Source organism: Candidatus Steffania adelgidicola, from assembly GCF_020541225.1.
GTDB classification, from domain to species: domain Bacteria; phylum Pseudomonadota; class Gammaproteobacteria; order Enterobacterales; family Enterobacteriaceae; genus Steffania; species Steffania adelgidicola.
The window spans coordinates 57,672-173,014 of the sequence record NZ_CP045889.1 but is presented as its reverse complement, the minus strand read 5'-3'; the positions used below and the strand labels follow the sequence as shown (position 1 = coordinate 173,014).

Below are 115,343 nucleotides of genomic sequence, written 5' to 3'. Positions count from 1 at the left end.
CAACAACTTCAATCGGATGCTGGCGAATGAGCTCGTTAACATCACGAAGATATGCATTATCAATTGAAATCTCTGCTAACGGCTTACCCAGGTCCCCGAGTTGAAGTGTATTCATAAATTTGTCTTTGAGCAAAGCCACCGCAGAACTAGAAAACAAATAATTTCCATATTCAGCAGTATCTGAAATTACTATATTCATCTCATACAAACGTTTACGAGCAATGGTATTGGCAATAAGCGGCAATTCGTGTAAAGATTCATAATAAGCTGACTCAGCCATAATACCAGAATTCGTCATAGTTTCAAATGCTAGTTCTACTCCAGCTTTTATCATAGAAATCATTAACACGCCATGATCAAAATAGGTCTGTTCACTGATCTTGTCATTGTAATTAGGTGCATTTTCAAATGCAGAACAGCCAGTTTCTCTGCGTGAGGCAAGCAGTTTGCTATCATTATTTACCCAATCAGCCATCATTTCACTAGAAAAAACTCCACTCAGAATATTGTCCATATGTTTTTCAAATAACGGCTTCATTAATTTCTTCAACTGCTCAGATAGAGCAAAAGCGCGCAATTTTGCACTATTGGAGAGTCGATCCATCATTAATGTAATGCCACCTTGCTTTAGTGCTTCAGTAGTCACTTCCCAGCCACACTGAATAAGTTTCCCAGCATACGCTGGATGAACCCCATCTTCGATCATTTTATCAAAACACAATAATGAGCCAGCCTGCAACATACCGCATAGAATAGTCTGCTCACCCATTAAATCAGACTTAACCTCAGCAATAAAAGAGGATTCTAGTACCCCAGCACGATGACCGCCGATTGCTACCGCCCAAGCTTTAGCTAGCAACATGCCATCATTTTTTAAATTATTCTCTGGATGGACAGCAATCAGAGTCGGCACACCAAAACCACGCTTAAATTCTTCACGCACTTCAGTACCCGGACATTTCGGCGCTACCATGATCACAGTGATATCATTGCGGATTTTCTCCCCCACTTCAACAATGTTGAAACCATGGGAATAACCTAATGCAGCACCTTGTTTCATAAGTGGCTGTACTGTCTTCACAACTGTTGAATGCTGCTTGTCGGGGGTCAAATTGACTACTAAATCCGCTTGCGGAATTAGCTCTTCATAGATACCGACACAAAAACCATTATCCGTCGCCTGGCGCCAAGATAAACGCTTTTCAGAAAGCGCTTCTTTACGCAATGCATACGCTACGTTCAATCCAGAGTCACGCATATTTAACCCTTGGTTTAAACCTTGAGAACCACAGCCGATGATCACCACTTTTTTCCCATGTAAATAACCTGCTTCATTTGAAAACTCATCTCGGCTCATTAAACGGCATTTACCTAACTGCACCAACTTGTTACGAAAATTTAACGTATTAAAATAGTTAGCCATGTATCTACTCTCTCATGAGGTCTTAGGACGTCGCATAAGCATTCACCTACGGACATGATTTTTCTTTGGCAACCACTATAAACTAGGAAAAACATTTCTTGAATTGATAGATTCAAAATCTATTTTATAAAATCGTCTATAGAACTTTCCCAACAATAGATAGTACTAGTTTGATTCACTCTTAAGACAAATTTATGAATATTTTCCTTACACCTTATTTCTTAATTTAACAAAAAAACTCCACTTCACTAAAGCAATATCTATACACTAACGCAATCAATCCTCGTTACTTTTCATGTATATCTCACTGATGTTACCTTATGAAATTCATACCAACGAACTAATGAGCATATCAATCTATTCAAATATCCTTTGCATTCTGCTAGAATCACGAATTCCAAATAGAAAGGGAGGCTTTTTTTAGATACTTTTAAATGATGCCTTCTAGCGTCTCCTAAATCTTAAATTAATACCTACAACTGCTTTTGTCACTTCCAGTGATTTCGGGGGTTTCTTCATTAATAAGAAACACTGTATTGGTAGAACTATTTCAGTATGTATGCCCTAATCATGCTAGATGCTGATCACACTCTAATACATGGTGTAGCAATGCTAAGCATTGCTAGCAATTACTAGTTATATATACAATACTGAGATCTAAAATAACTTCCTATTCAACAACACCTCTCGCTCATATAAAAACACTACCTTAGTATTTTAACAAATATAGGAACTATATAAAATTTCTTGATACAATGTAAATCAACAAGAAAAATAGCCCTACTAACGCACATGCACTTCAAGTGTTATGTCATTAAAAAAAATAGGACGCAATACCGTCAACATAATATGCATGATCTCTTTTACTTTTCGTATTTATAAAAAAATCTAATTTAATTAAAATGTAAAGAAGTATTATACCCAATAGCAGAAAACCTAATATTTAGTAGATTCATATCTGCTATTTTTAATCATCTTGTTGAAAATTACGCATTCATTGAATACCGCTGCTATATTAAAAAATAACTCATTCTATCTCCTTTTTATAAAAGGACTAGAGTACTCTGTTTAGGGCCAATTAGCATTGTTGCCAAATCAACTGTCTCCTGTCTCACTTCGGCTATAGTCATTAAGAGTAAAAAACAGAATTTGTTCATTTTGAACATCCTATCAGGACAGGTGATTAGGAACTCTAAATATCTACTAAAGTAGTGATCCATATATTCGGCCAATCTAAAAATCATTAGGATCATGAGAAATATCAAACACGATATCCAATATAAGAGCAATACCCTGTCTTAAGTTCATACTCTATTAGGCAAACTTTCATGGAAAAGAAACTTTAAACAACATTAAAGTACAATTCCAAAAATCAGTACTACGCAGTCTAATCGTAACCATCATATCATCCTGATTCATCTTGATCATCAGGTAACAAAAACTTTCCAGATCCAAGCAGCACTGCATTACACACTAACGTGTATTAGTATACTTTTAATACAGACTCCTAGTTTTCATACAGTCATTATTGATAATATCAAAACATAATACGATCAAAAATCGTAACTATATCTCCCGTTGTTAGATAACTCACTAACCTGTTTAGATAGTCATGTTTTCACTCTGAAAATAAAGTTTGTCTCATTATTAAGCATTGGCTTTCTTGCGAATTCAAATTCGAAGATCCTATCCTTATTCGATTAGGCTTTAGATATTATCTCAACAGGGATATGGTAAAATGCATGTAACATGCACTAAAAATAAAATTAAACCATAAAATGTTTCACGACTTCAATAAACCTATTTATGCATATATACACTTAAAAATATCACCTCATCACGCCACTTCTCGAGATTTTTATCCGTTGCTGCAAAAAAAAATAAATAACTGATATGAGCAATGACAAGTGAGATCTGAATCCAAGTTCTCCCCTCGTATCATCTTTATTCACACCGTTGTTTCCATGCTAGTAAACAACTAGCACTTATAGTGGATCCATATGTCAGATCATTCAATATCATTTCGATCTATAAAAAAGTGCTCTTTAAAAGAGCGTACATATTAACATCTTTAATCCGATAAAGCTTATCTCGTACAGTGCTAATCACCAGTCTAATACAAGGATTTTTATAAAATATTTTCTAGAGTAATGTTAACGCCTGGCAACAGGCAACACACCGCATTCCTGCTAATTTACTTTAGGTTTACTTATATCAACTCGGGTGGACTTCCTGAAACTTCTCTAGTGACTGAAGCACAATGTTAAACGTAGGACTAGGGCACATAACTTTTCTAATGAGTACCGGATCTGGATGATAATACCCACCGATATCCACCGGATTTCCTTGATTATAATTAAGCTCAAAGAGAATTTTTTTCTTATTATTAGTAAGATAGTGCGCAAGTTCTGTAAATGTCTCTTTTAGACACTGATCTCCATTTTGGCTTGCTAGTGCCTGTGCCCAGAATAACCCTAGAAAGAAATGACTACCTCGGCTATCAAGTTCATGAACTATGCGTGAGGGTGATTTATTTGTATCCAGAAACTTATTAATTGCTTGATCCAGGGTTTTCGCCAGGATTCGCGCTTTGCGATTAGTAGCAATAACATTGATATGTTCTAACGAAGCGCCTAGGGCTAAAAATTCTCCTAGAGAATCCCAGCGCAAATGGTTTTCCTGCAAAAATTGCTGAAAATGTTTGGGGGCAGAACCACCGGCTCCAGTTTCAAATAGCACTCCACCAGCCATCAGCGGAACAATAGAAAGCATTTTAGAACTTGTGCCTAACGCTAAAATTGGAAAGAGATCTGTTAAATAGTCTCGCAATACGTTACCAGTGACCGAAATGGTATCCTTACCCGCTCGGATACGTTCAATAGAAAAACGTGTAGCAGCTGCTGGTGATAGGATTCTAATATCCAAACCTTCAATGTCGTCCTCTTGCAAATAACGCTGCACTTTTTCAATCATGTGCAAATCATGTGAGCGAGCAGAATCTAACCAAAATACCGCTGGCGTATTAGATTGACGGGCACGATTAATCGCCAATTTTACCCAAGCTTGTATTGGCCTATCTTTAGTTTGACACATCCGCCAAATATCTCCCATCTCCACACAATGTTCTAGTAAAACTTTACCTAGAGAATCTGTCACCTGCACAATTCCATCCATCGGGACTTGGAAAGTCTTATCATGAGAGCCATATTCTTCAGCCTGCTGTGCCATCAAACCTACGTTAGACACACTGCCCATGGTAGTCGGATCAAACGCCCCATACTGCTTGCAGTTTTCAATTACTACTTGATAAATACTGGCATAGCACCGGTCGGGAATGATTGCTTTAGTATCATGTAGTTGACCATCAGGTCCCCACATTTTTCCAGCATCACGAATCATCGCTGGCATGGAGGCATCAACGATAATATCGCTTGGTACATGTAGATTAGTTATACCTTTCTGAGAATTCACCATGGCCAATTGTGGACGTTCTCTATAAAACGTATCAATAGCCTGTGTGATTTTTATCCTCATGTCTATAGGCAACTTATTTAGTTTGTCATATAAATCACCGATCCCGTTATTAGCTGAAAAACCTAACATTTTTAGTGTATCTTGATAACAAGCCAATACTTCCTTATAGAATTCAGATACCACAATACCAAATATGATTGGATCAGATACTTTCATCATGGTCGCTTTTAGATGGAGAGAAAACAGAACCCCCTGGCATTTAGCATCAGCGATTTGATCCACAATAAAGCTACTTAATTTTTTTTTGCTCATAACAGAGGCGTCAATGATTTCACCGGCGTGCACTGTAGTGTGAGCTTTTAAAATCTCTCTGGTATCATCATGACCAATCAGGGTGATACTGACATCACCGTCTTTTTCAATAAGCGCGGATTGCTCACTTCCATAGAAATCACCCTCTTGCATATAGGCGACGTGAGATTGAGACGAAGCACTCCATTGTGCTAATCGGTGTGGATGCTTGCGTACATGGTTTTTAACTGACATCGGCGCACGGCGATCAGAGTTACCTTCCCGTAAAATTGGATTAACCGCACTACCTTTAATTTTATCGTAACGAGCCCTAATTTCTTTTTCCAGATTAGAATCTGGTTCATTAGGATAATTTGGCACTGCATACCCTTGCGTCTGCAGTTCTTTAATAGCAGCTTTTAGTTGAGGAAAGGAAGCACTGATATTCGGTAGTTTGATGATATTAGCTTCCGGCGTTAGCACTAACTGCCCTAGTTCTCCTAGATGATCCAATAGGCGCTGATCCGAACGCAAGTATTCAGGGAAATTAGAAAGAATACGGCCCGCTAAGGAAATGTTACGGATCGCGACACTAATTCCTAGAGATTGTGTAAAGACACGAATAATTGGTAACAATGAATATGTTGCCAGGGCCGGTGCCTCATCAGTAAGGGTATAGATAATCTTAGACATCATAGTCATATATTAATTATATTAACTCCTCTATTTTATAGCGGTTAGAACTATCTTGAAGAGTGCTGTATCGTTATGTTTAGCAGATTCTTGACTGTAATTTAGAGATAAGAGGTGATGTCACGGAAAAAATATAATTATTTTTTTGAAGTATTCAGCTATCACTTAATGATAATCGCTCATATACTGCCATAGCTATTACTACGCAAGATCGAGTAAAACAATGCTCCATGCTGAAATTAAATATATTCATTATTATCTAATTTGATTTTTTTCACCAAAAAAAGATATGATAGTTTTAAGGTATGTTTAATTTTATGCTCATCAAACAGAACAAAATTCTGCTTTATTTCACTCTCTACATACTAAACGGTTTCATTTATTCTCTTTTTCTAAAATATTTTTGTACATAAAAACTATCCAGAATCTTTTACGATTACCTATAAAAACTCGATAACATCTCTATGAGAAATCGTTACTGAAATTATGCGAGTGCCATCCTATATTAGCGCTCATCTTTGTTTATGACAATTTATAAAAGATCGTTTTACGAGATTTCATGTAGCATTTCTAAAAATACTCAGTATTAGTAACACACTAAAATCGTTGGTTTTATATGTTTTATGATGTACTTTAACTTTCTTTATTGAAATCTAATTTGGGTATATTAGGTTCAAGCATTCGCCTGCATCGATAGAAAATCATTAACAGGTGGATTTATTTTATAGGAAAACCACCATGCCTTACCGAAATAGGTCAGATAAAATTTTCTTAACGAGAAAAAGTATGCTGGATCTTTTATCCCAGCATATTCTGCCATTGTTTAGCAGTTTTTTTCAAGTTTTTACAAAGCGCCACCATCGTCATACAAAAATTTATCTTACTTAAAGTAATTACTCTTCAATGGAGAGTAATTATTATAATAAAATTATATCATCCACTTTATCTTGCAGTACCAATCTTACTATGAATTAAGACTTAACAAGGAGCATCTCTAAAATATAGAAGGGAACCATCACATCAGCATATCTAATCTTTGTCTTGACAACCTGTCTATTTTTCAAATGGCAACAATGCAAGATATAATCTTGAATACAATCTAAAAACATTCATTATAATTAACCAATTATGAATCATAACAACATGAAGATATAACTAATTAACTTGATGTTGATCATGAGCCAATGAATATGGAATATATTGCCTATTACAAAGTAGGTATCTACTTGTTAGTATAACTTTTGATAAATTTATTTTAGATATATAAACAGATTACTTAATCATCTATCTTATCTTAAATTAAATAAAATCTCAGATAATAATTTACAGAATCTGTAGTGAGCATACAGATACATTTACTGACATATAGATAATATCTATAAATAACCACACTTATTAAGTGTGAAATAAATTAACTTTTACTCTTAATAATAAAGAGAAAGTTTCTTTACCAATACAACACTAGATAAATACAAAATGTTGATATAATAATATTATTATATAATAAACTCACTATAAACATGCTGACTAACGGGCATGCTACCCAGAGAGCACATTCAAAAAATATACGCGAAAAGTGAAAATATCTATTATTTAGATATATTTTGTTACAAATATTTAATGTTAAATCAAAAATAATCAATATCCCCTACATAAAGTTTTAACTAACATAATAACATTAACGAATACTTAGCTTTTTTCATGTGCTAACACACCAAAAATAAAGACTACTTATGTAATATCAGCATAAAAAAACAGAAAAACTTATGCGATTCAATTTCAGGCCATACATACAAGCATTATGTTTCCACTTTATCATCAGACTTTTTAGATCCATAATGAGTATATAAATACTCATCGCTAAAATTTATGAATGGAAATCAAACCACTAATACATTCTCATCCATCTTAGTCACCCTTTATCAAATTTATCTCCTAACCGATGAATAAAAGCAAGGATTGCATCCTATTCAAAATTAAAGCTATATCCCCTATTTTTTATAGAACAACTACTACTCGACAGGCTAATTGTTACAGTTTTTTGTTTAAAAAACGCCTTTCTAACTTTAGAACATTCCTGGAAATTATAAATAAATTCCTAGAAACGAAACTTATATCAACCAAGATTGAAGCGCTGTTTATGTAGATAGGAAATAAAAATTGACATAAACATCAGAAAAACAAACCAATCGCATCACCATAAAACATTTAATATAAATGATCGAGATCATCCATATGTCAATACAAGAATGCTATATAAAAATTATCGGACGCATACACATAATGATAAAAAAATTCATAAATCATTTTTTAAGCTCTCATTAATGCCTCGTGACATGGATTCTGTTCAGCGTTTCATATAGAGTGCTCTCTTATTGAACGCTACTTTTTGAAAAAGAAAGCATGTTTAAACATTTTCATGAACTTACAAAAGGTATTCTCAAAGATGGTTATCTTTATTCTGATAAAAAAACCAGAGCACACATAGTAAAAGTGTACTCTACGGTACAATTAAATATTGCCTTAATTAGGCTGAAGTAGTACAACTTAATTTCCATCTACGACAGATCAGTATTCAGTTTAACCTGAATTATTTTAAATACACGCTATCTGGCGAGATAGCGATACTCAACGGATAGAATGCTATAGTTTTAATTTACCTACCTAAGTTAATTACTTAGCTCATAAATTCTCTTCATTTTAAAAAAAGAAATGATACCTAATACAATTATTAATAATCTATAACTATCTACTATCATTAATAGATCTAAGTCATGAATCGTTTTTTTAAGCACGGTCAACGAAATTTTATATTATGATTTTAGACTTCGATATTTTATGTGGAGATCTCATGCGCACATTTTGGCGAATTATTTCTGGTCCATTTAAATGGGTCTGGTATTCACTGACTTTTATCCGTGAATTTATCCTAAATATATTTTTAGTGGTTCTTATTGTTTTCGGGATTGGAATATGCTTACACATTCATCACTCTTCACCAGTAGTGAAGGGCGCTCTACTCGTAGATCTGACAGGTACGATAGTAGATAAAGCGGCAATTAATAATAAATTTGGTCACCTCGGCCGTGAATTACTAGGCGCTTCAAGCAACCACCGACAAGAAAATTCGCTATTCGATATAGTCAATACGATTCGCCAAGCGAAAAAAGACTCTAATATCACTGGAATTGTGCTTTCTTTGAAAAATTTTTCCGGTGCCGATCAGACTTCGCTGCAATATATTGGCAAGGCGCTACGTGAATTTCATGACACTGGTAAACCCATCTATGCCGTAGGCGATAAGTACAGCCAATCACAATATTTTCTTGCCAGCTATGCTAACAAAATCTATCTCACACCCCAAGGTTCAGTAGATTTACATGGCATTGCAACACATCATCTGTACTATAAAACTTTACTACATAACCTCAAAATCAATAGCCATATTTTTCGTGTTGGTACTTATAAATCAGCAGTCGAACCCTTTCTACGTGACAATATGTCAGAAGATGCTCGTGAAGCCGATAGTCGCTGGGTAGATCAACTTTGGCAACATTATGTAGAAACTGTTTCGGCTAATCGGAAAATCAGCGTAGAGCGGTTTTTCCCAAGCGCTCAAGTGATGCTAGAAGATCTACGATCGGTACAGGGTAATGCAGCGCAATTTGCACTTAAATATAAATGGGTTGATAAAATCATATCACGCCCTATGATTGACGCTGCTTTAATCAAAGCGTTTGGTATTAATAAACACAATAAAGCATTTAATGCCATTAGTATTTATGATTATCAACCCACGACGACATCATCGCCACACGGTGGTAAAATAGCCGTGATTCTTGCTAATGGGGCTATTATCGACGGCTCAGAAACGCCAGGATTAGTCGGGGGGGATACGACGGCTGACCAAATACATCATGCCCGGTTAGATCCTACTATTAAAGCTATTGTATTCCGGATTAACAGCCCAGGTGGTAGCGTGACAGCCTCTGAGATCATTCGATCAGAACTTGCTGCTGCGCGAAGCGCAGGTAAACCCATAGTGGTTTCTATGGGAGGAATGGCCGCTTCAGGGGGATACTGGATATCCACTCCTGCTAATTATATTATTGCCAGCCCCAGCACTTTAACTGGATCGATTGGAATCTTCGGAGTCATTAATACACTAGAGGAGTCGCTTGATAAGATCGGTGTACATACTGATGGGATCACCACATCACCGTTAGCGGATGTGTCGATAACCAAAACTCTATCACCTGAGTTCTCTCAGATGATGCAACTTAAGGTTCAGCACGGTTATAATCACTTTCTCACCTTGGTGGCTCAGTCCCTGCATAAAACACCTGAAGAGATCGATAAAATTGGTCAAGGACACGTTTGGATTGGCACTGATGCTGAAAAAAATGGGTTAATAAACCAGTTGGGAGATTTTGACGATGCGGTAAACAAAGCTGCTGAACTGGCGAAGTTAAAGAAATATCAGTTACATTGGTATTTAGATCAGCCTAGTTTTTTTGAGTTACTACTTATGCAAACCGGCATATCTATAAACGCCTTTATGCCTCGCCTCAATCCGTCTTGGCTTCCTGTATCCGTTACGCAATTGGTGAATCAAGTGACAATGGATGCCGCTATAGGCTTTACGTGGAATGACCCGCAAAACTGCTACGCCTTCTGTCTATATTGTGCACCCATGGTACACTAGACGCTTCTACGAGAGGGAAATAAGGTCATTATCATCCAAGCCAGGGAGGAAGGTGGCGGTGGTGGTGCGCCGCCTTCCGTACGCCTCCCCTACCACTTCTGTAGACGACGCCCATTATAAACCGGGCGTCTTTTTCTTGTGCACCGATTAAAACTACACACGACTAGTATTATTTGATATGCGCCTTATAATTAATATATTCTCCATAACGTTTCGCTCTTTATGCAAAAGAAATCTATTTATATCGCCTATACGGGTGGTACTATCGGAATGCAGCGCTTACGCAATGGCTGTGTGCCGATTTCTGGATATCTTCAGGAACAATTAGCAAGAATGCCAGAATTTTACCGTTCCGAAATGCCCGCCTTCACCGTACATGAATACGCACCTCTGATAGATTCATCTGATATGACCCCAGATGACTGGGAGACTATCGCCAGAGACATCGCTGATAACTATGATCAATATGACGGATTTGTTATCCTTCATGGAACAGATACCATGGCGTTTACTGCATCAGCCTTATCATTCATGTTGGAAAATCTTAATAAACCAGTTATTATTACAGGTTCTCAGATTCCATTATCAGAGCTACGCTCCGACGGTCGAACTAATCTGCTTAATGCCCTCTACTTAGCGGCACATTACCCAATCCATGAGGTAAGTATTTTTTTTAATAATAAACTTTTACGAGGCACTCGTACTACAAAAGCCCATGCTGACGGATTTGATGCCTTTCTTTCGCCTAATCTGCCTCCACTCCTGGAGGCAGGAATCCATATCCACCGCCTGACACCATCTCAAACTCGTGGGACACAAGGTCCACTTATTGTCTATCCTATGAGCCCACAACCTGTAGGGGTAATCACCCTTTATCCGGGTTTTTCAGCACACTTAGTGCGAAATTTTCTTCATCAACCGGTTCGCGCACTAATTCTGCGTTCTTATGGTGTGGGTAATGCACCACAGCATCCAGCGCTATTACGCGAGCTCAAACAAGCCGGCGATCAGGAAATTATAGTCGTGAATCTCACACAATGCCTTTCTGGCCGAGTCGATATGGGAGGCTACGCCACAGGGAATGCTCTGGCTCAAATCGGGGTCCTCAGTGGTTTTAATATGACAGTTGAAGCCGCTCTAACGAAACTGCATTTTTTGCTTAACCAATCATTATCCTGGCATGATATCCGCCGTCTCATGCAGCAGGATCTGCGTGGAGAGTTACATTAATTAGCAAGAAGGGAAGACTCCTGGTTGAGTCCATGACTGATAAATCATCACGCATTATTTAGTATTTTTGTCTTTTATATTACTAATTCCGAATATTATAAATAGGTGCATACAAAATATAATACATTTTTCCCTAGCATATCTTTTTAATTCTTATATGGCATATTAGCTATAAAATAGTTTATAATTTAACTTGATATTATTAAGTTTAATTATCTTAGAATTAATTAAGAATATTGTTTTAACCTTCCAAGATAATTTCAGGCTTATACGCTGCTGTAATTAGCAGCGTTTCTAAGAGGCATACCGCTTCCATACATACGATCATTATTGAGGTACTGCGCAATAAATGTTTTCATATCCGCAGCATATTGATTTGATTATCAAAAAAATATACGTATAGATATTCGTTACCTCATTAACTATAATTTATATATATCTGATTACGATATCGTAAAAAATTAGAATCACAACACTTGCATCTACCACTTACACGGTCTAATAATAAAGAGCTGGTTTAACATTGTAATGCGTATATTGGTTTTATTTAGGATAGGAATACGTATTTTTATAATAAAACGTATACTTTAAAAGACCAACCGTGATATACCTGTAAAATACGGCAATATTATTATAATAATAGATGATTTTATCAAATGTGTAACGGTTTTCAGTTTGCCAATCCACGCAACTGCTATAGAATTACGTTTACCAATCGCTGCCATCCACTGACGCAATGCTGAAATAAAAATTTCACAGGCGATCATGGTTGCCGATGGCCACGTTATCCATCACGAGTGGATAATGCTCTGCAAGCAAAAGCAACGCCATTGCAACTATCACTTTATCCGCAACAGAATCTAGAAACGCCCCAAAATGGGTTGTTTGTTTCCACCGGCGAGCTAAAAATCCGCCAAACCCATCTGTCCATGCCGCCAAAATAAAAATCAGCGCTGCACAAGGCGCCGCCCACTTAAAAGGTAGATAGAAAGTTAGAACAAGAAACGATATAATGAGAAGGTGTAATAGGGTAAACCAAGTCGGTATATTCAGTTGCATAGTACTTGGATAAGTATTTAGGCAGAACAGAAATTATAGACATGTTGCTACATCACTGCTAGCGATGCAACGCATTAAAGAGTTTTCTTCTAGAAAGAACTATCATTCCTAATACTTAAACAATTTCCTCCGTGCTAGTATTATATTAATTCTGAAAATACCCATAGATTTCAGTAGTAACTGTCTACGCTTTATTTTTAACCCATCCTCAATTAATCTAGAACGCTAGTTTTTGCGTTTTTTACGTTTCTTTCAATGATGATTCATGGCATCACTGTAAGCATGATTCCGGATATATTACATCATATGTAACACCAATACATCAAGAAAAATACCCTATCCCCTGTAATTTAAAGAAAATTATTTCGAAATTAACCTACGATCTATTCTTGTTTCTACCCTAACAAATATCATGGGATGTTTATCCCAAACAACATTAAATTACTATTTACACACTGCTTTGGATACACATACCTAAACTGGTATTGACCACCATCAATCCTAATCATATTAGGAAGTTTTCTTTTCGTATCACACATTATCGTAACGACGCCGAAAAACTTAATTTAGAACGGCATACTCATGAACTGCATTAACACTTTTAATATTATATCGATAACGTTTTATAGAGATAGACTCATTACCTTTAAAGATGGAGAAAGAAAGCGATAGTCTTCTCTCCAATCATATCTAGTAAATATATAAATATTCTATTCGATCGAGCACCTTTACCTCTAACAGGGCGTTGAAAATCTGATGGACTCTTGAGTCTTGCGATAACTTGTTTACTCACCCCATCGCAGAATTAGTGTGAACAAGTGTAAAATAATATATATAATTACCTCGGGATTTCGTTTGCATGTAAATTCTCCTATCTATTTTTCACTTGCAACACTGCCAGCAAGGTATTCTCAGTCAACGTGATATCCAGTAAACTCTCCTCTGAAAAATAACGCATCTATTTACTACGCAAACAAAACTAACTGATAAAGGTTTTTAGTATTTCTGCTAATTCAACACCGACCGAACTTTAAGGAAACAGCATGAACTCTCTAATATTTTATCTTAGAAGATAAACAAAAGAACAAGAACATCCTCTCTCACAAGAGACACCAGTGATATCGAACTCTTCTCAAATATGCACTATACTACTTGAATCTAATTCCGCATACATACAGTATCTTTAAAAGATAATACGAAACTAGACCGATATATCCGATTTCTGCTAGTATTTATTATTTTAAACTAAACCCCATATATTAAAAATCTTACACATTTACCTATTTTGATACCGAAAGCAAAGATATTAAGTGATGAAGATATACACTATTCTTATAGTGCTGAATTAAAAATGGATTTTTTAAAATATAAATCTTCCTTTGACTACATCGCTACTAAAAACAATCCTAATACTGTTATTTCACATCCTTAACCTCACGATGAGATATAATGCAAGGATCACTCTCAGTACTCAGAAAAATAAAAAACATAGGACTTATCATCGCGTAATATCATTATTATGATGATATGGGTGATACCACGTGATATAATACTTCTTTGGTGCTTTATTATCTGTATAGATGATATTCAGAAATCAATATGCCGAATATTTTTTTACTAATGCTTCGGCTTTAAGGTCAGACATTTTTCCGCTCTTCGCCTTACGAACATAAATCACTCTTTTACATACACCATCTATTCTATAAGTAGAAAGTGGACTTCTCACAGTAATAAAGAATAGTTTAGCGTTAAAATCATGAGTCACTTTTTATTACATATCCTAAAATAGGATATACAGTATCTTTCATATATTAACGTTAACTGTGTATTAACTTCCTGTAGGTTGAAACAGCTTGTTTATTATTATATAACGAATAATAAAATCCATTTCTTATTTTGAGAGCCAAATTTATCGCTGTAGTACAATCTCAACATCTTTACCTAAATGGTCAATAGTTCCGCGCTAGTTTTACATCTCTTAACAAGAGTATGCACGCGCAGATACGCTCGTACGATAAAAGATCACCAATCTCTTGATACAATCAGCTCATTATATTTTTATAGTGCCATGTCTCCTCTGACCACAAAGATAATCTAACAATTCCTTTCCATTGTTTATTAGCAATTGATAAATACGGAGGAGAACAATTTATTCTCTATCATATAAGAAGTGTCACTTCAGCTATGATTTTTAATCTTATTGCGATACGTAGAACTCATTAGTGCGATCTATATCGCAACAATTGGATATATGAGTGTAAATGAAGTATTTTAGAAAAGGTTACCCATCTTGATTCTGGCAAGAAAAATAAACGAATTCCTGTTGAACACTTAATCGCGCAATTTTAATGTTGTCTGCCGCGTTTGACTAATATCCCCCACTCCTAGCATATAAAAATAACAAATTCCCCCCCCTTCAACCAGATATCATCTGTCTCAGAGAGAATTCTACTCAAGAAAAAAAGTGTTTTACATGAGGGAAAACCACACTCTTTTTATAAAGAGTCGATAGCATTATATATAGTTCTATTGAAAATATAGGCCTGACCCCCACACACCATCACGTTTTTAGAAAAACCTCTATTTATTCAGGATATTATCCGGCACTAACCCAAAACAAATACAATAAAATGATTTTCTCAAAAAATAATTAAATCTTTAGATTTGTTGTTCTCTCACAATATAGAGACATCATCACAACATTTATCCTGGACTAAATACCATGTTATCCAATACCATGAACAAGACTAAGCGATAAAATTATATATTAATTAGAAACTATATATACACTTAGTTATAAAAATACTTTCATGATCATATCGAAATAGAACAGATAACGATAAAGAATATCTCGATTGTTACTACAATATTTATTTATACAAAATAAATCCTATTAGTACTAGAAATATCTATAAACTTCATTACATAATAAAATGCGATACAGAAAAAACAGCAGCAAAAAACATTCCCAACTCCCTAAATGATTAATACTGACACGAATGGATATAGATTAAATTTTTCAGATATTGACCATAACTTGTGTTTGCCAGCTCCTGAGCCGCACGTCTTACCTCTTCATCATCAAGCCATCCGTTTTTCCAAGCAATTTCTTCCAAACAAGCGATTTTAAATCCTTGCCGCTTCTCAACCATCTGCACGCAGGTACTAGCCTCTATCAGGCTGTCATGGGTACCCGTATCTAGCCAAGAAAAATCGACTCCGAGTAGCTCGACCTTCAGTCTATTCTGCTCTAGATACATTTGATTAAGAGAAGTGATCTCTAATTCACCACGTACTGATGGCCTAACCCGTCTAGCAAAATCAACTACTTGACGATCATAGAAATAAAGACCCGTTACCGCCCAACATGAGCAGGGGCGAATCGGTTTTTCCTTAAGGGAAATAGCATGAAAATCGTCATTAAATTCTACCACACCGAATCGTTCAGGATCCATTACCTGATACGCGAAGAGTGTTGCACCCTGCTCGCGAGTCGCCACCTGCCGTAGCATAGGAGTAAACCCCTTACCAAAATGGATATTGTCGCCTAACACTAGACAGCAGCAATCATCTCCAATAAAACTTGCACCAATTAAAAACGCCTGAACAATACCATCTGGATTTGCCTGAGGGGCATATGTTAGACGAATCCCAAATGCTTCACCAATCCCGAGTAACCGTTTAAACAACGACATCTCTTCCGGGGTAGTAATAATTAGAATGTCTTGAATCCCTGCTAGCATCAATACCGACAAGGGATAATAAATCATTGGCTTATCATATATAGGCAATAGCTGTTTGGAAATGCTGCGAGTGATTGGATAAAGACGACTACCTATGCCACCTGCTAAAACAATACCTTTCATCTTTCTCCTAACCTTACTGGCGGGGGCCAAGACCAAGACGTTCACCGTGATAACTACCGTCTAAAACCCGCTGCCACCACGCACGATGGGTTAAATACCACTGCACGGTCTTAGCTAAACCACTTTCGAACGTTTCTTTAGGCTGCCAACCTAACTCACGAAAAATTTTTTCAGCATCAACTGCATAACGCCGATCGTGCCCCGGGCGATCTTCTACTAACGTAATAAGTTGTCTAAATGTCGTGACACCGGGAGGATGAGGCGCGCCAGCCTGTTCCAGTAACGCACATAGTGTTTCTACTACCTCTATGTTACGACGCTCATTATGACCACCAATCGTATAGCTTTCCCCGGGAAGCGCGCGGGTTACCACCTGATAAAGAGCGCGGGCATGATCCTCCACATACAGCCAGTCCCGAATTTGTCTACCATCGCCATAAACTGGTACTGGCTTATCTGAAATCGCGTTAATAATAATCAGTGGAATTAACTTTTCTGGAAAATGATACGGACCATAATTATTGGAGCAATTAGTCACTAGGACTGGTAAACCATAAGTTCGCATCCAGGCGCGAACCAGATGATCGCTGGCAGCTTTTGTAGCAGAATACGGGTTGCTAGGCATATAAGGCGAACATTCATGAAAGCGGGTACCGTTATCGGGCAGATCACCGTAGACTTCATCGGTTGATATATGATGGAAACGAAAGGAAGCACGCTTAGCCTTAGGCAAGGACTCCCAGTATCTAAGAGCCGCTTCTAAAAGAATAGCAGTACCCGTAATGTTCGTATCAATAAAAGCCGAAGGACCGTCAATAGATCGATCAACATGACTTTCCGCCGCTAGATGCATGATGGCATCGGGCTGAAAGTCTAAAAGTAATAATGCTATTGCCTTACCATCACCAATATCAGTACGAGTGAAATAGTAATGAGGGTGAGACGCGACCGCCGCTAATGAGTCAAGGTTACCAGCATAGGTCAATTTATCTACAACCAGTACTCTATCCTCGGTCGTCCCGAGGATATATCGCACCAACGCCGAACCAACAAATCCGGCACCTCCGGTAATTAATAACCGCTTCATAACCACACCCTCCCGCGCATCCGCCATACAGCGCTGATAAATCGCATATAACGTAAAGATAAGGCACTGACGATGATTTGTAGTAATAGTAATCATCGCATATACCAAAAAGTGTGTGTTGTTTTTTTTAAAAAATTCAAGTATAAACTTGTGGCAATATTTCATAAACTCCAATGGAATTTATTGCAAAAAAACAATTACGACAATCTTTATTATTGAATTAAATATATCGATATAGTATAGATTTTTCTTTTCAGAAAAGAACTATAGTAGTATAGCCCTACTAGATTCTCTATAACCCTATATGCAATTACTTAATTATAGTATTTCTCTTCGAATGTAATGGTGAGTTAAGACTGTACTTTATATCACGCTTTACCTAAAAGCCACCGAATACCTGTATTTCTATAGAGATGTGTTTTTATAAAACATACAATTAACTGTTAATGCCTTTCAATATAGCTTGAATGTATCTGATATACAATCATATCAATACTTCGTGAAAAATTTACAAAAGAGAAACCGTAGCATTCTCCAACTGAACTTTACAGGAAAATATGACACTCCATCCTATCCAATAATACATACTTATAAACATTACATCTTAATTATTTATATAACATTTCTAGAAGATTTTTTATATTTTTAAAAAATCAATCCGTAATTTTTAAAGTCTTTTTTAGCGTAATTTTAATGGTTTCTGTTTTCTTTTATACAAAATATTATTTCTTATCTACGTAAAAAGAACATTAACTAAGATACAGAACGGTTTGGAAATAAAAATATTCCCTATTTTCTTTCTTAAGAAAGAAAATATTTACGAAGTAATTTATCCGCTGTTTTATCAAAAGATAGATCTGCATCACTCAACCATAAACAATTATAGTTATAATTTTTAATTAAGATTACTTTTGATATTGGAAAATAATCACTGCAAAGATACAATAAAACTTCACTAAAAATTCTTCTATTCTTCTATTCTTCTATTCTTCTATTCTTCTAAAGAAGATACTTCTTTAAGTATGGAATTTAATTCCTACCATATGTTCTTCTTGATCCTCTCTCTCAGGAGTCTTTACATCATCAATAGTACTAAGTAATTAAGGTTAATTATTAAAGAATGCCATATAATAGTCACAGACTAAATAATACAGAAAATACGATACCATTTCTAATTTACTTGCTTATGCATCTCCATTAACCTTACAGTGCTCTCTATACTCTGATCAGAGTATCTTATTATGTTTAATAGTTATTATGATTCCGATAATCTAACTATTTCTAGATCCTGCTAGGATCTGTAATAATGACTATTACATAACCGATTAGATTAAACAAATAATAATTTCATGCATCTATAAATCGCGCATTAGAAATATCGGAAATCATAAAACTTCTAGAATCGTTGCCGTTAAGAACAACGATGCATTGGTAATAATTTCGATAGTTGAAGAATTTTACTTAATATACGCCGGGACGATATACATGCCATTTAATTATTAATACAACCTTGAAGTCTGTATTCAGTATCTAAAAATATTTTATGGAAAATTGAAGAAAATATCACCCTCTTTTGTAGACTAACATGCCGTCTCCTTGCGACCTATTATAAATAACCGTATACCTATTGTTTATTAGTAATTACCATAAGTTAAAATATTAATAAACTCTTCTCGAAAAATATTACACACGTTATCAACAGACATCAAAACAATATTGATTTAGGATACCAGTAGTAAATTTAAATTCCCATTTTTAAATAAAGTCTAATTCAAGGAAAATAGGATCAATGTAATGTAATATAATAAAATATAATAATATACTTCTAAAGCTGGTAATGGTAATACCAACTAGAAAAATATAATTTAAAAATCTATCCAAACGTCCACAAGCATTGGTTTCTACCAATGAATATAGAGCTACAATTTTGCCAAGACTCTTGGAGAGGATATTATATATATACTTTCATAGCGAACGATTACAAACAGCCCTAAAAGGGGAATAATATAATAATCTCTCAGATATCTCACACAGAAAGATCTTAAAATCCTGACAATTATTCAGAACTAGAAACAGTTATACAAATGGCGTTTAGGCATTTATCAAAAATAAAAAAACTTTAAAGATTCTGCCAAAATTCTAAAAATAAGCGGAAACTTAAAATACAATAGATACCATCCCAAAATCAGTAGCATATCTAAAAAAACGCCGGTCGGAACAATAAAAAAGGTAAAGGTAGGCGACAAATATTTAATCTCCCTTATCCTATCCCAGAGCCTATAAATACGTATTCCATTATCTAATGAGCACTTATCGGAATAATAAATATTTTCTTATATAACGGGAAGTAAATATTGGCAAGGTGCCATTTTTGGCATTTCTCTTATAAATAAAGTCACCAAAATTCTTCACCTATTGAATTAGCAATTGAGAATAACTAAACATTTTAAAAAACTGATATTTCAGAATATAGATTCAATAGAAATCGTTTCTAACGAAACAATGTAAGTAGTATATTGAATTTCAGTTTATCGCTAATAACAATAATAAATCATCCCTGGCTACATGAAACTCACTTCTTTACTTCTACAGTAACATATCGATTAATCTTACAATATTGTAAGGAACACAAAGACTATATACGCTCTCTATATTATGATAAATTCGAAGGTCTTCGCAGGAGGCAAAGAAGAACTTAAGATTTCTAGTCTTTTTCACTTCAATTCCTAAAGTAGAATTTTCCTATACCGCATAAATCGTCGCTTGCTTCGCTTAACAAATTGAATCAAGCGAATCGGACACTTCAACACGTAGCCGTATACTAATAATACCCCGAGCCAGAGTAACAACATGACCGACTCGGGTAAATGCAGCCAACGTTCTCCAGCCATACCAAAAAATGCTAGCTGAGCGGCGGTAAATGTAATGATGATAAAGGCCTGCCGTTCACTAAACCCTGCACGCATGATTAAGTGGTGAATGTGCTGCCGGTCAGGCGTAAACGGACTCATTCCTTTTCGAAGACGGCGGTAAATAATAGCTATCATATCCATTAGGGGTATGGCAATAATCCATAACCCAGTTACCGGATTCATTGGATGCCCCCACCCTTGAGTGCTGTAAAGCAAAAGCCAGATAATAGTAAACCCGATCATAGTGCTACCAGAATCCCCCATAAACACTTTATAGTGCTGTCCGAAAAAACCAAGATTAAAAAAAATATAAGGCAACACGGAAGCAATCATGCCAAAGCACAATAGTGCTAATCGAGCATGATTTTCCAGTATGAAAAAGATACCTATCGCACTTAAAGACACGCAGGACAGTCCGCCTAAAAGGCCATCAATACCATCCACCATATTAAAAGCATTAATTGCTGCCCATACAGCAAAGAGCGTCACCAAATATCCCCCAGGTCCAAGAATGACCTCATATGGTCCAAAGATATATCCTAGGCTATTAATATACTGACCGCTATACACCATCATAACCACCGAGACTAGCGCTTGAATAATGGTACGTACCAGTACGCTAATATCAAACCGATCATCAAGTACGCCAGTCACAACCAGGATACCGGCACAAATAAGATACAGATCTACATGGGGAATATAATGGTTTATATAGAGACAGGTAAAACAAATACCGGCGTAAATAGAAATACCACCGACAAGAGGTATTTGCCCTTGGTGCCGTTTACGGTGGTTTGGTTTATCAAGAAGTCCTGTTTTTTTGGCAACCTTGCGCGCTAAAAATAAACAAACCAAAGAAAACAGAAAAATAGTAACACAATGCGTCACCATGTTTGAGGATTCAACTCTAATGCCTTTACAATCACTAAATTTTATAAAAACCAATCACGTTTCTATTATCTTACTCGTCATCTATCTAACTCTTTGTTAGGTGGAAAATAAAGAGTATCCACATACACCAAGGAAATTAAAAACATGTGAAATCAAATTAACTAAAAAGAGGACTATCTAAGAGGAATCAAAAACGAAAAACGCCACGATATCATGTGGCGATATATTTATATATATTACGAACGTTTCATCATATCAAAAAAATCATCGTTGGTTTTGGTCATGGCCAACTTATTTATCAAAAATTCCATTGCATCAATTTCACCCATCGGGTGAATAATTTTACGCAAAATCCACATTTTTTGCAGCTCTTCTTGAGTAGTTAGTAATTCTTCTTTACGGGTACCCGAGCGGTTATAATCAATTGCCGGAAAAACACGTTTCTCGGCAATTTTTCGTGATAAGTGCAATTCCATATTGCCTGTACCTTTAAACTCTTCGTAAATTACTTCATCCATCTTTGAGCCAGTATCAATTAATGCAGTAGCAATGATGGTCAAGCTACCACCTTCCTCCATATTACGGGCGGCACCGAAGAAACGCTTCGGCCGATGCAGCGCATTAGCATCTACACCACCAGTCAATACCTTACCAGAAGCCGGAACAACAGTATTGTAGGCGCGTGCTAAACGAGTAATAGAATCAAGCAAAATAATCACGTCCTTCTTATGTTCTACTAGCCGCTTAGCTTTTTCTATTACCATTTCTGCAACCTGAACGTGACGAGACGCTGGCTCATCAAAAGTTGAAGCAATAACTTCACCTTTTACTAAACGATGCATTTCAGTCACTTCCTCAGGACGCTCATCAATCAGTAGTACCATCAGCACACAATCCGGATGATTATACGCAATACTTTGAGCAATATTTTGCAGAAGCATAGTTTTACCGGCTTTCGGCGGTGCCACAATTAACCCCCGCTGCCCACGACCAATCGGAGAGGCCAGATCCAAAACGCGTGCAGTTAAATCTTCGGTAGAGCCATTACCACGCTCCATGTGTAAACGCGAATTAGCATATAACGGAGTAAGATTTTCAAATAAAATTTTGTTCCTGGCGTTTTCTGGCTTGTCATAATTAACTTCATTTACCTTCAGCAAAGCAAAGTAACGCTCGCCTTCTTTCGGCGGACGAATCTTGCCAGAAATAGTATCGCCAGTACGTAAATTGAAACGACGAATTTGGCTGGGAGAAACGTAGATATCATCAGGACCAGCAAGGTAGGAACTATCACTGGAGCGGAGAAAACCGAATCCGTCCTGCAAAATTTCCAATACACCATCGCCGAAGATATCCTCGCCACTTTTAGCATGCTGTTTAAGGATAGCGAAGATGATATCTTGTTTACGCATGCGGGCTAAGCTTTCCAGCCCAATATTCTCGCCAAGAATTACTAACTCTGAAACCGGCGTATTTTTTAGTTCGGTAAGGTTCATAATGGTGGGTTCTTAAACTCGGGGTATATCTCGAACTGATTTTGTGGATGGTATGGCAGCATAAAACCATACCTGTCTATAGCATTTAATCCCGGTAAATCCCGCTTTGACTGATTAATAGCGATCTCATACAATACATATAACAATAAAGACTGAGATTAATAATGCCCATTATAACGGATTAAATAAAACACACCTAGTCTGACGCTTTCATGCGTCATGTTTGGTGCTTGCCTACAACGGGGTAGGGGCAAAGAGTCAGACCCAGATCTAAACCGGAGGTAAGATCACAATGCAGTATCAGTAAACTTAACACGCTTCTTGATAGTCGTCTAGCGATCAAGCTAAGAAATCCTTAATAGGGGATTTCCTACCGAAGAAGATTAGCAATACTTTTTATGGATTTAAGTTTAGAAATTCCTTTATCTGTCCTCTAGATAACGCACCAATCTTGCTACCTATTACTTTCCCATCGCGGAATAATAACAGAGTAGGAATACTTCGAATACCATACTGCGATGTAGTAGTTGGATTTTCATCAATATTCAATTTAGTAATAGTTAATTTCCCGGCAAATTCATTCGCTAATTCTGTTAGAATAGGTGAAATACTTTTACAAGGACCACACCACTCCGCCCAGAAATCGACTAAAAATAATCCTTTAGCCTGTAATATCTCTTTCTTAAAACTACTATCACTTACTTGAATAACGGTATCGCTCATATTAACCCCACAACATCTTTTTTACTTAAATCGGTTGATTGGATATGTGCTATACATTTTTGCATGAAATGCAAAACAGATAGATCGCGTCCATAGATACACTATCTCCGATAGATTACACTATGATACATATTTAGTTTTCTATCTCTATGAGATAGAGAATACATGACGTTTTTTATATCGTTTGTATTATACCATACACGATGCTTTCATAGATCGCGAATATGCATGATAGCCTAAAATTAATAATAAAAATACAAAATTATAAATCAAAATAAAGAGATACATTACAGAATGAGTTTATAAAAATTAAAATACTAACTTTATCATTATATTTCATATATAGCAATAAAATTACTCGACAATCTCTTTTTAGAGATTATAGGTTAGGGAGGTCATCCTTACTAGAGGATGAAGGCGATGCAATAATCTTATTATCCATCATATCCACATCTTTACAAAACTTAAGTTTTATGAATAAAGTATCTTACTTAAGTGGATTGAATTAAATCAATCCATTTCTTTCCATCCAATAGTAAACGTATTGCATAATAAGATTATTGTAGACTACATAACCATATATATCATCAATCAATTCCAAATTGTCACCCTTTAAATATAGATATTTTTCTTAGATTAATTATATAAAAAGAATAAAATTCTTGAGTAATACTTAACATCTAAGGGTACAAAACATATTTTGACAGTGCTCTAAATTAACTTATAGGAAATCAAGAATCATAGTTACAATGATGGCTAACAACGAATCTCTCATAGATTACAAATCTACTCTGTGAATTTTACCATATCTGCTTTAAATAAATGTGGCGCATGAACCATACCTCTGTTTTACAGAGATTCATTCAAACCTCTTCACTCGCAGGATCTATAGCCACAATACGCTGGCGTTATAAAAAATTCAGCATTCTTAGGAAACCACTTTCCTTTTATAGAAAGTTTATTGCACTTCTACTTCTTCGAAGTCTTAGACTTAGTTTGTATATCTTCTTTTGTACAGATGCTTGACTTCTTGCTTATATTACATGCTATGTCAACTGTTAAGATGACGTAAAGTACAGTACTTTAGATCTAACCCTATTAAATTATTTTTATATAGTTAAGAAACTCAACCAGTTTCCGCACGTATCAAGAGTATTATCTATACTTAATAGGTATAAAATGCTCATTTTAAATACAATCAGATTTTTAATATTCATCAATAATCAGTTTAGATCTCTCATCACACCTCAAGAAAAAACATGAAATCCACAAAATTAACTAAAGTGAAGCGATATTCTTAGAACCAAAAAATCATCTTTCCATGAAAGATCACCAAAATATGCGTAGAGGATACTGTTGTTTATTCTAATAAAAATACTCTGTTACCCTCAAATGACTCTGAACTATTTACATACCTTGTGGTCTTCGTAGAAGAAGGCGCATAATATGTATTTCATTACCTTAATAAACTATTGAGTCAAGATTATGATCCATATTACAGATTCTGCCCAGGAGCATTTTGCTAAATTACTAATCAATCAAGAGGTTGGAACCCAAATCCGCATCTTTGTTATTAATCCTGGTACACCCGATGCAGAATGTGGCGTGTCATACTGCCCATCAAATACAGTAGAGAGCACTGACACCGAGCTGAAATTCGATAAATTTTCTCTTTATGTAAATGCACTTTCCATTCCTTATTTAAGGGATGCAGAAATTGATGTCGTTACATATCAGCTTGCCTCCCAGCTAACGCTGAAAGCTCCTAACGCTAAAATGCAGCAAATAAGTGAAGACGCACCGCTTATTGAACGCGTGTCACATATGCTTCAACTCCAGATCAATCCGAAGCTTCTGAGTCACGGAGGTCAAGTAACTTTAATAGATATTACCGATGATATGCTAGCGATCTTACAGTTTGGCGGGGGATGTAATGGATGTGCAATGGCAGATTTCACCCTGAAAGAAGGGATCGAAAAAGAAGTTTTAGCAACCTTCCCTGAATTGAAGGGGGTACGAGACTTGACAGCACATCAACATGGCAAACACTCTTACTATTAAAAGCGCGCAGATTCTGCTAGACTTTTTACGAAAACGTTAATACTAGATTAATAATCGTCCATAGAATATTTTCTATATAATGTTTGTATAAGACATCACCAAACATTCTCTATTCTAACTTAATTATTGTTTAGCAAGTACTAACGATTAAACTTGAGACGCAATATTATTGTAGATAATTATCTAAATTTAAACATCAAAGCTTTAATTATGGATATGTTACATATTTCTACCTACTTCATCTAAAAGGTCTAAATATCTCTAAATTTACTAGAAATCAATCGTTCAAGATAATAAAGTTAAATACGACAATATATCTCAATTGTTTACAATTGATAGTATCGCCTATTCAAGAGAGATTCCGATGGTTTCCCTAAAATATTTTCTCTCTCTTGAGAGATTTGCTAGGAGCAGCCCCGAATTTCTACATACTACGTATCCTGATAATTCTCATAGAACATAGCTAATATACAACACTTTTGATATCATCGTAATTGAATTACCACTCATGAGCATTGATTCAATATCAACAAACAATATTAAAAAATTATAAAATATTTCTATCCCAAATTCATATACAGTATTCGTGGAATAATATAAATAGGAATTCTTAAAAGTTAGTATGAGCAGAGAATACAGTTTGATCCTATTATTTTATCCAGAGATAAATATACTAAAACGGTTTTTAACCGTATAAAAATATGCCAGAAGAGCTAGAACTTCTATTCTAGACGTAAACCTTCTAATCGTACTACCATGATATTCTTAACTCCATAAATAAAATATGAGCCAAATTAGGCTAAAGTATAAACCTATCTATCAATCTAAATTATATCGTTGGATAATTAAATCCAAACATATAACAAGAAAAAATAATTCATGTAGATGAATACTACCTACTTTACAAATTTCAGTTATCTCTCAAATTGACATAGAAAAAATACCCCTTGCGATATATTAGCATTTTTTAATTTAGATAGATTAATGCAACTCTAATAGTCTAGATATAGACTCACTCCTTATACTAAGGTGAATTAAATTTAATATCATTATACTCATTAAACACCGGTCACTTACATATACGCTACCTTTAAGTCATACCTGAAAATATTGAGTTATATTACAGATAGAAAAAGCTTAACCATATATATCTAAAACTCTTATTAAAACAGATATGCACGAGTCTGTCTAAATAGGAAGCCATCCACGTCATATCTATTAACCTTAAATGTAATTTCGATCTATTATTAAAAAACACACTTAATTTAACTCATATCCACCTCGCTAGCGATATGCTAGTCATAAAGATGACTCTTATTAATCCATAACTCATTCTTATTACATTAAACATGTCATCGAATTATGTTTTTGGAACAAAAATTTTAAAAATACGATAGCCATTCTTAACTCTACAATATTTAGTTAATCGTAAATAATTCATGGAACTATGCTGGGTTACATGAGGGAAGCTAAGCGTACAAAGTACTACTTGCTAAACGGATTTAGCGATAGCGCTGCTATTTTCACTTCTTAGTCAACACCTTCCCAAAATATCATCTCCTTTCAAATCATAAACCACATCATGAAATCATGCCTATTTATTATAAATTGACGAACTATATCATCAACACGATGCTGGAACATAGCATGATATTTTCTATTCACGACACTTTTAAAAAATCTTACACCCCAAAATGGGATATGCTCTTTTAAAATCTTTGATATATCTAATCACTAATATTCTATATATTACCATTGATTTTTAATATCTCCAGGTCATTTAAATATCTATAAGAGATGCAAAAAAAGGGAAATATCAGCTTGACTATATACACTGTATACAAATTTAATTAATCGATGCTACTATGTATTTTATCATTCGAATATTGAAGCAACCTGAAATATTAATACATATCGAGTTATAAAGACCGATCATTCAAAACATATCGCTATGTATTCAGACGTTTCAGAGTAAAAAATAATACAACCTATCTAGCTGACTATTATTGACCATCTCAAAGAGATCATTAATTCACATCATCAAAAACATCAAATATTGGTCAAGATCGTTATTGTACAGGGATAAAAAACTTATGATATTTGTAATTCATAATGAGAATAAATAGAATTATAATATTTATTTGGTTTTTTTTAAATGGTGTCTTGTTTATTAAATCAATGATCTTGTAGACTTTTAACACCATATAATACATATAGATTATTTGAAAATTTTCTAGGTTTACACCGATCTATAGATCTATATCTAAAAGATATTAGTTGTTGCTTGATATAACTTATAAGAACCAAGAAATAGTGCAAAGAAAGGAGAAGTGTTTTTATAGAATATCCATCACATAATTCTTGATAAACATTTCATTTATAGAAAGAATTGATGTGAAAACCGTATAATTTTTATAGAACGCAGAGTAGATTCATCATATTCCTAAACGTTATTTTTATAATTACGGTAATCGATGTTGAGCGCTGAACTGAATGATTATAATCATCTCACCCTTGATTTGATTTATCAACACTCCATTCTCTTCCGATGAAGAGGACTGAGAAAGGAGAGTTATAAAAAACAAACAATTCCATCAAATAATATTTGATTGCGATTGTAAGGAAATCCATCCTAGAAAAATTTTCAACATGGAAAAATTATAGCATGAAGGTTTCATTGAAGCTATAATATCAACGATGACAAAAATACAAAAACAATATTTACCAAGAATGATATTGACTCTGAAAAATTAATTAGTATAATAATGGAGTAGAATATTGAATCCATTTTTTAAAATACAACATCCGCACTCTGCTAGATGTGCGAAACATACTCTATTTGTAGGAAAAACATAAATAAATCAGTTGAATAAAGAAAATAAAGAGGCATTCTTTTAACACACAGAATGAATCTGAAGACATAGATAATAAAACGCGATAAGACTCTTAATAAACTCTATATCGAAACGCAAAACATAATTTTTTGGATAAAATCCAAGCAAGACTAATCAGGTAAATATATATTTTTTATTATAACGACAGACATAATTAGAAATTATTATCAAACCTACGTTTAGAAAAATACATTTGATAAAAACGACACCAATATCGATGTGATAGATATTAATCTTTAATATTCATTTGTTGATTATGAAGGCTAATAATGCTTTTTTATGAATTTCACAAAAAACATTATTAATATACTTAATGGCACCGACGTTTTTTTGCTTTAGGCGATATATAACATATTTTTAAAAGTGACATGTTATTAATCTCTTATCACCCAAAATAACGTTTTTCTTCCTAAAATTTTTTACACCCATAACTTGATTATGGCGCTAAATATAATAACCAGTGTTATCCAAGAACTTTACGGGAAGTGGTAACAGCCACTTGAGATCAGATCTTCTATCCACTTTAAAAATCACTCCACTATTACCATTTATTTCTAGATAAAACGCTAGGGTAACCTATTACTGTATATCATGTTCTTTATGTTATTCTTAAAGTTTTCATCTAATAAACAGACTAGATAAGTTGAACCCAAAATTTTTATACATGGAAATTTATTAAAGCGTATATTCTATATGTATGCCTTAATAAAAGGCTAGGATGGTTTTTCTGGAAAAACTATTTCCTTCTTGTTGAGGATATCCTAGTAATTTCGCGTACTTTCTAAAACTTGCCTGTAGACACTCAAAATTGGAGTCGCAGTTTTCTCAAGTTGAGAGTGAATTTTTACAAAATTCAGCTAAAAACGATAAGAAAAACTGATTTTTAAAAGCCTCATTACTTAAATCTCGGTGAGATCTATTCTATAAGAGAATAAATTTCATCAGGAAATCAGTATACAAATCGTAAAACACACTAGAGGTTTATCCGATTCTTAAAACTAAAATAATAATTGATAAAGATGCTTATGATATAATTTTTATTATACCCATTATGGCTCTTCTTATCAGGTCAGTCCTACCAGAAGAAAGGATGGAAATGTATACATTCTCTTCTTTTAGATTTCTAAATTTTCTCAATCCAGGAAAATCAATACAGAGACTCATGTATAACACTCAATATAAATGAATATCTGAGTAATAAGCTTCATGCGGAATACTGAAGATGTGATCGAAAGATATAATATAAACATTAAAGAACTACTTGAAAATCTTTTTAATTCTATTCACTACTTTTAGTCAAATAAAAGAACATGTTGAGTTTGTCAAATGCATGCTATTCATAGTAAAATTAAAGCATGCAGATGCTTTTAAATATAACAAAGATCTATACCTACTACAGGTACACTTAATATAATTACATTTCTATAAAAATAGAAAAATTTTGAATCCTAAGATTATTTTCTTCCGTTTAGATTTTCTTAAGATTCTAAAAAAATAATTTCTTCTTAAACGCTTAAGAAAAATCCATTCCTCCTAATTGCTTTTAGATATATTTATCATCACCATCAAACACCTTAGTAAATTCCTGCTAATTTCTTGTATAATGCCTCGCACAACAGACAAAATCTGATAAAATAGCTGACACTGATATTATATATCAGTTTACTTCGCTAGCGGTTATCCACTGATATAAATATTTGCTCCTTGGTTGTATCAGGTAAGGTTCAACGAATAAGTGCAGATTAATTAGAAAAACAATTCCAAATTAAAGCTATGCGTACTTTTGTTAAGAAACTTGGAGGTTTACATGGCTGTCGCGGCCAACAAACGTTCGGTGATGACACTGTTTTCCGGAAAAACTGACATCTTCAGCCATCAAGTACACATCGTTCTGGCGGAAAAAGGAGTGAGTGTTGCAATTGAGCAGGTTGACATGGATAATCTACCACAAGACTTAATTGACCTAAACCCATACTGTACTGTGCCAACACTAGTCGATCGTGAACTTACACTGTACGAATCTCGTATTATTATGGAATACTTAGATGAGCGGTTTCCTCATCCACCCCTGATGCCAGTTTATCCAGTAGCACGGGGAACCAGCCGCCTCATGATGCACCGCATCGAGAATGATTGGTATACACTGATGCGAAAAATAGAAACAAGCAATTCCAACGAGGCAGAAATCGCTCGTCATCGCCTACATGAAGAGCTACTTGGAGTGGCACCATTATTTCATGAGGCACCATTCTTCATGAGTGAAGAGTTCAGTCTAGTGGATTGCTACTTAACGCCATTATTCTGGCGTTTGCCGAAACTAGGTATTGAATTAGCCGGTGTAGGCGCCAAGGAGTTAAAGGGGTATATGAACCGGGTATTTGAACGAGATGCCTTTCTTACCTCTCTGACTGAATTGGAACGCAACATTCGCCTGCAGACCCGAGGATGAAGATATGCAACAAGTAACTCAGATGTCACCGCGCCGTCCTTACTTATTAGAAGCATTTTACAAATGGTTAATTGATAATGAATTAACACCATATCTGGTGGTTGATATCAATTTAGAGGGTGTAATAGTACCAACAGAGTTTGCTTCTAATGGTCAAATTGTACTAAATATTGCGCCTCGTGCCATAATAAACCTGATAATCTGCAATGACAACTTGCAGTTTAATGCCCGATTTAATCATGTACCACAACAGGTTATAATACCCATGGCAGCCGTACTAGCTATCTATGCACGCGAAAATGGCGCTGGTACGATGTTTGAATCAGAACCGGCTTATAAGAAGCAGCCACCACTCATAGGCAATACCAAACATTTAGACATAACAAGCATCCTCTCGGTGATTGATACTAATCAATCAAGTAATACCAAAATAAATACCATTAAAGATAAAGAGAAAAACACCAAGATAAATAGCAATAGCCAACGAAGGGCATTACACCTAGTGAAGTAAGCGTATATACACACTCTATGTAACCGATGGAGCTTGTACACCGTCAAATATTCTACAATATCTTTAGCAACTTTACACCCTTCAGCAATGATCATCACTACTAGATCGGAGCCATGTACTATATCACCTCCGACAAAGATCTTTGGATTGCTAGGTTGAAAAACCGAAGTGCCATATTCTGGTGCTATAATTCGACTCTGACTATCTAATGCAACGCCAAAATTATCTAGCCAGATCATGCGATGCGAGCAAAATCCGAAAGGAAGCACCACTGCACATCTGCATCAAGAATATGCTCAGAACAGGCGATATTTTCCAGGCGGCATCGACCATGATGAGTATCTGGTTCATCCATAATAATATGGATCATTTTTACACCAATTACTTGACTAGAATCATTCATTTCCAGACTTAAAGATTGTAGATTAAATATGAATTCAACGCCCTCCTCCCGTGACTTTCTTACTTCACGGCGCGGCGACCCTGGCATATTTTTTCATCACAGCGACAGGCGCAGAAAACCCGCCTAACCTCTTGGCGAATACAGGTTTGAACACAACCCATGAACTCATAAGTATTACCAAGTAGAAATTTTAACACCTTATATATCCCAGAAGCATTTTCATTATCTAGACCGCCACACGTCGCTTGATAAGTGCCTACGCCCAAGAAAACAACATTATATTCATTTAGCAAATCACTTAGCTGAATGTCTTTACCAATTTCAGTGTTGAGGAGAAACTCAATACCCATACCCTTCAAGCTCTTCCAACGCTTTATTATTACCTCTTTTCCAGTGTAAAGGTGGGGATAGCAAAAGTCAGTAAACCTCTAATTTCCAGATGGCGGTAAAAAACCACTGCCTGCACGCCGTTGCAAACTAGCACGTCAGTACAAGACTGTCCTGGATGGGCCCAGCGCTAATAGTGGCCACTCATCTTCTAGTCGAAAGATGGAAGCAATACTCGGTTTCCAACCCCTTCCTATTGCTTTATCATTAATATGACGTTCAATATCTCCCATAGTAACTGCACCAAATTTCTGACTCAACATGAAACATCCCTCACACAACCCATTTTGAGGGCAGACACGTCCAGATATTTCCGGTAAACTATTAGTCTGATTCGAAAGCTCAGCCGCTTCGACAATCCGTCCTTTGTTTACAAGCCGCAATCATTTAGGAATATCGGTATAGACTGGATATTTTTATTCACAGTAAGGATAATTTCCGCAGGAAAAATAACGTTCTGTCTGCGCTTTAGCATGTAAATTAGAAAATGGTTCATAAATTTCAATAAATTCTATTTTACGCACTCGCCACTACTTTTTCCATGATTCTACACATTTCAGGTCAATACATTGGTAGATATTTTGACTCATTATAAACCTCTGCCTACCCTTTCAGATGCAATTCTACCATACACTGGGGTTATTATTTCCTAATAATACTTTCAGAACGCTTGATTTAGCATTTCCTAGCGCTAAACGGCCCAACCACGGAGACTAATAAGTCAATAGTTCTTTTCCTCGGTGCAAAACAGTTAGGTCAACGTGCTTGCTAAGTAATCCATGCAAATGTTTTTCATACATAGGCAAATCAACTGAAGTTAAAACCTTCACTAATTCTAGATTCACAAAGTTTCTAAAGTCATTATGCTCATTGAGCACATAAGCAAAACCGCCAGTCATGCCAGCACCAAAGTTAATACCAGTACGGCTTAACACACAGACAATCCCGCCAGTCATATATTCACAAGCGTTATCACCTATTCCTTATACTACCGTCGTAGCACCAAAATTACGTACTGAGAAACGTTCCCTGGCCCTCCCGGCAGTAAACAGCTGCCGCCGTGGTCCCACCATACAAACAAGTATTGCTAATAATAGTGGTTTGATAACTTAAAAAAGCTGAACACAGTAGCGCTTTAATTACAATACTACCCCCGACCATTCCCTTACAAACATCATCGTTAGAATTACCAGTCAAGGTTAGCTATAGACTTTTAGCGTTCTACATCCCAAAGCTTTGTCCAGCCCTACCGGTAAAGTAGGTTGTAAGTGGATTTAAAGATAAACCTGTATCACCGTAAATATCGGCGATCACGCCTAATAATGACGCCTCTACTGAACGATCGGTATTTTGGATATTAAAATTAAAACTCTTACTCTATTTCGTATCCACGTAAGGAATTACCTGTTTATTCAAGCGGTTATTCATGAAACCCCGAACAAGAGGCGAGTTTCTGTTCTCAGTACAATAAAGAGATTGCCCCAAATAGGGGTGAGCAGTAACGAGGAATAGCGAAAGATCTAGTTTATTCTGTTGAGTAGTCATTCCCTCACTCTTACGCAAAAAATCAGTACAGCCTATGAGGTCTACAAGCTGAGTCACGCCGAGCTGTACCATAATCTCACGACATTTCTGTGCGATAAATAGAAAATAATTTCTTACACATTCCGGTAGATAATGATAATGATTTCGACGCAGATCTTCGTTCTGTGTTACAAAGACAGTAGCGCAGTTATTGAGGTGATAGATCCGCGAATATTTACATCCTAGCGCTACCATTGGCGCAGTTTTAAAAGCCAAACTTTCTGCACCAAGGATAGTTGCCTTGATAATGTCTTTATCCGTTTTGAGCCTACCGTATACCTAGAGGTGGACTTTATAACGGAGTCCATTAAAGCCACCAGTGCTTGCTGAGTTTCCGCTAATCTTAATTTCCAGGGTAAGCCAGCATGTCTTAATAAGAAAATCGAGCTAGCTCCGGTACCACCGTAGTAGCCAGCGATGGTGATCAAATCCGCATAAGCTTTAGCGATACCAATGGCAATGGTACCTACACGGGGTACCGATACTAGCTTAACTAAAATTAATGCTTTTTCATTTACCTGCTTTAAATTTAAAATAAGCTTGTTCCAGGTCGTCTATCGAATAGATATCATGGTGAGGAGGTGGTGAAATGAGCGTCATACCAAGTACCGAATAGCGTAGACGTGCAATATATGATGTAACCTTATCTCCAGACAGTTGGCTACCTTCACTGGGCTATCTTAATTTGAATAACGTCCGCCACATTAACTAGATCAGCGATCTGTAACGCTAAAGCGACTAGAAGTTACCTGTTTAATGCGTGAAACCTTATCGCTTCTCTAACAAGAAGGATTCTCTCTGCCCTCGCCGGAATTAGAAAAACCCCCTAGTCCGCTCATTGCTTGAGCTAGCGACTCACACGCTTCCGAACTGAGCGCCCCGATAGACATCGCGGCAGTATCAAATCGTTTTAAAACACATTCCAGCCTTCTCCACCTGATCCAACGCGATCATCGGGCCGTTAAATTCTAATTATAGTAAATACCGCAGCGTCACAATCGGACGCTGATTAACCAGATCTGCATACTCACGATAGTCCTTTCGATTACCGCTCAGCACCGCGTGCTGCAGGGTACGTACGACATCGTGATTATACGCGTGATACTATCTTCTCCACCGTAGATATATTTCAGTAAATCACCTTGTTTGATCACTTTATGTTTCAGCAAGGCACGTCTAGCGAGATTGAGTAAATCTAACTTAAAATATCTCTGAAGCTAGCACCGCTGATACGGCTCACTACCCTATGCAAACATAGTTCCGTTAGGTCATTGTGCAAACTAACCGCTTTACACAACTTTGATTATTGATAAGAGGAAACGGTCACAATACCCATTTTAGACATAATTTTGTACAGCTTATTATTAATACCATGACGAAAATTTAATATTACTGTACGATAGTAATTATAAATGATCTTGTTATCCACCATACTAGCTAGACTTTCGTAGGCTAAAAATGGATAGATCGCAGTAGTGCTAAAACCTAACAGTACCGAAAAATGATACGGATAACGCGCACTCGCTGTTTCAATAATTACGTAAGCATCACATCGCAAGTTTTTTCGACTAAACGAGTACAAATAGCGCCTACTGCCATCATGGCTAGCACCAGGATACCATCCGGGGGCGATAGTGCGATCACTTAGAACTAAAATCACTGTTCCTTGATACACCATTTCTTCCACTTGAATACATAAGTTTAATATTGTGTTATGCAGACTTACTTTTGCCGCATCAAAGATAATCTCTAATTTATTAGAACGGTAATGATCAGACTCTTGTAACGTAAGATGAGTAAATTCAGTACATAGGACTCTAGGCGATTTAATTGCCAATCGAGATGCCTGGATTTCTACTTCACAGAAAATATTCATCTCACGACCAACATATGTAATTAATGACATCACATGCACTTCACGCAGTGAGTCGATAGGCGGGTTAGTTACTACCTGCGCGCACCGTTGACGAAAATAATCGTAAATAATCCATGATTGAATAGACAGCAGTGCACATGGTGTTAAACGGCAGACATTTTGCTCCATCCATTTTTATAGGGGTAACAGCTTATCAGATCGGAGTCAGTTTCCTCAGAGTGCATAATACGTCCAGTAGTCGTGTCAATAATCATTAGTTCACCAGGGTATACGCGGCCTTTTTCCGCTACTTCATGTAGTTGGTAATCCCATATGCCAATCTCAGAAGCACAAGTGATCAGCTTATCCGTAGTGATGACATAACGTGCCGGACGCAGACCGTGTCGATCTAGAGTAAAAGCAGTAAATCGGCCATCGAATATCACCAGGCTAACAGGGTCTTCCTATAGCTATATATGCATAGAATTTAGTGCGAAAAAGACCCAAAGATCTAGATCCATATTTAGATTATGCGGCCAGCCGGGTAGTATAAGTAGGCGTATAGCACGGATAAAATCTATTCCTCCATTTAAAAACAACTCTAGCATATTATCCAGAGAGCTCGAATCTAAACCAGATTGATTAAGGAAGGGGCAAGCGTCCTACAAATCGGGAATGAGAGATGCTTTTCACTTGTAGGCGCGCGCATTTGACACACTTCCGGTTACCACCAGTATAATGGTATTAAATTCACCGTTATACGCGAGATAGCGCAAAGATTACACAGCGCCCAACGAGGAACTGTGTTTGTTGAGAAACGCTACTGAAATAGGCAGATAGATGATTTTAGACGTATATCAGAAAGATCAAGACAAAAATACGACAAATCTTCCGGTATGCACAAATTTTTATAGACAGTGACTAAGCTGGACAAACTGCAAATATACAAAACATTATCATCACCGAGATTTTTAATACGACGGCACGCCATATATAAACGACGTTCTATCGCTTGCAGTTCCCAATCAAGAATGGCATTAACACAAACCTGTTGAATTCGTGGCAACGAAGATCGAATGATATCACCAAGAACGTCGGTGTTAATTGGAACTAAACGCCAACTTACAATGGACAAGATCTCGTTTTTAATCTCTTTTTCGACGATACAGCGATTAAAGTGAGCTTCTTTATCTTGACTTAGGAAGATCATGCCAACAGCTATAGTGTTTCGCCAATAACCAGCCTTTCTCCTTCGCTAGCATACGATAAAATCGATACGTTTTTTTTCAATAGCAGACCACAACCGTCACCAGTCTACCTATCGCCCAAGATCGCACTACGATGTTGCATTCAGGCTAGCGCACGAATAACGATGTGTACTATTTTACGGGTAGGCTGACACCCTCTATATGAGCAATTAACCCGAAGCCACAGTTATCTTTCTTGTGCGTAGTATCGTATACTATACGATAAACGTCTCTAGACTTCTAACTGTCTCACCCTGGTGAGAGGAAGAAAATCAGTATGGAACGGCAGCCTATAGCAGGATGCACCCATTGCCGCGCTCTGCTTTTTAGCTCTTACTAAATATCTCTCGTGGTAACCTGAGACTAATAAACAACTAGTATTCAGAAGCCGTGTTTAATAAATACATAAATATGATCAGTACTTATCTTCTCAAGAGTTCTCACGACAACCTTACAAACTAACGATCATTCTTACGAAGGTCAAATACCTATATAAAAAGAATCCATAAGGACAGAAAATACACTAAGAACATGACTACTAATAATATGTCATTCTTCTAATTTTCTTCATAAAGACAGAAGAAATAAAATGTAATCAATTTGTACATTAACTCATATGATTTCATTTTATAATGACTTCATTATAAATAATCCTAGCCATTTTATTTATTAATATTTTTTTCTAGAAACAAATATTGCATTTATTTTCAGTATCAATACAAAAAAATTAGGAGTGGTGAGTTAGTTTAGTTGATTCAACGCTAGAATCACGTGTTGCTTTTCAATGATATGTGCTTGACGAAATCTTAGATTCCCTTATAGATCTATATTCTATATTCTATATTCTATATTCTATATTCTATATTCTATACTTATAGTTAATTATCACTGATTTAAAATTTAAATATTTTATTATTTCAATGCATCAAAGTGACACTTCATATATATAAAAAACCTCAATATATGTAAATATTGAAACATTATATTAATTTATCACTAAATCTGACAATACGAGTATCAGCAAAGGATTCAACCATGATGGAAAGTATACACTTTCCTCCAGATTAATTAAAATTACACTGAATTAATCATATATAAAAAGAAAAAAACGAAATAACTTCAATGTAGACACGCAGAATGCAATTCTATACACAAAATACAATCTAGTATTATTATCGATAAATTTTAGTTATGATCTAATTAGAAATAACATTTCTTTACCTATTTACGGTGTTTTAAAACAAACGATACCAAATAATTTCAATATACAATAGGCTAAACACTCCATCCTGTATACTGTAGCAAGCCGAAATGTATAGATATAGCTTGTTTTACCAGCTATATCTATACAAACAAGCCTAACCATAGAAAATGATTTGCTTTAACCTGATATATTTAATTTTAAAACAAACCATAAGAAAAAAAATAATTAATTTATTTTTTGTCAATGTGTAAAAGTTGTATCTTAAATCTTTCAATAGAATACTTTTATCTCCACACGCCGGGACATAGTTTTATCCCTGTAAAAAAGCAGGATAATTTAACATGTTTATTATAAAAAAGCATAATTTCGTTTTGAAAATATTCTCTTTAAGCCTTATTTGGTAAATTAAAATATAAGAGAAATGATCGCATAAAATATAGTGAAACACTTAGAATCTAAACAGTATAAATATCTGTTCAAGATCTCACTAATATATTCGAGACATTATTGTTAACCAACTATATCAAGCACCATGCTTCATGTGCAATAGATTCTCGAACTTGTAATTTTTACACATCAATAGGTTCAAATAGTTCAAATAGTTCAAATAGTTCAAATAGTTCAAATAGTTCAAATAGTTCAAATAGTTCAAATAGTTCAAATAGTTCAAATAGTTCAAATAGTTCAAATAGTTCAAATAGGTTCAATATTACTATAAGTTTACTGGCTTATAAAGCCTTTCCTAAACGCAGGAAAGCATACTATAAACGTATCTATTATTTTTAACATTTTAAAATAGACACCCAATGCAAAAAAAGCATTACACCACTTAATTATTTAATTGGTGTAATGTACACATTATCATAATGCGTATTCCTCCTCTTATCCGATGCAACGTACAAGAACACTTAAACAGTTTAACTTTTTATTTTTTTACTTGTCTTATCGCCAACACCGATATTACTGAATTTTAAAAATTTACAGCGTTGGCACATTAAAAATGTTTAATATTAATTACTCGAAGTCTAATAAGACTGCACTAACTTTTATACAGTATACAAACGATGCCATATCGATCGAAAGAAAAAATTTGAGTCATTTAAAATGATCCAACAAAATACTAGTATATAAGCACATTAAACCTGATAGTAGAGAACAGCACACTCCTAAAGGCAATCGAAGGAAATACTATTAATATATTTTCGTAACAAAAGAAAAGAGAAGACGTAGAGCATGTTGCTAAAACGCCACTGTTAACTCCAGGTATAGATAATAATTAGACCAGGCATCACTTGATAGAATAAACTCAATACAACTATTATACACAAATAAATGATTAAACTAGTCTATAATTTCTATGCAGTGGTTCTAACAGAACCAGAACGAAATTTAACAGTTATGTGAGACATTCATCATCACAAAACCACTAAATACTAAATTACAAATTTTAACTGATTGACCCCATGAAAAAATATTGTATACTTCGGATCTCTTTGCCCAATTTTTATAAAAATAGTATTTAATATAGAGAAATTCTTTTATTTTTATTTTTTCCGATACTTTATAGATTTTCTCACAACCCTGAAAAGACGCTATATCGCAAACTATTATTTATTCTTTAGTATATTACGTCAAATACTCCATTGATTAATTTTCGATAAGAAATTAAATTTATAAAAGAATTTATATAGTTAAACCACTATATTTTTATAGTACCATTTAGACTAGAAAGAGTTTCTATTTTATAAAACACTAAACAACCTATATATAAACTTATATAATGTTCAGTATTTTCTATAAGTTTAGAATAATCCATAAACAGTACATACTTCAAAAAAAAATAATAAGATTAAATTTTCTATAATTACAATCTTGCTAACAGCAATTACGGGAACTGATATAAGATCAAAAATATAATTTTAACGTGAGAGTGAAAACAACCTTACCAAGTTAGAAAACAAGCTATTTCGATTAAAATTTTTTCATAATTAAAAAGAAATAGTTCTACTCCAATACAAACTTTTTTATCTACAATGATTCTCTTATTTAATCTAATTAAACGCATAAACACATAAGCTAACACTGCAATCATCTACTAATATTACTCCATTTAAAACAAAGTAGCATACTAACCTATGTATAATCCCCAGATTAGATCTAAATTTAATGCGTTAACTATGTTATTACAGCACCTGATTGAACGTTCTGTATGGTTTGAATTTCTGATCGTATACCAAGTGTATGGCAGATAGCATAAGTAAGATCAGCTCGGTTTAACGTATAAAAGTGGAAATTTTTTACACCTTCCCGGCTAAGAATTTTTACTATATCCATGGCGATGGATGCCCCAACCATTTTTCGGGTTTCTACATCATCGTTCAGCCCGTCGAACATAGTGTGCATCCAATTTGGCACTTTCACATTGGTTACGGCAGCAAAGCGTTGTAGCTGGCGAAAATTAGATACTGGTAAAATACCAGGCACAATTTCTACATCAATACCCGCGACTACACAACGATCACGAAATCGCAGATAACTTTCAATATCGAAAAAAAATTGGGTAATTGCCCGACTGGCGCCTGCATCTACTTTCTTTTTTAGATTGAGCAGATCCGACTGGGCGCTTTTAGCTTCCGGATGCACTTCAGGATAGGCCGCTACAGAAATTTCGAAATCTCCTACCCTCTTTAGTAGTGTAACCAAATCAATGCCATACATAGCCGGTCGGCCACCACCGGGTGGCAAATCACCCCGTAAAGCTACAATATGATGATTGCCGCTGCACCAATACTTCTTGGCAATCTCTTCCAACTCATTCGGCGTAGCGTCAATACATGTCAAATGCGGTGCCGCATCTAGACCAGTATACTTCTTGATAGCTGTAACGATACTATTAGTTAGTGTTCGCTCGCCAGAGTTCGCTCCGTAAGTAACTGATATAAAGGTAGGTTTTAATTTAATCAGGCGGTTGATAGATTGCCAAAACGTTTGTTCCATTTCACTAGTACGAGGCGGAAAAAACTCAAACGAAACATTTATCTTCCCTTGAAGTTCAGCTAAGTTTTGATTTAGTGCTTCCCGCTGATTAGCATAAAAGAAACTCATACCCATACCTCATTGAGAGAATTTAAAGAGAGGATTTATACCCGATACAGATAACCATTAAAGAGAAAATGACTGAATTTGCTAAATTAGTCAATCAATTCATTATTCCTCAAGACAACTAATATTCAAGATTATGCAACATTTGCAAACTTGCTTAATACCGAAGTAAAACAATTACACTACAAGTAGTATCAAGGATATTTACACAAAGTAAATCACAGGAGGAGCAAAACTATAAAAGTTATTTATACTTACAATCGATTAAAAATCTATTCGTATATTTTTAAAATATATTTGTACGAAGGTTAATATTAACCAGATTTTTTATATACTATGAAAAAATTAAGAAAACAGTATCCTACACTCTAAACGTAGAGTAGCCGTATTGTACCATATCTCTCTTTTATAAGTTCCTTATTATTTTTATAGATTCCGCATCTAATACTCAATCCTTAATTATCACACAAACCTTGTTCATATTATTGCTTTTAAAAAAAGACAAATATTAAGGAAAAGTGTTAAAGAAAATATTGTTATAGTTTTTTCTACTATTAGTAATAAACCTTACTCCGACTTATAGCAAGATTTCAAAAAAGTGATAAGTTCCTATTTATATTATCTCAGCATAAAACTTCCTATGAAAAGTATTTTTCCACGTTTGATTAATTTAAATAGTAATTCATATACTACTCTAGCGTTATTATATAAATGATACTAAAATAGTTCTTTAGATAACCACGGAGGAAAAAATATTTTTTTGATATGTAGCATAATATATTAACACAATAGCGTATCCAGTACCCTTCTATAAATATGAGGAATCTTCTAACAAAGACTATAAAAAACCTTAAATTTGTTTACTTTTTAGATCTCACGCTGACACGTGGATAGGTTTTCAGAATCTCTATGCCACTAAGGCTATGCCAATATATGACATATTAAGTATAAAAGATGCTGAACAGCCACTGTTTGTATATTATTAAAAAACGTGCTGAACAGCAGCACTGCTGAGTGATTTAATACTCTTTTTTTATAGAGATAATTCATAACAAAATGTTAAATAATTAAAAAAGAAACGTTCCCAAGGATTTTATCCTATGAGACAAAAGAAAAATAAAAAAATAATTTACGGTTATAAAGTAGACACTTATCCTAAAAATCTAGATGATTCAATTAAAATCAAATGAATTTATTGTATAGTAATCGCTACAATCAGAAATTCTTACACATAGAGAGAATTTCTATAACTATATTTCCAGCGATACATAATTAAGATACAATTAAATAAAATATCCTTTCTTTACAAAAGAAATAAACGCGAATTATCTAATGTTATTAGACCACTATATCTCCGTCATTATAATTGTCCTTATCATATTAAAGATAAAATATCTATTTAAAAATACAGATGATAACACATATACCATTAAAACAATAGTTAACATATTCTTCTTGAACCGGATAGTGCTTAGAGCGCAGAACATGTTGTTCTCTACTCCAATACTCTAGTGCAGAAAATCTTAGGTAGAATACCAGTTTCTATATATACAGAGTCAGTATTCAAGAATTTTTAATATTTTTTTAAAATTTAAAACACGCTTATTCACATTAGATAATATATCAGGCTATAGATGAAAATAGTTACTAGCACAGCACCAGACAACCTACGATCTTAGTAGCATCTATTCCACTAATGCTGAGTTAGCACTATTTCCTAAAGACTGATAGCTAATAAAGTAGTAAAAATAATCTATAAATAATATAAAAACTTGTAAAGTTAGAATTGAGATAAAAAACTAAACATAAAAAACAAAACATAAAACACAAAGTATAAAAATATTAATATGATTGAATCTAAAATAGAAATTTTTAGGCTAAACACAGACAAACAACAACACCAAATAAGACCGCCCTCAACACAGCCGGTAATATCTTTATAGGTGACGCTTCAGATGTTGCAATCCAGAGAAGCTCTATAATCATATGACACTATAAGTTATTTTAATGCTACGTAGTCATAACCAACGTAACCAAATATGTTTATATTTATCAATCTCAAACATCCAGACTCAACATATATTTACCCTCCGAGCTAGTGATCTGAAGATATGATATGCATTTATTCTGAATAGAATATAAGCTATCCGCGTATTATCGGTGAATTTATTTTCACTATTAAAACGTAGAAGTTTTTAGCAACACAACATTATACACCAATTGAGTTAGGCAGCACTCTATATGTCTTTGTATTTTAATCATGTATAATATCGTTATGAATTTACTTAATAGAATTTATTATTAGTAATAATACCACAAACGTCATAATATAACAAACAATTAATAATACTAATTATTTATATAATTATCAGCATAGAATATTTTATTAAGATTATTTTTTTACTTGAAAAACAACTGATTATCTCGTTGAGACACAACAGATGACCATTGCTGAGGAAGTATCTTAATGAGAAACCTAGTATATTGTATCATTCTTGATGTAAACCTATAGTCTCTTGAGACTATGGGTCATATACATTTGATATCCGTATCTCCAAAACTAATCGCTGCTAACAGTGATTAATCACTACAGAATGCTTATTCTATTTAATTTTATTAAAAAAGATGATTATCATAAATAATATTTACTATTTTCATTGTAACTTACTACTATAAAAAAACACACTACGCATGGAATGCTGAAACACGGTTAGCAAAAAATAGCACTATAACCGATATCAGCATATCGATTTTTATACTCAATGTGATTTATTTAAAAAAGAGACTATGTATGAAAAAAATATGGATTTCTTTGATTGGTATCATATTTACATTTACTGCTTTAGGTGCTGAATTTACTGAAGGTCACCAATACATCAAGCTTGAAAATTCGATAACTCGAGAACCCCAGGTAGTGGAGTTTTTCTCGTTTTATTGCAAACACTGTTATGAATTCGATGAGGTTTATCATATTTTCAACGCAGTAAAAAAAGTGCTCCCGATTAATACTACAATAACAAAATATCATGTCAGCTTTCTAGGGCCACTTGGTAAACAGCTCACTCAGGCATGGGCAGTAGCCATGATTCTTGGCATCGAAGATAAAGTCGGTCCCTTGCTGTTTGATAACCTACAAAAACAACATATTATCCAAACATCAGATGATATTCGCGCAATCTTTATAAAAGCCGGTGTCCGTATAAAAGAATATGATTCTGCCTGGAATAGCTTTATGGTAAAATTACTAGTCATAAAACAGGAAAAAGCGGCCGATAACCTTCACCTTCGCAGCGTGCCTGCCATGCTTGTTAACGGTAAATATATGGTTAAAAATGACGGACTGGATCTATTGTGGGTAGATGACGATTATGTCAAACAATTTAGTAATCTAGTAAAATTTCTGCTCAGTCAACAATAGCAGGTAAAACATTAGATTGTACATACCTTACTTTTAGATATGTAAAAATATATTTTAGGCAAGTCATTTATTTTATTGATGCACTCTCAGAATTTTAACTATTTTTTTCTTAAAAAGAAACCAGGATAACAATACTTTATTTTTTCAGAACATCCTGATTAATTCTATACAAGAATTATTTTTCCCTTATCGATCTGTCGCATATACATTGCTAAACTCCACTATATTTTACGGCATTACTTGATTTGGAAGAAAACAGAAGTAACCATAGCCATAGAATTTACATTCTCAATACTCAGTTATTTCGATATTATTAATAAAAAATCTTTTTTAAACTTAATCAATTTTCTTAAGACTGTTTTTATAAATTTGACATAGTTTTATAAAATAAAGTGCACCACTAAAATATAATACATTCTTCGCAATCTTTGTTGCATAACTATTTTTATAATATTTTACAAAAAAAGATTAATAGCTCTATCTGTTACGGCATAAAAACATATTACCATGGTAAATATCAATCTTAAAATTTTGTAAAAGTTTCATATAAAATATAAAGTTAAACGAGTTTTACATTATAAACACGAAAGGTATGATTCAGCCCTTTTATAAGAAAGAACCGAAGATAGGAAGCAAAGCCAGTCTTTTTCATTCTACTTATCAGCTGGGCATGAGATTCCTTCAAAATGTTTAACTGTATCAGTTAGAATATATGTTCTATTTGTTCTAAAAAATTCTTGTTTTATGATTAATGTAGATAAATTTCCAATACCACGCCTGCATAAAATCGATCTCCGTCTAATTAAGATACAAAAGGATTCCAGAAAAAAAACATCTACAACTAATCACTCAGAGCGATAAAAACCATGCTTCATAAAAAAATACTGCATTAATATAATTCAGTCAGAGATCTAATGAATGCCTAAAAAAATTTGATTGATTTTACTAATCAATGATTTACAATATCTCAATAAAGCATCTTCATCATAGAGGTTTCTTTATTCAGGAGTACCAAGTGCAGGCGGGGGTGATAACGCGAATGTATTTCTCTCAAGCTATGGTTGTTCAGTGAGTTAATGGATGACGCATTGTAATAATTCCCCCGCCTAGGCAACGTTCTTCCAAATAAAATACTGCCGATTGTCCAGGTGTCACAGCGGTCAAAGGGTGGTCAAATTTTACCTGTAAATATCCATTAGACTGCGGCGTTACTAAGCAAGGCATATCAGGCTGCCGATAACGTATTTTTACCGTACATCTCATGGTTTTTGTTATCATTTCACGATCCACCCAGTGCACTTGATTAACTATAAGACCGCTCGACATTAACAGTGGATGCTGCTGGCCTTGGGCGACCACTAAACAGTTTTTATTAACATCTTTATCCACTACATACCAAGGCTCTTTAGTACCATCGCGAGTACCGCCGATCCTTAGTCCTTTTCTCTGCCCTAAGGTATAGTACATTAACCCCTCATGTCGCCCCATCTTCCGACCCTCAACTGATACGATATCACCTACCTGCATAGGTAGATAGCGCCTGAGAAAATCACGAAATTTCCGCTCACCAATAAAACAGATACCCGTGGAATCTTTTTTAGCAGCAGTCGATAGACCCAGTGTAGCAGCAATGCGCCTTACTTCTGCTTTAACTAGTTCTCCAATCGGAAATATCCAATTCGAAAGCTGTGCTTGGCCTAGTGTATATAGAAAATAGCTTTGATCCTTGTTATGGTCCAGACCACGCAGTAAGCGGCTTTTACCCCCCATATTAGTACAGCGAACATAGTGACCGGTAGCAAAGAAATCAGCTCCCAGTTCTTCAGCTGCAAACTCTAAAAACGCTTTAAATTTGATTTCTTTATTACACTGAATATCAGGATTAGGCGTACGACCTGCCTGATATTCAGCGAGAAAATATATAAAAACGTTATCCCAATATTCAGCAGAAAAATTAATAGTATGCAACTTGATTCCGAGAGTATGGCAGACCGACTGAGCATCGATAAGATCAATTGCCGCCATGCAATATTTCTCGTTATCTTCTTCTTCCCAATTTTTCATAAAAACCCCTTCTACTTGATACCCCTGCTGCTGCAGGAGCCAAGCCGATACAGAAGAGTCGACACCGCCGGACATCCCTATAATTACTTTCTTTTGACTATTACCTGACATAGGTTCCTCACGAATAAAATATTTAACTCGGGGGATAAGCACCTTAAATCAAAAAACATGTTATATTACAATTAAAAACCAATCCTTACAGGAGCAAAAAACACATGTATTCCACACTACTAGGCTAAGACCAGGAACTGAGCCTGCTCAGGAAGCACGTCTAGAGAAAGTTTATCAACCATAACGCAGAGCGTGAATAAATATATGCAAATTATACCAAACAAACTGCAATGGAGTTGTTTTTATATATATTGCTTTATTGTGCTTTTACTTGTGCCTTTTTATACTTCTATCTTACGTAGAAAGTAGCGAGTATTTTACTCTATATACAATCTCACCCCCCTACCATGGGATTAGGGGCAATGATAATTACACCTGTCTGCACAGGTAAGACAAGTAAAGATTTAAGTCATTCATTTCATAAAAAATCTCAGTATTTATTACCTTATTCTAATAAAAAATTATAGGGTTAAACACTATATCTGAAATACTTTCATTTCTTACACTAGATATCCCTTCCCAGGGGGGAATATGGTTTTTTTCAAAAAAATAAGTTTTAATTTTTTAACAATCCTTCATGAAATTCAATGGCATTATCTTACTGTCTACTAATGTAAGTAGACGCCTAGTTATGGTACCATACACAAATATCGCTACAGTATTCTCTCAACCTCTTTCTTAGAAAGAGGAAAAATAACTTAAAAATAGGAGTTTCTAATATGTGCCTAAGCGATTGTGTAATATTCTATTATAAAGAAATCGATAGTTAATTAATACGTTTTTATATCGATATATATACAAGATTAGTCGAATGTAAATATGACTTTTTTACATGCTTTCTTAGGTGAGACAATAGTTTTTTTATTCTTAACTATTACCTGTGTCTAAACTATTAAGAATAAAAATCGAGCGATGTTTCAAACACATCGCATCAAAAAAACATAGTACATAGATCATCGTCTTTAATATTGATAGAGATCAATTACTATCCATCGCATTTAAAACGTTTCGCCAGTAACAAATTGGCATGAGTCATGTTACATGTCGATTTTTTTAAAAAACCCGTTATCTCTACATAAAAACAATAAAACTAGTTGCATATTCAATAGTGAATACTGCTAAGCTTTTATATGCTTTTTTTATTTCATAAAAATCCTCGATTTTATATCTACATCAATAACGCTCTATATCTGTTCAAGATCAGGCGCTATATAGAAACATATACAAGATCACACACCTTGTTTAAACCGGAGAAAAAGTATTGTGTTTTCCGAGAGTCATTCAAGACTCCTACAGAGTAGGATGGTATCCTATAATAAGTGATGAGAGAACTGAAATTTCATGCTTGCACTATCAGATTTTACCATTAATACATGCTCTCTCTAGAGAGAGCATTAAACTTAACCAAATAGATACAGAGACATATTTCCCAGAAATAAAGATAAATCATGGTAATGTTTTACCCTCAACTACATCACACATTAAAACTGTTTAAATAATCAAACTAGAATATCTAATTAATCAGGTACTAACCACGATTAAAAAACAAATGGTATACTCCATTTAATATAATGATCATGTAAAAATATATTTAACATTTATTCATATCTATTCAGAGAACAAATCTTCGGATCACACAACATCGATATATTTAGAACTATATTAAAATGACCTCTATTGGTATAGAGAATTAAAACTGTATTTTATGATATCAACACTATCTTCTAGATAGATAAAGCATGTTTTTACTTGGATATCTTTAAAAGACGAAAGGAGTTTACTAATGTCCTCTAAAGAAATTGCAATTCAAGTTACTGGGCTTGGCAAATGTTACAAAATTTATTCTTACCCTCGGGATCGATTAAAACAGTTTTTTTTACCCAAACTACAAAGAATTATTCAATGTCATGGTCATACATATTTTCGTATGTTTTGGGCACTACGTGATGTCTCTTTCACAATTCATCGGGGTGAAACTATTGGAATAATTGGACAGAATGGAGCAGGAAAGTCAACTTTATTACAAATGATCTGTGGTACATTGACACCAACAATAGGCGATATTCAAGTTCATGGTCGTATTGCTGCTTTACTTGAGTTGGGAGCTGGCTTTAATCCAGAATTCACTGGTCGGGATAACGTTTATTTAAACGGAAGTATTTTAGGATTAACAAAAAAGGATATTGATCAAAAATTTCAAAATATACTTGACTTCGCAGATATTGGTGAATTTATTAATCAACCTGTAAAAACCTATTCTAGTGGTATGTACGTAAGACTTGCTTTTGCGGTACAAGCCTGTATTGATCCAGATGTTTTAATTATTGATGAAGCCTTAGCTGTCGGAGATATAGGCTTTCAATATAAATGCTTTAGACATATGGAAACATTAAAAAAGCAAGGTACCACTATTCTTCTAGTAACACATTCAACAAATAGTATTCTTGAATATAGTGACCGTTGCCTGGTCATGAACAATGGTTTATTAATAAGTGATACTAGAGATGTTTTAGCTGCAGTTTTAGCTTATGAAAAAGGCATGCTCATTTCAGAGAAAGAAGATAACAGTACCCCATGTGAAACTAAAACTTTAGTATCTTCGACAATTTTAAGTGTCGAACATCTCCAAGCATTACAACATGCTTCAAGAAACACAGGAATTAATGAAAAACGCTTCGGTAGCGGAAGGGCGATTATTGAAGACTTCTCCATCATTAAGGAAAATGGAATGCTATTAACGGAAAACTCGCCAGTAAAATCTGGAGAGATACTCGATTTTTGTTTCACGCTAACTTCAGCAAAAAACATAGATAATGTAGCCTTAGGTCTTTCTATTTCACGTTCTCAAGGTGGGGATATCTGGGGAGACAATAATATTGGAGCCGGTCATTCTTTATGTTTGATAAAGGGAACTCAGTGTATAAAATACAAAGTAAGCTTGCCAATTAATGCAGGTGACTATCTAATTCACTGTGGTTTAGCGTGTTTTAACAACGGAGAACGCGAAGAGTTAGATCAACGAAGACCAATTGCAAAAATAAAATATTGGTCATCACGCAAGCTTGGAGGGGTTATTTATGCGCCTATACAAATTATTACGAATGAGACATAAATATGATTAGCATTTTCCTTCCTGGATTTCCATTTCGTGGTTTAACTGCTTCTTACTTATGGTTTTTCTATCGTATTCTCTCTTCCATAGAAGAACCTATATATTTTATTATGGGAAAAGAGTATCTAACCCCCATAGAGCAATGGAAGAAAAATAAACGTTGGGAAATGACCGAAGAAAGTCAAGCGCGATTAGGTTATCAATTTCCTGATTTTTTATCAATCAATCAAGAGAATTTTAGTATTATTGACGAGTCGTTTTTCAAGGAGTATCTCAAAGATTGCTTTAACAATCCTGATTATCTATTTAAAAGATTTATCACAGAAGAAATTCCAAGATTAATGTCGGAAATCGATAAAGCATTAAAAAATGTAAGTGATATTGAATGTATTTTAACTTGGTGTAATTGCCCCTCACTAAATCAAGTGGCTACAAAAAAAAATATACGAGTAATAAATTTAGAACTTGGTCCTTTAAGACATCCTCACTATTTATCAACGGGATATTTTGATTTTCATGGTGTTAATGGTAATACCGAAGCAGAAAAACGCTTTCTTTCAGTAAAAGAAAGCGCTCTTTGTTTTTGTAATAGATATGAACTTAAAACACTTCGTGACTTTTTTTATAATCATTCCGTAAGCAATTTAGATATCACGTTACCAGAATATGACGTGGGAATTGTTCTTCAGGTTGAAAACGATTCAAATATTCTAGCATTTAGCAATACATTTAATAATCAATCATTACTTGATTATGCAGCCTGCCATAATTTAGGTCGAAAACTTATTCGCAATCACCCAAGCAGCCATTTTTCATTAAATCAAGGATTGGATCAAATAGACGATTCTACAACTAGTATTGATTTTATTACTCGTTGTAAACATATTCTAACTATTAATTCCAGTGTTGGACTTGAAGCAATGCTGTTAGATGTTCCCACTACAATCATGGGAGATTGTTCCTATTCTTTTTGTAATGTTACAGATAGTCTTGAGAGAAAAAAGCGTTTAGCATTTTATTTGTTCTCCTATTTAGTTCCATTCAATCTTCTTTTTGATGTTGGTTATATCCGATTTCGATTATCTTTCCCTTCAGAAATGAGCATTATAGAAAAACACATAGATTATTATGTTAATAATTGGAATTATAAACTCAATTCCAATACAGAGTTAAAAAAAATACACTTCATTAATAATTCTATTATAGAATGGAAAAATAACACACCAATTAATACTGTTATTTCCAATTTACACAGAGCAACTCAGATCTCAGAAAGATTAAAAACAAAGCTAGAGATAAAAGAAGAACGTATTGAAAAAATTAAAAAGAAAATATCAAAAAAAAATATAAAAATAGATTCAGGGTTTCTTGTTGATATAATTATTCCGGTCTATGCTGGTTTAAAAGAAACTCAAGAATGTATTGAATCTGTTTTAGCTATACTACCCGATTGGGCTGAATTGATTGTTATTAATGACTATTCTCTTGATCAGGAATTAACGCAATGGTTACATGAACATTCTCAGAAAGAGGGGGGATTTACTCTTTTAAAAAATCCACGTAATTTAGGCTTTGTTGCTACGGCTAACCGTGGCATGCAGTTACATCTGAATCGAGACATATTGTTATTAAATAATGATGTTAAAATTGCAAACGATTGTCTCGAACGTATTCGAAAAGCTGCTTATAGCAAACATCGCTTAGGTAGCATTACTCCTTTTTCTAATAACGCAACTATTTGCAGTTTTCCTAATTTCTGTGAAGATAATGAGCTTTTCATGGGGTTAGATGTCAAGCAACTTGATGAACAATTTTCCGCTTACGGACACATCAATAACTTACTAGAAATACCCACTGGAGTCGGTTGTTGCATGTATATCCGTCGAGATTGTTTAAATAAAATCGGATATTTTTCTGTTGAAAAATTTGGTCGTGGCTATGGTGAAGAAAATGATTGGTGCCAGAGAGCTATCAAGGCTGGATGGAAAAATTTTCACCAACTAAATGTATTTATTCAACATAAAGGAGGAGTAAGCTTCTGTCATGAGCAACACTCACGAAAAAAACATGCTTTAGAATTATTAAATATACTTCACCCCAATTATAGTAAAGACATGATGGATTTTATTAAAAAAGATCCGGCGCAACAAGCTCGAGAACAGCTGATCTTACAGATATTGGCTAAAAAAAATATCAAAAAAGTTCTATTAATTTCTCACAATATGAGTGGGGGTGTTACACATCATCTCAATGAGTTGGTTAACTTTTATAAGAAAGAGATTCATTTTTTGCTTCTAGCACCAGAAGCAGAAAAAAATCGTATTTCTTTATCATTAAATATTAATGATACGACATATAAAAAAAAATTTATCATTGATATTTCTTATAGTTATGACACGCTAATAAACCTACTTCGCTTTATTGGCATTGGTCATATTCATTTTCACCATCTAATTAATATTCCTGATAAAATATTTTTTTTACATCATGAATTATCATGTGGGTATGATATTACAATTCATGATTACTATTGTATAAATTCAAATCCAACACTTACGGATAAAAATGGTGTCTTTTCTGGCAATGATATTGCACATCGAGATACTCTTTGTAGTGAACATTATCCTATTCCTGGAGGAGTTTCTGCTACAGAATGGCGTATAAAATTATCCTCATGGCTTGAAGGTGCTGAGCGTATCATTTTCCCTTCTACTGATACCCAAGTGCGTTTTATGCTCGACTTCCCCAATATTGAATATAAAAGCATCATTGCTTGGCATCCTGATTTTGAAGTTAATGATCCTTATCAAACCGTTACATTCCCCTTCCAAATCGGGAAAATACTTAAAGTATTAGTAATAGGGGCTATAAGCCGTGAAAAAGGAGCATTGATCTTAGATGAAGTGGCTAATGAACTCAAGGATCAAGGCATAGAATTTCATCTTCTTGGTTATGCTTTTCGTACTTTAGGAGGCGCAATTAAATGCCATGGTGCTTATACTTCTCAGGATCTAGAAGAGAAACTTAATTATATTAAACCAGATGTTATCTGGTTTCCAGCACAGTGGCCAGAAACCTATAGCTATACATTGAGTATTGCTCTTGAGCAAGGGTTGCCAATAGTCGTACCAAATATTGGAGCTTTTTCAGAAAGAGTTACAGGTCGTAAGTATACTAAAATAATTGCTTGGAATACATCTATTAAGACAACGTGTGAAATGTGGAGAAGTTTTCGTGATGATCCCGTCTCCTTTTTTTCGAGCGAGGATGAATCATCACTACTTGATATCTCCTTGTCTAAACGAAGTAAAAAATTTTATCAATATAATTATGTACAACCACAATGGTTACGAGAAAGTAAGTTAGAACGTGTAGATTATAAATCATTACTCGCTTCACTTTATTCTTCTGAGTATGTTGAGGTTGTGCCTACTTTTTCTAAAAGACCACAAGGCTATAAAGAAAAATTGCTGGCTATTTTATGGAAAATAAGCACGCATCCGTTATTGGCATTGATTTTTAAACTAGTACCATATCGTCTACAACGCCGTATAAAGAGATTGCTTTCACATAAAGCCATTCATGAAATACTTAAGCCATAACTTGGATATGTTGATTGATTCATTTAGATCTAATGTATTTGATACATACTTCCAGTAATAACTCGATTAGATCCACATGACCAAATATCATATCGTAAATATCCACATTATGACATTTATAAAATTACATAACATAATGATTGTTAAAAATAGAGATATATTGTCTTTCTTTGAAAACCATATAAAACCACTTAAAAATATTTTCTGTATCCTGATCACTTTCTGAAAAACGTATACAAAATCCTAGATTTCTATAATACCTATATTTAATATGGATTGCTTGTATACAGAAATAGAAAATTATCTCATGTAAACGCCGTGAAGAAAAGTATGGAAATGGATATTATATTTTTAAAAAAACTCAAGAACGTTGACTTCTACTGGCAATAGACAAAAATGCTCGATAAATTTTGTATATGTTACAAGACACAACATCGATTAATACACAACATTTCATAAAAAATCTAAGACGAAGATATTCCATAGATGGAATGAATACCGCAAGACAATAATAAGAACTCTAGAAAACTTTACTGTTTTCATGGAGTCATACATTATCATAGCTTACTAATGCATTCATCAAAAAAATGATAACATATGCCCTCATCTTAAATTTAAGGTAATACTAGTTGAGTATTTATACCTCTACATTATAGACGTAAGAAAAGTTTTATTTATCAGTAAGCAACTAGTAAAATGATTACTATGGTCTATAAGAATAGTGTTCCATTGAATTGACAACCAATAAAAACCACACTGATATTAACGCAATGTAAAAATAAATTCTAATTTTAATAAAATGTTGCATCCATAAACTTTTAAAAAGCATTTTTACGTTGTATAAGTACTTTCTGAATAAATCGAAAGCACTGCATTAGAAATGCATTTACGTTTTACATAAGATAATAAATCCTTACCATTATCTAATTTCCCAATAGTGAAAGTATGGAGCGAGCATTTTAAATTGAACACCAAAAAAAATACACAAATTCACACACCATTTATAATGATATAATGATTTGGATATCTAATAGTGAACCTAGGTGGTCAGAAGAATAGCCAAGACAGCATTTATCTCTTTACCTCAAGCCCCTTCGTTAACCGGTACCCAGCGTGGGTGCATTTTCAAATGCTAACTGATAGGGCATAATTCTTATAGATTTTTCCTCGATAATCATTACCACTGTTATTGCAGTGATGCCTCCCTTGTATTTTTAATATCCTTCAATCGCATTCTTTACAAGAGGCTTTATAAACACATGTTCAGTTGGCGTAGAATGTACGACAAGTTATTAGATTTACCCTTAAGATTTCTAATACGAAGCAAGATTCTTCCGACTGATCCACACGGTGAAGTTAATCTTGATCCTCGACAACTCGTAATATATTTGCTACCTTATAATTCGAAAGCGGTACTATATGTTCTTCGCATACAATGCCTTAAACAGGGTTGGCCTGATCCAATGACACAGCTACATATCGAAGGCCTCACTCTGCCAAGATATGTTTTTATTCATGATACCCCCCGTGTATTCTCATGGTATAATAAAAACCTGAAATCTATTTCACTCTTGCATAAGTATCTTAATCTCCACCGCTCCAATCCCGCGTTAGATATGCAATTAGTTCCAGTAGCAGTTATGTTTGGGCGCTCACCCGGTAGGGAATCGCCATCTAATTATCCTCTATCGAAACCATATCTGCTAAATGGTATTGAAAAGTTCTTTGCTGTGCTCTGGCATGGACGGGATAGTTTCGTTCGCTTTTCAAGACCCATATCGCTTCGCGATATGGCCATAGAACACGGTTCTGATAAGTCTATTACCCATAAACTTGCAAGGGTAGCAAGGATTCACTTTGCCCGACAGCGGTTGGTGACAACCGGGCCACCCTTGCCAGTACGTCAAGAACTCTTTAATACACTATTGAACTCTAAAACCATTGAGAAATCATTAAAAGATGCAATGCACAGCAAGAAAATCCCCTTGAAAAATATGAAACAGACCGCTATTGATCTTATGGAGGAAATCGCTGCTGATTTTTCATATGAAGGTATTCGCTTCTCAAACCGGATACTTAGCTGGACTTGGAATCGATTATATCAAGGATTGCAGGTGCGTAATTTAGCACGAGTCCGTAAACTGGCAGAAGAGGGAAAAGAAATTGTTTATATTCCTTGCCATCGTAGTCATATGGATTATCTACTCGTATCTTACATTCTTTATAATCATGGACTTGTACCACCACATATTGCCGCCGGCATTAATCTTAACTTTTGGCCGGCAGGCCCAATCTTTCGACACTTGGGTGCGTTTTTTATTCGTAGAACATTTAGAGGTAATCAACTCTACTCCACTATTTTCCGCGAATACCTTGGGGAATTATTCACCCGCGGCTATTCAGTAGAATATTTCATTGAAGGAGGGCGCTCTAGGACGGGACGGCTACTTAAACCAAAAACAGGCATACTAACCATGACCATTCAGGCTATGCTTCGTCAACGGAGTAGTAAGCGACCTATTACCCTTGTACCGATTTATATCGGCTATGAACGTATAATGGAAGTAGCAACCTATGCTAAAGAATTACGCGGCGCCGCTAAAGAGCAAGAAGGATTCTGGCAAATGATGCGTGGATTATGCCAGTTACGTAATCTCGGTCAGGGTTATGTCAATTTTGGCGAACCACTACCATTAGCAACCTGGTTATCAACTCAAGTACCACAGTGGCGAGATTCAATCGATCCAATATACGCCCAACGTCCCTTCTGGTTATCATCAGTAGTAAATGAGATTGCAACCACCCTCATGGTACGGATTAATAATGCTGCAGCTGTCAATGCTATCAATTTATGCTCTAGCGTACACCTCTCGCATCAAGGCTCATTAACTCGCCCGCAGCTGCTAGAGCAGTTGCACTGCTATCTTCAGCTACTACGTAATGTTCCCTATTCACAAGATATCACAGTACCTGCTCTAACACCGGAAGCACTTTTAGCACATGCGTTAACCATGAATCAATTTACCATTAAAAATGACACTATTAATGATGTTATTTTTTTATCACGCGATCAAGCCATATTAATGACCTACTATCGCAATAACATTCAGCATCTCTTCATCCTTCCAGCGCTGGTAGCTAGTATTATTTGCGGACACCCAGCTATCGAGCATGCTCAGATACAGCAGCGATGCTTACGATTATACCCGTTTTTAAAAGCGGAGCTTTTTATGCGTTACAGTACACATCAGTTACCAACTGTTATCGATAAACTCATTGCTGAACTAATACGACAGAAGCTGGTGGATATAAAAGGAACACTGCTTTATCCCGTACCAACACGTCTTCATAATCTGAAGCTCTTAGCCGCTAGTGCGAGCGAAACATTACAACGCTATACTATTACTTTCTTATTATTGAATGCTAATCCCAAGTGGAGTCGTAAGATGTTAGAAAAAGAAAGTCGGAGAATAGCTCAACAACTATCGATACTCCACGGCATTAATGCGCCAGAGTTTTTTGATAAAGCAGTATTTTCAACCTTGGTAGAAAAACTACGCGATGAACAATATCTTAAAGATACCGGCGATGTGATCAATGAGAAGATCAGCGAAATGTGTGAGATTCTCAGCGAATTAGTTGAAGTAGATGTGCTTAATACCATTAAAAGTGCTAATTTTCAAACAAACAAACCGACTTTCACATCACTTTCGACAAAACGCGCATAGGAAAAACAGCGTAATACCAAACAAAAAATCGCTCTAGTAGAGACTAGCCAGCTTTGTTTCAGTTTTAATTTTGAATATGTTAGCAAATACGTTACAAGAGACCTAGCTTAGGTTTTTCTATCTCAGGTTGTACCAATGAGGTTTACAAAAACATTAAATGTCAAGAAGATTATAGACTAGCCTATTAAAATCAAGGTCAGCCTTCTTGTTAAAGAATAAGAAATCCGTCCCCCATATATGATAAATAAATGAATTGCTCTCTCAGCATCATTTTATTAATAGCTAAGCATCTAGTCTCTTTACAGTTATTAACTTAGCGTTTGAAATTCTTTCTATCAATTACTAGATAGTAATAATTTTCATCCTATCTCACTTACAAGAACCGATTGATAACAAAAACCGATACTTCTCAGTAAGGAATATGATATTAAAGATTTTATTTTCAGTACTGGATACCTAGCAAAGTATTTACCTATACAATTATTATCTCTATATACTAATTAGTGGAAAACAGAACAGAAAAGAGCAGTATCCGTTGCAATATGGAATAAGTAGACTAAATCTTTACTCTGTCTGCTGTAATAACAGTACAACCTATTAGGGGAACTTCACATCAGGAGTCCAGCACTCAATACAACCTGCCTGCTTTGAAGGAATGCAGCTTTCCTATAACGATGAAGAAAAGCTGAAATCTTTAACAGATTTAAAAGATAAAAACATAGGTGAACCATAATTTGAATCACAACCGTCACACGTTTTTCCTATTTATAATAGATTAACTTAAATTGAAAATGGTCATCACGATTATATAATCTCCATATAAAATTATTAATAATCAATCTATTATAATTCGGATAACAAACATATTACAGTTTAAGATAAACCGACACATGAATGGCTTTCTTACTGCTTCGCTTGTCGATGCTGTTCACTCTATGCCTATCCGGATTAGAGTTCCCCGATCTAGGAATATCACTGATTCTTGATCAAGGATCACATCAATCTAAAATACACAACCATATTAAACATACCCACGCGTGCTAATTTGTCCCCCAAAATTAATACATCAACAGGAAACACATTGCCATTCTCTACTTTAGTGAGAATTGCTTTTAGTTTAAAATTAAGATTACATAGTGTAATAATTCTACACCTTCTAACCAGACTACTGTTAGTAGTCTGGTATCTATTTAAAAATAGTGCTTTTAAAAATTGGTGATAAGTGCAATCTTTTCTTATATATTCTAATAATATTTTATTTGGTTAATCATTCACTAGATTTAAACTGCTGCCGGCTATTTTGGAATATAACCTCTCCATAGAGGAGACAATATTATATGCTATTTTCATATAAAAAACGTTATTTCTCAGGTATAAGAATTTTTCTTAGAATAATAATGTACCACAACGTGTTTTTAACATCATATCTGTCATTCAGTTAATCTTAAATTCATAGAGTACATATATTGTTGTAGTGTGATCCTTGATCACAATGTTGTATCGTTCAAGTAAGGTGCGAATATCCTAATGCATTACATTGAAAATGTAATACTTCTCTTTCTGTGAGAAACAATGCCATTAGATGTTTAGATACTCTTGGTGATTTTTTAAGAAACATGCTTATCCCTTCTTAACATTATCTAGCAGGCGTAAGTAAATTTCTGAATACTTCTCTATTTTTATCAGGAAGCAAACGCTTTTTAGTTAAACATGGCATAAGAAGTGTGATCTTACATATAAAAAACAATACAGTATTCAGGATATACCGTTTAAATATTATGCGTAACCATACTGGAATCTTAATATGAGATATTTCTTATATTGGGAAAGATAGTACATTTTTCCCATTTAGTTTTAATATTTAGAAATAATTTATAATCTATAACAGTTCTTCTTAATCAACACTACTTTATATGTTATAACGTTCCAATATACAGCCCTCTATCAACATAATAACTATATAACTTATCTTTTTATTTTCCTATTAAAGCGAAATTAGGAAATTTTATTTTTTATTTCCATATTAACATATCTAATTATACACTACTCTGCAATATATTACATATATATGTAGCATAGGAATATCTGAACCAAAATGAGATTTTTGCATATTTAATAAATCCGGATTGAATGAAAATAATCAAAACTTTTTCTGTATCCTTACTACTTCAGTAGTCATGAAGTTTAATAGATAAATTCCCCGCCATACTCTGTTAAGAGCCGATTGATTATAATCAGTTATATCATGTTTATATTCATGAATAAAAATATATCCATATACCGCAATCTATAAACATAAGGTTATAAAATCTTGTCTATATTATATGGGTAATCGATTCTATAACTACTTTATACTGTAAATGTCATACTTAACTGAGACTTTTTATATAAATTCCCTGATATATATTTCTTTATATAGCATTCTAAAGATAATCAAGATAGATCGAAAGTTATGAAGGTAGATCCAAATGATAACCTTGTCGTTCGGGAGACAAAAGTTCTTTTTTAGAAGCACCAGAAATTTCTGTAAACGATATTATAGATCAAAAAAAGAATACTACTAACGATGCTTATATCGCCAGCGTACTCTAGGAGAGACTAGACCAGAAAATTCGCGCTGACTAATACAGCATGAAATTTGACTTGCTTCTTATCCGCCGAAGCACGATTTTCTTCCCTCAGTATTTTATAGAAATATGTCTTTTGATAGTCTATCTAGCACACCCTCATAGTCATTGTATGAGCATAAGCTGGGTAAACTGTCGCTATATCTGTATAAAAATCACAGGCAAATAGATTATTTCTGTTTTAATATTTTGTTGTATGCAGAAAAAGTTTTAATTTACTTCCATTGAAGTAAATGGCTCGGATTTCCATATTCGGCAATCAAAAATATATCGGCGGCTAGATACGGTATAGCACATGTCTCAATGAGTTGAATTTTATATACGAAACATCTAAATAGTTTTGGAGCTCTAGTTAGCATTTTATCTTACTAACTAACAAAGTTGTCATTAATTCCACTACACGCGCATCAAGATATGCTAATTCAGTGACTTTAAGAAAAATCAGATCATTAAAAACCCAAATATAATTTTTCAGATAAACAGTAGCGATGTTACTTAAGAGAGCCTTGGTGCCAGCTAAGACTATATTCACTATCGCCATGAATATTAGCGGCGCGATTACATGTGCGCCATAACATTCTATCCAGGCTTGTAGCGCAGCCCTTTATATCATGAGGGGGTCATAGGGAAACATTAAAACCACGATATCGATTTAGTCACGTAAGACTAATACTATTTAACGTATAATCATTAACTGCAATCTGAAAACAGGGAATCTCCATACTATCTTTAGAAAAGATAACACAAGACCGATTAACCTAGTAATACTTAGAATCACAAAGTTATAGAGTCCATTCTTCAACGATGTTTCCTAAACCCTATCGACATTACCCAGATATAACGAAATTTCCTGAAGGAAACTCTAGACAGTCATAAAATAATCATTGCTATTCTTATTTATGTTAATGATATAAAAGGTTTTGATCGTTTTCTTTTCAGATAGAAACTATGGTTTTCCACTATCTTCCATTGGCATCAAAACTTCCAGTGTGTTTACAAAAACAACACTTTCAGATATCGTGCTCATAGTAAATAATCGTGAAAATTTCTAATAATACAATACCAGAGGTATTAAATATTCTATCCACCTCCCGCTCTCAACTCAGTTTAATTAGCAATCATTTATGATCCGTGCTAAATGCAGCATCTAACAACCTAGCTGTCTTAATTAGTTCATTGTCTTCAGTGAAGATAAAATTATCGAGAGGATAAAAATCTAAGCTATGGAAAACATAATAACGCTCACAATTTGATATCTGATCGTGATGGACCAACCCCCACAGATCTGCCGAATACGCCTTAAATATAGTTTTTTATCATCGATTACCAACGCGTGGATAATCTCGATTAGTTATTTAGCCGAGGATGGCCTAAATCCATTGCGATAAATATAATGTGTTTATCAATCTAAAATATATCGCTTTTACATAATAATAGGTTAAAATCCTTTTTTAAAAATCGCTTAGAAACCAAGTCATCTTCATGAAATTCTGTTTTATTAGCACCGTTTAGTGATAAGGTATCAAAACTATATTGACATGTTAAAAGCAATGCCTGTATTGTACGATACAGGAAAATTAGTATCCCTACCTTATTCTTTATTTAATGGATAAATATGTAATACTATTTCCTACAATACTTTGACTTTTCGATACTATTCCAGTATATAGTACGCCTTAACAACCCATTTAGAGTAATCTGATCTAGTTAAAGACTATAATAGTCCTCCCCAACTTTCGGGATCCAAGAAAAATAGATTTTCTTATTTGGGATATCCAGAACCTGTCGCTCCAGTCTAAGAACATCTATTCTTGCATAATGTACGAGATCACGATAGTTTTCCTGCTATCTCTACTTTATCGCGGTGTCACCATAAAATCTTCCCGCTATAAGATATTGTCCGCGAGGAGAGCAATCTCTGCAGTTATCACAAAACTAGCATATTTGGATATCATGGTCATCGACCAATATCAGTTCTTTAATTTGAATACGGGATTTAATAAATTCATGTCAATAAATCACTCTCAACTCCAGCGATTGGAGTAGAATATATTATTCCAAAATTTTAAAAGGATATTAATGAGATAGATAGGATCTAGTCTTACTCTCAGTAGTCAGGAATAGATTGTTTTATATTAATAGGAGTATATCCTAATATTTTTTAAGCTCTGAAATACAGGAGCTTATCCTGTATTTTTAATATGCGTTCATGATAATGTTAAAAACATTCTATCGATATTTTATATGTATATACTAGTTTATATATCTTATCAGAGATAATCTTTTCTATTTGATTGTCTTGACTTCTTAAACAAGGTAAATTTTAAGAAAATTTACATCAGTTTAGTATTTTCTTTATCACTTTAATAGAACTCAAAATGCTAACAAACATATCTTCTGTAGAACTACTTTCATATATAACCCTACTATTCATTATAAATACAGTGAATAAGAACGCCGTTCTATATTAGGATGTTAATTAAATGAATATATACCTCTAGACGAGTATATTTAGTATAAAAATCTATATATATCCTTGATATTATGCTATTAATACCTAACAGATGATTATAAAAGATATTCTGTTTAAAATCTTACAAATAATTTTTATTATAGTAACTAACATTATTTTATAAAAGAAGAATCTATAGAGAAAAGATATATATAGTAAAGACTAGATCACCTTATAATGATTGATATAATATTATTCAACAAAACTGAATTTTGTATTCATCATGATTTCTGATAAATATTTATGGATATTCTCCACTCTCTAAAATAGAGATAACGATTAAATTCTGAACCAACAATAATAATATGTAAAATATTGACTAGATGATCAGTAAACCATTCAGAATAAAACACTTTCTTTTTAAGAAAAACATAACACAGCTTCTAAAAATTAAGAAGCATGTCTATAGATTATATGAAATATAACTATTTTTCCTATCATTTTTACCTTTTAAACTTATCTATGTTCAGTTTCAAAAAAAGCCAACAATACAAATAAAAGATTTTTTCTATACTAACACCTTAATTTAAAGTGTTTGATTGATATCATTGCATGACTTATCATCTTCATTTAATAATATAATTGTGATTTGATTGTTTCAATAAATAACAAAGTTTATATGTTAAAAACATCGCTTAATTTATTTTTTTATTTTTCTCTATTCACTTACTTATAGTGAAGACAGGAGAAATCCACCTATTAAATAGGCTAATCAGGAATAGCGGGAAGAGTACCTAATATCTACAAAAATCACTGATGTATACTGTATCTTCACTAGACTTTTTATCCGTATAGTGATATAAAATTCTGTTTTTACGTTAGTCAATAACAAGTTTCTTCTCTTATTTTAAACATATTGATCAGTTTTTCAGCACCGTTATTGTAATAACGATTGAAGTCGTCTCCTAACTTATTAATCAATCGTAACTATTATTTCTGATAAGAGATCAGAATCATGGTAATTATCATTACCACACTCTATCCCCCATTTTTTATAGTAATATACAATCTATCTCCCTATAAGCATGATTGATTCTTGATGTCTCAGACGGAGTATTTATATCTTTATCGGCTCTGCAAAAAAAAGAGTCATAGGATCTAGAAGATCTCACTACAGGAGATCCGTTAAAATCAACGATACAATTAAAATTTGTATACTCCATTGATAGAAACCTATATCATTCTATAACTTTCTGTTCTACTTAATAAAAATCATATCGCGCTTACTCCATAATTTTTTTAAGCTATACCAACTTAAAAAGTTTGATAACTATCATCAACCATAGACAAAGCACAATTTTAAATTATTCGACTATTTTTAAACAAAAAAACAAGATCTCAAAGAGAAACATAAATACGATCGATTTTGTATAGAAGATAATATGAAACGATGGCTTAACATAAATCATATCTAAAATACAAGCTATGCTTTTGGAATTTCAGGGAAGATAGAAGACACAATAAAAGGCTGGTTTATCTAGAGTGGAGTAATACAAATTTAGAGATCTAATTATATTAGTATACTCATCTCTAAATTCAAGACTGTTCTCAACACATATCAGATAGCAAAACAGCATTGGAATCTATGACAGATAGACATATATAAAACACCTAGCTCGTTTTCACTCCAGAAAGATCATGACTGCAGTTATCGAACTAAAGAGAAGCTTCCTGATCAGTACTAAAAATACCACACATAAATCATTAAACTAATCATAGTTATTGTATAACTGGGGTTTTTAAAATCTGTCGAATTATTAAACGATGATCACTATTCGGTAGCCATACTGCATACAGTGAACGCACTATCGATGGTACATCACTGACAGGTTCTAAGTTCGAAAAGCGATGCGCCCAATAGTTTGGCAAAAATGCACAAGCAATAGTGACTTTCAATAACTGACATGTCAATTGTGCGGAAGTAGTAATTGCTAATGGGGCCTGCTGGTTAAAGTGCAGTCGACTCTCATGCGTATAAAAATCAGCACCCCATTCAAGCTGAATATAAGGACGCTTCTTGTTACTGATAGATATGTCGTTAGAATCAACAAATAGCGTTAGTGTGAAACTTCCAAGCTTCTGACTGGCTAACTCTTCCATTTTCGGAACTTCAGTGGTAATCAGTAAATCTATCTGGCGTTCATGCAGCTCTTTTATTAGCCCGTGACGTGGTGCAATGCGAGCTTCCATCTGAAGATCAGGCCACTGCTCATAAAGCTTCTGCAGCCATGCACCCAACCAAGTTTCCCATAAAGATGCATTCGCACCAATCGATAGCGGATTATTCTGTAGCGAACTGGATACTTCTTTCTTAGCAATCTCCCAAGTTACCATTAAATTTTCGGCATACGGCAATAGCCGTTTCCCTGCGGAAGTTAGGCGAATATTATTTCTATGACGAGTAAATAGGCTGACACCCAACTGTGTTTCAAGTTGACGGATGCGGACACTTACTGCCGATTGAGTTAAATAAAGTGCTTCTGCTGCCCGCCCAAAATGTCTGGTACGCCTTACTTCTAAAAATGTTTTTAGCAATTCAGTATCCACAATGCTCTCCCAAAAAAATTATCATACTGATTAAAATATTTCATTTTACAGAAAGTCAGACCTAACTAATACTCCGCGAGATAAACAACATATCCAATACAAATATGGGGGCGTCTAAGATGGTGAATAGCTTTTTTAGTACGAATCGTTATTTTGATAACAAAAATTATCCTCACGGCTTCTCCCGACATGGTCACTTTACTATTCGAGAAGCTCAGTTGTTAGAACGTTTTGGACATGCCTACAATGATCTAGAGAACGGGACACGAGACCCTATCACCGATGATGAACAGAAATTTATTTTGGTATGCCATGGAAAACTTACACCGTCTAATGAACATGAGAAGGTCTGGTACAAATATATTAAACATACTCGCCACCCAAAACGTTTCCATACCCTTTCAGGTGGTAAACCACAGATGGAAATAGTAGAAGACTACACCGAGATAGAAGATTAATAAGAAAGGGAGTAGAAGTTTTTCTTCTATCTTCCCACTATGATTGATAATCATATATGAGAGCAGAACGATGCAGTGATAAGACCAGTTTTTAGGTAGGCAAAATTTGCTTTGAATATCATGCATAGATATTCAATCGCTGCAGTAGTGGTACTGTGTGTTTGATCGTTGCTGATAATCCCAATATCCTTTGTATATTTGCTACAAACTGAGATTTGATTTCTAATAAAGGGAAATCACTATTTCGCTAACCACAGATTACTTGACCTAAAGTAAATAACTCGAGACACAATTCGTGGTTACAATACTTTATTTTAATTATGTGGGTTATATAAGTGATCATATTAATATTAAAAATTACACAATATTTTAATGAGACAATCCCCGATCAGTATTTCAAGATAAAAAATCTTGCCAGATTATGGCTACATCTTAACATAATTAATTATACATATCATGTACAGATATCATCTTATATTATTAAAAAGATGATATCTGTACCGTCTCGTTTCCAGAAAATATCAATTAATAGTCATTAATCTAAAACTAGATATTATAATGATTCGTTTCGATAATCAAATTATAACCATTTCCAAGATGATAGCTGAATTACAGAAAAATAACATGTCTATATCCGTTTTATATATAGGTACATAATAACTTAACCAACCATTTACATAAGAAAATTATAATAATGATCAGAATTTTAATATTCTAAATTTGTTTAGAGAGAACATAAGTACTTTTTCGGAATAAGTTAGGATGGTCTTGCTATATTTTAATAATTTAATATCGGTCATATGTTAATATGTAGAGTACGACATATCGCTATACAGATTAGGTTGTAATTTATATACATACAACGTAAAGCCTTTATAAAATAAGAAAGGATTAAAAACTTAAAAGCCTGCTTATCTTTATATAAATTTTGATTTTCTTATATTAAAATTTAATAAAGTTTCATAGAGATACCATTTATTAATATAGAATGCATAACTCAACAGGTTCTTCTTTATCCATATATAAATAACATACGGTTAAAGCACAATACCAATTGCACGATTTGTAACTCAATATATACCTAATAGGGGATTTTGGCAATGAATAAACAATAGAAAAAGAATTTTTCTAACTTGTCTTTTTAAACTTCAATAATCATTTCTCTTAATAGGAGCACATAAATCAAATGTTTTTTGCCTAAGGCACTTAGGGAATATTTAATAGAACAAAAAAAGAGAAAAAATAAAGATACCTTTATCTCATATAAGATACTTTAAATAAATAACTTAACAAGTCATCTATAACGTTGACATTCGCCAGCTATGCACTGGTTTTTATACTAAGGCACACAATTAAGAATCCAAAGATGAAGTAGAGGAAAGATTAGCTTTTTCGACAATCATTTTTTGTGGCATTGACAGCGTAATACCGTTGGTACGTAGCCGCTGGAGGATTTCGAATAGCAAATCGCTTTTAGTTGATGCAACTACACGTGGACTGCTCACGAAACCCGTAATTCTAAGGACTATACCAGCAGGTGTTAATTGACTAAAGGTTACTGATGGTGCCGGTATGCTTTGAATTGTCTTGTGCTCACTATAAGCTGCTAGCAGTAATGTACGGACCTTCTCAGGATCAATATCAAGAGGAAAAGTTAATACAATCGTAGCTACCCCTTGCACATTACCCATAGTCGCATTACGCACATTCTGGGAGATTAACTGGGAATTTGGGACGATTACTGTTGATCTATCGCCAAGTTGAATTTCGGTAGCGCGTACATTAATACGACGAATATCCCCCTCAATACCGCTGATACTAATTAAATCCCCAACTTTTACCGGTCTTTCTGTTAATAAAATTAAACCAGAAATAAAATTCTTTACAATCTCTTGAAGACCAAAACCAATTCCTACCGATAATGCGCTGACAATCCAAGCTAGATTGTTCCACTGTATACCAAGAGTGGATATTGCTAATAAAATGATTAATACGTAACCCACATTGCCAAATAGCGTTACTACCGAGGAACGCATACCAGGTTCCATTATAGTTTTCGGCAGAAAATCTTTTTCTAACCAGCGTCTAGCTGATCGTAAGACATAAAGTGCGATCCCTAAAAAAATTAGGGCATTTAATACGTGAGCAGGAATAATATTCAGATTTTCTATCCCTTTCCCACCCCAAAATTCCATCACCTTATGTAGGAGCGCTAAAGGCGTTGCAGAGGCAAAATTACCATTGATTAGCGCAACGGTGCCGAACATAATAAGCAAAGTTTTTCCGATAGCCGCAAGCAAAATCGCCACTTGAGACAAGTGGCGATCATTGAGATGAAACATTTGCTTAATACGTACCCCTACCAGGGTATTCGGCGAAAATAACCCTTCGCATAAATCTACCACTAAATGAATTAGCAGATAAAAAAGAGAGAGAACTATGATTATCCACACTAGTTCATAAGTCAGAAAACGAGCCAGCGAGATATACCCTATTAGTAAAGCAATTAAAATAGAAATAGAGGTGGCGGTTATACAGACTTGTATCAAAGCTACTAAAGGCGAAGGCGTTACTAGGGATACCCCCGCAGCCTGCAACTTACGGCGTGTACGCTTAATCAAAAACGGACCGCTAAATGCCACCGATGCCACGAGTAGTGCCGATAATCCATATCCAAACATAATTATAGAAACACTAGTACCAATTCTGTTGTTAAATTGTTCAATCGCACCCGAGAATAACACGCAGGTCGCTAATAGCGTTGGCAACGGTTTCATTACCTGAGCAAGAGGATCAGGAATAACCAGTAAACGCCAAGAAGGACGATGGTTGGATAAAAATGCACGACCTAACCCGGCAATCAAAGAGGAAAAAAATGTTAAACGTAGCAGCCCATCAGCAATATCGACTAGTACATCTGGCAGCTTCGGTAGACGGGTAAAAAGCCAATAAAGCACTTGTGCTCCCATACCTACGTTTACTACTGTTACTAGTGTAGTAGAAGCAGCAAGGAAACTACGGCGTAGCCGTCCTTCAGGGACAATATGAATACTAAACCACCCTACCGATTTATCAAGCCAATGAGAACCAAAACACCAAATAATCAAGACAAGCATCAACAATACGGTCGAGCCTAATCGCCATTCTGGTGCCCATACCAACCGCCAGCTCTCGGTTACATCATTGCAGAAACTTGTCAGCCGACGCTTATCTTCAGACTGTGTCTGCCATACTGGCGACCAAAATTGAACTGATAAAATACTCCCCGAGTTGAGGGCCATTTGGGAACGCATTGTGTTACGACGGATATTCACTATTTGTAGTGATAGCTTAGTAGCACTAAGGCTAATGGTTTTAGCATGCTCAATTTGACTATCTAATAGCGCTTTACGGGCATTGAGGCTATTACGGCTTTTTACGACAGTATTAGTCTCCTTCATTTCGCCTTCAATTGGCGGCGGTCCTAGCACATCTAACTGCCCTTGTATCTGCCTTCGTGCAGGTTGCAATACAGTTATCAACGCGTTAGCATCACTAGCTAATTGTAGAGCACTGTCATTTAAGATACCTAATTGATTATCTGTCGTAGCGTTTGAGACTGCCTGTTTGAGTGAGTCTAGACCCTTTTGTAATTTATCCAACTCTACAACAGAGTTTATTTTTTCTTCCATAACGCTAGCGCTTTCATCGTCTAGAGCTTCATCTGCGTATACAATGCTACTTAAGCTGATAAATAATATTATAAAGCTAGAAAAAAACCTAAAAAATCTCTGAACATAACCATAAAAAAACATAGGCATAGCGAAAATTATCTCACAATTTTAAATAATAGCCACGCGTCTTCATAGCTGATTTTTTCATGAATATTAATTCTCTCTTGCATGGAAAACATGATAAATAATGTTGACAAATTAATCTGCTTTTAGTATTCACATTAGTAATGTAGGCAGTACCCTTTTCAGTCATTGTCTTTTAAAACTTGTCTTGCAATAAATATAAAAAATCACTTATCTAGCTATCCGTATCATATACGTAGTAACTATTTGAGTACTGTCCACGACAACACCAACCGGTATAATCTGGTTGTAAACCATTTTCCATAAAACTCTCAAAGCATAAGAAAATTTATTAGATACTTTGAATCATAATGCAGATTTTTTTTCCGCTATCCTAAATTTAGAACGCGATAAAAATAAAGGATATAATTGAAGGAAAAATATTTTGATAAAAAATATTGGATATTAGATATTGGAAGAAAAACTATTTAGATATAGTAAAAAAACTATTTTTTAATATACATATAATGAGATTTTTTTCAATGAATCACGCTGCCTTTCAAGATATGAGATAATGCTAATCTAAATAGAGATAGCCTTATAAGGCCCATCAATGGATTGATGTATTCTTAATGGGAATAATTCTTTAATGTTTCTTGGAATTTTTTTTTAAAAAACCCTCAGCACGCCGAGGGTTTTATGCAATAGAGAGAATATGAGAAAATGCTTACATCATTCCGCCCATACCGTTCATACCACCCATACCACCGCTTACATCAGGTTTGTCTTCTTTTTTTGGTAAATCCGTCACCATACATTCAGTAGTAACCATCAGACCGGCAATAGAAGATGCATACTGCAGTGCTGAACGAGTTACCTTAGTTGGATCTAAAATGCCCATTTCAATCATATTACCGTACTCTTCAGTAGCGGCATTATAACCGTTGTTACCTTCTCCTGCCTTCACTTTATTAGCTATAACAGATGGCTCTTCACCAGCGTTGGCAACGATCTGACGCAACGGCGCTTCCATTGCACGACGTGCAACTTTTATACCAACATTCTGATCTTCGTTTTCGCCACGCAAATTAGCAATACTATTAGCTACACGAATTAGTGCTACACCACCGCCAGCAACTACACCTTCTTCCACCGCCGCGCGGGTGGCATGTAAAGCGTCTTCAACGCGTGCTTTTTTCTCTTTCATTTCAACTTCAGTAGCAGCACCCACTTTGATCACCGCAACGCCACCTGCTAGTTTTGCAACGCGTTCCTGTAGTTTTTCACGATCATAATCGGAAGTCGCTTCGTCACGCTGTTGATTAATTTGTGAGACACGGCTATTGATAAGTGCTTTATCCCCTACACCATCTATAATGGTGGTAGTATCTTTTGTGATAACAACACGTTTTGCTTGACCCATATCTTCCAGAGAAGCTTTTTCCAACTCGAGACCGATTTCTTCGGAGATAACAGTTCCAGCAGTCAGAATAGCGATATCTTGCAACATAGCTTTACGACGATCACCAAAACCTGGTGCCTTCACGGCGGCAACTTTTACAATACCCCGCATCGTATTCACTACCAGTGTGGCTAAGGCTTCACCTTCAACATCTTCAGCAATAATTAAAAGAGGTTTACTTGCTTTTGCAACCGCCTCTAATAATGGCAACATTTCGCGAATATTAGAGATCTTTTTATCGGCAAGAAGAATAAATGGACTTTCTAATTCAACAACACCCGTTTCTAGCTTGTTAACAAAATAAGGAGAGAGATAACCACGATCAAATTGCATGCCTTCAACTACATCTAGTTCATCTTGCAGACCGGAACCTTCTTCTACAGTAATAACACCTTCTTTACCTACTTTTGCCATAGCTTCTGCTATTAGAGTACCGACAGTCTCATCAGCATTAGCTGAAATCGTGCCTACCTGTGTAATTGCTTTAGAATCAGAGCAAGGTACGGAGAGTTTTCGCAACTCCTCCACAGCGGCGATCACAGCTTTATCAATACCTCGCTTCAAATCCATCGGGTTCATACCAGCGGCTACAGCTTTCAACCCTTCATTAACAATAGACTGTGCTAGCACGGTAGCAGTAGTCGTACCGTCACCTGCAGTGTCATTGGCTTTTGAGGCAACCTCTTTCACCATCTGAGCACCCATGTTTTCAAATTTATCTTCCAGTTCGATCTCGCGCGCAACCGAAACACCATCTTTAGTAATAACCGGTGCACCGAAAGATTTATCCAACACCACATTACGACCTTTTGGACCCAGAGTCACTTTCACTGCATCCGCTAGAATATTTACACCACGAAGTATTTTTACGCGCGCATCGTTACCAAACTTTACATCTTTAGCTGCCATTTTATTTTCCTTAAATTCATTTAGTTCATATGATCACTGGCAGATTATTTCTCAACAATAGCCAGAATATCGCTTTCAGGCATGATCAAAACTTCATCGTTATCGATTTTCTCTACCTTAACACCATATCCGTCATTAAAAATCACGATATCGCCAACTTTCACGTCAAGCGGCTTCACTTCGCCGTTTTCCAAAATGCGACCGTGACCAATAGCCAGCACTTCACCGCGAGTAGATTTACTCGCCGCAGAACCTGTAAGCATAATGCCCCCAGCCGACTTAGCTTCAACTTCTTTACGCTTGACGATAACGCGATCATGTAGTGGACGTATTTTCATTAATAGCTCCATTTGAGAAAGTCTGTATAAAGTTGTTTAATGAATGCCCAGCATCATACAACTAGGCTCATGCTGTGTAAGATGGGGACATTCAAGAAAGCTTCAAGGGTGAAAAAAAAATTTTTTTTTACTTCAACCATTGAATATTCTCTAAAGACATTATTCTCTAAACAAATCAACAGATTATCTTTTATTAATCTATTCTTATTTATCTGGAGTAATCAGTTTGAAGGTTATCTATCTATTCTGCACAGTCATATATCATTTTCACAAGGAAACTTTCTTGCCTATTGAATAATGCGTTTTTAGTTCCGTGCTAATTCTTAACGTTTTATTGTCTATCAGTGTTAACTGATTAATTGTATTTTATTAAAGTATAAATGTATACGTAGGGGTTGTGATTCCCCCATGATTCCCAATCATAAAAACCATGGATTAAATATAGCTCTATCAACCTATTGATTTTTCAATATATATAAAACTGTGCACTCAAATAGTATTTTATACTTACTTAATTTTAACCACACCCTTTTAATCAAACACGCGAGACAATAGCATTGTCACACCCCATCAGATCCATGATGGTATATCAAACATTATTTTTCATGTCACAAATAGTCTTTCATAATTATTGCACAATATTTTAAAATCCGTATAATTCACCAGAAAGCTTTCGTTTTTTTAAAAAAAACATAACTTTTCGTAAAAACAACCTTCTACTAAAAAAGCAAGCATCCCCATCCTCCCTCCCGCACTGAGTTCTCCAAGTCTTTTAAAATCGTTAGCTTGTTAATAATTGTGATCAGTGCATCCGGTGCTATATAAAAACAAATTTTAATAAACCAGATAAAACCTGAGACACTGTCATATTTTTATAATAATGCCGATAGTGTTTTATAGTGCTACTGTCCCACATTTTATACTCAATGCTACCTCGTTTCTTTCATAAACGATCTAAGGTATTCTAGGTGCATCTTCATATTAAAAATCTCATTAGACACTGATGAAACCATCATTGATACGGTATAGTGCATCACGTCATTTCTGGAGGCTACTAGTCCTGTAATATGTATAGACTTGAATGTTTTTTAAATGGTTATTTTTCGAGAGAAATAAAATGCAAGACTCCATGCCTAATTCTATAACGGTATTAAAGAAACCTTACTTGTTTTTTACAAACTAGGCCGTAAACAGAAGAGATCATTAACAGCGAATATTGCTAAGTTACTTAAAAAATTTACACATCATTAATACATTGCTCCTTAAAGTGTCCTCTATAGCATAGATAAATACATAATATAAAAAAACACCAAGAGCATTACACGACAACACATGCACGCATATATCTAGATAAAATACTTAATTTATAGGATACCTTTGTTTTTTTTTCAAAAAAAAAGATAAAGAAGATACTGACTCACAAAAACCAACTTTTTTCACATTACTCAATAATTAGAAACCAAATAATTAGAAACCAAAAATCGGCATGTTTTAAAAACCGCATCACTCAAATACACACCAAATTTCTTACATATTTGTGATAAATAATAAAGGTAAGATAAGTAATGAAAATCAAAACCCGTTTCGCACCAAGCCCTACAGGTTATTTACATGTTGGTGGGGCGCGCACTGCCCTCTACGCATGGTTATTTGCCAGAAATCTAGGAGGGAAGTTTGTATTACGAATAGAGGACACAGACCTAGAACGCTCAACGCAACCAGCGATTCAAGCGATTATAGACGGGATAAGCTGGCTCAGCCTAGATTGGGACGAAGGCCCTTATTTTCAGACTCAACGTTTCAATCATTACAATGCGGCTATTGAAAATATGCTTTTCAAGGGAAAAGCCTATAAATGTTTTTGCTCCAAAGAGCGATTAAATACATTGCGTTGTAGACAAATGGCCCGGAACGAGAAACCGCGTTATGACGGTCTCTGCCGCAATAACGTTAAGCACGACGAAAACCAACCCTACGTGGTGCGTTTTAAAAATCCACAGAGTGGTTCGGTTCTTTTTCATGATCTTGTCCGCGGGCCTATTGAATTTAGCAACTGTGAGCTAGATGATCTCATTATTCGTCGACATGACGGGTCACCGACCTATAATTTCTGCGTTGTATTCGACGATTTCGACATGGGGATTACGCATGTGATTCGCGGTGAAGACCATATAAATAATACACCGCGACAGATCAACATTCTACACGCTCTTGGCGCGACAGCACCAGCTTATGCCCATATTTCAATGATTTTAGGCGAGGATGGTAAAAAACTATCTAAACGCCATAACGCGATTGGGGTTATGCAATATCGTGATGATGGATTTCTACCGGAAGCGTTAGTAAACTATCTTCTAAAACTGGGATGGTCTCACGGCGATCAAGAAATTTTCAGTATTGAAGAAATGAAGCAACTATTCAATCTTAATGCAGTAAGTAAATCTCCTAGTGCGTTTAATACTCAAAAGCTACTTTGGATAAACCATTATTACATCAATCATTTACCCTCTGAATACATCGCCACACATCTACTCTGGCATATAAAGCGTGAAGAAATCGATACTCGCTCTGGCCCCGCGCTCATAGATTTAGTAAAACTTTTAAGGGGACGTTGTAAAACACTGAAAGAGATGGCGACTAGCTGTCGCTATTTTTACGAAGATTTTAATAAATTCGATACTAAATCAGCTGAAAAATATTTAAACGTGCTAGCCCAAAAACCGTTACAAATGATACGCGAAAAACTAGCCACACTTAGCGTATGGACACCAGATTCAATATATGCAGCTCTTGAAAAAACAGCCGATGAACTACAAGTAAGCATCGGTAAAATCGGTATGCCACTACGCGTCGCAGTAACCAGCAGAGCTCAATCACCCGCGCTTGATGTCACTGTTCATGCGATAGGTCAATCGCGATCTTTAGCACGTATCGATCTGGCGTTAGACTTTATCGCTAACGATACATTAGCAAAGATCGATTAGCCTCAGTGTTTCCTATTTTCTTTATTTTACAGTCATTTTCGCTATAGCCATTGACAAAACATAGTAAAATTCATAGCATGAATCGGCTAATAAGAGAATAGCGAGATGACTTATATGGGGTTATAGCTCAGCTGGAAGAGCGCTTGCATGGCATGCAAGAGGTCAGCGGTTCGATCCCGCTTAGCTCCATTCATTACAATTCACATTAAATATCATGTCATGAAGATATGATCTTAGCATCATTTGCTCTTGGATACCGTTCTATTCGGTTAGAATATGTAGAACAGCAGTGTAGATATCCCACTTCTTCACCCAGTTAACAAAGAGAAATGTTTTATTAAAAATAAAAAAAACCTATGGTACTTTACCAGTATCTAAATTTTTAGAGTTCAATCACATATCGACTTGGTAAGTTTTACCGGGCAGTGATATAACGGATACTTAAGACCATAAGTAATAATCAAATCTTCAAATTTCTAGCGTTTTATAGACGGGAAACTTCTCCTTCTTGTTACAAGAAGGTTCCTTTATTTTCCTAGCTGCCTAAAAAGGCAGCTATATCCTGTATTGCATCAATCGGGATTCAGGTATTTAGCATGATCGCTGGTCATTCTCAATCCTTCTTAATTATATCAATAAGACATCACGATTGCCTGAACGGGAACAGGTATTACCTGTACACAATATAGGATGCTTAACGTTTTTTGATTCCTCCCATTAGCATATAATAATGCAATTGATTTTGTTCATGTTTACTAAAAAAGTAACAAAGCTTGCTGCTGTTTTTCTATTGAAGTACGGCTATACATTATGAACCCAGAATGTAATTCCACAAAAAATCTAGTTTTCATATCCAGTAAGCAAGAGAGTTTTGATTCTGCCTCACTCTTGAAGTTCTCACTCGATAACGCGTATTCCCCCGTAAGTTCCTAGTACCCGCTCCGCGGAGTTAACAATCGCCTGGGTCTGCAAATCAATTTCGATATTGACGCTATCGTGCAACCGTTTCTTGCCAAGTGTGGTACGTAATAAGGTTACAGGTATTAAATGTACGCAGAAGCAATCTTGGAATACTTCTCCCACCGTTAGACTGATACCGTCTACACCAATATAGCCTTTATATAAAATATACTTCATCAATCCCTTATCTGCCACAGAAAACCATAACTGATAGTTATTTTCTAATGTAATAATTTTTATTAATTCAGCAGTGCTGGTAATATGGCCAGACATTAAATGTCCACCAATTTCCGATTGCTGGCTTGCTGGGCGCTCTAAATTGACTTCATCATATACTTTAAGCTTACCTAAATTAGTCAGTTTAAGCGTTTCTTCTATTAAATCAAAACTCACCACATCATTATAGATACCAGTAACCGTTAAACAACAACCATTATGCGACATAGAAGCACCAATGCTTAAATCTAGCAATAACATTGCCGGCAGACGAACATAATGTGTACGAAAATGACTTTGTTCTTCAATCGTGGTAATAGGCGCGGTAGCCTGCACAATTCCCGTAAACATGCTCGTTCCTTCTCTTACTATACTCAATGTCTTAGCAATTAGTACCTAATACTATGACAAATACCCAATATTGATGTAATAAAAAAGGAGAATTCAAACTTTTTTAACAAAGTATAGAAGTACACTAAACTTATCCCAAAACATAGCACATTGTGAAATTAATCGGTGCTTAATATCAAGCGTAACATACAAATTTATACTTTTCTCTGTGGAAAAAATCCAGACAGATCCAAGTATTTTTTTAAAATACGATTTTTATTAAAAATAATCATATATAGACAGTTATGCCCTAAAATACCTCTTGTAATGTCCAAAATTTTAGTTTTATATAAGGTAGATAAAGGGGTTATCAAACCCCTTGTTCTATCCAAAACGCAAAGTAGCTTTTACACGATGTCATGTAATATTTGCAGAAAATTTTTCTGTCTTAAATAAAGACAGCACAGTTTCAATTTTTGAACACTTTTTATTGTGATTTTATTATATTACTATTCATTTTCAATACAATTTATCATACCTCATTATCAATTAAGAATATTCCAAGAATAGTTAAAATCAAGATATAATTGATTTTCAGAATTACAAAACAACAAAATATGAATTATAATTTTTATTATAACACGCTTCTTGATCCTACTCAATGATGATTTACAGATCTATAATATACTAGTTAACATGTGTCGAAGCTTATCATGTATCTAAAATTCAGGTCTGAGATTATCATGGCTACTTCTCTGCCCCTCAGAGCACACTATCATTATAACTCTATCCTCGATTTTATCTCTTGGTGAACATTATATGAAAAAAGTGCATAGAGAAAGGTTGATGTTTTTTATTGCTATATATAGTTTTTAAAAATGACAAGATAAAGAATTTTAGTAACTCAAGTCTTAAAGCTCATACGTTTAATAAAAATAGCGACAAGGGTATTTATATAAATAGGTTTATATATAAATGAATTTTATAGCAGAAGCATAATAAAAACAAAATAGTTAATTAAATCTAAAAAAATATCTATTTTAATTTCATTGCGTGCTTATCTCGATATTTAACGCATGGTTAACTCGGCGCACTGAAATCACATATTACTTATCTATCACTAATAATTATTAATTTTAGCATAATACCTGAGTCAGAGGAAAACGCTTATGAAACATCATAATCTCAGTCTCTTTAATCTCAAAGAGACGCATCAATGAAAAATATGATACTTGAACAAGTAATTAATCAAAAGATTAACAGCAGTCCACAGCAGGACTATGCCCCTAACGGCCTTCAAGTCGAAGGCCGTCAGGATGTACAACGTATCGTTACAGGCGTCACTGCTTCTCAAGCACTACTGGATCAGGCCTTAACGCATAGCGTCGACGCCATCATAGTACACCACGGTTATTTTTGGAAAAATGAATCGCCCATCATCAGTGGTATAAAGCGTCGACGACTAAAAACACTACTAGCTAACGATATTAATTTGTATGCCTGGCATTTACCTTTGGATATACATCCTGAACTAGGTAATAATGCACAACTTGCCATGCTCCTAGGTCTTCTGGTGACTGGCCACTTGAACCCACTGGTGCCAGAAGGAGAATTCCAGATACCTTTAAGTCCTAAAGAGCTAAAGCTGCGTCTCGAAGAGAGACTAAAAAGAAGAGTACTACACTGTGGTGAAAATGGTCCCCCAAAGATCAAACGGGTAGCCTGGTGCAGTGGTGGCGGCCAAGGTTTTATAGAACTCGCCTCACGGGCAGGTATGGATGCATTTATCACTGGCGAAATATCTGAACAGAGTATTCACATCTCGCGAGAACAGGGCCTGCATTTTTATGCAGCTGGCCATCATGCTACAGAGCGCGGCGGAATTCGTACACTTGGTGCTTGGCTTACTCAACAATATGGTTTTGATGTTCTTTTCATTGATATTGACAATCCTGCATAATTTCCTTGCTATTTTTTGAATATATAGCGTCCTATATATCAAAGGTGATATAGTCATATATTCAAAAATGACACATTAATAGAACAAACGCGATGCCTTTATAGGCAACATCATTTACAAATATCATAGTGAGATTTAACAGCACTACGAATCCTAAACGCTCAATATTGTAGGACATATATAACAAGAAAGATTATATATAAACCATTTATGCCTTCTTCTTTTATCCAGATGACGCGAACCCACTGTGTGGGATTCTATTAAAAATCCATAAAGGATATTATATATCCGCATCTTTAGTTATTAATCGTATACGTTTTCAACGTATATCACACTTTAGCACTCTTTTCTAAAATTAGTATACTGCTCTTCCACTCTCTCTCAATACACATAGAAATTTAGGTTATATTTAAGATATAACACACTATTTAAATCGTATGTATTAGAAGAGGAAAATATTTCCTCGAAAAGTAGTTAGAATAATCCGATAAAAGATGAACAAGCTAATAAGTGTATCTGATGTGTTATGAGTCCTACTTTATAATTAAAATGAAAGGTGAAAAACATTATATTCTGATCCAAAGGTATACACATACCATAATTTTATTGAAATTGCTTACATATCAAACATCATGAAAATCTATTCAAAATTAATAAAAGGATAGATTTAAATAATTATACTATTTCTCAAAGTACAAAAACTAGTTTGGTCACACGGTGCTACAGGTACTACAGGTGCTACCTGTAGTACCAACGGCCCAACCAGCATACTTAGAAACAGTTATTTTACCCGCATACCCGGTAATGCTCCGGAATCAGGACTGAGAAGAAATATATCCTTACCATTAGATCCAGCGGCTATTACCATACCTTCTGATACACCAAAACGCATCTTACGTGGGACTAGATTCGCTACTATGATCGTTAAACGTCCTTCCAGTACCTTTGGATCAGGATAGGCCGCGCGAATACCGGCAAATAACTGACCACTTACACCCCCGAGCTCATAAGTAAGTTTAAGGAGTTTATTTGATCCCTCTACACATTCAGCATGCGTAATCAACACTACACGAACTTCGATCTTAGTGAAGTCGTCCAGATTAATCGTGGCAGCAATAGGTTGTTGCTCAATCAAAGCGACTTTTTTCGACAGATAATGGATAATCTGCTGCTTTCTGACGAGATGCATGGAGAATCTCGTCTACCCGTTTTAGTTCAATACGACTAAAAAGCACCTTGAACGGACAAATCTGATGCGATAATAGTGGCTTAGAAATCTCATCCCAAATGAGAGAGGTCTTCAGGAACTCTTCAGCTCGCTCAGCCAACCCAGGGAGAACCGGTTTTAAATAAGTCATTAATACTCGAAACAACTGGATTCCCATTGAGCAGATAGCCTGTAAATCTTTCGCTCGTCCCTTTTGTTTTGCCACTACCCAAGGTGCTTGTTCTGCTATATAGCGATTAGCTAAATCTGCCAACGCCATAATATTTCGCATTGCACAACTTGTTTCTCGGTTATTAAATGCTTCACCAATTAAAGTAGAAGCATTAAGAAAAGTCGTATATAATACAGGATCGAGCACTGCACCTGCTAGATGTCCATTAAACTGTTTATTAATAAAACCAGCGCTACGAGCTGCCAAATTCACTACTTTATTAACGATATCGGCATTAACTCGCTGGACTAAATCTTGAAGATTTAGATCAATATCATCAGTGCGTGACGATAGTTTAGCGGCATAGTAATATCGAAGGCAGTCTGGATCTAGATATTCTAGATAAGTACTCGCTTTAATAAAAGTACCTCGCGATTTAGACATTTTAGCGCCATTGACGGTTATGTATCCATGAACAAATATATTAGTCGGCTTTCTAAAGTGACTGCCTTCTAGAATTGCAGGCCAAAATAGACTATGGAAATAAATAATATCCTTGCCGATAAAATGGCAAAGTTCAGTGTTGGAATTGACATCCCAAAATTCATCAAAATGAATCTCTGTGCGTTTTTTACAAAGATTCTTGAAAGTGGCCATATAACCGATTGGCGCATCCATCCAGACATAAAAATATTTTCCTGGTGCCTCCGGCACTTCAAAACCAAAATAAGGTGCGTCGCGCGATATATCCCACTGCTGAAGACCTGACTGAAACCATTCCTGCATTTTATTCGATACTTCTTCTTGTAACGCGCCAGAACGAGTCCAATCGTGCAGCATGTCACTGAAAACTGGTAAATCAAAGAAAAAATGTTTTGATTCCCTTATAACCGGAATAGCACCAGAAACTACTGATTTCGGGTTAACGAGATCTGTTGAGTTATAAGTGGAACCGCAGACTTCACAGTTATCTCCATATTGATTGAGAGAACAGCATTTTGGACAGTTTCCCATTACGAAACGATCAGGCAAAAACATGCTCTTTTCAGGATCAAAGAGCTGGAAAACACTCCGTGACTTAATCAAGTCGTTTTCTTTTAAGCGCTGATAGATCAGTGTGGATAGTTGACGATTCTCTTCGCTGTGCGTCGAATAGTAATTATCATGACTAATCCTAAATCCGGCAAAATCTGCTTGATGCTCCAAATTCATTGCTTGAATCATCTCTTCCGGCGAAATACTTAATTTCTGCGCTTTTAGCATAATTGCTGTACCATGAGCATCATCGGCAGCAATAAAATACACTTCGTTGCCGCGCATTCGCTGATAACGGACCCAGATGTCAGCTTGTACATGCTCGAGTATATGACCAAGATGAAGAGAACCATTCGAGTACGGTAACGCACAGGTTACCAATATTTTTTTTGCGACTTGAATCATGGTAGACGTTGACTTTTCTAAAATGTTATAAAGGCAGATTATGTTAACCGACAGCAAGGCATTAGGTAAAGAACCGGTATTATACCGTTATATGTGAGCAAACTTTTTTACTCGAGTATATGCGCCCCTGTTATGTATTAGTGCGATTTTGTCTAAAACCATTAGATAAATAATCCTTGATAAATTTGATTTATGACATGCTAGCTACCTAATATGATAAATAAGAATTTGATTCTTAGATCTCTACTGTATACATATAATATATCCAAAATATCCTTTACTTGAGCTAAGCATTATACCTTTTCTGCGCAGTTTATAGTACAGTATGAATAGGTGACACCATAAAGAAAAGACGTATTCTTCTCTATCATTGATATCCAACTCTATTGTTTATATAGTAACACTTTGTTTCCATGGGAAAACGTTCTCTCGTAATAGTTTTTTCGGAGGTTATACGGGGATTTCCATACTTCCTCAGATCATAAACAGGTTATGCTGACTTATAAAAAATACAATCTACAACAGGAATCATCTACAATCTGTATGTACACTTATCAACATCGAGAGACGTATCTCTTCTTAGTCCTATATAACACTTTAGGTGGTGATTTTTTATCACTGTAAGACATGCAATATGATGGTTTTTTATTCATCTTTATAAAACATAAAATACAGTAAATTCAGAACACCCTTATTCGTTCTTCACGCAAATTCATCCGTGTCTATTGATTACTGGAGACAATTGTAAAGAATTTATAGACTCGTTTTTGACCTGTACACTTTACGATTACAGGCTGTATTTAAATAATGCATTCACTTGTTTTATTTGAAAATATGGGGTATGCATATAAATTCAATATAATTGAATTATAATCTATAAACGGAATATATATTAGTTAAATTAACAGCATGCTCTTTCCTCTCACATGAGATATAGCATTATGACCCAGACAAAATCTCGATGCTATTGCTCTATAGAGCAGACAACACTCCAGTGCTAGCATCCTCAATAAATTGACAGTATTTAAGAGGGGTTACAAACATTAGAAAAATAAATCGCTATCTTATTAAGCACTGGTTTTTTATACAGAAACGTACAGATTTTTGTAGAAACCATCGCTACGCTAATAAAAACACCGGCTACACTCAAAATCTCTGATAATGCTCATCTTAGAAATGGAGTCATATAGGTAGCAGATAGCTTGTTATGAACACAAAACCGATCTATCCTTTATTAATAAAACACACTAAATTTATCTACCGTCCTGATAGACGGAATCCAACTAGTTCAGTACATGTATAACTGCTGGAAAATGACTGATGTTGTGATCACTAGCTTAAATTCTAGATAAAACCTAACCAAATATTGACAATTGCTAAAATAGCAACACCGGTACGTTTTACCTGACGATCAAAACCGGATATCATCCAGTACTTTTACTCCAAAAGCGATAGTATCAATTCACACTGAAAGCAAAAAGCAGATCATTCACCCAGAGTGGGATCTAGAAAAATATGGAATATATTCTCAGACTTTTTTATCAATAACAATCTTAGTTAATAACGGTAAAAATAGGGCATAAAGCAGAATGGAAATAATAATTGCCGAGTAATAACTATTATGATCCCATGCTATTAAAACCACACTCATCAAAGGCAGTACTTCATCACAACACAACAAAATTCACTGTTATGAATCCTTTTACCAAACAGCATCAAATTATTCTGCATCAATAGAATATGTATGACAAATGAAATTTTTGATGACTATAAAAAAACTCTCAAGATCCGACCGATATCTAAGGATAATAAAACAGAAATAACATTAAATGTTGTGCTTTTAATTCACCTAAAAAACTCAACTCAGTAAATGATTTGGATTTCTTCATGTCAAAATCTATTGGCGTAATCACGTAATTATAGCGTTAAAACTACAGTTAACCTGACATAAAACTCACTACATCTCGAATATAATTAAATTTTTATATTAGGTGAAGAATATCACATCTAGTGTCTAATGAATTAGAGAAAAACGTCGCGTTTAAAAATTCGATCACTATAAGTATATTTCATTAGCAGGAAAACCTGGAAGACTATCACTACGTCCAATAAATTTAATTTCTTATATTAATTAGAGCAATGGATTTTTATAAAAAACATATCGATATAGTCTATATCATTTCCATTTATCAAAATGGAAATGATATGATTACATCCCTTCTTTTCTCTCAGTATCTAATCACTCAACTATATCATACCTTTTCGAATGCAACGATAAGCTGAGATAAGACTCTATCCTCATCTCTGCATAATCAGTTAGTGATTTTTTATATCAAGATATTGATCTCAGTTTTAAACAAATCATCTATAAATTCTTTACTATCGTCTATTACTAATAATATATGATAGTCGGTGAGACTCCGTTAATATGATATACATAAAGGAAAACATTCCCTGCATTTAATTCTATAGTAACAGATAAACGCTTATTATCTCACGCGATTTCTATCAATAAAACATAGCTGTATAAACTATATATCAAGTATTTTTGAGTACTAATTTACGTAGAAGGCACCTCTCTCAATCAAGAGGTGTAAGCACATAATGAGTTTTAATGCTGTAGAATGGAGGGTGTTAGAGTATTTCTTCTCATTCTCCGCTTTTCAATTAAACAAAAACATTATAAATTTAATCGATAGACACTTAAAACATAAGAATTCACATATGACTGCTACTTGATGATACAAAGAGAGAGAACACCTTACGTGCTTAAAAAGCAGATAATCTTATCTATCAACAATTTAATTATATATTCAATGCTTTATATGACTATCTTTCATTAATAAATCTTTACTATATCAACCTCATAATATAAACTAAAGATATATTTAGGTAATATATTTTCTAACGTTAGTGATGTTCTTTGAACTGCTCCTTATGTAGATCGTATTTAGTGTCAAGACACTAAATGTTTATGACTTCGATTCATAATTAGGGGAAGTGAAGAAAAAAGACTGAAAAATTAATATGTTCATTAGAAATTGAACTAATGCTGCAAGACAATCACAAGAAATTTATGGATTAAATTGTGAATCTGCGACAATACTCCAGTAAAATGATATAAAAATCACTGTAAATTTTCCATTGCATTGTAATAACACTCTTCTCATTACAGCTCGAGTATATAGCCATCCATGTGCTATCATGCATGGATGTAATTAAGATTAAATAATACGGTACCAGGTTTATAAAAGACCATGATAAAATTCAATCTCTATCTTTTAAATACCTACTGAAGTATTCATTTACATATTGAATAAAAAATCAACATTGGTATGGATACACTATCTATAGGCCATTATTTACCTATAAACTTCTTTTCTGCTTGTTTTTTCTTATATTCTAAATTCATATGAAATTTCTGTGACTTTTATTATTTCCCCTGTTACGCTACACTGGCTAGCGATTTTAGGAAATACTCAACCCTCTTGCGATACCGCGCCGCCTAGCTCTACAATAAGCTCCTTAATTAAGACCGTTAGTTCCTCGGTCATTAACCTAAAATCAGCATTCAAACATGCCGAAAGATCATTCCGATCAATATCAGCATTTTTCTCTTGCACCTTATTAGAGAGCTGTAATCTTTTGAGCGTACCATCATCACTTAGAATAAACTGAACCCGATCACGCCAATCTAACGCTAGTTTTGTTACTCGTTTCCCCGCGTTGAGATGTGCTAAAATTTCCGCGCTAGATAAATCTTGTTTTTTACAACGAACAATACCTCCAACTTCTAATTGCGCCTTTAGTTCAGCCTCATCCTGCATCATAAACCCCGACGCTGTTTTCTCACCGTTCACCCATTTTGTTAATGTTGTTTCAATCGGATTTTCCATAGTCAACGGAAATAGCGACAAAGAACCAATGGATTTTCGTAGTAATGCTAAACACTCTTCAGCTTTCTTAAAGCTACTAGCTTCGACTACTACAAAATGGTTAATGAGGTCTAACCACAATAATGTATGAGTAAACCGACTAAAAGCACGAGGCATTAATGTTTGTATAACCTCATCTTTAAGTGCATTCTTTTCAGTTTTTCGTAGTTTTCGGTCTTGTTTATTTTCTAGCTGATCAATTTTGTTCTGGAGCTCCATTTTCACTACGGCAGTCGGAAGAATTTTTTCTTCTGTTCGAAGAGAAAGAAGGAGATGTCCTGGTATCATATACGTAAAGGATTCACCTTTCTCATCCATAGGGGAAACCCAGCCAGACCTTTTCATCTCCTGCTCATGGCAAGATGTAAAAGCAAAAGTGGATAACTGCTGCTCGATTTTATCCAATGAAAACTGAAGCGGCTGGTTTAAACGATAAAGAATGATATTCTTAAACCATAACATAATACATATCCTTAACCTAATGCACCTTCAAATACAGGGCGTATAATATTCATGATTAAATGTAATTACTAAAAAAGCAATTAAAATCATCCGTCTTCTACTCCAGGGGGAATAATTTTAAAGAAAAGTGAGCATCATACAAACCATATAATAAATCAGCGGTATCATTTCTTCCAAAATGATGCTTGCAGGTATTAAAAACTACTTGATTTTGATTTCGCTACATGTCTCTAACATAGAGATGTCTCTACTCTAATCGAGATCTTTCTAATTTTTTCTCTCGAAACTCAATGAACACATCGCCAAAATCCCACCGATGTTCTGGTATAGAGAGATTCTCTTGTTAAAGAGTGTTTTTATAACATATGGTACTTATCAATCATAATGGCATGGTTTTCACTAATACTTTCATAGAAGGTTGGATGACTCTAACAAAGAACAGATCCTTTATTAACATCTATCGTTCAATGAAAAAACAAGATCGATTATAATAAGCGATCACCAAATTCTCTCTCTTAATGGTGCCACATTAATACACACTAAAACACGGATTTTTTTTGATGAGATAACTCTATGTACATGCAGTGTGATATTGAAAACCTGTAACTATTAAAATAGTTATGTGTCATTTACTTGATGTTCTCATCATAATAATATTTCTCGTAGTTCAATATTCTCTGGTAAAAAAGCTCAAAAGAATATTCAAGAAATATCTAAAGTCTTCCGACTTTTTAAAAAAAGATGCAGTATATTTCTATTGAGTTAAAATGGCACGTTACACCATCAGGTATGAAAATGCTTTGCTTATCTTTTTACATAAGGGAGTAATTCTAATAGATAATGAAATTATCTCTATGGAGATAAATATTGTACCGTTATATTTAAAAACTTTTTCATAACTATTGGCTAATGAACATAAAACAATTACATAATCACATATTAACCGTATTTGAAACATCTGTAATTCAGGTATTTTATTAAAAACCCGATCTCTTCTGAAGTTTAAAAAACTTTATTTAAGCAAGTGAGTATCAATGATAGAAATCATATTTAGTAATACCCATTCATATAACTCAACAGCAATGTTATGGATGTATTTCTTTCAAGAGCTTTCCACGCTTATCTTTTTCTGAAAGTATCGGATTATTGATATAAGACGGCCAATTAACACCAACTTCTGGATCGTTCCACAGCAAACAATCTTCGTATGCAGGCTGATAATAATCTGTACATTTATATTCAAAATCAGCTAAAGGAGACAATACTATAAAACCATGCGCCAAACCAGGCGGTATCCAAAATTGGATTTTATTTTCTTCAGACAGGATCCCTCCTTCCCAAATACCATAAGTTGATGAACCAAGACGAATATCCACGACAACATCAAACACGGCACCACGCACTACACGAACAAGTTTACCCTGCGGATTTGTTTTCTGAAAATGCAATCCACGTAATACTCCACGAGATGACCGAGAATAATTATCTTGAACGAAATCCAGATCTATATTGAGCATCTCTTTGTAACGTTTTTTTGTAAACGTTTCAAAAAAAAAACCTCGAAAATCACTAAATATTCTTGGATGAATAATCTTTACATCACTAATTTTACTATTAATAACTTTCATTATTCTCATGAAGCGTGATATATGAAAAAATCTATAACGAATAAAAAATTTTAACTCTTTAGTGATACTTTATTGGCATTGATACCATTATGTCAATAAATATAGTTAAGACTATATTAGTCTGACATCGTATACTTCATATAAAACATTTTAAAACTAAATAAAAGTAATGTGTAAGCAATCTTATCGAGACATGAGTATTTTTAAAAGATGATAGAGTTCTTTGTGTCCACTGAGGCTACGTTACGTTGCATGCATCACATATATTTTAAAGAATCTACTACATCTCAAGAAAAAAGATGAGCCTGAACTAAATGTATCCTCTGATAGAACTCAGATAAACAATTAGCAATATCTTAAAAAAATCGCTCTACTCATCTAGAGGGAAAATATTTTCCCGGATGAAAATTGTTTTATAAAACCTCATAAATTTATTATTAATTCTTTGAAATTGATAGTCACCCTCAAATTCTTTGATACTGAAAATAAAAAATATTATAGCGAAGAAGTTTAATTTTAATAAAACCATATAGCCTGACCAAGGCTTCCGTACTGTACAATACATCTCTTGAGGATGGTGATAAAGAATCATGCTTGAAAAACCTACTGTAGGTTACAGATATTGCTTCAATATTCATAAGTATACCTTATGAAGCAATAAACATTGTTTTTATAAAAAAACATTCGTTTTTATCGTGGGGCTGAGTTATATGATTTATTATAAATACAACCAACCATAAACCAAAAAAATACTATAAATTAAGCGCTATAAAAAGGATGTTAAACCACTTATATCATATCTATATCTTCTCTCAGAGAGTCTAAAAACTATATTAGTTTAGTGTATAGATATTATAATTGTAAATACCAGATCATGGATTACCTAGGATTTGCGTTATTTTTTATTTTTAAAACATCATAAAAAGTTCAGATGTGAATCGTTATAACATAGTATTTTAATGCTTTATTCTTTAACTTTTTCAATTAACAGTGTCACTAAATCCATTTTCCTTACTATCATATCTATTCTCAAAGAGAATAGTATTGAGAGCTTAATCGAAATATATCTAGGTATCAAATGTTTCGCATAAGAACACAGTAGAACAATCATCTAAAAAAAGAAAAAATTCAAATATATTATCACACCGCTTTGTATGGAAGTACAATTCCGTCCATAAAAAACTCGATTTTACAACTCTAATCCCCAGTAGCATGATCGAGTTCTCTTAATCAAGAATTACGATTAGATACCCTAAAACGCCACTTACACTATATATTTAGTTGTGACTTTTTTGAATTGCCATACTAATTTCAAGAATGATTATAACCTAACCATCAATGTATATTATCATGATTTTCTATCCTCAAGTATATTTTCAGTAGTCACATGAATAAAAGGGAAAACATGAATAAAAAAAATTCATAGTGTTATGATAGGAAAAATATTAAAGAAATTATCATGTTCGCTGAGAAACCATATACCTAAATCATCGAATCGGTATGTAAAATGTCATTTGGTAGACAACTACCATGTATGTTCTACTCAAATTTTCAATATTACACTGAATCGATATATTAAATTCTGAAATCAAAAATTACCCCAATCATGAATAGAGAATAAAACTCAAGTTACCGTCCATAAAAATTCCCACACAGTAAAACGTGAATTGTTTAAAACAATTACATAATTCTTTTTCGAAAGAAAGTAATTTCAATGAATCAAAATAATAGTTTAAGATAATACTAATACAGATGCGACATCTCTATACCTAAAGCAATTTATTATCATATACACGCTAGTTTAGCGTGTTCCTACTACTTAACCCCCCTAATAGCAGAAACGATGTTAAAACGTTTTACATATTGCTGATAGATGTAATGTTGATCGCCCGATTTCGCATTGACATGATATTACGCTCAACCTATTTCATGTCAATTAAGACTGACAACATTAATCTTCACCATCAGAGTGTTGTTAACGATATAAAATCTATCTAATTACTCGACCTTAACAAAGACTATAAAACATTACTACAGTCTATAAAAATAAGTACACAGTTACACATAATTGATTAAAAAAAAGGACACTATCTTTTCGATAAAATAAAAAATAATGAACAAGGATAAAAATACATGACTCAAAATTGTTCAATACCTCCTATCCTCTTGACGAATACTGCTTGTTTTTTTGACGTGGACGGAACGCTTGCTAAAATTAAAATGCGGCCTGAATGGGTAATGATACCTAAAGATATCAAACAAGCTCTTTGCACACTTTCCGTGATCACTAATGGTGCATTAGCACTGATCTCAGGGAGACCCATCGTCGAACTAGATAATCTAAGCGCACCCCTGTGTGGACCTGTCGCTGGAATTCATGGTGCAGAACGACGAGATGCACAGGGAAAATTACATTATGTGATATTACCAATGAATATAAAAACAGTTTTAAGACAAGAACTTAAAAAATCTGTTTCAGTATTCAGTGGTTGCCATATGGAAGATAAAGGAGAGGCATTTGCTTTACATTATCGTCAGGGGAAAAACTATCACAAACAAATGTTGGCGATAGCAGAAGAACAAGTAAAACGGTATCCAGAATTAGCATTACAACTCGGTAAATACGTGGTGGAACTTAAGCCTGCTAGCGTTAATAAAGGTGTGGCAATATCGAATTTTATGCAAGAAACACCCTTTATCGGGCGGATACCGTTATTCATTGGCGATGATCTTACCGACGAAGCCGGTTTTAAAGAAATTAATAGATTACAAGGAATTACAATTAAAGTCGGACCTGGCAATACAGTTGCCCGCTATCATTTAAATGATGTAGAGCATGTACACAAGTGGATACTCAGTATAGCTAAACAACATAAAAAACATTTTATTAAAACAAAACACTCGGTTCTGGAGGTTGTATGAATCACCTAGTGGTAGTATCAAATCGAATAGCATCCTTTGAAAGTAAAAAAGAAAGTGCTGGTGGTCTAGCCGTTGCCATAAGAGATTCGCTTAAAGATCAGGGTGGTTTATGGTTTGGCTGGAATGGAAAAATCAGTGAAGAAGATGAACCTCTCGAAAAAAATCAGAAAGACAATATAACCTTTGCTTCATTTACTTTAAAGCAACACGAATATAATCAATATTATCTCAATTTTTCCAATACTGTTATCTGGCCCGCCTTTCATTACCGTCTTGATTTAGTACAATACCAACGTGAAGATTATGATGGGTATTGTCGTGTCAATGACATGCTAGCAGGACGTCTCAATCCTCTGGTAGATAAAGACGATATACTGTGGATACACGATTATCATTTACTACCATTTGCCGCTTCTTGCCGTAAATTAGGCATGACAAACCGTATTGGTTTCTTTCTGCATATTCCCTTTCCCACTTCGGAAATCTTTAATGCATTACCTCCCCGTAAAGACCTGTTGAAGAAACTCTGTGAATATGACTTGTTAGGTTTTCAAACAGAAAGCGATCGACAAGCATTTATTGAAAATCTAGCCTTAGTCACAACTGTAAAAGAACTAGATAATGATGGCATTACAATCGATGATAAAACATCAATAGCACGGGTTTATCCTATTGGCGTTGAGCCGGATAGTATCCGGGAGCTTGCAGAGGGGCTCTTACCACCTAAACTTGCCCATTTGCGAAATAAAATGAACGGCCAACTAATTATTAGCGTTGATCGTCTTGATTATTCCAAAGGGTTACCGGAACGTTTTCAAGCATATGAGATTCTACTAGAGAATTATCCGCAGCATCGAGGAAATATTCGTTATTTTCAGATTGCACCCACATCACGGGGTGATGTACAGGCATACCAAGATATAAGGCATGAATTAGAAACGGAAGCAGGTCGTATTAATGGCCACTTTTCTACATTAGAATGGACACCACTGTTTTATCTTAATCAACATTATGAACGCAGCTTGCTCATGAAGATCTTTCGGCATTGTGAGGTAGGATTAGTAACGCCACTACGAGACGGGATGAATTTAGTCGCCAAAGAGTATGTCGCCTCACAGAATCCCAATGATCCTGGCGTACTAATTCTCTCTCGTTTTGCCGGTGCGGCCAACGAGTTGAAATCTGCTCTATTAGTCAATCCTTATGACCGTGATGGCGTTGCCGCCGCTTTAGATAAAGCTCTCACTATGCCTCTAAAAGAGCGTAAGCAAAGACATCAAGAAATGATCGCGGTAATCAAAAAAAATGACATTTTGCATTGGCGTCAATCATTTCTAAAAGATTTAAAAAACTCCTCTAACTCCAAACCTGCCGGGTAAAGCCTCTCCGTCATCACTCAATAATTCTTACCGTTATCCTGCCCTAAAGCAGGATGACGTATATCACCCAGGTGGATCACAAAAAAGCTAATGTCTCTTCGGGAGAAAAATGCTTGCCTAGGTTAAAAACATCTTTTATGTTATCCAATGTTAGGAATGCACATACCATGCATAAATCTTATTCATGTATTTTCTATGATTTTAAAAATATGCTATTATTCAAGAATCATTTCGATTAAATAATCTATATATAATCTTGTTCCATTTTTCATTAAAAGATATAGTATCTTACTCCTTGCATTAACGAAAATAATCTATTTTCGGATTTATGTATATTTTGGAATAATCATATTCAATTACTTATAAAGATAAAACTATTTTGTAGGAAATTTTACATTCATCATCTTACTAAAAATAATTCATACCTTGATATGCACTATCTAATATGCGACCTTCTTTAATATTAAGAATCCTATTTTAGGAAATACATATATCTTTCTATATATTCGAGTATTTTCATCCCATTAAAGATAGATTAAAATCTATTTATTTTTCACTTCTATATAGTACAAAACAACCTCGAAAAGTTTTTAAAAATTTTTAAGAAAACAGTGCATATTATAAACGACTTAAGCTTAAAGTTTAATATTTCTCTTTTTATACAAATTCAATTTCCACACCTCTTGCTTTAATAAGCATCGAGAAATCTAATTTTAATACATGTTGCTTTTATCGTAGACAAACCAATATAATATCTAAAACAGGTGAGATTGTCGAAAAAACTCACATTATAAAAAACACATCATCATATTTAAAACAATTAGATTTTATCGTTTAATCTCGCGAGTAAATATAATCTAAATATAGAGTATTAAGTTTTATTTTAAAAGAAAAATTATATTTAAAAAAATATTTTGAGTGTAATCCAGTGTGAGGTTTGTCATACACTGAAATGTACACGATTACTAATTAGATTTGGAGTTATTATACAAATCCTTATTGCTTAATTTTTTATAGATAAGCAGGTTTCTTTTAATCAGTGCATCTGAACTGAAAATAGATTGTTCCATGTTATATGAAAACATGTTTTATAAAAAACATACAACCAACAAGATTACTATGTTTCTTATTTATCAAAATTCCGCATCTTGTTAAAGATAACAAAATAAAAAACAATCAAATCTATATCAAAAAAGTATCAAAAAATGAGCCTATTTATAATAGGAAGACCACCGATTTTATATCACTATGGATGGGATGCTTATAAAAGTTTACTGCCATATACTCTCTTGGAGAGAGCATTATTAGTGGGAAGTATCAGTCCATTTTTCTGAAAAAATAAAATAAATATATAAATAAAGTAATAGCCTACATCTTCATAAAACACCTAAGGACAATTAAATAAAAGACAATATAAACAAAGAGGTGCATCTTGCAATATAGAGGAATTTTTGGTTTCAAAAACAATTAATACTACACCACTTAGTTATATTATGATGTTGTTTCTATAACCTATGAAATAACCACTTCCAAGATTAAAAGGGACAATACGGCCAGTAACGAGTGACCTTTATTGTCATTATGTATTCTTAAAATCCTATATTGAGAATTTATTAATAAAAAGCCCGACGTTAACAGCTATTTTTTCTCATCATCCCCGCATGCTCGATTTTTTACAAAGAATTCCATTCTTTATTTATGAAAACCATGCTTATTTTTCCATACAACATATATCTATTTATTTTCCATAAAAGTGCTTGTGATTCCTGAATTTCCAAAATTTATCATCACCTGAGTTAAGATAAACATATTATTTACATAGAAACGCATTAATGGAAGTAAAATGATATCAATTAAAATACAAAAACAATGATATAACCTGATAAAAAATTACAAGCCTAGTCATCTAGATATGAAAATAAAAACTGTCACAGAAAAGACACATCCAATATCTACAAAACTCAAACCATAACCAATTCGACAATGCTGGTTCAATCTTAATTGAACATTGTGTATATCAATACACCCATTGAGAGATAAACAACAAAAAGAAATTTACAGACTCTCTCGATGCTGCTTGAAACATCCTCACCAATACGTACTCTTGTTCGAATTATTATGTATATAATCTGATGTAAATCGTTATCTTAACCTTATCAGAATCCCCGATATTGCAAATTCATAATATACTCTTGGATTTAATAATCTTTACAGAAAAGATAATTGAAAACCACTTTTTCTATTCTGATAAAAAACTTGAGATCACAGAATACAGTTCTCTTTACCTCTACAATCAGGTATTGCTTCCATTAGAATTGAGGAGTAAAACACTATTGTACTTTACAAAAAATCGTCACGCAGCTAGATTTGGGACTATTAAAAATAGGAACCATAATATTTTTTCAATGTGAAGTGTCCGCTCTTTATAAAAAGAGCGAACTAATATTTTAATCTGCCTACCCAATATGTCAAGAATGGATTCTTGTGCCCCTTAAACCAAATGAGGATAAGTATACTATAATCATTTACACATTTTGTTATTAATCCAATCCGTATCAGAAACCTGACTTATATATTAGTATCTTGCATGATACTATTTTAAACATATTATATTGATAACAATATTATCGATCCTCCTTACAGTATAAACATAGCTTTAACCGATTGCCAAATCACCCGGTTTATCGAGATAGTTACCATCTAATTCTTGAATTATAGCCAAAAATGGGCTTTTGGTGACATGATTAACCTGAACGAGGTTAGTTAATTTTAAAATAAAGTGATATTATCATGATAGGCAATACCACTCCACTAAAGTCGACATGATATTTATCAAACCAATATAAACATCGGCATTTAATTAAAATCCCTTGTTTCGACATTAGTTTTTCTGCAATAAATGAGATAAAAGCGTAAGTATGAAAATGTATATAGAAGATGAGATCCTCTTCTCAATCTACATCATGTTGTTAAAATGAAAACGATTAGCTATCACAGTAATACATTTTCAGTTTAGGTCCCGCCGCTAATTTGATTGGCGGGGCGGGTTGTCATTAACGAATAATCTTAGCAATACCGAAAAATATGGCAGAGAAACGCAATATCTTTCTAGTTGGGCCGATGGGTGCAGGAAAAAGCACAATTGGACGCCAGTTAGCTCAACAACTTAATATGGAGTTTTTTGATTCGGATCAAGAGATTGAGAGACGCACCGGAGCTGATGTTGGGTGGGTGTTTGACCTAGAAGGCGAAGATGGTTTCCGCGATCGAGAAGAAAAAGTTATTAATGAAATCACTAAAAAACAGGGGATCGTTCTTGCCACGGGCGGTGGTTCCGTGAAATTACGTGAAACACGTAATCGTCTCTCCGCACGTGGCATAGTTGTTTATCTCAAAACCACTGTCGAAAAACAGCTGGCTCGTACACAGCGGGATAAAAAACGCCCGCTTTTACAAGGAGTAGACGTTCTTCCACGCGAGACACTTGAAGTTTTAGCTGGCGAACGTAACTCTCTCTATGAAGAAATAGCTGATATGATTATCTGCACCGACGAATACAGTCCAAAAGTTGTTGCCAACCAAATTATTAATATGCTAGAAAACAACTAATCTAGGTTAACAAAATACCAACGACAAGGTCATGGAGCGTCCCATGGAGAGGATTATCGTTGCATTAGGGGAACGAAGCTACCCAATTACCATCGCCCCCGGATTACTTAATGATTTGGTGTCTTTTTGGCCATTAACATGTGGCGATAAGGCTATGCTCATAACCAATGACCATCTTGCACCACTATATCTGGACTCCCTATACAATCGCTTAAATAAAGGTGGTATAGACATCGATCGAGTAATTTTGCCCGCTGGAGAACAAAATAAATCACTTGAAGCACTAAATCAGGTTTTCACTGCATTGTTAACGAAACCCCATGGTCGTGACAGCACTATTATTGCACTTGGTGGCGGTGTCATCGGAGATTTAGCTGGATTTGCTGCCGCCACCTATCAACGTGGTGTACGTTTTATCCAGGTGCCTACCACACTGCTCGCGCAAGTTGATTCCGCCGTGGGCGGTAAAACCGCCATTAATCACCCTTTGGGTAAAAACATGATTGGTGCCTTCTATCAGCCCGCTTCAGTAGTAATCGATTTAAACTGTTTGAATACACTACCGGGGCGGGAATTATCCTCGGGCTTAGCAGAAGTTATTAAATACGGTATTATTCTAGATGCAGTATTCTTCGAATGGCTTGAAACTAATCTTGAAGCACTGCTGGCAGTCGAATCGCAGGCGATGGCCTATTGCATCCGTCGCTGCTGTGAACTAAAAGCAGCCGTAGTAGCTATTGACGAACGAGAACAAGGTCAGCGGGCCCTACTTAATCTAGGGCATACCTATGGTCACGCCATTGAAACCCACATGGGCTACGGAAAATGGCTGCATGGTGAAGCAGTGGCAGCCGGGATGATGATGGCAACACATGCCGCTCGGCGACTCAGACAGTGTAATGATCTAGACGTCAAACGAATTAGCGCTTTGCTAGTACGCGCTGGGTTACCCGTCAAAGGTCCGATAGAAATGACACCGGAAGATTATCTACCACATATGATGCGAGATAAAAAAGTCATTGCCAACCAACAAAGATTGGTGATACCTGTAAAACTTGGTTATGCTGAAGTACGAAGCGGTATACCTGATCATATAATATTAAGATCAATTCAGGATTGCCAGGTCTAAAAAGGTTGACTCTATATTCATGGAAAGAACGTAATGGCTGCACCATTTTTCGCCATTATATTGATCGAATGACTTACTAGCGATGAGATTAGTGGGCCGGAGATAGTCAACATTAATAATGTTGGGATCTGTTTTTCTTCTATCTACCGTTAGATTACTCAGTCTGATATCAGTACATCTCTTCATTTAAAGAGTGTAAATGGTTATCGACTACACCGTTACCACCCCCTACCAATGCGCACAGCAATAGAGCTTAATATCGACAAAGAGGCAATCAATGGATAAAAAACTGCAAGCAAAATTGAATCTAGTGATCGTCAACAAAATGGATCTATACTATTATTAAATGTAATAAAATTTTTTATGCGTGATAAATTCATTCACTTAAGGATTTAAATCCTGGAGCTATTTTAAAAATAGCACTATCGCGCAGTAGTAGTATATTAAACAGGATCAAATCCGCAGCTCCAAAGAGTATGGTAAGTAACAAAGGCATGAAAAAAAACCGTGCGTTTTTAAAATGGGCCGGTGGAAAATATTTACTAATGGAAGACATTCGCCGTTATTTACCAGCGGGCGATTGCCTAATAGAACCTTTTGTCGGTGCAGCGTCCGTATTTCTCAATACGGATTATGAAAGATATATTCTAGCTGATATCAATCGTGATCTAATTAACCTATTTAATATTTTAAAATCGCATCCAAACAATTTTATCCGTGAAACACGTGAATTATTTGCTGTAGACGCCAATATTTCTGAAGTTTACTACCTATTACGCAATGAGTTTAATTTTTGCACTGACGCTCATCGGCGGGCGGTACTATTTCTTTATCTTAACCGGCATTGCTATAATGGCCTCTGCCGATATAACTTAAATGGAAAGTTTAACGTCCCTTTTGGTCGATATAAAAAACCATATTTTCCGGAAAGAGAACTTTATCGGTTTGCTGAAAAAGCTAGACAGGCGATATTTCTGTGCGAGCACTACCAGAAAACGCTGTCCCGCGCTGTACTGGGCTCAGTAGTATACTGCGATCCACCTTATACACCGCTCTCTGCTACCGCTAATTTTACAGCATACTATGCTAATAATTTTAATATAACTGAACAGGAGAACCTAGCTCGCCTTGCAAATCAGTTAGCTCGAGAAAGTCGTATACCAGTGTTAATCTCTAATCACGATACGGCACTAACCCGAAAATGGTATGATAATGCAGTACTGTACCATGTTACAGTTCGCCGAACGATTAGCAGTAATATTTTTAGGCGCCATAGCGTAAATGAATTGCTAGCATTATACCTCTGAGAATTTCTGCCTTACAGAAGGCAGTAATTATAATTAACGGGAGACATGGATGAAAAATTTTTTAATCGCCCCCTCCATTCTTTCCGCGGATTTTGCGCGATTAGGTGAAGAAACCGCCCAAGTTATATCCGCCGGAGCGGATATCGTGCATTTTGATGTAATGGATAATCATTACGTTCCAAACCTGAGCATGGGACCAATGGTCCTCAAAGCACTCCGAAGTTATGGCATTACAGCTCCTATTGACGTACATTTAATGGTAAAACCGGTAGATCGACTCATCTTAGATTTTGCCGCTGCCGGCGCTAGCTATATTACCTTTCACCCTCAAGCATCAGATCATATCGAAGTCTCACTTCAGCTGATCAAAGATCAGGGATGTAAAGCCGGACTAGCATTTAATCCCGATACATCCCTTAACCACCTTGAATACATCATAAATAAACTAGACGTTATACTCCTAATGTCGGTCACCCCCGGATTTGGTGGACAGGATTTTCTACACTCAACTATAGATAAACTACACCGAGCACGCCGCCTTATCGATCGTAGCGGTAAAGATATCCGTCTAGAGGTAGACGGCGGTGTTAAAATAGATAATATCTATGCTATTGCTAAGGCAGGTGCAGACATATTTATTGCAGGCTCAGCTATATTCAGCCAACCAAATTACCGTGATGTTATTGATGCCATGCGTTATGCATTGACAGGAGTTTCAGATAATGCTTAAAATAATCTATTTCAATATCTCTCATTAATCACACTCATATCCTAATAACAATAGATATGAGTGTCTAGATAATCTGCTAGGGTTTCATAGACTATAGTCATCTCAGTGAAATTTTTGAAAAAAAATCTAAAACTTTAACAACAGGCTAAAGATTATTTTCAAAACCAACAAAGATACTTGTATGTTAAAATCTACTAATGAAAGAGATAACTCACAAGTAATTTTAGGTTAAGGCAATGCTATAAAACTTACTTAGCATTAAACTCTATTTTAACTGGATGGTCGACCATGATAGGATCACAACAAAGAAGTTAGATTCTTCTCTATTGTATATAGGGATAAAGCTTACAAAGCTTTATCTCGCTAGCATACTGTTGATCACCGATCAAGGCCATAAGACACTTCTCGGTTAAAGCTGATAGATGTCTCAATATTAACATCGTCTTCTTTGATATCTTGGCTATATTGAAATAGTCACTTTGAGTTATATAGCTTATGTTCTAAATTGTTTTACTATTTTTTTGCCACGCGCTTAGCTTCCCACCGTCTGTCGATCAGGAAATTTAAAATGAGTAAGCCCATCGTATTTAGCGGCGCGCAGCCGTCAGGAACACTTACTATTGGCAACTATATGGGTGCATTGCGTCATTGGGTCACCATGCAAGATGCATATCACTGTATTTATTGTATCGTCGACTTACATGCTATCACTACCCGTCAAAATGCCCAGCAATTGCGTAAAGCGACACTTGATCTTTTAGCATTGTATCTTGCTTGCGGTATCGATCCAGACAAAAGTACCGTTTTTCTTCAATCTCACGTACCGGAACATTGTCAACTTGGGTGGCTTCTTAACTGTTATACTTATTTTGGCGAACTGAATCGGATGACCCAGTTTAAACAAAAAAAACCCCTTAATACCAAAAATATTAATGCTGGGCTATTTGATTACCCAGTACTAATGGCAGCAGATATTCTTCTCTACCAGAGCAATCATGTACCGATTGGAGAAGATCAGAAACAACATCTAGAACTAAGCCGAAGTATTGCTACACGATTCAATGCGCTATATGGTGAGATTTTTACTATTCCGAAACCATTTATTCCAACCTCCTGCTCACGGGTTATGTCATTGTTAGATAAAACAAAAAAGATGTCTAAATCGGATAACAACCTTAATAACGTAATCACTCTACTAGAAGATCCCCAGTCTATTGTCACAAAACTTAATCGTGCGATAACGGATTCCGACAATCCACCATTAGTACGTTATGAACCTATCACTAAACCCGCTATTTCCAATTTGCTAGATATTCTATCGGGAATTACCGGTATATCTCTAGCTGAATTAGAAAAGGCTTTTATTGGAAAAATGTATAGTCATCTAAAATCAACTCTTGCAGATGCGATATCGAAAATGCTGATCTCTTTACAAACTCGCTACTATGCCATACGTCCTGACGAAGCGTATCTTAACCACATCCTTCGAGATGGAGCGGAAAAAGCCCACGCTCAAGCTAGTATTACATTAGCCAATGTCTATCAAGCGGTTGGCCTTGTTCCTAAACCCTAAAAGTTTTTTCTAAAATCCCAGTAGAAAGTCAGGCATCTGCAGTACCTTTACGCACTGCACCTTCATGTTATGGGAAGTCTATAAAAGTCAAAATATACAAGGGGATTGAGAATATAGATATGTTCTCAATTAGTTACACACAACAGTATCTTCTATTAGAGAGATCGGGTATAGTTTTCGTATGAATTTTTTCCCTATTCATGATGTTCAGATGGAAAGATCAAGGCTTGTTACCGATATTATATGTAGATTGAGATCGAGTGGTGATGGGAAGACGATTTTTTTCGATTTATGCTTAGCATCTTTTATGCGTCTTTATTAGATTTAAACTGATCGTGGTAAGCAACTCATAGTCTGTCTTTTTAGACTCAGAGAACTCGCTGTTACATAGAAAAAGATATGCATATAGAGATATATGCTTTACAACTACCATCTCTATTCTAATAAAACATTAGAAGTCATACTACATTAATATAGTTATCTACAATTCAGCAATATTTTAATAGATAGCAAATAGTTCAATATTGTTTGTATCTATAATAATTTACACAAGATTCAACATAAATTATTCTAATAAAAATATTTCCTTATATATCAACTGTTTCACTTATTTTCCTTTAGGATTTTCCATGCAGCACTTAAAATGCATAATATTCTCTGGGAGAGGTTATAGAGTTGAACAATCTAAAAAATTTTTCCAGAAAAGAAATTAGACAATTAGAAGCAGATAGGCAACATAGTTGAAAAACTATCTCGCCTGATTTAGCACATAAGCAATATCTATACAAAAAGTACAAGAAGTATATCCTTAGATATTATCTAGGATAAATAGTGTCTCCTTGAATAAATAGTAACAACAGCAGCGCTACAAATTAACAAGACAACTGCCTCAGCATGCGGCGTAGCGGTTCTGCAGCCCCCCATAACAATTGATCGCCAACAGTAAAAGCTGAGAGATACTCCCCTCCCATATTCAACTTCCGAAGCCGACCCACCGGTGTTTTCAGGGTACCTGTCACAGCCGCTGGTGTTAGTTCCTTCATCGAAGAATCGGGGTCGTTAGGTATAACACTTACCCAATCATTATGATTAGTAAGAAATTGTTCAATTTCGACCAAAGGAATATCCTTTTTTAGCTTTAATGTGAATGCCTGACTATGGCAACGTAGTGCACCTATTCTTACACATAGCCCGTCAATCGGTATAACCTGATGTGTATTTAGGATTTTATTAGCTTCAGCTTGCCCTTTCCACTCTTCACGACTTTGACCATTTTCCATTTCTATATCAATCCAGGGGATCAAACTACCAGCTAGTGGTACCGAAAAATTCTCTGTTGGTAACATACCACTACGAGTCAGGTCTGTGACCTGACGCTCAATATCTAGCATAGCCGATGCTGGATCATTTAATTGGTTAGCTACCGTGTCATACAATTTCCCCATTTGTACTATGAGTTCACGCATGTGACGTGCTCCACCACCAGATGCGGCCTGATAGGTAGCGACCGAAACCCATTCGACTAAATCTTGAGAAAATATACCACCAAGCGACATCAACATTAAACTAACAGTACAGTTACCGCCGACAAAAGTCTTGATTCCATCTTCTAAACCTTGTTGAATTACCGTCTGATTAACGGGATCTAGAACGATAATTGTATCATCACGCATTCGGAGTGATGATGCTGCATCAATCCAGTAGCCCTGCCAACCCATTCCACGTAGCTTCGGATAGATTTCATTAGTATAATCACCCCCCTGACAAGTCATAATAATATCTAACGCACAGAGCGCTTCCAGATTTCTGGCATCTTCTAGCATATACTTCTGGGTATTTAATGTCAGTGCGGACTGCCCATACTGGGAAGTCGAAAAAAATATTGGACGGATAAGATCAAAATCGCCTTCTTCGATCATGCGCTGTATTAGCACTGAACCGACCATACCGCGCCACCCAATAAACCCAACGTTTTTCATGTTTAATTATCCTACCATAGAAGGAGTAAAAATATTCTCAAGCTTTTTCTGTACTGCGTAAGTAAAACACACTCCGCTTACTTCAAAAGGTTACCTGAAATACTGAAAATAAAATAATTTGATTTTCATCTTCTTAAACAACTGTATTTATATTCTACTTTAGCTGCTCTTAGCTAAGTTCTACAGTAAGCATCAATACACGTATCGGGTAGTTTTTTGTTAAAAGCAGAATTGTTTGTCTTTTGAAGAAATTACGTTATAATCTGAATTTATCGTTCAATAATATTGATTGCATTTTTTAAATAAACCACTACTAGACTAGTAGTCTACTAATAGACTTCCCCGTATTAATCAGGGAATACCATCATCTCAAATTAATCACTATTTTCTTATTTCTTATAGATTCTAATGCTAGATCTATTAGCAATGTTTAACATCACCAAACTTGATTTTTTTATCAAAAAACATCAGGCATCCTATAGAATAGAATCATTGCTATAGCAATGACATGTTTCTAAATAAAAAAATTTAGCAGAGATTGTAGATCTCACGCTCCAATCTATTCTTTTATATTTAAAAGTAACCGCAAAGAAACTTTTCTGATAAATTCAAGCGAATTACTTTTATGATATTTTATGACTTTAAAACAGAGTCTTTTTTATAGGAAATCGCTATTTTATTTTTAAATTTACATCCACCATAGATCCTACCTATATGTAAGAATATCCTTCACCTAATATCTGACATTTATCATGGGTTGGTAACTATTATATTTTAAAGAAAAACATTACATTAAAATCAAATAATCTTGAGAGAATACTCAGCTTAAGAAGCTTGGTAACAGATACCTGTCTGGAATCAACAATTCCAGCTAATATTGTACCAGAAGACAATACAATCATCATCAATAAAAAAATGTATACAACTGATAACCAAGTAATTTCTATTGGAACAATAATCCTTGGCCATTTAGCAAAAAAAACAGCACAAGAATACTTGTTATATCACCTAGTTAAAACAAATAGAATCAACACTGTTGAATAAAAATATTTAAAAACAAGGCGACTGGTTATCTATATATAAAGGTACGATGTTTTTTATAAATCCTCAACAAAACCTGAGGAGATTGCTTTTTCCTTGAGATAAATCGCGTCATTTAAGATTTCTTCATCTCTATCAGAAAAAATACAGGACTAATAAACAAAATTTTTTATGATCTTTATCATACATCTCTCATGGTTATCCATTGTATCTTCAGAAATCATGGTGAGAGAATCTGAATGATTCTTTTAGAAAAGAAATAAATTTCTCATCATAAAAAAACATAAAATAGACTGTTTTTACACAGAGATTAATATATAACACTGTTATCAATATGTGATGTATCAACACAATTATACTCTATAAGAAATTAATACACAGTCAAATTAAAACATAACAAACAACATTATTGTCATATAATGGATCACAGATATTATCGGCGTCTCAGGTTGTCGTCGCCACCAATCCCCTTAATAAGTGGTTAGTCCTTCCAACCCAACCTTTCCGTGCATGTAAATTTTGAATAAGACTCTTAATTCAATACCAATACCGAACGATTCACCGTCAGTAACGCTAAATACTTTCGTTAAGATACCCCCCTATAAGGAATCAAGATGATAAAAAATATGGCAACGCCTTAACGAATTGGGTGAGAATTGCATAAGAATGGTGAGTACTGTAACAAGAGATATACTCTACTCCCTATAATAGTTAATCTGCATAAGGTCTACACGGATTTTGGATCCGTCAATAAAATATTGACGTGCGTTATTATCGGTATGCAATGTAACGCCTCATGCATACATATGATAATTAAAGCATAATAAAAAACGATCGACTATACGTTACAATATCTCGGGAGTACTATTATCCTATCTATCAGCATTTAAAATTACTAGTAGTAACCGGTTAAAACCATGAATCTCATCTATACACATCTCCACATGCCAATCAAGACGAAAAATCATTAACTTGCTTATGGTTTCAATAATTAATCATACATACCGCGCTAACCGGTAAATAGAAAACAATTCATTCCTGTTATATCAATGCAACCATAATATCTTTAGTTTAACGTGCTTTATAGATAATCTCGACGACACTGAGTTCTACTCGACAGAACTCAAACTGTTAGACTATTATCTAACTACTGATCGCTGATCATATAAGCGAACGGATCAGTTAAATGATACAACCGGCGCACCTTCGAAAGAAGGCCAGAAAACACTGTGCTAAATTCAGGAGTAAACCATCTAGAATCGCATTATCCACACCATTCCTGGAATGGTGGCTCGTGCTATATCCTGACGATTAGCGTCAAGAACACCATTGAATATTTATAAATGCACTCAATGCACATTGCATGCAATATGAACATATTAATAGTATTTAATTTTTATAGAGTTCAATTAAATCACTATCCCGTTATCTACACCATGCCAAGAAGAGATAGCATTATATGCTTTATCAAAATTCTATATCTGCGCATCAAGATACACATGCTTCTTTGAAATTCAAGAATAATAATATGCAATCGCTAGAAAATCATGAAACCCGTTTTTATAAAAACATTATTTTTCCTAAATACGAAACATCATCATCTTTAAAAACAACGAAAAGGTTGTAATCGCCTTATAATTATAATGTTGTAATATTTGTTAATAGTGAGTTTTAAAAAACCAATATCTAGTTACAATTAATGTAAACTTATTTCTTATCTGTGTTCCAGATTTTATATTGAAAATACCCGTAAAATTACTATAAATAAGGATCAATATAATTTTATCTAACATGCAATTGAAAATTTAATATAAAGCATATCGTTATGATCAATTATCTCCGATCCCTATTAATAGCCCTATAAATATCACGAATATTCTGAAAATATTGTTCGGTTATCATATGCAGGGCATCGATGTTATAGCACATTAAACCATTAGCGATATTCCGGCTATCGGCGATATAAATACGAACTATAACTTTTCTCTTAAAAAGAGAACTATCTACCGATCGAATTTCATTCGATCACAAGTACAGCGCCCGTCTAAACTATCAATTTTAGTGCACCATTATCGACAGCGATATCCCATTCTGTAAGATGGCGAATAGAAAATCTAAAACTTAGACTCCCTAATCATGTTTTTTGCAATAGAATCAAGCAACCAACCAATGTACAAAACAAAATGTCATATCGCCCATCACGACTGACTTATTATTACCGCCTACAATAACAACGTCGATTCTCGAGCGGTTAGCGATTGTTCCCGACTGGAATTTAGTTCCCATACCCGGGTATCAAGGATCGAAATACTATCTATCTCTCACTATTGTTTTACATAACACTTCATTCATGCCTGCTACTCTCAAACAAACTCTCCACTAGAGTTGATTTATGGTTTAGAAGTACACAGTACTAGCTAATCCGGTAACAGCTGTCGAGGATTCGCTGCCTAGCACACCTATCAATGCTAAAAGATTATCTTTATAATCCACTTGAAGTTCTGCGGTAGATACGGCGTTACTTTCATGAAACATGGATATATTTTTATTGTTTAACAGAACTAATACAGCAATTTTTAGCACTAAAAACCCTCGAGCTCTTTTATATCAATACGAATCCGAAACATTTTGTCAATATGAATATTGTAAATATAAAATTTCTCCTAAATCTGAATGTAGCGACTCTACTCGATTGCTGCTAATACACTGCTTAGAAGCAATAATAGAGGGGGAAATCATTCCGATCTACCTATTCCAGTAGCAATAACGCCAAAATTAATAACGATGAGTCATTGATTAATAGCATTATGCCGAGCACACTGACGCAGCATATTCTACAATATGGAAATGATTTAGTCGGGTTGAATCTACGGTAAGAACTATAGTTTCTAGTTTTGTTACTAGGGTCTAGGCACCCTGCATGATTCATGCATCCAGAATGGATTATTATTATCTTGGAATCTAAAAAAGCATTTAGTTTTCTTCCCTCTTCCTGGGGAAGGATTCTAATAATTCATTAACAATAAATAATAAATAATGTCAATTATATTGAAAAATAACGCAACCTAAAACTCTTCAGAAAATAAGTAAAAAGGGATTTTTAAAATATTAAAACCCATCAATCTCTTTACTGTATATGTTATTTTAGACACAACCGTAGACTACGACAGTAGTCTATATATTTAAGCAACTCAATTGATATTTCTCTTATGAAATAAATTTCTTCCACTCAAAGCACAAGTCCTCAATGACTTAGCATGCTCTGTCAGTAATTAATCTAAAACCAGAAGAGTGATTCGGTTAAGAATATGAATTGGCTTCAGTCTTACATATTGAAAAACAAATACACTCTATCGATTTTTATTTTTTATACGGATACAAAATCTGGCGTTCTAAACACGTATTTATAGAAGAAACTAAAGTCGAATTTTTGAATACTACTTACTTCAGATTTTTCCATTTCAGATTACTATCATTTTTTATCCTGTCCTATGTAAACAATAATCTATATCTGATAGAAACACGAAACAATTTCTAGAATTCATATACGGCTCCGAGAAAATTACTCCAAACAAACAAGAATTACATGCTTCCTAAACAGACGATCTCGTCTCGTCTATAACGACTCAAGCAGATAGCGATTATCTTCAACATAATTGTATTTCTATCATGTATACATGATAGATCTAGAGATCTCCGCATAAATAATCTAAAGAGCGTTCCACTCCTGACGTCTCTAAAATTCGAATCTGTTTAGAGAAATAATTGTTACCTCGTAATATAGGTCACAGTTATGATATTTCCATCTCTAGTAGATCCTGTATTTCTCATCTCCTTATAAGCAAGATTGAAAAGAAACTGTCTACAATAGTTATTGTTGTAACTAATTCTTATATACAAACAACGGGAATCACGCTTTTCTGCACAACACAAAGATTAGACAAAAAATCTTATCTATCTTTTCTAATCAAGAAATTTTAAAATATCTTAATAATTATTAATTATATAAAATCAATTCAAAATAATTATTTATATAATTAATATTTCATGCCTATTAAACTGACCTAGGCATCTAATATATCAAAATACACTCATTGAGTACAGTGGGATAATCGGCACTCTTATATTTCAATAAAACACCTTATGTATAAAATACACGATATATTTTTAAAATTTAGAAAGGGGTATAGAATAAAATAATTTAATAATATGTAATTACTCAGTGTTATTTAAAAAATGATAACCAATCCCGATCAAGTTTTTCTATCTATAACTTTTAAAAGTTAAAAAATGCCTAATATTAAATCCAACTGATTATCCAGTCCTTATTTCTAATATTTAAAAATGATTAAAAAGAAGACGATAACTACCTTATCCTAGCTTATGTCACTCAAAAAGCATAAAACCGTGACAAAGCAATAATCCTTTCTTCCTATCACTGAAAAACATTACCACTAAACATTTAGAAAGAAATAAAAAAATAAGCCATGATAATATTTCCCTTTCTTAAGAAAGGCAGGATATCATCACTTTTTAGATCAGCCTTTTCGTGGTTATCGTCGGATTAAAATTATATCTAAAATGAATAAAAATAATAAATTAAGATTAACATGGATCGGTTTTTTTTCTTATGCACTCACTGGTGCCATAGTTGTTGTCACCGGGGTGGTCTTAAGGAAGATCGCAGAGTATTTCCAGGTACCAATTTCAAGTATCAGCAATATCTTTACTTGTCTAAACTCAGGTATTTTGGCAGCAATATTCCTTAATGTCTGGCTGATGGAGATCATTCCTTTAAAACGGCAATTGATATTCGGATTTCTACTAATGGTAATGGCAGTACTAGGTATAGTAATTGGGCATAATCTCACCTTATTGTCTCTGTCAATGTTTTTATTAGGGGGGGTTAGCGGTATTACGATGTCTATCGGTACCTATCTTATTACTTACTTATATACCGGACGCCAGCGTGGCTCGTGTCTCTTGTTTACAGATTCTTTCTTCAGTATGGCAGGTTCACTGTTCCCTATTCTGACAGGTATGCTGCTTACGCGACATGTACCCTGGTACTGGGTCTATATCTGCATTAGTCTATTATATGTGGTGATTTTCATTCTTACTTTGTTGTCTGATTTCCCGTTACTACAATCTTATTCTCCGAATAGCACAAAAAAAACATTAACACAACCAGAATCCTGGGGGGCAGGCGTGGTACTACTTGCGCTAGCAGCGCTATGCTACATCCTAGGGCAGCTTGGTTTTATCTCTTGGATTCCAGAATACGCGAGCTCACGTTTTCATATGAATATTCAACAAACCAGTGGGCTAGTGAGTAATTTCTGGACCGCTTATATGATCGGGATGTGGTTTTTTAGCGGATTATTACGTTTTTTTAATTTACAGCACATTATAATAGTGCTTACAGCGACCTCCTCAATAATTATGTATTTGTTCATTCAAACCTGTGATCCTACTTTATTATCCTGGTATTTACTTATGCTAGGCTTTGTTTCCAGCGCAATTTATACAACTATCATTACACTAGGATCGCAGCAAGTTCAGGTAACATCGCCAAAACTCGTTAGCTTTATCCTTACCTGCGGTACCATTGGTACCATGTTAACATTTATCGTTACTGCCCCAATCGTAGCGAAATATGGAGTGAGCGCAGCGCTAAAAACCTGCAATCTTCTGTATTTAACTGTCTTTTTTTTATGTCTGTTAGTAGTATGCTTTAATCGTAATTGCATTCATAATGATATAATTAAGTAATCGGCCGGCATATTTCCTGCTTTCCTAAATATTTATTTTCTCCCTATTCACTATCTCTAAAAAACCAATACATTCTTAAATCTTAAATAAATATACTTGATATCCGAATCAATAGAGGTTTGATTGTATTCACGCTTGTCACCCAATATTAATCAAGTTGATTCTTTGTTATAAAATCTAAGAATCTGCTAAGCTTCAATCTTCAACAGCATCATTGGAATGATGCGCGGCTCTCTGCGAAGAGACCTCCATAATCTCCATGGGGTTGATTTATAATATTGTTACTTTTTGAATATAGACATAATCGAAAATATTTCGTTATCATAAATACTTGACATAAAGTGGTTGTGTTTTTTTTCTTTTTTTGTAACCTACGTTTTTAATCTAAAAAAAGTCTAAAATTTCTGCCCCCATAAGATCTTAGTATGAGAAGAACTGCTTACTTAAGATTACACTAGCAACAGTATGAATTAATCGCTTTTTTAACATTACACCTAAAACTTAAAACTTATTTAACTCTAGATTCTATAGATAATGTTTTAAAAGATACTACACAGACATATTCAGGTAACACGCTTTAATTCATTTTATCAAATATATTACTCTACACCTATATTAAAGTACGATAAAATATGATCACTCATATAAAACCTATTGTAGTCATCAATATGGATCATGATTGTTCTTAAAGAGAACATAAAATATATCAATAGTAAATTACTACCTATTAACTATAGGTTAATATAGCAACAAATATTCACATTATAGTGTTTCTAATAAGAATTATTATTCTCATTTAAGATTTACGCTTAAGAAGAGTTGTTTTCTAACTGCAGAATCAAATCATTATGATTTAACAGTTTTAATTTCGTTTTATAATATCTCAGCGTAAAAATATCTTAGCGTAAACCAACTTACAAGAAGTTGACCTATTATGATGTTTTAAGATTGCATCTATATCTTTATAAAAATGCAAATTAAGGATTTATATGAATCACATCTTTCGAGCAGAGATTGCTAGTGCTCAATAGCACTAAAATGAATGAGTTAAGATCGCCGACAAATATCTCAGGAAAATATTGTAATTAATTATGATATAATAACAAGATTATATCATATATTTTTTACTAAAAAAAATAAAATCTTATATTAGCATAGTTTAATTATTTAAACATTTGTTAATATTCGAAATATCAAGAAAAACCTTGATACTTATTGATATAGAAATCAACTCTTCGCAAACAATGTAGTTGTTTAATATTTTATTCCCTGAGGGAATAATAAACTATGAAATCTTATGTTTTCCTATCAAATAGGAGCCGAAAGCACACGCCTCGGTATTTTTTTACTAAAAAATTACAATTTATTTACTGATCTATATAGTGGATTATAGCCTACTCTGAAATACAGAAGGATTTTAAGAATACAGACTTCTCATCTATAACGAGAGAAGTTGAAGAAATCTCAATCGTACAAATCATAATACCTAAGCTAGGTGTTTCTAAAAGGATTAAAAATGTCAAGAAAATCCTCATTATATTGTCTTTAATGGCATTCACCCTTGCTCCTCTAGCCGACGCTAACGATATATGGGTATTAAATATTTCCTCGCACGCCTTGGTATTCACAGTATTGATGTTCAGCCCTCACCGGTTATTGGATTGAAAACTGTATTGACTGATAGGGATATATTTTATATCTCCAATAACGGTCGTCACATCATCTACAAACCGCTCTATGATTTAGGAAAAATCACCCCTTAAATATTACTAATTTTTCCTCATCAAACATCTGAACACCTTGAAACTAGAGATAATGATCTTTTAAACGCCACATGAAAATATGTGGTAATAGTATTCATTGATATTACATCTAGCCATTGTCAGAAGTTTTACAAACAAATTAAAGAGTATCATAAGCTAGGAATAACTATTCAGTATCTTGAATTATCCCCGAAAAGGGATAACTTCCCAGACAAAAAAAAGATATGCTGTTAATATGCTGTAGCCATAATCCGAACACCAGCCTTGATTTAGCAATGCAGGGCGATAGATAGTATCCCTTAAAAAACTGTGATATAGATATTCAGTTAATATTATATTCTATGTATTTAACACGGGATTCAAGGCACACCTACGCGGCTTCTCGAGAACGGTACCCGTATCCCTGGTGACGCAAACCCCAAAGAATTTTAGCACACAGTTTAGATTAAAAAACAGACTGGGCAACTGAAAGGAAACTAAATCATCATTACTGATTATGATCACTCAATTATAATATCACCTTTTAGGTGATATTACTTTGCTAGAGGCATTAAAACTACCGATATGTCTGCAAAAATAAATATGCCACTCAAATCGCTATACAGTCACCAAAGTGAAGCAGGAAACATAAAGTCTCCTATCTGATACCAGATTTCATAAATTCACAAGAAAAAGACCAAGCATAGATCTTATAATCCGATGCGTTTAACAGGTAATAAGAAATGATAGCACTCAGCGATTTTACTATAGACAGTGAAAATGCTTTTATAAATAAAGATAGTGACTAATTCAGTTCCTGCTCTTCAATCACTTTAAGAATAGCAGAAATCTCAAATCTGAAATAGTAGAACAGACTTTTTGTGCACACTGAGTACATGATTTTGATCATAAATAAAACACTCTTATTACTTATATCTGTACTCTCTAACACATCAAAGATATGTTTTTGCGAATCATTAATTAACCACTTCTCAGCAATACCTGGATCAGTAAACACTTTCAAATACAATTATTTCTCTTGGTTTATAAGTCTAGACCTTCGCCTCCCGAATACCTACCGAGGACAGATACTAGCACCTCGTCTTTGATCTAATAAGAGTGCTCTACATGCTTAAAAAGCATCACTAGTTTTTAAGCCTACAGATTACAAGCTAAAAAACCGCTGAGCTACTGGAATGAATTCCAGGTAACACTATGGGTTAAAGATGATATCGTCTATACATGAATCCCTAAAATAGTGGCTTGAGGGAAAGTTTTTCCAGATCAGATTATAAATCCAATACTAAGAATTATAAAAAATGAAGAATAGACACCTAAAATTCTACCACATCCTTTGTTTAGCAGGATTCTACTAGATCTCAAACAATGTCAACATTCTTTATACCTATCACTTAATAATAAAGTATATCCTATCGCCTCTTACCTATAAAATATAGGATTATAAAATGCATAGACATCCCCAATCACTAGTAAAACAATATGTTGAGTTATTACAGTATAGAATACTTCTCGGTATTCCAAAAGGCCGCGGAATACTACCTTCTAATAAACTGATTTGTTATAATAATAATTTAATGCATATGTCTTTATTCTTAATGAGCACATGAATCTATGCTTGAAATTAATCCGGTAAAGAACTCTATACAGGACCTTTCTGAGAGGCTCAGTCTTCTTAAGGGGTATCTTTGACTATGATCTTAAAAAAGAACGCCTTGAAGAAGTCAATGCTGAACTAGAACAATCGAGTGTCTGGAATCAGCCACAATACTTACAAGTTATTACTAAAGAACGATCCTCTCTAAACTCTATCATAACTACTATTAATTACCTTACCCAAGGGTTGAAGGATGTTAGCGATTTATTGGAACTGGCAGTAGAAGAAGATGATGAAAAAACATTCATAGACACTCAAAATGAGGTGGTAAAACTAAAAAACAAACTGAACGAACTAGAATTTCACCGTATGTTTTCTGGCGAACACGACAGTTCTGATTGTTATATAGATATTCAGGCAGGTTCAGGAGGCACAGAGGCGCAGGACTGGGCTAGTATGCTCCTTAGAATGTATTTACGCTGGGCAGAATCTCATGGTTTCATAACCGAAATTATTGAGGCATCGGAAGGAGAAGTAGCCGGTATAAAATCAGTGACTATTAAGGTGGTAGGTGCGTATGCTTACGGATGGTTACGTACTGAAACTGGTGTGCATCGATTAGTGAGAAAAAGCCCATTTGACTCTGACAGCCGACGACACACCTCATTTAGCTCCGCCTTTGTTTACCCAGAAATCAACAATGATATCAATATCGATATTAATTTAGCAGATCTTCGCATTGATGTTTACCGGGCATCTGGCGCCGGTGGACAGCACGTCAACCGGACTGAATCCGCAGTACGTATTACCCACTTACCAACTAATCTTGTTACTCAGTGTCAAAATGACCGCTCTCAACATAAAAATAAAGAACAGGCAATGAAACAGCTAAAAGCTAAGCTGTATGAATTTAAACTGCAGCAAAAGAACGCCGAAAAACAGGCTCTAGAAAATACTAAGTCTGATATTGGCTGGGGGAACCAAATTCGTTCATACGTGCTTGATAATTCTCGCATCAAGGATCTGCGAACAGGAGTGGAAACACGCAATACTCAGTCAGTATTAGATGGAGCTCTCGACAAATTTATTGAAGCTAGTTTAAAAGCGGGGCTATGAGGAATCCATATGTTTGAATCACACTCACAACAAAATATCTCTCAGGGATTAGAGTTAAATAATGAACTGCGTTCACGGCGAGAAAAACTCAGTCAATTACGCCAACAAGGTATCGCTTTCCCTAACGATTTTCGGAGAGATAATATTTCCAACCAGCTGCATTCCCACTATAGTAATAAAACTAGCGAAGAACTAAAATCGTTAAATATCGAGGTCAGTATTGCTGGACGTATGATGACCCGGCGGATTATGGGGAAAGCTTCATTCGTTACCCTACAAGACGTAGGTGGGAAAATGCAGCTGTATGTTGCTCGCGATAATCTACCTGAAGGTCAGTACAATAAACACTTTAAAACATGGGATCTTGGAGACATTCTTGGCGCACGCGGAAGATTATTCAAAACCCGTACCGGTGAGCTATCTATACACTGTAACGTAATTCGCTTGCTGACTAGAGCGATGCGACCACTTCCGGATAAATTTCATGGTCTTATTAACCAAGAAGCCCGCTATCGCCAGCGCTATCTGGATCTCATTATTAATGATAAATCTCGACAAATTTTTAAAGTACGCTCACGCATGATGGCAGAAATTCGTCGTTTTATGATAGATAACGACTTCATGGAAGTCGAAACTCCAATGATGCAAACTATTCCAGGCGGAGGCGAAGCGCGTCCATTTATCACCCATCATAATGCATTAAATATTGATCTATATTTACGTATTTCACCAGAGCTTTATCTAAAACAACTAGTAGTTGGGGGGTTTGAGCGGGTATTTGAGATAAATCGTAACTTCCGTAATGAAGGACTATCACCGCGCCATAATCCAGAATTTACCATGATGGAACTCTACATGGCCTATGCAGACTACCGTGATCTAATGGTATTGCTAGAAAATTTATTCCGCACCGTGACTCAACGAGTACTAGGCAGTAGTGTAATACATTATGGCGATCAAATATTTGACTTCGGGAAACCTTTTACCAAGATTACAATGAAGGAAGCGATCTGCTATTATAGCCCCAATATTCCACCAGAAGGACTAGATAATATTATCTCAGCAACTGCTATCGCCACATCACTAGGTATAAAAATAAAGAAAAACTGGGGGCTTGGTCGGGTACAAACCGAGATTTTTGAAGAGACGACAGAAAGCCATCTAATTCAGCCGACATTCGTTACAGCCTACCCAGCAGAAGTCTCCCCGCTCGCACGCTGCAACGACGAAAATCCATTTTTCACTGATCGTTTTGAATTTTTTATCAGTGGACGTGAAATCGGCAATGGTTTTTCAGAGCTTAACGATGCTGAAGAGCAGGCTGAACGATTTTCGGAACAGACAAAGACTAAAGAGCCTGAAGATAACCAAGCTATGTTTTATGACGAAGATTATATTACTGCGCTAAAACATGGTCTTCCTCCTACTGCTGGCTTGGGGATTGGTATTGATCGTATTATAATGTTGTTAACTAATAGTCATACTATTCGTGATGTGATTCTATTCCCAGTATTACGTCCACAAAAATAGTAGAGGATATTATTTTGTCATGATCGATATATTTACCTAAAACAAAAGTTTTCGAGGAAAATGATACACGTCACATACATTATATTTACATGTCCTGTTATAATAGGACGATACGAGATCACGTTAAGATTATATAAAAAATATCTTAAATTATCCGAGGTTTTTGTTATTATATGATTATCTAAAATTTATTAAGATTCCGTTTGTTTATTCTTTAACTATTATATAAACTCTTCTCAGTATAGTTTCATATATACTAAAAGAGCTAATGTCTCCATAAACGGGTGAATACACCTTTGAATTTAAAGGTTTTATTTAAGAACAGTAACTTACCACTTTACAATAAAGTACATAACAGTATTAACATATAAGAAAAAAATATCCTTGCATAAAT

General features: G+C 34.7%; 45 protein-coding genes, 1 tRNA gene and 6 pseudogenes (1 of these 52 only partly in view). 24 read left to right on the top strand and 28 right to left on the bottom strand.

What is annotated here, in order from left to right; translation table 11 throughout:
- Both ilvC and GFK82_RS00400 read right to left on the bottom strand, forming a co-directional pair.
- Positions 1-1,423, bottom strand: partial view of a ketol-acid reductoisomerase gene (gene ilvC / locus GFK82_RS00405; RefSeq protein WP_226810979.1) — the 5' portion only. 56 nt of this gene lie to the left of the window's left edge; only the first 1,423 of its 1,479 coding nucleotides appear in the window; it begins with the start codon at positions 1,421-1,423; its stop codon lies beyond the left edge, outside the window.
- A gap of 2,214 nt (positions 1,424-3,637) precedes the next feature.
- Complete coding sequence (locus tag GFK82_RS00400) at positions 3,638-5,890, bottom strand: NADP-dependent isocitrate dehydrogenase (protein ID WP_226810978.1); 2,253 nt, start codon at positions 5,888-5,890, stop codon at positions 3,638-3,640.
- A 2,842-nt stretch (positions 5,891-8,732) separates the two neighbouring features.
- Here GFK82_RS00400 and sppA point away from each other — a divergent pair.
- Together sppA and ansA are read left to right on the top strand one after the other, a co-directional pair.
- On the top strand, positions 8,733-10,586 hold the full coding sequence (gene sppA / locus GFK82_RS00395) for a signal peptide peptidase SppA (protein ID WP_226810977.1): 1,854 nt from the start codon (positions 8,733-8,735) through the stop codon (positions 10,584-10,586).
- 222 nt (positions 10,587-10,808) lie between these two features.
- The gene (ansA, locus tag GFK82_RS00390; protein ID WP_226810976.1) at positions 10,809-11,816 is read left to right on the top strand and encodes an asparaginase; all 1,008 of its coding nucleotides are present in this window, start codon (positions 10,809-10,811) and stop codon (positions 11,814-11,816) included.
- A gap of 653 nt (positions 11,817-12,469) precedes the next feature.
- On the opposite strand, the pseudogene pgsA reads toward ansA, so the two are convergent.
- The 6 genes and pseudogenes from pgsA to trxA all read right to left on the bottom strand — a co-directional run.
- Positions 12,470-12,875, bottom strand: a pseudogene (gene pgsA, locus GFK82_RS00385) (CDP-diacylglycerol--glycerol-3-phosphate 3-phosphatidyltransferase); the annotation flags it as partial.
- Positions 12,876-15,859: 2,984 nt separating this feature from the next.
- Positions 15,860-16,741: a glucose-1-phosphate thymidylyltransferase RfbA gene (rfbA, locus tag GFK82_RS00380; protein WP_226810975.1), complete on the bottom strand. Its 882-nt coding sequence runs from the start codon at positions 16,739-16,741 to the stop codon at positions 15,860-15,862.
- 13 nt (positions 16,742-16,754) lie between these two features.
- Entirely contained in the window at positions 16,755-17,828 is a 1,074-nt protein-coding gene (gene rfbB, locus GFK82_RS00375) for a dTDP-glucose 4,6-dehydratase (RefSeq protein ID WP_226811313.1), read from the bottom strand.
- 2,726 nt (positions 17,829-20,554) lie between these two features.
- On the bottom strand, positions 20,555-21,631 hold the full coding sequence (wecA, locus tag GFK82_RS00370) for a UDP-N-acetylglucosamine--undecaprenyl-phosphate N-acetylglucosaminephosphotransferase (RefSeq protein ID WP_226810974.1): 1,077 nt from the start codon (positions 21,629-21,631) through the stop codon (positions 20,555-20,557).
- 236 nt (positions 21,632-21,867) lie between these two features.
- Positions 21,868-23,127 carry a transcription termination factor Rho gene (gene rho / locus GFK82_RS00365; protein ID WP_226810973.1) on the bottom strand — a complete coding sequence of 420 codons (1,260 nt, stop codon included), beginning with the start codon at positions 23,125-23,127 and terminating at the stop codon, positions 21,868-21,870.
- Between the two features lie 396 nt (positions 23,128-23,523).
- Entirely contained in the window at positions 23,524-23,850 is a 327-nt protein-coding gene (gene trxA / locus GFK82_RS00360) for a thioredoxin TrxA (RefSeq protein ID WP_226810972.1), read from the bottom strand.
- A 1,485-nt stretch (positions 23,851-25,335) separates the two neighbouring features.
- Between trxA and nfuA the strand changes: the two genes are divergently transcribed.
- The 3 genes from nfuA to sspB all read left to right on the top strand — a co-directional run bounded on the left by nfuA (position 25,336) and on the right by sspB (position 31,765).
- Positions 25,336-25,911 carry a Fe-S biogenesis protein NfuA gene (gene nfuA, locus GFK82_RS00355; RefSeq protein ID WP_226810971.1) on the top strand — a complete coding sequence of 192 codons (576 nt, stop codon included), beginning with the start codon at positions 25,336-25,338 and terminating at the stop codon, positions 25,909-25,911.
- A 4,701-nt stretch (positions 25,912-30,612) separates the two neighbouring features.
- A complete protein-coding gene (gene sspA / locus GFK82_RS00350; protein WP_226810970.1) occupies positions 30,613-31,254 on the top strand; it encodes a stringent starvation protein SspA in 642 nt (213 codons plus the stop codon).
- Positions 31,255-31,258: 4 nt separating this feature from the next.
- Complete coding sequence (gene sspB / locus GFK82_RS00345) at positions 31,259-31,765, top strand: ClpXP protease specificity-enhancing factor (protein ID WP_226810969.1); 507 nt, start codon at positions 31,259-31,261, stop codon at positions 31,763-31,765.
- Positions 31,766-31,803: 38 nt separating this feature from the next.
- On the opposite strand, the pseudogene GFK82_RS00340 reads toward sspB, so the two are convergent.
- The 8 genes and pseudogenes from GFK82_RS00340 to metF form a co-directional block, all read right to left on the bottom strand.
- Positions 31,804-33,145 (bottom strand): annotated as a pseudogene (locus tag GFK82_RS00340) (glutamate synthase small subunit); the annotation flags it as partial.
- A gap of 123 nt (positions 33,146-33,268) precedes the next feature.
- Positions 33,269-33,511: a GltB/FmdC/FwdC-like GXGXG domain-containing protein gene (locus GFK82_RS04065; RefSeq protein ID WP_282100982.1), complete on the bottom strand. Its 243-nt coding sequence runs from the start codon at positions 33,509-33,511 to the stop codon at positions 33,269-33,271.
- A gap of 139 nt (positions 33,512-33,650) precedes the next feature.
- Positions 33,651-33,869, bottom strand: a pseudogene (locus GFK82_RS04130) (GltB/FmdC/FwdC-like GXGXG domain-containing protein); the annotation flags it as partial.
- A gap of 309 nt (positions 33,870-34,178) precedes the next feature.
- Positions 34,179-35,373 (bottom strand): annotated as a pseudogene (locus GFK82_RS04125) (glutamate synthase-related protein); the annotation flags it as partial.
- A 69-nt stretch (positions 35,374-35,442) separates the two neighbouring features.
- Positions 35,443-36,183: a glutamate synthase central domain-containing protein gene (locus GFK82_RS04035; RefSeq protein ID WP_226810968.1), complete on the bottom strand. Its 741-nt coding sequence runs from the start codon at positions 36,181-36,183 to the stop codon at positions 35,443-35,445.
- Positions 36,159-36,602: pseudogene (locus GFK82_RS04030) on the bottom strand (hypothetical protein). The gene GFK82_RS04035 and the pseudogene GFK82_RS04030 overlap by 25 nt, the downstream one beginning before the upstream one ends.
- A gap of 212 nt (positions 36,603-36,814) precedes the next feature.
- On the bottom strand, positions 36,815-37,204 hold the full coding sequence (locus GFK82_RS04025) for a hypothetical protein (RefSeq protein WP_239025642.1): 390 nt from the start codon (positions 37,202-37,204) through the stop codon (positions 36,815-36,817).
- 3,416 nt (positions 37,205-40,620) lie between these two features.
- Positions 40,621-41,550 carry a methylenetetrahydrofolate reductase gene (gene metF / locus GFK82_RS00310; RefSeq protein ID WP_226810967.1) on the bottom strand — a complete coding sequence of 310 codons (930 nt, stop codon included), beginning with the start codon at positions 41,548-41,550 and terminating at the stop codon, positions 40,621-40,623.
- Between the two features lie 2,788 nt (positions 41,551-44,338).
- Here metF and dsbA point away from each other — a divergent pair.
- Positions 44,339-44,965 carry a thiol:disulfide interchange protein DsbA gene (gene dsbA, locus GFK82_RS00305; protein WP_226810966.1) on the top strand — a complete coding sequence of 209 codons (627 nt, stop codon included), beginning with the start codon at positions 44,339-44,341 and terminating at the stop codon, positions 44,963-44,965.
- Between the two features lie 1,065 nt (positions 44,966-46,030).
- On the opposite strand, the gene mnmA is transcribed toward dsbA, so the two are convergent.
- Positions 46,031-47,176: a tRNA 2-thiouridine(34) synthase MnmA gene (mnmA, locus tag GFK82_RS00300; protein ID WP_282101018.1), complete on the bottom strand. Its 1,146-nt coding sequence runs from the start codon at positions 47,174-47,176 to the stop codon at positions 46,031-46,033.
- Between the two features lie 1,747 nt (positions 47,177-48,923).
- Here mnmA and GFK82_RS00295 point away from each other — a divergent pair.
- From GFK82_RS00295 to plsB, 3 genes are all read left to right on the top strand, one after another.
- A complete protein-coding gene (locus tag GFK82_RS00295) occupies positions 48,924-50,252 on the top strand; it encodes an ABC transporter ATP-binding protein (protein ID WP_226810964.1) in 1,329 nt (442 codons plus the stop codon).
- A 2-nt stretch (positions 50,253-50,254) separates the two neighbouring features.
- Positions 50,255-53,854 (top strand): GT99 family glycosyltransferase N-terminal domain-containing protein, encoded by a 3,600-nt coding sequence (locus tag GFK82_RS00290; RefSeq protein WP_226810963.1) that lies wholly within the window; start codon positions 50,255-50,257, stop codon positions 53,852-53,854.
- A gap of 1,259 nt (positions 53,855-55,113) precedes the next feature.
- Complete coding sequence (gene plsB, locus GFK82_RS00285) at positions 55,114-57,582, top strand: glycerol-3-phosphate 1-O-acyltransferase PlsB (protein ID WP_226810962.1); 2,469 nt, start codon at positions 55,114-55,116, stop codon at positions 57,580-57,582.
- 6,858 nt (positions 57,583-64,440) lie between these two features.
- Here plsB and hdfR read toward each other — a convergent pair.
- Complete coding sequence (gene hdfR / locus GFK82_RS00280) at positions 64,441-65,268, bottom strand: HTH-type transcriptional regulator HdfR (protein WP_226810961.1); 828 nt, start codon at positions 65,266-65,268, stop codon at positions 64,441-64,443.
- Positions 65,269-65,387: 119 nt separating this feature from the next.
- On the opposite strand from hdfR, the gene GFK82_RS00275 reads away from it, so the two are divergent.
- Positions 65,388-65,726: a MaoP family protein gene (locus GFK82_RS00275; protein ID WP_226810960.1), complete on the top strand. Its 339-nt coding sequence runs from the start codon at positions 65,388-65,390 to the stop codon at positions 65,724-65,726.
- Between the two features lie 1,352 nt (positions 65,727-67,078).
- Here GFK82_RS00275 and GFK82_RS00270 read toward each other — a convergent pair.
- The 3 genes from GFK82_RS00270 to GFK82_RS00260 all read right to left on the bottom strand — a co-directional run bounded on the left by GFK82_RS00270 (position 67,079) and on the right by GFK82_RS00260 (position 72,211).
- Positions 67,079-69,397, bottom strand: coding sequence for a DUF3772 domain-containing protein (locus tag GFK82_RS00270; protein WP_226810959.1), 2,319 nt, complete (start codon positions 69,395-69,397; stop codon positions 67,079-67,081).
- A gap of 832 nt (positions 69,398-70,229) precedes the next feature.
- Positions 70,230-71,873: a chaperonin GroEL gene (groL, locus tag GFK82_RS00265; protein ID WP_226810958.1), complete on the bottom strand. Its 1,644-nt coding sequence runs from the start codon at positions 71,871-71,873 to the stop codon at positions 70,230-70,232.
- Positions 71,874-71,917: 44 nt separating this feature from the next.
- Positions 71,918-72,211, bottom strand: coding sequence for a co-chaperone GroES (locus GFK82_RS00260; RefSeq protein WP_226810957.1), 294 nt, complete (start codon positions 72,209-72,211; stop codon positions 71,918-71,920).
- A gap of 1,565 nt (positions 72,212-73,776) precedes the next feature.
- Here GFK82_RS00260 and gltX point away from each other — a divergent pair.
- Both gltX and GFK82_RS00250 read left to right on the top strand, forming a co-directional pair.
- Positions 73,777-75,195 carry a glutamate--tRNA ligase gene (gltX, locus tag GFK82_RS00255; RefSeq protein ID WP_226810956.1) on the top strand — a complete coding sequence of 473 codons (1,419 nt, stop codon included), beginning with the start codon at positions 73,777-73,779 and terminating at the stop codon, positions 75,193-75,195.
- A gap of 116 nt (positions 75,196-75,311) precedes the next feature.
- Positions 75,312-75,384, top strand: a tRNA-Ala gene (locus GFK82_RS00250).
- 708 nt (positions 75,385-76,092) lie between these two features.
- Here the strand turns inward: GFK82_RS00250 and GFK82_RS00245 are convergent.
- Positions 76,093-76,722: a riboflavin synthase subunit alpha gene (locus tag GFK82_RS00245; RefSeq protein WP_226810955.1), complete on the bottom strand. Its 630-nt coding sequence runs from the start codon at positions 76,720-76,722 to the stop codon at positions 76,093-76,095.
- A gap of 1,195 nt (positions 76,723-77,917) precedes the next feature.
- On the opposite strand from GFK82_RS00245, the gene GFK82_RS00240 reads away from it, so the two are divergent.
- Positions 77,918-78,661, top strand: a complete 744-nt coding sequence (locus tag GFK82_RS00240; RefSeq protein ID WP_226810954.1) for a type 2 GTP cyclohydrolase I — start codon at positions 77,918-77,920, stop codon at positions 78,659-78,661.
- Positions 78,662-79,442: 781 nt separating this feature from the next.
- Here GFK82_RS00240 and metG read toward each other — a convergent pair.
- The 3 genes and pseudogenes from metG to rfbC form a co-directional block, all read right to left on the bottom strand.
- Positions 79,443-81,480 (bottom strand): annotated as a pseudogene (metG, locus tag GFK82_RS00235) (methionine--tRNA ligase).
- A 3,479-nt stretch (positions 81,481-84,959) separates the two neighbouring features.
- Positions 84,960-85,877 carry a recombination-associated protein RdgC gene (rdgC, locus tag GFK82_RS00230; protein WP_226810953.1) on the bottom strand — a complete coding sequence of 306 codons (918 nt, stop codon included), beginning with the start codon at positions 85,875-85,877 and terminating at the stop codon, positions 84,960-84,962.
- A gap of 1,085 nt (positions 85,878-86,962) precedes the next feature.
- Positions 86,963-87,505: a dTDP-4-dehydrorhamnose 3,5-epimerase gene (rfbC, locus tag GFK82_RS00225; RefSeq protein WP_226810952.1), complete on the bottom strand. Its 543-nt coding sequence runs from the start codon at positions 87,503-87,505 to the stop codon at positions 86,963-86,965.
- 2,133 nt (positions 87,506-89,638) lie between these two features.
- Between rfbC and otsB the strand changes: the two genes are divergently transcribed.
- The 7 genes from otsB to trpS all read left to right on the top strand — a co-directional run bounded on the left by otsB (position 89,639) and on the right by trpS (position 100,154).
- On the top strand, positions 89,639-90,427 hold the full coding sequence (otsB, locus tag GFK82_RS00220; protein ID WP_226810951.1) for a trehalose-phosphatase: 789 nt from the start codon (positions 89,639-89,641) through the stop codon (positions 90,425-90,427).
- Positions 90,424-91,806, top strand: a complete 1,383-nt coding sequence (gene otsA, locus GFK82_RS00215; RefSeq protein ID WP_226810950.1) for an alpha,alpha-trehalose-phosphate synthase — start codon at positions 90,424-90,426, stop codon at positions 91,804-91,806. The genes otsB and otsA overlap by 4 nt, the downstream gene beginning before the upstream one ends.
- Positions 91,807-94,890: 3,084 nt before the next feature.
- Complete coding sequence (gene aroK / locus GFK82_RS00210) at positions 94,891-95,415, top strand: shikimate kinase AroK (protein WP_226810949.1); 525 nt, start codon at positions 94,891-94,893, stop codon at positions 95,413-95,415.
- Between the two features lie 43 nt (positions 95,416-95,458).
- Positions 95,459-96,544, top strand: a complete 1,086-nt coding sequence (gene aroB / locus GFK82_RS00205; RefSeq protein ID WP_226810948.1) for a 3-dehydroquinate synthase — start codon at positions 95,459-95,461, stop codon at positions 96,542-96,544.
- Positions 96,545-97,038: 494 nt separating this feature from the next.
- Complete coding sequence (dam, locus tag GFK82_RS00200; RefSeq protein ID WP_226810947.1) at positions 97,039-97,851, top strand: adenine-specific DNA-methyltransferase; 813 nt, start codon at positions 97,039-97,041, stop codon at positions 97,849-97,851.
- A 49-nt stretch (positions 97,852-97,900) separates the two neighbouring features.
- Positions 97,901-98,581, top strand: coding sequence for a ribulose-phosphate 3-epimerase (gene rpe / locus GFK82_RS00195; RefSeq protein WP_226810946.1), 681 nt, complete (start codon positions 97,901-97,903; stop codon positions 98,579-98,581).
- 568 nt (positions 98,582-99,149) lie between these two features.
- The gene (trpS, locus tag GFK82_RS00190) at positions 99,150-100,154 is read left to right on the top strand and encodes a tryptophan--tRNA ligase (RefSeq protein WP_226810945.1); all 1,005 of its coding nucleotides are present in this window, start codon (positions 99,150-99,152) and stop codon (positions 100,152-100,154) included.
- An 872-nt stretch (positions 100,155-101,026) separates the two neighbouring features.
- Here the strand turns inward: trpS and asd are convergent.
- The 3 genes from asd to GFK82_RS00180 form a co-directional block, all read right to left on the bottom strand.
- On the bottom strand, positions 101,027-102,133 hold the full coding sequence (asd, locus tag GFK82_RS00185; protein ID WP_226810944.1) for an aspartate-semialdehyde dehydrogenase: 1,107 nt from the start codon (positions 102,131-102,133) through the stop codon (positions 101,027-101,029).
- Between the two features lie 3,195 nt (positions 102,134-105,328).
- Entirely contained in the window at positions 105,329-105,460 is a 132-nt protein-coding gene (locus GFK82_RS03915; protein ID WP_282100978.1) for a hypothetical protein, read from the bottom strand.
- Positions 105,461-105,571: 111 nt separating this feature from the next.
- Positions 105,572-105,757, bottom strand: a complete 186-nt coding sequence (locus tag GFK82_RS00180; RefSeq protein WP_226810943.1) for a hypothetical protein — start codon at positions 105,755-105,757, stop codon at positions 105,572-105,574.
- A gap of 1,998 nt (positions 105,758-107,755) precedes the next feature.
- Between GFK82_RS00180 and tsgA the strand changes: the two genes are divergently transcribed.
- From tsgA to lysS, 4 genes are all read left to right on the top strand, one after another.
- Entirely contained in the window at positions 107,756-108,946 is a 1,191-nt protein-coding gene (gene tsgA / locus GFK82_RS00175; protein ID WP_226810942.1) for an MFS transporter TsgA, read from the top strand.
- 1,589 nt (positions 108,947-110,535) lie between these two features.
- Entirely contained in the window at positions 110,536-110,709 is a 174-nt protein-coding gene (locus tag GFK82_RS00170; protein WP_226810941.1) for a disulfide isomerase DsbC N-terminal domain-containing protein, read from the top strand.
- A 1,611-nt stretch (positions 110,710-112,320) separates the two neighbouring features.
- Positions 112,321-113,419 (top strand): peptide chain release factor 2 gene (gene prfB / locus GFK82_RS00165; protein ID WP_226810940.1). Its coding sequence is split into 2 segments (ribosomal slippage): positions 112,321-112,395 and positions 112,397-113,419, totalling 1,098 coding nucleotides; the frame shifts between segments, so codons are not numbered across the junction.
- 9 nt (positions 113,420-113,428) lie between these two features.
- Positions 113,429-114,949: a lysine--tRNA ligase gene (lysS, locus tag GFK82_RS00160; RefSeq protein WP_226810939.1), complete on the top strand. Its 1,521-nt coding sequence runs from the start codon at positions 113,429-113,431 to the stop codon at positions 114,947-114,949.
- Positions 114,950-115,343 lie beyond the last annotated feature (394 nt).

Excerpts from the sequence above, each read along its gene's own strand:
- GFK82_RS00400 (WP_226810978.1), bottom strand. The coding sequence starts at position 5,890 with ATGACTATGATGTCTAAGATTATCTATACCCTTACTGATGAGGCACCG.
- sppA (WP_226810977.1), top strand. The coding sequence starts at position 8,733 with ATGCGCACATTTTGGCGAATTATTTCTGGTCCATTTAAATGGGTCTGG.
- ansA (WP_226810976.1), top strand. The coding sequence starts at position 10,809 with ATGCAAAAGAAATCTATTTATATCGCCTATACGGGTGGTACTATCGGA.
- rfbA (WP_226810975.1), bottom strand. The coding sequence starts at position 16,741 with ATGAAAGGTATTGTTTTAGCAGGTGGCATAGGTAGTCGTCTTTATCCA.
- rfbB (WP_226811313.1), bottom strand. The coding sequence starts at position 17,828 with ATGAAGCGGTTATTAATTACCGGAGGTGCCGGATTTGTTGGTTCGGCG.
- wecA (WP_226810974.1), bottom strand. The coding sequence starts at position 21,631 with ATGGTGACGCATTGTGTTACTATTTTTCTGTTTTCTTTGGTTTGTTTA.
- rho (WP_226810973.1), bottom strand. The coding sequence starts at position 23,127 with ATGAACCTTACCGAACTAAAAAATACGCCGGTTTCAGAGTTAGTAATT.
- trxA (WP_226810972.1), bottom strand. The coding sequence starts at position 23,850 with ATGAGCGATACCGTTATTCAAGTAAGTGATAGTAGTTTTAAGAAAGAG.
- nfuA (WP_226810971.1), top strand. The coding sequence starts at position 25,336 with ATGATCCATATTACAGATTCTGCCCAGGAGCATTTTGCTAAATTACTA.
- sspA (WP_226810970.1), top strand. The coding sequence starts at position 30,613 with ATGGCTGTCGCGGCCAACAAACGTTCGGTGATGACACTGTTTTCCGGA.
- sspB (WP_226810969.1), top strand. The coding sequence starts at position 31,259 with ATGCAACAAGTAACTCAGATGTCACCGCGCCGTCCTTACTTATTAGAA.
- GFK82_RS04065 (WP_282100982.1), bottom strand. The coding sequence starts at position 33,511 with ATGACTGGCGGGATTGTCTGTGTGTTAAGCCGTACTGGTATTAACTTT.
- GFK82_RS04035 (WP_226810968.1), bottom strand. The coding sequence starts at position 36,183 with ATGGAGCAAAATGTCTGCCGTTTAACACCATGTGCACTGCTGTCTATT.
- GFK82_RS04025 (WP_239025642.1), bottom strand. The coding sequence starts at position 37,204 with ATGATCTTCCTAAGTCAAGATAAAGAAGCTCACTTTAATCGCTGTATC.
- metF (WP_226810967.1), bottom strand. The coding sequence starts at position 41,550 with ATGAGTTTCTTTTATGCTAATCAGCGGGAAGCACTAAATCAAAACTTA.
- dsbA (WP_226810966.1), top strand. The coding sequence starts at position 44,339 with ATGAAAAAAATATGGATTTCTTTGATTGGTATCATATTTACATTTACT.
- GFK82_RS00295 (WP_226810964.1), top strand. The coding sequence starts at position 48,924 with ATGTCCTCTAAAGAAATTGCAATTCAAGTTACTGGGCTTGGCAAATGT.
- GFK82_RS00290 (WP_226810963.1), top strand. The coding sequence starts at position 50,255 with ATGATTAGCATTTTCCTTCCTGGATTTCCATTTCGTGGTTTAACTGCT.
- plsB (WP_226810962.1), top strand. The coding sequence starts at position 55,114 with ATGTTCAGTTGGCGTAGAATGTACGACAAGTTATTAGATTTACCCTTA.
- GFK82_RS00275 (WP_226810960.1), top strand. The coding sequence starts at position 65,388 with ATGGTGAATAGCTTTTTTAGTACGAATCGTTATTTTGATAACAAAAAT.
- GFK82_RS00270 (WP_226810959.1), bottom strand. The coding sequence starts at position 69,397 with ATGGAAGAAAAAATAAACTCTGTTGTAGAGTTGGATAAATTACAAAAG.
- groL (WP_226810958.1), bottom strand. The coding sequence starts at position 71,873 with ATGGCAGCTAAAGATGTAAAGTTTGGTAACGATGCGCGCGTAAAAATA.
- GFK82_RS00260 (WP_226810957.1), bottom strand. The coding sequence starts at position 72,211 with ATGAAAATACGTCCACTACATGATCGCGTTATCGTCAAGCGTAAAGAA.
- gltX (WP_226810956.1), top strand. The coding sequence starts at position 73,777 with ATGAAAATCAAAACCCGTTTCGCACCAAGCCCTACAGGTTATTTACAT.
- GFK82_RS00245 (WP_226810955.1), bottom strand. The coding sequence starts at position 76,722 with ATGTTTACGGGAATTGTGCAGGCTACCGCGCCTATTACCACGATTGAA.
- GFK82_RS00240 (WP_226810954.1), top strand. The coding sequence starts at position 77,918 with ATGAAAAATATGATACTTGAACAAGTAATTAATCAAAAGATTAACAGC.
- rdgC (WP_226810953.1), bottom strand. The coding sequence starts at position 85,877 with ATGTTATGGTTTAAGAATATCATTCTTTATCGTTTAAACCAGCCGCTT.
- rfbC (WP_226810952.1), bottom strand. The coding sequence starts at position 87,505 with ATGAAAGTTATTAATAGTAAAATTAGTGATGTAAAGATTATTCATCCA.
- otsB (WP_226810951.1), top strand. The coding sequence starts at position 89,639 with ATGACTCAAAATTGTTCAATACCTCCTATCCTCTTGACGAATACTGCT.
- otsA (WP_226810950.1), top strand. The coding sequence starts at position 90,424 with ATGAATCACCTAGTGGTAGTATCAAATCGAATAGCATCCTTTGAAAGT.
- aroK (WP_226810949.1), top strand. The coding sequence starts at position 94,891 with ATGGCAGAGAAACGCAATATCTTTCTAGTTGGGCCGATGGGTGCAGGA.
- aroB (WP_226810948.1), top strand. The coding sequence starts at position 95,459 with ATGGAGAGGATTATCGTTGCATTAGGGGAACGAAGCTACCCAATTACC.
- dam (WP_226810947.1), top strand. The coding sequence starts at position 97,039 with ATGAAAAAAAACCGTGCGTTTTTAAAATGGGCCGGTGGAAAATATTTA.
- rpe (WP_226810946.1), top strand. The coding sequence starts at position 97,901 with ATGAAAAATTTTTTAATCGCCCCCTCCATTCTTTCCGCGGATTTTGCG.
- trpS (WP_226810945.1), top strand. The coding sequence starts at position 99,150 with ATGAGTAAGCCCATCGTATTTAGCGGCGCGCAGCCGTCAGGAACACTT.
- asd (WP_226810944.1), bottom strand. The coding sequence starts at position 102,133 with ATGAAAAACGTTGGGTTTATTGGGTGGCGCGGTATGGTCGGTTCAGTG.
- GFK82_RS03915 (WP_282100978.1), bottom strand. The coding sequence starts at position 105,460 with ATGGGAACTAAATTCCAGTCGGGAACAATCGCTAACCGCTCGAGAATC.
- tsgA (WP_226810942.1), top strand. The coding sequence starts at position 107,756 with ATGAATAAAAATAATAAATTAAGATTAACATGGATCGGTTTTTTTTCT.
- GFK82_RS00170 (WP_226810941.1), top strand. The coding sequence starts at position 110,536 with ATGGGTATTAAATATTTCCTCGCACGCCTTGGTATTCACAGTATTGAT.
- lysS (WP_226810939.1), top strand. The coding sequence starts at position 113,429 with ATGTTTGAATCACACTCACAACAAAATATCTCTCAGGGATTAGAGTTA.